Raw genomic sequence first — 91,530 nt, 5'->3', positions numbered from 1 at the left:
TGCGGTCCCGCTCGGCTACGACGCAGCGGCATGACGAGGATCTGAACCAAGCTTAGCAGAGCCGCGAACCTGTCCGAGAAAGGGGGACCACCTCAAACTGCTTGGCGCCCCTTACGCTCGCCGCCATCCGCTTCTGGATCGCGAGCTTGCGGGTCCGTGTCCCAAGCGCATCTGCTGTGGAACCGCCGCCGGCTTGAACGCGGCCGGGTTCCGGCGGCGGCGGTCCAGCCGGAGTTCCAGCATCCGCGCTATGCGCTGGCCACGGGAGAGCAACGCCCGGTTCCTTGGCCGGATCGAGGCGGCGGAGGAGCGGCCCTGCATGCGCGGCCGCATGTACGAAACCGCGCTTCAGACGCGGGGCGAGGTCTCGGACGGGCCGCGGGCATTCCGGTCGCCCGTCCCTGCGGCCCGACCCGGCGGCACGGCTCGTTTTTCGTCGGAATTCCGCCCACCGGAACGCGCGCATCCATGAATCGCCCGCCGAACAGCGCGGGTCTAGCAATGATTCACGTGGAAGCGACCGGGCCCCCCAGTCGCGAGAACGGACAAGAAACCGGCGAGCTCGGGCCGCGCCGCGCGTCCCGAGCCTCGTGAAAGGGAGGACCGATGTCCAATCAATCGAACCCCAAAGACTTCGTCACGCCCGACATGTCGGATATCGACGAGGCGCGCATCGACGCCCTGATGCGGGGCGCCGTGGACCTGCATGTGCACAGCGGCCCGTCCGTCATGCCGCGCCAGCTGGACCACCTGGCGGCGCTGGAGGAGGCCTCGGCCGCGGGCATGCGCGCCATCGTGTTCAAGGACCACTACTACCCTTCCTCGGTCGCCGCCGAGATGTTCAACGAACGCTTCCCCGACATGGTCGCCGAGGCCCTCGGGTCGGTCGTGCTCAACAACGCCGTGGGCGGCTTCAACCCCTACGCGGTGGAGCCGGCGCTGCGCATGGGCGCGAAGATCGTGTGGATGCCCACCATCTCGGCCGCCAACCACATCCGCGCGGGCCATCGCAAGAACCTGCTGCCGACCAAGGTCCCGATGCTCAAGCAGGCCGGGCTGTCGCCGGTGAACGCGCTGGGCGAGGTGGTGGATTCGGTCAAGCAGGTGCTCGACCTGGTCGCGCAGCATGACGCGACGCTGTCCGCGGGGCATCTGCATATCTCCGAGATCTGGCCGCTGTTCGAAGAGGCCCGCCGCCGCGGCGTGACGCGGCTGCTGGTCAACCACCCGACCTTCACCATCGAGGCCTCTTACGCCGACATGCGCGAGCTGGCCGAGGCGGGCGTGTTCCTGGAGCATTCGGCCTGCATGTTCATCGAGAACCGCATGCGCTCCATCGGGGCGGATGTGCTGGCGGAGCTGATCGAGGCGGGAACGATCGGGCAGACCTTCTTCGGCTCGGATCTGGGCCAGATCAACGCGCCGCGCCCGGTCGAGGGGATGCGCATGACCATCCGGCTGCTGCTGGCCATGGGCTATTCGGATGAGGAGGTCCGCGCGATGGTGTCGGGCAACGCCGCGCGGCTGGTCGGACTGGGGCATGAGGCGCCGGCGCTGGCCAGATCGGCCTGAGCCCCCCCGCCCGCTTCCCCCGCGGCGGCCTGCGTGGCCGCCGCGAGCCGGACGCAAAAACACCTCCGGGGCGTTTCGCGCCTCGGAGGTGTTTCAGTTTCGGGGCGGCCTCCCCCCGGCCCTGTCCCCCGGATCTTCGCGGATCCAGGGGAGGGACGGGACGGGAGGAGGCCCTTTCAGGGGGGAGGGGTCAGGGAACAGGGACGAGAAGCGTCGCGCTCAGACGCCCTCGGGCGCCGGGTAGTCGTCGGCGTTCAGCACCCAGCCGGGCTTGGCCGAGAAATCCGCCCGCGGCGGGCAGAAAATGTCCACCAGCTGATTGGTCCCCGCATCCGAAGCGCGCGAGGTGTGGATCACCGGCGGCGGGATCACGCAGACCGAGGGCGCGCCGACCGTGATGGTCCGGTCAGGGCGCCAATCCGCCATGTCCGTGGTCCAGGGCCAGCGCATGTGATGGTCGTAGCCCCCGGAGATGGCGAGCGAGAACTGCTCGAAATCGTCATGGTGATGGGGGGACATCTTGGTCGTGTCCCGCGGCCCGTCGGAGGGATAGAGCATGTTCACCATGAACGTGGTGCAGCGGAAGATGCGCCCGAACCGCCCCTCCTGCGCGGGGACGTCGATGGAATAGGTGCGCAGCTTCAGCCCGCCCGCCGGCTCCGACCAGGGGGCGAAGGGGGGGATATGCGTGCGCGGCGCGTCATAGGCGCCGGCATTGGGGCACAGCGCCAACATGTCTGCGGAGCGGGTGGTGAACAGCCGGCAGACGTCGCCGCCGTCGGGCAGCGTGATCGCGCTGGCGCCGGGAGGGATCATGGCGATGGTGTTGGGATCGGTCACCGCGCGGTCGGCGCCGGCCCGGATGTCGGCGCGGGCGGCGGGCAGGATGGCGACGTATTCGTCGACCTGGCCGGTCCGCACCAGCGTCGCGCCCGGCGCGCAGCGCGACCAGACCAGCACACTGTTCGCGCCGCGGATATGCCAGCTTTTCACGCCGTCGCGGTCTTCGGTCGGCGGACTGCGTTCGAAATCGCCGACCTGCGGCTCGGCGATCAGGCCGGTGCGCACGGGGCCGGAGGCGGCGGCGGCGAGGCTCGCTCGGGGGTCGTTCTTGGCGTACATGGAGGGTCTCCCTAGGGTCAGTTCGTCAGGGCGGAGCGAGTGTCCGCCGCCGTTTTTTCGGCCGCGGTTCTGAGCATCACCTGGTCCGAAGACACGATGAACGCGGTGGCCGACAGCGCCGCCATTTCGCGGGTGTCGAGAGCGCCGTTGACCATGACGCACACGATCTTGCCCGCGGCCCGCGCGGCGGCGGAGATGCGCGCGACGGCGTCGCGCACCTCGGGGGCCTGGTTGTTCGGGGCGCCCAGCGCCACGGTCAGGTCGCCCCGCCCGATGAACACGCCGTCGAGCCCGTCGACCGCCATGATCTCGTCCAGATGGTCGAGCGCGGAGGCGTCCTCGATCATCGCGATCACCGTGGCGCGGGCGTCCTGGTCGTCCATATGCTCGGCCATCTTCGCCTTGCCGAAGCGCCCGGCGCGGGTGGTGGGCGAAAAGCCCCGCGCGCCGCCGCGGTAGCGGGCGGCGGCGACGATCTCCGCCGCCTTGGCGGCGCTGTCCACATGGGGGACCAGCACGCCGTCGGCGCCCGAATCCAGCACGCCCAGAATGGCGTCGGCGCTGGGGCTGGGCGCCCGGACCAGCGCGCCGATGCCGTAGGCGCGGCAGGCGAGGATGATCCGGTCGGTGCTTTCGCGGTTGAAAGGCGCGTGCTCCTCATCCACCACCACGAAGTCGAAACCGGCGGTGGCGATCACTTCGGCGGGCATGGTGTGGGCGATCTTGAGAAAGGTGCCGACCAGGGCTTCGCCGGCGGCGAAACGGTCCCGGAAGATCGTGGGGTCGTCGGGCATGGAATAGTCTCCGCAGGCCCCGCCACGGCTCCGCCCCCCGGCGGAGCCGTGGGGCTCCGCGCGGGGTGCGCGCCGGGGGGGCGGGTTCATGTCTTGTTTCAGGGTCGGGTCGGAAAGGTCGGGGCCGCCGGTCAGGTCCAGTAGACGAACCGGGCCTTGAGCGTCCGAACGGCGCCGTTCAGCACGAGGCCCATCGTCGACAGGAAGATCAGCGCCGAGAACACGCCCGCCGTGTCCATCGCCGCCTGGCGCTGGACGATCAGCGCGCCGAGGCCGGAAGACGCGCCGATGAACTCGCCCACGATGGCGCCCAGTGTGGCGAAGATGATCCCCGTCTCCATGCCCGCGAACATGTAGGGCAGCATCGAGGGCACGCGCACCGACAGGTAGGTCTTCATCGGACCGGCCCGGTAGGCCCGCATCAGAAGCAGCCGGCGTTCGTCGGCGCTTTTCAGCCCGGCGATGATGTTCACCAGCATCGGGAAGAAGGCGATCATCGCGGCCGTCACCACCTTGGATTCGATGCCGAAGCCGAACCAGATGACGAACAGCGGCGCGATGGCGACCTTGGGCACCGTCTGGATGATGAGGATGTAGGGGTAGAACAGGATCTCGGCCGCGCGGTTGAGCGCGATGATCGTGCCCAGGATCGTGGCCACGGTCACCGAGATGACGAAGCCGAAGGCGACCTCGGTGAAGGTGCGGGTGAAATGCGGCCAGATGAACCCGGTGGACACGTCCACCCAGGCCTGCGCCGCGATGGCCGAGGGCGTGGGCAGGATGAAGCTCTGCACTTCCAGGGCCCAGACGGCGAACTGCCATGTGCCGAAGAACAGCACCATGCTGGCCAGCACCATGGGCGCCTTGAACGATTCCACGCTCAGCTTGGCGACCGTCTCGGCGGGGGAGCCGCGCGACAGGGCGGCGCTGTTGTCGATCGCGGTCATGCGTGCTCTCCTTCCGCGCCGATCAGGGCGCGCAGCTGTCCGACATAGGCGCCGAATGCAGGGGTGGTCACGAACTCCGAGCCGCGTTCGCGGGGGGCGTCGATGCTGACCACCTCGCGCACGGTCGAGGGGCGGTTGCCCAGCACCATCACCCGGTCCGACAGGAACACCGCCTCGGAGATCGAGTGCGTCACCAGGATCACCGTCGCCCCGGCTTCGAGGCAGATGCGCTTGAGCTCGACATTCATCTCGTCGCGGGTCATCGCGTCGAGCGCGCCGAAAGGCTCGTCCATCAGCAGCAGGCTGGGGCTGAGCATCAGCGACCGCGCGATGGCGGCGCGCTGCTGCATGCCGCCCGAAAGCTCGCGCGGGTAGGCGCCGCCGAAGCCGTCGAGCTTGACCAGCGACAGCAGCTCATCGGCGCGGGCCTGTCGTTGCGCCGCAGGCATCCCCGCGATTTCGCCGGGCAGCTGGATGTTCCTGCTGATCGTGCGCCAGGGGAACAGCACCGCGTCCTGCAGGACGATGCCGCTGTCGGGGTCGGGACCCAGCACCGGGTCCCCGCCCAGCGTGATCGCGCCCCGCGTGGTCGGCAGCAGCCCCGCGATCATCATCAGCAGCGTGCTTTTCCCGCATCCCGAAGGCCCGAGGATGGAGATGAATTCGCCTTTGCGCACCTGCTCGGTGACCGAGCGGATGGCCTCGACCCCGCCGCCGTCGCGGGTGCGGTAGGTGTGCCCGACCTCGTTGAGGTCGAGCAGCGTTTCGCCGGAGCCCGCCGGAAAGGCGAGCGCGGTGTCCGTGTGGGCGGGCGTCATCCTGTTCATGGTCGCGGCTCGCTCTGTCTGCGGATCAATCACGTTCGGCCAGAGCGCGGATCGCATCGAAGTCGATCTCGTTCGCGGCCTTGATGAACTGGTCGTCGACGACCTCGGAGGCGGGGACGGTTTCGTCGATGTAGCCTTCGCCCTTGAGCACGCCGAGATAGGTTTCGACGCCCTTGGGATCGACATGGCCATAGGTCTGGTCGGGAACCGGCAGGGGGACGATGCTCGCCTGGTCGAAGGACAGCTCGCTCATGGCCTTGGCCATGGCTTCTTCTTCAGATCCGCCGATACGCGTGGTCGGATACTGCTCCCAGTAGAGCCGGATGGCCTTTTCCGGGGCGAGCGAGATGAAATACTGGGCTTTGACCAGCGCCCTCAACACGCCCTGGATGGCCTGATGCTTCTCTTCGATCGCTTTCTGCGACACGAAGTAGCCGCCGTTTCCGATGTTCGCCGCCACCGGGTGGCGGAAGTAGCGCATCTCGACTCCCGCCCGCGGAAAGGACGCGAAGGCCGAGTGGAATGAGGCGTAGGCGTCGATCTGGCCCCGCGTCAGCGCGGTGACCGCGGACGCGCTGATGCCCACGGGCTGAAAGATGGAATCGTCCGGCGTTATTCCCGCGCTGCGCAGGATCGAACGCGCGATGGTGACCGAGGCGCTGGCCATGCTGGGCACGCCGATCAGCTTGCCCTTCAGATCCTCGACGGTCTTGATCGGGCTGTCGGCGGGGACTCCGATGTAATAAATCAGGATGTCCCAGGAGGCGAGAACGTACTTGCCGCGCAGCCCCTGCTCATACCCCTTGATGAACGGCTCGTAGGTCATCTGGGACATGTCGGCATTGCCCGTGGCGAGGATCTGCGCCGCCATCGGGCCACCCTGACCGTAGCGGACTTCCAGTTCGACGCCTTCTTCTTCAAAAAAGCCGAGGGCGTCAGCCACCCCGATTGGGATGATGCCGATGGTCGGGGACGACGCCGCGGACTGATAGATGACCTGCGTCGCATCTTTCGCGGCGACCGGGGCGATCATACCGGGCGAAGCCAGCCAGGCAGCCGCCATCGCCCCCGCAAACGCGAGTTTTTTCAGAAACATAGCCATACTCCCTGTCTGGCCGCCGGTTCGTTTTCATCCGGCTTTTGTGTGCATCGACGTTGCGCGATTCCGGCGGGTTCCCCAAACTGCGAGTTGAAGCGTTCCGGCAGGCGGAATTTTGGAAGGGGCGGGGCATGGCGGTTGACGGGGCTGCGAAAGACGGATCGGGGAAGGACGGGTCCGGCTCAGGCGACGTGCCGGTGGAGGCGCTGCGCCGCGGGCTGATCCTGCTCCAGATCCTGAACAAGCAGCGGGTCACGACGCTGGATCAGCTGCACCGGGTGACGGGGCTGCCCAAGTCTACGCTGTCGCGGCTGCTGAACTCGCTGGTGCATCTGGGCTTCGTGACCAATGACCGTCGCCAGGGCGGCTACCAGATCACCTCGATGGTGGATTCCCTCAGCTGCGGCTATGTCGGCGACCCGCTGGTGGTGGAGGCGAGCCGCCCGTGGCTCAACGATTTCACCCGCGTTCACAAATGGTCGCTGGGCATCGCGACCTATGAGGGCGACGCGATGCGGATCCGGTTCACCACCTCGGCCGACAGCCCGATCGCGCCGATCCGCGGGGCGATCGGAATGCGGCTGAACCTGGTGGATCACGCCTATGGCCGGATCTACCTCGCCTATTGCAACCGGACGTTCCAGGACGAGGCGATCGGGCTGCACGGCGTGGTCGACCACGACGAGCGCGCCGCCGTGCGCCGCATGTTGGACACCGCCCGCGCCAATGGATTCGCGGAGCGCAACCCCCTGATAATGCCGCATAACTCCAACACGCTGGCGGTGCCGGTGATCTTCGCGGGCAAGGTCGCGGCGGCGCTGGGGATGACCTATTACCACTCCGCCGTGACGCAGGAGCGGAAGTTGGAGCTGATGGGCGTGATGAAGCAGCAGGCCTGCAATATCTCGGCCAGCATGGAGACCCTGTTCCAGAACAGCCAGATGCGGACGGTGGCGTCGGACCATTGGCCCTCGGTCGACCCGCTCGACTACACGGTCGCGGCGGCGGCGGCGGGATCTTTGGGATCGGATCCGGACTGATCGCCGAGCCAGGCGGCCGGCGGCCGGGCCGGCGCGCGTTCCCGCAGGCCTGCCCCCTCGGACCAAGATGTCGAACCGCGCCAATAGTTCTGCCTGCGGAGTGCCGCCGCATCTCCCTGGAAAACAAAAAACACGTCTTCACACTCAGAGCGCTCGATAAAATTGAAGTATTTACGCGAAAATCAGAGAGTTAAACTTGAGCCCCCCGGTTCGCCACCTACTCCCCGATTTCGTGGTGAACGCAAGCGGACGCTCCGCCGACGGGATTGAGTTGGTGGCGATCAAGGACGACGGCGATACGGGGCGACTGCGATCGGATCGGAACGTGAAGAAAATCCGTGTGCAGCATCACGAGTATCGCAATGGGTTCGGGATCTGCCGGAGGGATAGCGCTTGGCAACGCGCCCGCTATGCTGACGGCTTGCCCAAGATCGTCCCTGTGGACCGCTTCGAGCGGAGGGCGCTCATTTGCCTGGGGCAGATGAGTTGGTTGGAAATTTGCGCCGAATTTTTCCGCGCGGGCATCAATACGAGGCGGAAATGCAGCTTCCCCGCACCCCGCCCAGTCACAACACCATCACATCGGCGCGGTCACAGGCGCGGGCCGAAGCCATCGACCTTGCAGGCCCCAGCCGAGACGCTCGAACCGCAACAGGTTGATCGAAGGTCGTTTTCGAAGTCGAGATGCATGGTCTGCCTGGGGCTGCGGCCGGCCTGATCATCGCTCAAGCCGCCCTGCGAAGGCAGAGGTCATTGGTTCGAATCCTGTCGGGTGCGCCAAAAACATCCCTTGATCGCGACGGCACATGCCTAGCCGGGATGCCTGCGAAGGCCCTCTGAAAAACCGTGATCCGGGACCTTGGTTCGCTCCGATCCAATTTCGAGATTCCGCGACAGGTCCACGCGTTTGATCCGAGAGACGACGAACGGCCAAGCCGGAGCGGAAGCCTGTTTGATCGAACCGAAGGGCAAGCGCCACGGGGTGTCGCGCCGACAGTTGAGTTTTCGGGCCTGCTCCCGGCAGGGCGGCATGGAACCGGGCGACGCCGAACGGCTGCAAAGGCTGGAACAGGCGAACGACCGGCTGAAGCGGCTGGGGGCGGGCGCCGTAATGGACGCCTCGATGCTGGGCGAGATGCCCGGCCAGTCTCCTGACGCCGGGTTCGAGAAGCCCGGCCGCGTGCCGGGCGATGACCGAGAAACGCTATTCGCCTCGGCGCGCCGGCGCGCTGGTCGGGCTCGCGCCGAGGGCCTCCCGATACGCCGCGGGCTCAGGCGCTGAACCGCCGAGGCCAAGAGTCAGCGTCATTCGCAAAGTTCAAATTCGATCCGACCCATCAAGAGCCGGGACTGAACACCTGGCCCGGCCGCATGCCGCCTGGAACGCACCCTGCTGTTCGCGCGTGGCGGCGGGCGCGGCCATCAGCGCTCACGCGCGCTTGCCCGGTCCGGACGGCCCGGCGCCCACCGTCCCGCCGGCGCGATCATAGCCCAGTCGATTGCGCGCCTTCTCGGCCTGGGCCAGTTCCCGACGGGCCTGGGCCGCGCCCTCCATCATCGCCCCGAGCAGCCGCTGGTTGCGGGCGGCCGAATCGCGGATGGCCTCCAGCTCGGGCTCGCCATCGCGGCTCTCGGAGGCGGGGGCCGAGGTCAGCTCCTCAAGCGCGGCGCGGCTGCGCGGCGCGAGCCCCGCCAAGCCGCGCAGGTCGCCGCGCTGGATCAGCGCTCGCTCCTCGTCCAGCAGATCGAGCACCTGCCGCACGCGCCCGCGCCAGGACGCGGCCCGAAGGCGATCCCCGACCCGGACGCCGAGCCCCGTTCCGAACAGGCTCATTCCACCCTCTCCCGCGCCGCCAGCGCGCGCACCAGGCTCTCGGCCAGGCCGATTCCGCCCTGCGCGGCCATCAGGTTCGCCTGTTCCCGCACGAGAAAGCCGCTGAAAGCGTCCTCCCCAACCCCGCCGCCGAACATCTCCGGCGTCTGGCCAAGTCCGGCATGCGTCAGCATCTCGGCGAGAAACATGGCCTCGAACGCTTCGGCCGCGGCCTGCAGCCGTGCCGGATCCCGCCCGGAATACGCGGGCGGCGGAGCGGGCGCGGCTTTCGCCTGCGGGATGACGAGAGTCGTTTCGGTCATGCGACGTTCCTCCTGCCGCGGCGGTTTAATCGGTGTCGGTAAACGTCCGGTAATGATTCGCGGCCATGTTCGGGCCTCGCACCTGGACGGAGCAGAACGCGCCGATGACCGAGATCGCCCCCCAAGCCAGCTTTCCCAGCCGCACGGCCGCCAAAGCCGCGCCCTCCGACCGCAAGCCGGAGGGGCGGGGCGATGGCCTGCCATTCGCTCTGGACGACGATGCCGCGCCGCGTGATCGCAAGGCGTCCGCAGAGACGGAGGCGACGGTGCTTCCACGCCGCTTCGCGTCCCGGCGAGCCGACGATCTTTCCATCGCCGAGCCGATGGCGGCGGACGCTGCGCAGAGCGAGGCCATCTCCCCGGAGGAAGTCACGTCCCCGCAGCCATCCTTTGCCCAGGGCGCCGCGACGCCGCCTGCGACGGAGCTCACGGGAACCGCAGCGGCGCCCGCGCCCCCCTCGAAGTCGGATGTCACGGCGATTCCTCCGCCGGCCACGCCGAAGGCGCGCGGCAGTAAAGCCGTCGCCATCGCCGGCGGCGACATGGCGACCCCGCAAGCGAACTCCGCCTCCGTCCCCCCGCATCCGATGTCGGCGCGAAACACGTCCGCCCACGCCGCGGCCGGCGAGGCGCCTCCCCTTGCCGGAACGTCGGACGGCGCCGTCGCAGCCACGCGGCGCGACGCCGGCGATGCGTCCGCATCCGCGCCGCAGAGCGTCCGAAACGCTATGCCCGCCAGCTCTGCGCCTGCGCCGACGGCAGCGCCTCCGGAGCCCGCGCAGAGCGCCGGCGCCCGGATAGCAGCCGCCGTCGCGCCATCCGGCGGCGACGAGCCTGCGCCGACCCGGACGACCTCGGCGCCGCTGCAAGCCGGCGGCATGGACGCCCCCGACTCCCCTGCGCCGTCGCAAGGCGCCGCTCGGGACACGCGCATTCCCCCGACGGTCCCGGTCGACATGCCCCGGCGCGAACCGGAACGCGGGGCCGATCGTCCTGACATACGATCCGCGTCGCCCGCCGCGCCGCGCGATCCCGCGGGCGCTTCGATCATCCCGGCGCCCCCGGGCGCAGCGGCGCAAGGGGGCGGGGCGGGTCAGGGCATCGCTCAGGGAGCCCCCTCGCCCGAAACCGCCCCTGTCTTTTCGCCCGAACGCCTGAGGGACGCTCCCTCCGCGCGGCGCTCCGCTGACCCGCCGGCGCACGCGGTCCATGCCACCGTCGCGTCGACGACACCCATGACCGGAGCGCCGTCAACGGCCCCGCAAGGCGCCGATGTCGCCTTCGCCCGGGGCGCGCCTGTCCTGCGTGCGCCCTCGGCCGCCGAGCTTGGCATCCGCATGGCGGCGGCGGCCGTCGCCTCGGGCGCGAACCACGGCGGCGCCGCCAGCCCGGCGGTGGACGTCGCGTCCGAGTTCGGCGGTCTCGTGTCCGCCACCGGCGCGTCCTCGGCCGGAGGCGGCTTGTCCCCTTCGGCAGGCCCCGTGGCTGTCACATCGGGGCCGGAGCTCGCGCGCGCGGTCGGCGATCAGCTCTCCGTCGCGCTGTCTCGTCGCGGGCGCGACGTGGTGGAGCTGCAGCTGGACCCCCCGGAACTCGGGCGCGTCCGACTGACCCTGGGACGCGGCGAACACGGCCTGACCGCCGCCGTCATGGCGGACCGGCCGGAAGTCGCGGACCTGCTTCGCCGCCATGCCGACGTGCTGACGCAGGCGCTGACCGATGCCGGCCAGCCGAAGGCAGAGCTGCGCTTCGGCTCCGGCTCCGGTTTCGGCGCGGAGACCGGCGGCTTCGGCCAGGACGCCGGAGCCGAGGGCGAAGGATCGCCCGATCGTCAAGATGACGCCGCTCGCCAGCCCGCCGGCGCCGCGTCGCCGCTTGGGGCGACAGGCCCCCGCGACGGCCTCGACCTGAGAGTATAGGAGCCTGCGATGACCCTCGACGCCACGACCCTCGCCGCGACCACATCCCCGACCAGCGTCGCGACCCCCGCCCCGCAGGCCGATGCGGAGGACGCGCTGGCCACCGCCGCCGGCGATTTCGAGACGTTCCTGTCCCTGCTCACCACGCAGATGCGCAACCAGGACCCGCTCAAGCCGCTGGACTCGACGGAATTCGTCGCCCAGCTGGCGTCGTTCTCGGCGGTGGAGCAGCAGATCCGTTCCAATGACCGGCTCGATGCGATCTTCGATCTTCTGTCCGACGGCGGCGACACGGGGCTCGCGCAGTGGATCGGCAAGGAAGTGCAGGCCGCCGCCCTCGCCCGTTTCGATGGCGAGCCGTTGAGCGTGGAGACGACGCCCGTCGCCGAGGCGGAGCGCGCGGTGATGGTGGTCACCGACGCCGATGGCACGGAGGTGGCGCGGATCAACGTGGATCCGTCGGCCAGCCTCCTCAGTTGGGACGGCGCGACCGCAACCGGCGAGGCGCCGGAGGGGCTCTACGGCTTCAAGCTGGACTACTATTCGGAGGACTCGCATATCGGCGAAGCCCCCGGACTGATCCGCGACCGCGTCACCGAGATCCGCCTGGGGGGCGAAACGCCGATGCTGCGCCTCGCCGGCGGCGACGAGATCGAGGCCGAAACCGTGCTCTCGGTCCGCGAGCCGACGGAAGAGGGCTGACGAAGACGGCCCGACCCACGCCGCGACGCCCGGCGGCCGGCGTCCGGTATCCGGTATCCGAGCAATGCGCCGCGCCCCGGCCGGACGGGCCGCGGCGTTGCGGCGGGCTGGGGTCGGCTGCGCCTGACAGACGGTTTTCGAGATCCATTCCCGATGGCCCCCCTGCGGGGTTCCGACGAGCGTGCCGGCGCCCGATGCATGACGCGGCCTGCCCCAGGGGACCCTCGGTTCTCACATGCGCTCCGAGGGCTCGCACACGCCCGCCGCCGCCCTTCCCTGACAGGCATTATCGCGGTTCGCCCAAACCGGTTCAGGGCTGAGCGGCTTTCTCAAAGAAGCCCAGACAGCAAGCGGAGAGCCCCCGATCCAGGCAAGGGCGATCGTCAGGCAACCGCCTCGGACCGATGCCTGGTGCTGGCCTACGTCCTTGCCTGCGGCGGGCGGGGCGAACCAGCGAATCCGGCGCCGGCGCCCCGGGCCGGCCCTGCTCCGCCGGGCGTCCGGATGGCTGCTCGAGCGGCGGGCTCTTGCGCATCCCTAACGGTTTCCGCCTCGGATCCGGCGTCCCGAAAGGCGAGCGGGACGTTGCGCGCGACTGCGGCCAGAGGGAGCGCGACGCCTGCTCAACCAATTGATCGGAAAGGGGAGCCGACGCGGATTCAATCTTGCACTTCATTTAGGTGAATGGTGGAAAGGGTCAGATCCGCGCATGCCGACCAAACCGGCGGGCGCCTCAAGGCTTTTGATTCATTGGAGGTCCGGTGGACCAGATCGGTCTTTTGATCCGGGATTTCGTTCTGGAATGCGCCGCTCTTCTCAAAGACGCCAGCGTTCCCGGCTTCGTCGTTCTCGCGCTTGGCGTGATGCTCGTCGTGTCTCTGGCGCCCCTCGTCTGGGACATGGCCGGACGCGCAAGGGCGCTCGGCGCGCTCTCCAGGAAAGTCGGCGAGATCGACCGGCAAAGCTTCGCCGAGGGCGGCTATGAAGAGGTCTCGGCCTGGGTTCATGACGGTCTGAAAGGCCGCTCCCACCACGTCGAATCGTTGCGCGAAGCCTGGGAGGAATTCGGCGAGACGCTGTTCATCGACGACCGGCACGGCGCTCCCGTCCGCCGCAACACCGTGCGCCCGGCGGAGTTCTTCAACCTCGAGGATCTCGGCTACGGCCCGGGCTTCTACCGGATCCTGCCGGGCGTGTTCGTCTCGCTCGGCCTCGCGCTGACCTTCCTCGGCCTGATCGGCGCCTTGCAGGAGATGTCGGCCGGCGGAGAGATCAACACCGACGTCATGCTGGCGCTGCTGGGCATCGCCTCGGCCAAGTTCATCATGTCGCTCACGGGACTGGCCTGCTCGATCCTGTTCACGATCGCGCTGCGGGTGCTGGTCAGCTGGGTCGACCGCCGGCTTCACGCGCTTGTCCGCAACCTGGAGCGTCGACTGGACTTCGTAAGCCTGGAGAGCCTTGCGCTCGAACAGCTGAAAGCGCAGCAGGAGGCGCAGAAGGCGAACCGGGCGCTGGCCACGGAAATGGCCGCCGAACTGGGCCGCCCCCTGCGTGAGGAGCTGCCGCAGGCGATCTCCGCCTCGATCAACGACAACATGCGCCCGATCCTCGACCAGATCAGCCGCCAGGGCACGGCGTCCATGTCCGCCATGGCCGATGACCTGTCGCGCCAGGTGACCGAGGGCATGGGCGGCGCGCTGAACGACGCCAGCGCCCGGATGGCCGAGGCCGGCGAACGCATCGCCCAGCTGGCCGATCGGATGGACGGCTCCTCCGGCCGCATGGGCGCCGAGATGGAAAGCGCCGTCGCGCGGGTCGCCGAGGCGGTCGACGCCCTGCGCGGCGCCATGTCCGACACCGCGCGCGAAACCGGCGGCGCCTTCGCCCAGGGGGCCGAGCAGCTGCTGGCCGCGATGAACACGACCCTGGAAGGCATCCGCGACAATACCGGCGAGAGCGCGCGCGCCATGTCGGCGGCGGCCGATGAGATGACCCGCGCGGCCCGCACGATGAAGGAGGAGATGGAGGGCGCCGCCCGCGCCGGCTCCGAGGCCGCCCGCGGCCGGATGGAGGCGACCGGCGCCGAGGTCGGCGAGGCGATCTCCAAGGCCGGCGCCTCCCTGGCCGGAACCTACGAGGCCGCCGCCGGGCGCATCGCCGAGCTGTCGCGCTCGCTCTCGGAGCGGACGGGCCAGGACCTGCTGGCGCCGCTGAAGGAGATCGAGGGCCAGCTTCGCGGCATGGTCACCACGCTGGAGGACGGCTCGCGCCGGATGCAGGGCTTCGCCTCCGCCGTCGGCGAGGGCGCGCAGGCCGGGGCCGCGGCCGCCGACAGTTTCCGGAACGCCTCGGGCGAGCTGGTCGCCGCGGCAACGCCGATCCGCGGCGCCGGAGAGCGGTTCGAAGGCGCGGCGCGCAGCCTGGAAGCCAGCGTCGCCTCGGCCGCGTCCGCCGTAACCCGATCCTCGGCAGAAGTCGCGAAATCGGCCGAGCGCACGCTGGAGACCGCGAGCGCGGTGCTGGGCGACGAGCAACGCTCGATCGCCTCCGTCGTCGCCTCGATCGAGTCCCTGGTGGGCGCGATGAAGGGCCAGGGCGACCGGATCGACGACATCGACCAGAAGCTCGGCCACGCCTTCGACGTCTACGCCTCCAGCACCGAGCGCTCGATGCAGTCGATCCGCTCTTCGGTGACGGAGATGACGGAGGAGCTGAACGGCGCGCTGGGCGCCCTGCGCGCCATCGTCGACAGTCTCCAGGACTTCGAGCCGCAGCAGCGCAGGGCGGGCTGATCATGCGAGGGCTGGCGCGCCGCAGAGCCCGCGAGGACGAGGAGGAGGAGGAATCCGCCTTCGTGTCCATGACGGACATGACGGTCAGCGTCCTGTTCATCGTGATCCTGCTGCTGGCCTTCTTCGCCAGCCAGTACAGCCCCGACGATGTCGTCTCGCGGGATCTCTACCAGCAGACCCGCGACCAGCGCGATCAGGCCGAAGCGGCGCGCGACGCGATGCAGGCCGAGCTGGACGCGCTTCGCCCCCGCCTCGCGCAGGCGATCGAGGCGCGGGACGAGGCCCTGCGCGAGCTCGCCCGCCTGCGTCGCGAAGTGGTCACGCTGGAGGAAACGGTCGAGACCCGCGACCGCCGCATTCTCGTCCTCGAAAGCCGCCTGGCGGCGCTGCGGGCCACCCTTGAGACGCTCCGCGCGCGCATCGCCGAACTGGAACGCCTGTTGTCGCGGGAAAACCCGCTGGAGCGCTACGGAGCCGAGGCCACCGAGGTCCGCCGGCGGATGCTGGAGCGTCTCGCCTCCGCCGTGCGGGACGACATCGACCGCCAGAGCATCGAGGGCCTGACCGTCAGCGCCCAGGGCGACGCGCTGCGTTTCCAGGGCCGGGGCCTGTTCGCCTCCAACGCCCGCAGCCTGACCGGCGAAAGCCTGCGCATCGTCCGCCTGCTGGGCGAGCATCTGGACCGGGAGCTGCCCTGCTATTCCGTCGGTCCCCGCAGCACCATCGCCAGGGCCTGCAACCCCGACCTTGTGCTGTTCGAAACCATCCAGATCGAGGGCCACACCGACAGCGAGGGGCCCAACGCCTACAATCTCGGCCTCTCCGCCGACCGGGCGCTGTCGGCCTTCACCGCCATCGCGCCCGACCGGAGCGGCGAAGGCTCGCGGATGCTGGGCTACGAGAACCTGCTCGGCCAGCCGCTGCTGGCCTTCGCCGGCTATGGCGAGATGCGCCCCATCGTGGACGAAGCCGCCGGCGACCGCTCCGCCAACCGGCGCATTGACCTGCGGTTCATCATGTATGTCCCGCCGGGGGTGGAGTTCATCCCCGAAACGGTCGACGACCTGGCCCGCGTCGGCGAGCGGCTGCGCCGGAGGGCGGCCGTGGAATGAGCACGCTCCCCCTGTCCCAGCGTCTTGCCCGCCTCGCCCCTCCCGAGCCTGCGGCGGCGCCCAACACCACGGTGATCCGCCGGACCATCGACCGGGTGCTGGACGCGTATGGCCGGCCTGCGCCGCGAGCCCCGGACCCCGAGCGGCTGCTGAAGGAGATGGCGCGGCGGATCCGCGAATGGTCCTGGGCCGAAACGCCGCTCAGCTTCGCGCTGGAGGCGGCCGAAGCCGCCTTCTCCCTCGATTTCCGCGGGCGCGCCGACATCGAGCCGGTGCGCCGCTTCTTCCTGGAGGAGGCGAAGGTCTCCGACCGGCCGGCCCTTCTGGATGCGCTCGCCCGCATCTATGTCGAGAGCTTCGACGCGCTGGCCGAGCATACGCGCCAGCTGGCCGGCGCCCTGCGCCTGGCGGTCGGGCGCCTGGGCGCCCAGTGGCGAAAGCTGCTGGAGAATTTCCCCGACCTGCTCGATCCCGCCAAGGCCGCGCGGCAGATCGCCGAATGCATGGCGGCGCTGCCGGACATCTGGACCGGACTGAAATCCCTGGGCCTGCGGCAACCGCATGGGCCGGGGCTGATGGCGCAGGCGCATCTCGACTTTCTCGGCGCCGTCGGGCCGCGGCTGACCCGCCGCGAAGAGGTCGAGCGCCTGTTCGAATGGCTGAAGCCGCCGGGCCAGCCCGCGCTCGTCGCGGGGGCGGGACAAGCGATCGCCGCTCTGCTTCGGCCCTGGCGGGACAGCGGCGTGCCCGAGGACCTCAAGAAGCTGATGACCCAGCGTCTGCTAGATCTCTACGGGCATCCCAAGGTCAACCGGAACCCGATCTGGAACGATGTGCCGGAGGCATTGGAGGGTCTGTTCCTCCACTGGCTGGCCGGCGCCGACATCCGGATGCTGTTCGCCGTGCTCAAGGAAGTCGAGAAGGGCCACATGTGGGCCGACCGCGAGGACTTCTGGTGGGGCCTCTACAAGCAGGGGCGGATTTCGGAGGTCTGGGTGGCCTTCAACCGGGAAGGCCACCGCGCGGCCATGTCCCGAATTCCGCGGGACCAGCGGCATGGCTCCGAGAACCTGCGCTTCGCCCTCCAGAAGGGCGAGAAGGACAAGTCGCTGCTGTTCATGCGCATCGGCGACAAGATCGTCGTCGAGGGCACCTTCAACTTCAAGGTGCATGTCTTCGAAGCCGGCTCGAAGCACGCGCCCCCCCTCTACCGGCCGCACTACGACGTCTCCAACATCCGCCGGCGGCGGAACGCCACCGCCATTCCCCATCTGGGGAACTGGCAGGCGAAGGTTCTGATGGAGCTCTGACCATGGAATTCCAGCGCGCGCCGAACCCGGATGGCGTGACCCTCGCGATCGGCGGGAAGACGGGCCTGCTGCGTCGGCTGATCGGCGCCGGCCGGCGGGATCTGGACAGCCTGTCGGCGCAGGACCGGCGGCTGGCCTTCGCCCTCGCCGACCTGCGCGCCCTCGCCGCGGAGATGGGGGAGGCGCTGGAGATCTCGGACCAGCGCATCCGCCTGTCGCATCGGCTGGTCGCCGCGCTCGACGCCCGCACGGCGGCGCAGCTGGGCCTGCCGCCGCTGACCGACCTGACCCTGCGCACGGATGCCGAAGGGCTGATCGGCGATCCCGGCTTTCGCCTGCGCGCCGAATGGTGGCGCGGGGGCCAGCGCAAGACCCCGCGTCGCACCGGCGCGATCCTCGCCACCGACCGCGGCGAACAGCGCCTGCCGCTCTGGCTGTTCGACGCGCTCGAGGTCGCCGAGGCCCCGCATGAGGCCGACGACGCCGCCCAGTGGGAGGCGCTGGCCCGCTTCCGTCGCGCGCTCGATCCCGGCGTGGCGGAGGGGCGGGACGCCGCCTCGGCCCGTATCTCGATGACCGACTTCCTGTCCGGGCTTCAGGTCAGCCTGGCCGACGGGTTCTCGATCTCTCCCAATGAGCGCGGCGACGATTTCGAGGTGCTGCCCTTTTCGCGCGAACGGCTGGAAAGCGATGCCGCGCCGCTGGAGGCCGACAGCGAGCTGAGGGACGACGTGCTGGTCGACTTCCAGCGCAAGCTGCGCCAGCGCGGCGCGTTGAACGCCTTCCGGCTGGGGCCGGGGCGGTTCATGGTCGTCGACCGCTCCGCCGCCCCGGCGTTGCAGGTCATGGCGCAGATGCAGCGCGCCGCCCCGGACGAACGGGCGGCCTTCATCCGCAATCCCCGCCGCCGCATCAGCGAAGCCGTCGAGGCCGCCATGGACCGCGCCGGCGCCTTCGCCGATCTCGACGACGCCGGCCGCGAGGAGGCCATCGAACGGGCCGCCGGCCCCCTGCTGGTCGAAACCGAGGAATTCGCCCGCTTCTCGGCCCGCGTGACCGGCGTGGGGCTCTACCAGGCGCCCGATCTGCCCATCGAGGGCGTCTCCCCCACCACCTGGCTGCCCGAAATCTTCACGCGCGAGGCGCGCCTGAAACTGGAGGCGATGCCCGGCGACGACCTCGCCCATCTCGCCGCCTCGCTGGAGCAGGCGATCGGGAGCGGGGCCGAGAGCGTGGACGAATCCGGCCTGCGCCTGCCCGCCAGGAAGGACGTGCTGGAGGTCGTCCGGGCCGAGATCTCCCGGCGGGACGCCGCCCCCGAAACCCTGCCCGAGCCCGCGCCCGACGCGGGGCCCCCGGCGCCTGACGCGCCGACCTCCGGCGGTCCCGCCATCCTCCAGACCCGGGACAATTTCCACGACGTCCAGTGGCGGCCCGCGTTGAAGGCCCGCGCGCAGGGCGTCCCGGCGGAAGTCCCGCCCGGGATCGTCACCCCCCTGAAGCCCCACCAGCACGACAGCCTGCGCTGGCAGGCGGAGGCCTGGAGCGCGGGCCTTCCCGGCATCCTCAACGCCGACGAGCAGGGCCTGGGCAAGACGCTCCAGACCATCGCCTTTCTCGTCTGGCTCAACGCCCGGATGGAGGCGGGCGAGACCACCCGCGGCCCGGTGCTGGTCGTCGCTCCCACCTCGTTGCTGGAGAACTGGGAGCAGGAGGTCGCCCGCCATGTCGCCGCCCCCGGCCTGGGCCGGCTGATCCGCCTCTATGGCAGCGGCATCGCCCAGCGCCGCAAGGCGGGCGCGAAGGGCATGGACACGGCCGAGGGCGCCGCCCTGCTGGACTTCGGCGATCTCGTGGACGCCGCCGACGCGGGGCGCGGCCACCGGACCTGGGTTCTGACCACCTATGCGACGCTGACCAACTACCAGCATTCGCTGGCGCAGATCCCCTTCGCGGCGGCGGTGTTCGACGAGATCCAGGCCCTGAAGACCCCCGGCTCGCTGCGCGCCTTCGCCGCCCGCGCCATGAAGGCCGAGTTCCGAATCGGTCTGACCGGCACCCCGATCGAGAACGCCACCGCGGACCTTTGGGCGATCATGGACCAGTTGGCGCCGGGCAGCCTCGGCTCGCTGAAGGCCTTCGCGAAAGCCTTCGGCACGCCGGAAGAGGACAACATGCGCCGGCTGCATGCGCGGGTCTTCGGCTCGGACGGTCTTCCGCCGCTGGCGCTGCGGCGGCTGAAGAAGGAGGTGGCCCGCGATCTGCCGCCCAAGACCCGTTCGCTGCTGCCGCTGGAGATGCCGCCGCTTCAGGCCGATTTCTACGACGACGCGCGCGCAAAGCTGGAGACCGGCAGGAAAGGCGCCTTCCTGAAGATGCTGCACCATATCCGCACCGTTTCGGTCCATCCCGACCTGACCTCGGAGGCCGAGGACCGGGCGTTCATCGCCCTCTCCGCCCGCCTGCGCGCCGCCTTCCGCATCCTCGAGGAGATCCGCGCCCGCGACGAGCGCGCCCTGGTCTTCATCGAGCATCGCCAGATGCAGTATCGTTTCATCGAACTGGCGAAGGCCGCCTTCGGCCTGCGCAACGTGGACCTGATCAACGGGGAGACCCCGATCCGCCAGCGCCAGGCGATCGTGAACCGCTTCCAGAAGCATTTGGAGAGCGACGGCGGCTTCGACCTGCTGGTCCTGGGCCCCCGCGCCGCCGGAACCGGCCTGACCCTGACCGCCGCCACCCATGTGATCCACCTGTCCCGCTGGTGGAATCCCGCGGTGGAGGAGCAGTGCAACGACCGTGTGCATCGCATCGGCCAGACCGCTCCGGTCCATGTCCATGTGCCGATGGCGATCCACCCCGACTACCGCGACCAGAGCTTCGACTGCCTGCTCCACAGCCTGATGCAGCGCAAGCGTCGCCTGGCGGGCAGCGCGCTATGGCCGATGGGCGATACGAAGGAGGACGCCGAGCGCCTGGCCGCCAGCCTCGGCGCCGATGCGGGCCGGGAGGATCGCGGCGACCCCGTGGAGGACCCCGTGGAGGACGCCATCGCCGGCATGTTCCAGCGCGACGGCGCCCCGCCGCCGCCCCGTGGTGCGGACGGCGGCTACCTGTTCGAGTGACCCCAGCGGGGGCCTGTCGGCGATCCCGCGGAGGGGCCGTCGGCCGCGCTCGCGATGATCGGCGCTGGCGCAGGCGCGCCGTCAGCGCTTAGGCTCCTTCCCGAACCGCCGGCGCAGATCCGGCGGCACGGGAGGAAACGCATGAGCCACGACCCGAAGGCCCGCAAGGCGGCCGAACCGCTGACCCGCGCCGTGCATGAAGCGATGCGCGCCCAGCTCGACTTCACCGACCGGCGCGACTTCGAGAACGCCCGCCGCGGCCATGTCGCCCCGGTCCCCGATGGCGGCCGCATCGGGCGGGCCGACAGGCCGGCGGTCTGGGATCTCGGCGCCTACGACTTCCTTCAGGGCGAGGACGAGATCGACACGATCAACCCCAGCCTCCTGCGCCTGTCGCGGCTGAACATGGCCAACGGGCTGTTCAAGGTGGTCGACCGGGTCTGGCAGGTGCGGGGCATGGACCTCGCCAACATGACCATCATCGAGGGCGAGACCGGGCTGATCCTGATCGACTGCCTGCTGACCGCCCAGACCGCGAAGGCGGCGCTGGAGCTTTACTACGCCCACCGCCCCCGCGTGCCGGTGAAGGCGCTGATCTACACCCATTCCCATGTGGACCATTTCGGCGGCGCCCGCGGCGTGCTGTCCCCCGAGGACGTGGAGGCCGGACGCGCCGACGTCTTCGCCCCCGACGGGTTCCTGGAGGCGATCGGCGGGGAGAACGTGCTCGCCGGCAACGCCATGAGCCGGCGCGCGCAGTTCCAGTTCGGCTCGCTGCTGGAACCGGGGCCCCGCGGGCAGGTGGACGCGGGGCTGGGCAAGGTCACGGCGCGCGGGCAGGTGACGCTGATCGCCCCCAACCGGGTGATCGTGGAGCCGCTGGAGACCCACATGGTCGACGGGGTGGAGATCCAGTTCCACCTCGCGCCGGGCACCGAGGCGCCGGCGGAGATGCACATGTTCTTCCCCGGCCTCGGCGTGCTGAACATGGCGGAGAACGCCACGCCGCTGCTGCACAACTTCTGCCCCCTGCGCGGGTCGGAGGTGCGCGACCCGCGGATCTGGTCGCATTACCTCGCCGAAGCCGCGCAGAAATTCGGCGGCCGGACCGAGGCGCTGATCTGCCAGCATCACTGGCCGACCTGGGGGCGGGACGAGATCATCGCCTTCCTCGAACGCCAGCGGGATCTCTACAAGCACATCCACGACCAGACCGTGCGGCTGATGAACCATGGCTGGCGCCCGGCCGAGATCGCCGAGGCGGTGGACCTGCCCCCCTCCCTGCGCGACGATTTCCGGATGCGGGGTTACTACGGCTCGGTCAGTCACAACGTGAAGGCGGTCTTCCAGCGCTATCTGAGCTGGTATGACGGCCACCCCGCCAATCTCAACCCGCTCCCCCCGCGCGAGGCGGGGCGCAAATACGTGGACTACATGGGCGGCGCCGCGTCGGTGATCGCCAAGGCGCAGGCGGACTTCGACCGGGGCGAGTTCCGCTGGGTGGTGCAGGTGCTCTACCACGTCATCTTCGCGGACCCGGAGAACGCGCCCGCCCGCGCGCTCTGCGCCGACGCGTTCGAGCAGCTGGGCTACCAGACCGAGAACGCCACCTGGCGCAACGCCTATCTCTACGCGGCGCAGGAGCTGCGGCACGGGGTGATCAAGCTGCCGCCCCGCCCGATCCTGAGCCCCGACCTGCTGGAGGCGGTGGCGACCTCGACCCTGCTGGACTTCGTGGCGGTGCGGCTGGATGCGGACAAGGCGGCCGGGCTGGGCTTCCGCATCGAATGGCGGCTGAGCGACCGGGACGAGGTCTTCGCCATGACGCTGGCGCATGAGACGCTGACCCAGCTGCCCGGCGCGGCGCCGGGGGGCGCGGACGTGACCGCGACGCTGGACCGCGCGACGCTGGTCGGGCTGATCGTGGGCCGGATGAGCGTGGAGGACGCGCTGGCCTCCGGCGCCGTGACGGCGGAGGGGGATGCCGGGGCGCTGGTCAGGCTCTTCGGCATGCTCGACGATTTCGACCTTCAGTTCGATATCGTGACGCCGGGCGACTGAGCGCATCGGGGCCGGACGCGGCGCCGTCCCCGCATCGCGGACAATCCTTCGCCCGTCCGGCCCCGCCAATGCCGCCGCCGCCCATTGCATCGGGCGGCGGCGGGCGCACATCTCCCTTGCGAGCCCCTTCGCGATCTTCAGGAGACGCGCGCCTCATGACCCTGCGCCTGCACACCATCATCGCCTCCACCCGCCCCGGCCGCGTCGGCCCCGCCGTCGGCGCCTGGTTTCAGGGCGTGGCGGAGGCGCATCCCGCCTTCGACGCGCGGCTCGTGGACCTCGCGGATTTCGCGCTGCCGGTGTTCGACGAACCGAACCATCCGCGGTCGGGCAAGTATGTCCACGACCACACGAAAGCCTGGTCCGAGAGCGTGGCGGCCGCCGACGCCTTCGTCTTCGTGGCGCCGGAGTACAACTTCCACCCGACCCCGGCGCTGGTGAACGCGCTGACCTACCTGGCGCAGGAATGGGCCTACAAACCGGCCGGTTTCGTCAGCTATGGCGGGGCTTCCGGCGCGGTGCGCTCCGTGGACAACACCAAGGGCCTGCTCACCGTCCTGCGCATGGTCCCGCTGCTGGAACAGGTGATGGTCCCCCTGGTCGGCCAGAAGGTGAAGGACGGCGTCTTCCAGGCCGAGGAGATCCATGAGACCTCCGCCCGGGCGATGCTGGACGAACTCGCCAAGCTGGGCGGCGCGCTGAAGCCGTTGCACGCGGGCTGAGTCGCCGGGCATGACGCCCGCCATTTGACCCGGGCCCGGCGCCGCGGCACTGTCGCTGCGCCGGGCGACGAGACCCGGGACCAGGGGGAGGGCCGGCCATGGCGCAGGACGCGACCGCGCACGCGCGCACCATCCGCATCGGCTGCGGGGCGGGATTCTCCGGCGACCGGGTGGACCCGGCCGAGGACCTCGCCCGCCGCGGCGCGCTGGATTACCTGTTCTTCGAATGCCTCGCGGAACGCACGCTGGCGGCCGCCCATGTCGGCATGGCCGAGGGGCGGCCGGGCCATGACCCTCATCTTTCGCGCCGGCTGACCCCGGTGCTGGCGCCCTGCCGCGAGGCGGGGACGCGCATCCTGACCAACATGGGCTCCGCCGACCCGATGGCGGGGGGCGAGGCGGCGGCGGAGATCGCCCGCGGGCTGGGCCTGCAGGGGCTGCGGATCGCGGTGGTCACCGGCGACGACGTGGCCGCGCTTCTGACCCCCGACATGAAGCTGATGGACGCCGAAGGCACGCTGGGCGAGGTCGGCCTGCCGATGATCGGGGCCAACGCCTATCTGGGCGCCGCGCCGCTGGTCGACGGGCTGGCGGAGGGCGCGGACCTTGTGATCACAGGGCGCATCGCGGACCCGGCGCTGGCGCTGGCGCCGTTGATCCACGAATTCGGCTGGGGGGACGCGGACTGGTCCCGGCTCGGCGCCGGAACCCTGGTCGGGCACCTGCTGGAATGCGCCTCGCAGATCACCGGCGGCTATTTCGCCGATCCGGGGCGCAAGGACGTGGCCGGCATGGCCTGGCTCGGCTATCCGCTGGCCGAGGTCGGGGCGGACGGCGCGGCCGTGATCACGAAACTCCCCGATACCGGCGGGCTGGTCGACCGGCGCACGGTGCTGGAACAGATGCTCTACGAGGTTCACGACCCCGCCGCCTACCTGACCCCCGACGTCACCGCCGATTTCTCCGGGGTGGCGATCACGCAGGCCGGGACGGACCGGGTTTCGGTCCACGGGGCCTCCGGCCATGCGCGCCCCGAGGGGCTGAAGGTGACGGTGGGCTTCGCGGGCGGCTTTCTGGGCGAGGGCGAGATCTCCTATGCCGGCCCCGGCGCCGCGGCCCGCGCCAGGCTGGCGGGAGAGGTCATCCGCACCCGCATGGTGGAGCTTCACGGCTGCCAGGACCCGATCCGGGTGGACCTGCTGGGGCTCGGCGCCCTACTGACCCCCACCGAGGGCGCCGCCGCCCCCGACCCGGACTGGGAGGCGCTGGCCCCGGAGGTCCGCCTGCGCGTGGCGGTCCGCTCCCGCTCCCGCGAGCTGGCGGAGACCCTGGCCCGCGAGGTCGAGGCCCTGTGGTGCGCCGGTCCCGCCGGCGGCGGCGGCGCGCGGGGACGGGTGACGCAATCGGTGGTCACGCGCTCGGTCCTGATCGACAGGGCGCGCGTGCGCCCGCAGGTGAAGGTGATCACGGCATGACCCGGCACAGCCCCCGCACCGCGAAGCTGCATGACCTCGCCTCGGCCCGCGCCGGGGACAAGGGCGACACCGCCTCCATCGCGGTGATCGCCGACACGCGCGAGGCCTATGCCGCGATCAAGGCGCAGCTCACGCCCGAACGCCTGCGCGCCGAGTTCCCCGACCGCTTCCGCGGCCCGGTGCGGCGCTATGAGCTGCCGGCCCTGCTGGCGCTGAACTTCGTGGCGGAGCGGGCGCTGGACGGCGGCGTCAACGCTTCGCTGAACCTCGACGCCCATGGCAAGGCGCTGTCCTACCTGCTGCTGGGCATGGAGATCGAGCTGCCGGGCGGCTGAAGCGACGCGGCGGCGACAGGTCTGGGAGGAAAGGGGCGCTGGCTGGGGCGGTAGGATTCGAACCTACGATACACGGTACCAAAAACCGATGCCTTACCACTTGGCCACGCCCCAACGCGCGGCGGAACCTAGCCTCGTCATGCGCCGCGCGCAAGAAGCCCCGCGCGGGATCCGCGCGCGCCGGGGCGCGTCCGGACGCGTCGAGGGGGCGCGGCGCAGGGTCCCGACGGAGCCCCCGCCCCTACGGCGCCGCGCAATCGGTCTTGCGCCGCCTCCGGGGGGCTGCTAACGAGCGCTTCGCAAGCGGGGGCTGACCTCGCGATGCACGGTCCGGAGTGTAGCTCAGCCTGGTAGAGCACTGTCTTCGGGAGGCAGGGGCCGGAGGTTCGAATCCTCTCACTCCGACCATAGTTCCAGGGGGGCGCGACCCCTCAGGCGAAAGGGCGTCCCTGCGGGGGCGCCCTTTTCGTTTGCCCCGGTCGTTTGGCCCGGCGGCGAAGCATGGCCGAGCGACGGCGGGATCGGCCGCGAACTTCAGGCCCCGCCGCGGAGAAGGCCACAGGTTAATCGCATAGTTAAATCGAGCGCCCCGACTGGACATCGCCGACAGGCTTGTGCGTCGCAACATCCCCGCGCGGGGGCGGCGACGGCGACGAGGGGCGGGTGAGCATTGCGCAGGACGACCGATTCCCCCTGTCACGTCGCCGAGATCGGGGAAGTAACCTCATGATATTATTGGCGTCACTTACTTATTAGCTGTTCAATGAAGGCCCCAGGCGCGCCATTCCGCCGCAGGCGCGCGGACGGCCTGCAACAGCAAACGCCCGCCGGACTCAACCGACGGGCGTTCATGACGCGTAGACGCCCCGCCTCCGCCGCCCCCTCGAACGGTCATGGCGAAGAGGGCGGGGCGGCGTGACGGGTGGGCTCAGAACTCGACTTCGAGCTCCAGGATCTCATCGGGCTCGGCCACCGCGCCCGCGGTCCATTCCTTCATCAGGTCCCAGTCCAGCACGGCGTCGACATAGGCCTGAAGCTTCGGCTCCAGCGGCACGGCATAGGTGTTGAACCGCGTGCAGACCGGGGCCCACATCGCGTCCGCCATGGTCGGACGGCCGAAGAGGAACGGCCCGCCATAGGCGTCGAGACACTCGGCCCACAGTTCCTTCACCCGCTCCACATCCGGCCGAGCGCCCGAAAAGATCTTGAATTTCTGATGCTTGGCCTTGAGGTTCATCGGCAGCGCCGAGCGCAGGTTGTAAAAGCCCGAATGAATCTCGCCGGACACCGCGCGGCAATGCGCGCGCTTGGCCTTCTCGGTCGGCAGCAGCTTGGCCTCGGGGAATTCCTCGTTGAGGTAATTCGCGATGGCCAGCGTGTCCCAGACCGCCACGTCGCCATGCTGCAGGCGCGGCACCAGCACCGAGGGCGACAGCAGCAGCAGCTCCTGGCGGGTGTCCGGATCGTCGAGATCAACCGGGACCTCGTCGAACTCGAGCCCGGCCAACCGGCACAGCAGCCAGCCCCGGAGAGACCACGAGGAATAGTTCTTGGACGATATGGTCAGGGTCGAATTGGCCATTCCGGGACCCCCTTGAGTTGTGCTCTTTATCGGCGCGTTCAGATTGCGCGGCTAAACTCTCTCGCACTGCAACACGAATTGCACTAGCGTTTTCGCGACCTGCCCTGCGGTTTGGAGTCCCGCCCCATGCTCTACCAGACCTACCAGTTCCAGAACGACCTCATCGCCCCGATGCGTTTTGCGGCGCGTTGGGGAATGGCGTTGGGTGACGCGTTCGGGATCGGTCTCGCTGATGACGTCAAGCGCAAGGCGCTGGCGACGATGGAAATGGTGTCGCGCTTCGAGCTGAGCCATACGCGCCCCTCCTTCGGCATCGAGTCCGTCCAGGTAGGCAACCGCGAGGTTCCGGTGACCGAGGAGGTGGCGCTGCGGCTGCCCTTCGGCGACCTGCTGCGGTTCCGCAAGGACGTGGACACGCCGCAGCCCAAGGTGCTGATCGTGGCGCCGCTGTCGGGCCATTTCGCCACCCTGCTCGCCGGCACCGTGCAGACCATGCTGCAGGACCACGACGTCTATATCACCGACTGGACCAACGCCCGCGACGTGCCGATCGCGGCGGGCAAGTTCGGGGTGGAGGACTACGTCTCCTACCTGATCCGCTTCATGGAGGAGATCGGGGAGGGCGGGCACATGCTCGCCGTCTGCCAGCCCTGCGTGCAGACCCTCGTCGCCGTTTCGGTGATGTCGGAGCGCAAGCACCCCTGCACGCCGCGCAGCATGACCCTCATGGCCGGCCCGATCGACGTGCGCGAAAGCCCGACCTCGGTCAACGACCTGGCCAACGAGAAGTCGCTGAGCTGGTTCAAGCAGCGCATGATCCAGACCGTGCCCCTGCGCTACAAGGGCGGTGGTCGGCGGGTGTATCCGGGCTTCGTGCAGCTGATCAGCTTCATGGCCATGAACATGGACCGGCACAAGGCGGCGCATAAGGGCCTGTATGAGGACCTCGCGGAGGGCAACACGGCGAAGGCCGAGAAGGTCAAGACCTTCTACGACGAATACTTCGCCGTGCTCGACCTGACCGAAGAATTCTACATCGAGACCATCGACCGCATCTTCCAGCGCTGCGAGCTCGCCACCGGCGACTTCGAGTATCAGGGCAAGAAGGTCGACCCCTCCAAAATCACCCGCACCGCCCTGCTGACGGTGGAGGGCGGGCGCGACGACATCTGCGCGGTCGGCCAGACCGCGGCGGCGCATGACCTGTGCTCCTCCCTGCGTCCGCACCTGAAGCGGCACCACCTGCAGGCCAATGTCGGCCATTACGGGGTGTTCAACGGCAAGCGCTGGGACCACGAGATCTACCCGGTGGTCCGGAACATGATCCTCGCCATGGAGTGATCCGGTGCCGGGCCCCGACCCGTGCGGTCGGGGCCCGGACCGCGGATTGTTGAACCTCGAAACGATTGATCCGCGTCAAGGCGCGAGGCCCGGTCCGGCCCCACCCTGTCTGTCAGGGGGCATGGACGGAGGCCGAACATGCTGCGTGCGTTTCAGAGGGCGAGCGACGCGCTGATGACGATGGACGAGCGGACCGGAAACGGCGCCGCGGGCCGGAGAGGGGCCCCGTCTTCGCCATCACCCGTGACCGACGACGAAGGTGGGCGGAATCAGGGGAGGACGCCCGGTCTCGTCGTTTCGGAACCGCTCCGCCAGCGCCGGGACGGCGGCTGGCGGAGCGGCGCCCGAACCATCCGCGGGGACTGGAGCGGCGGCGTCATCGTCGCGGGCATCTGCCCCCGGGGCGAGGCCTGGATGGACATCGAGGGCGCGCCGGTTTCGCCGTTCTCGGTCACCTTCGCGCCCTGGGGCTTCCGGATGACCGTGGGCGACCTGATCCAGGGCGTCAGCTACGCCGTCGGCCTGAGGCCGCCCGAGGGACCGCCGCGCATCTCCATCCTGCCCTACGGACCCGGCCTGCTTCAGTTCGGAACCCGCAGCCGCGTGCTGTGCACGGCGGTCGACCCCGACGTCTGAACGCCCCCCCCCCCGGAACGCGAAATCGGAACGCGAAATCGGGACGTGAAATCGAGACGTGAAAAGGCCCCCGCGCCGGTCTGCGCGGGGGCCCTTCGCGTGGCTCAGGCCGCCTTGTCGTCGGCCAGCGTCGGGTAGTCGGTGTAGCCCTTCTCGGTCCCGCCATAGAAGGTCGACTGGTCCCACTCATTGAGCGGCGCGCCCTCGTGCAGGCGGGTCACCAGGTCGGGGTTGGAGATGAAGGCCTTGCCGAAGGCCACCGCATCCGCCTCACCCTTGTCCACGGCGGCGATCGCCATGGCCCGGTCGTAGCCGTTGTTGACCATCCAGGCCCCGTCGAACTTCGCGCGCAGGGCGTCCAGGTCCGCCCCCTCGGGAAGCTCGCGGGGGCCGCCGGTCTGGCCCTCGACCACGTGCAGATAGGCCAGGCCCTTGCCCGAGATCCGCTCGATGGCGCGGGAGAACGTCTCCTGCGGGGTGGAGTCGCGCGCGTCGTTGGCGCCCGAGAACGGCGACAGGCGCACGCCGACGCGGCCGGCGGGGATCGCTGCGGTCACGGCGTCGATGACCTCGGCCAGCAGGCGGGTGCGGTTCTCGATCGAGCCGCCATAGCCGTCGGTGCGCTGGTTGACGCCGTCCTTGAGGAACTGGTCGATCAGGTAGCCGTTGGCGGCGTGGACCTCAACGCCGTCGAAGCCGGCCTCCATGGCGTTCCTCGCGGCCTGGGCGTAGGCGGCGACGATGCCGGGGATCTCGGCTTCCTCCAGCGCGCGGGGGGCCGAGGTCTCGGAGAAGCCGCCGGACTCGAGGAAGGTCTTCACCTTGGCCGTGACCGCGGAAGGCGCCACCGGGGCCTTGCCGTCGGGCTGCAGGTCCACATGGCTGATCCGGCCGACATGCCAGAGCTGGATGACGATCTTGCCGCCCCTGGCGTGGACCGCCTCGGTGACCTTCTTCCAGCCGGCGATCTGCTCCTCCGAATGGATGCCGGGGGTCCAGGCGTAGCCCTTGCCCTCGGGCATGATCTGCGAGGCTTCGGTGATCAGCAGGCCGGCGGAGGCGCGCTGGGCGTAATATTCGGCATGGATCTCATAGGGCGCGTCGACGCCGGGGCGGGCGCGATTGCGGGTCAGCGGGGCCATAACCACCCGGTTGGCGATTTCGATGTCGCCGAGCGCGCCGGCGGTGAAGAGCTTGGGTTCGGACATGCCTGGGTCTCCTTGGGAGGGATCGAGGGATTGTTTTGGACCTTTCAGTCCACAACTCTCCGCACCTGCGCAAAGGCCGGCGTCGCGGAGAGAACGGGGATCAGTCAACGCCGAGCAGACGGCAGGCCTCGCTGCGCAGGGCGTCGACATCGGTGACGGGGGCGCCGGCCTTGCGCATGGCGCCGGCGCCCAGATAGAGCGCCAGCGCCGCGCGGGCCCGGCCCTCGGCCGCGGCCTCGCCGACCAGCGGCGTGGCGAGATCGGCGAGGAAGCGGGCCTTGCGGGCGATGGAATCGTTGATCATGCCGGCGGCCTCGGCGTCGCGGGCGCCGAGCTCCGCGCTCATGTCCACCACGAAGCAGCCGGAGCGGGCGACATCCGCGGCGAACATCTCGTGGACCACGGCGCGGACGGCCTCCGTCGCGCTCGGCTGGGTGACGGCGGCGGCCTCCAGCGAGGCCGCGCCGGCTTCGAGATAGCTGTCCAGCGCCGCGATCAACGCGCCGCGCTTGGACCCGAAAGCCGCGTAGAAGGAGGAGCGCGAAAGGCCGGCGGCGGCGGTCAGATCCTCGACCGACGCGGCTTCGTAGCCTTGCGCCCTGAACACGCAGAGGATCGCGCCAAGCACCTTGTCCAGATTGTATTCCCGCGGCCGGCCGGGCCCCTGCCGAAGCGCGGCGGGGGCGAAGGCCGGACGGGGCGCGCGTATGGGGAACAAGTCGCTCATGCCCCCGATATTGAACCGCTCGTTCCGATTTTCAAGGGGGCGGCGGGGCCGCGTCCGCCATGAGGGCGATCACGACGCGGAGAGCCGGCGCCGTCCCGCTCCCCATCGCGCCCTCCCCCCGATCCCCAACGCCGCCAGCGCGCCGACCAGAAGCGCCCCGGCGGCGGGGAGCGGGACGACGGTCTCACCGCCGCCGCCCTCCACGAACTCCGCCCAGTCGGGTTGGGGGACGTCCAGCCCGGCGACGACGAAGGTGAAGCCCGTCAGCGGAATGTCCGGCCCGACCTGCGTTCCGCCCAAGGTCCACCAAGCCTGCGTGATCGTCGGGGAAACCGAGGACGAGCCCGACCAGACGCTGACCGAGAGGTCCGCCCCGGCCCCCGGCGGGATCAGGATGCTTCCGAGCGCATCGATCGGGTCGCTCAGGTCTAGCGTGAAGCCGCTCCAGCGATCGCCCGCGGGCTCTGCGAAGAGGCCCCCGCCGTCGATATCCGCCTGGTTCACCCGCCCGCCGCGATAGGCGGCGTTTCCGGGCTGATTGACGATGGTCAGATGCAGGTCGTTGGCGGTGGACCCGGAGTCGTTGACCAGCCTCCAGGTCCCGGTCCAGACGGTTCCGGCGATGGCCGGCGCCGCGGCCAGGGCCATGGCGCAGGCCAGCGCGGCCCGGAAAACCGGTTTGCGGACGACGGGTTTGCGGATGATGTCACGGCGCGCGGATGCGGACATGATGAGCCTCCTGACCTCGCTATATGCGAAAATCAGAATATCTCCCGCCGACCGCGCGCCCCATGACATGAATCAACGCGAAGGCCGGGCCAGGCCTCAGGCGCCCCGTCAGCCGACGAAGGCGCGCTCCACCACGAACTCGGCGGGGCGGGAGTTGGAGCCTTCGACCAGCCCGAACTCCTCCAGCATCGCCTTGGTGTCCTTGAGCATGTCCATCGACCCGCAGATCATGCCGCGATCGGTCTCGGGGGAGATCTTCGGCACGCCCAGCATCTCGAACAGCCGGCCGTCGCGGCCGAGATCGGTCTGGCGGCCCATCACCTCGGTCTGCTCGCGGGTGGTGGAGGCGAAATGCACCAGCTTGGCCGTCGCTTCCTCGCCCACCAGCTCATCGGCGCGGGTGGCCTCGACCAGCTCGCGCCCATAGGTCAGCTCGCCGGCGTCGCGGCAGGTGTGGCAGAGGATGACCTGCTCGAACTTCTCGTAGGTTTCCGGATCGCGGATCACCGAGGCGAAGGGCGCGATGCCGGTGCCGGTGGAGAACATCCACAGCCGCTTGCCCGGGATCAGCGCGTCCAGCACCAGCGTGCCGGTCGGCTTCTTGCGGAACCACACCGTGTCGCCGACCTGGATCTTCTGCAGCTCGGAGGTCAGGGGGCCGTCGGGCACCTTGATCGAGTAGAACTCCAGCTCCTCGTCCCAGGACGGGGAGGCGATGGAATAGGCGCGCCAGACCGGCTTTTCGCCCGGCAGGCCGATCATCACGAACTCGCCCGAACGGAAGCGGAAGCTCGGCGGCCGCGACAGGCGGAACTTGAACAGCCGGTCGGTGTAATGCTGCACCGACAGCACCTTCTCGGCGAAGGCGCTCGACGGCGGCTCGATGGCGGTCGAGGTTTTCGCGGCTTCATCCAGATCGCGCATCGGGGACACCTCCGTCGCTTGGGCGGGCGCATGGCATGGGCCGTCGCCGCCCGGGGTCGGAGGGGCGGACGCGGCGGGTCCCCTCCGACATGGCGCATCGCAGCAAGAATGAAAAGAGGATTTCACATCACGTTTGAGGGCTCCGTTTATTTCACGCGTTTTCAGCGCGAAACCTGCCGCGGCGGGTCGCCGCGGGCGGGTCGCAGGGGCCCGGACACGCGGCTTTCCCCCCTTCGCGCCGAGGGCGGGGCGGGAACCGGGCGCGCGAGGCATGGCGGCGCAGGCGGCGGAGATGGGGCTGGCCCAACCACCCGAGCTCGCGCCCCCCCGCCGTGACCGGGGGCGAGCGGGTTCGAGTCCGCGCCTTGCCCGGCGCGTTCGGAACGCCCCTCGGGCCGAGCGGAAAATGTAACCTTGACGTTACCTCGGCACAGGGCATATGTAACGCACAGGTTACATAGGAACACGCCATGCCCTCTTCTGAATCGATCGCCAACCTTCGCGCCGGGGTCTTCGGACTGACCGCCGGCATCTGTCTTCTCTATGCCGTGCTGGCGCTGGCCACCGGCCGACCGGACCCGATGCCGGTCTGGATCCCGGGCGTCTGCGGGCTGCTGTCGGCGCTGCTGCTGACGCTGGCCAGCCGGGCCGCGGGCCGCGCCGCGGCGCGCCGGGCCTGGGACGAGGGCTACCGGGCGGATGCGCGGCGCGCGGGATCGGCGGCGTTCTGGATCGCGCTGGCGCTCTATCCGGCCTTCGGCGCGCTGCGCGCCGCGGATCTGATCGGGCCGGATCTGGCGATGGCCGTCATGGGCCTGCTGACCGGAGCGTCCTATCTGGCCCTGCTCACCTGGTTCGAGCTGCGCGGCCGGGGCGAGGGATGATCACCCATCTCGCCCGCCTGCGCAAAGACGCGGGCGTCACCCAGGCGCAGCTGGCCGAGACGGTCGGCGTGTCGCGCAAGACCATCAACACGGTGGAGAACCGGGTGTTCACCCCCTCCACCCTGCTGGCGCTGAAGCTGGCCCGGGCGCTGGGGGTCACGGTGGAGGCGCTGTTCGAGCTGGAGGACGGCGACTGAAGCGCCCGGCCCGGCCGCAGGCCCGACGGAAAAAGGGCGCCCCGCGGGGGGCGCCCTTTCTTGTCTCGTCGGTTCAGGCCCGGATCAGAAGGCGGCGGCGAGCATCGCCGGCTCCGCCCCGGCGCTGTCTTCGAGCCGGCGGCGCATCTTGCGCAGGGCCTGGGATTCCAGCTGGCGCACCCGCTCCTTCGACAGCTTCAGCTTGGAGCCGAGGCTCTCCAGCGTCTCGGGATCGTCGCCCAGCTTGCGGGCCCGTATGATCATCCGCTCCCGGTCCGAGAGGGCGTCCATCGCGGTCTCGATCCAGGTGCGCGCGGCCTTGAGGTCATGGTTGCGGGTGACGCGGGCCTCGGAATTCGGGCTGTCGTCCTCCAGCGTCTCGATCCACTCGCGACCCTCGTCGCCCGACTGCTGGGCGTTGAGCGAGAAGTCGGAGCCGGCCAGCCGGCCCTCCATCATCTCCACGTCGCGAAGGGGGGCGCCGAGCTCGGCGGCGATGCGGACCCGGATCTCCTCGCCCGAGAGCTGGACGCCGTCGCGCTCCATCTCCCGTTCGATCTGGGCGCGGATGCGGCGCATGTTGAAGAACAGCGATTTCTGGGAGCTGGTCGAGCCGGTGCGGACCATCGACCAGTTGCGCATCACATAGTCCTGGATCGAGGCCTTGATCCACCACACCGCGTAGGTCGAGAAGCGCACGCCGCGGTCGGGGTCGAATTTCTCGGCCGCTTTCATGAGGCCGACGCCGGCCTCCTGAATGAGGTCGTTCATCGGCGCGCCGTAGCGGCGGTATTTGGACGCCATCGACACGGCGAGGCGCATGTAGGCGGTGACGAGGCGATGCAGAGCCTGCTCATCGCCCTCGTCGCGCCAGCGGCGGGCGAGCTCCAGTTCGGTGTCGGCGTCAAGAAGCTCGGCCGCCATCGCGGTCCGGGTCAGGGATCCGATCTGAGGGGCGTCGAGGGCCATCATCCTACTCCTGTTCAGGGCCGGGGCCCGGGAGGGCCGCGCCGGCTGATCTCTCTTGTTATGTGAAGGATACGCCCCCCTTACGAACTTGGATCACCGACTCGGGGCCGGAAACGTAATGTTTCTTTTTTCGCGACAAAAATGGGTGAACCAGCGCCTCCACGTGGGATTAGGGCCACAATATGTCGTGGACGCCCGGCGTCGCCGCATTGCTGACCGAGAGTCGCCCGCAACGCGCCTTCCGGGAGCGCCCCCCATGCGGCTCTCCGGCGCCGAACGCCGAGTTACGTCCTGATCCCTGCGGGAATATCCGCTGGCGGCGCTGACCGACGCGCCGGATTTCGCGGCGTGGCGCGGGGCCTTCGCCCCGGTCAATGCCGCCCGCCCCTGTTCCGGCCGGCCGGTGGCGGACGCCGAAGCCTGGCCGGAACGGGCGTCCCTGCCGCCCTGATCCGTCAGGGTTCGGGGCTGGGCTCGGGGCTGGGCTCGGGGCTGGGGGCGGGTTCGGGCGCGGGGTAGATCACCTCGGTCAGGAACAGCCCGTCGGGCGGAGCGACGGGGCCGCAGGCCGCGCGGTCGCGGGCCTCCAGCGCCTGCGCCACGCGGTCGGGGCTCCAGCGCCCGGCGCCGACGCGTTCCAGCGTGCCGACGAGGCTGCGCACCTGGTTGTGCAGGAAGGACCGGGCGCGCAGGCGGAATTCGAAGCGGGTTCCGCCGTCGGTGGGCCGCGCCTCGATGTCGAGGGCGTCGAGGGTCTTCACCGGCGATTTCGACTGGCACATGGAGGAGCGGAAGGTGGTGAAGTCGTGCAGCCCGACCAGGTGGGCGGCGGCCTCGCGCATGGGGCTGATTTCCAGCGGGCCGGGGACGCGCCAGGCGCGGCCCTTCTCGAAGGTCAGGGGGGCGCGGCGGGCGATCACCACATAGAGATACCGGCGCTCCACCGCGTCGAAGCGGGCGTGGAAGGCGTCGGCGACGCGCTCGGCATGGGTCACGGCGACGGGGGCGGGCTTCAGGTGCCAGTTCAGCGCCTCGGCCAGGCGGAACGGGTCCCAGTCGCGGGCGAGATCGCAATGGGCGACCTGGCCGGTGGCGTGGACGCCGGCATCGGTGCGTCCGGCGCCGCCGATGCCGGGGGCGTCGGGGTCGAGCGCGCGGATCGCGGCCTCCAGCGCCGCCTGGACGGAGGGGAGTTCCCTCTGGCGCTGCCATCCCGCGAAGGGGCGGCCGTCATATTCCACGATGAGCTTGTAGCGGGGCATGGAGGCCTCATGCCGCGCAGGGGCGGGGCGCGCAAGGGGCCCGGAACGGCGATAGGCGGGCGAGGGGGGCGCGGAGGCGCCGCGTCGAGGTCGCGCCGGCGGGTCCGGCTCGCCCGCGGCGCGCGGTGAGGACGGCGCCAGGCGGAACCGTTTCGGCGGCCCGGGCGGGCGCTGTCCTCGACGATCCGGGCGCGTGGTCGGCGTCGGGGCCGCTCCAGGGCGGTCGGCGGATGAAACCGCGATCCGGCCCGCGGCGCCGTCCGTCCCCGCCGTCCGCCCCCGCCAGCCGCCGCGTCTGCCGCACCTCCGCTGGCTGGCCACCCGCGCCCTGGGCCGCCCGCGACCCCGCCTCGGCGCGCCGCGGGCGCCTCCTCGCAACCCTCGCGACCGCCGACGCGGCGCCTGCGCCCCTCGCGACGCGCCCCCGCCGGACTATATTGAAGGGGAACCGCCAGGGAGGGGAGACGGGCTTGGGGCTCTTCGACATCGCCGACGACATCGCCCGCTGGGTCGAGGACGCCCAGGAGGGCGTCGCCTCGCTCACCGAGCCCACGCTGCGCCTCGGGGTCACCGGCCTCGCGCGGGCCGGCAAGACGGTGTTCATCACCTCGCTGGTCGCCAACCTGCTGGACCGCGGCCGCATGGCCGGGCTGGACGCGCAGGCCTCGGGCCGGATCGAGGCCGCCGCCCTGCGCCCCGGCCCGGACCGCGAGACCCCGCGCTTCGACTACGAGACCCACCGCGCCGCCCTGCTGGCGCCCGAGCCGAGCTGGCCGCAATCCACCCGCCGCATCTCCACCCTGCGGGTCAGCTTCCGCACCCGCCCGACGGGGCTCATCGGCGGGCTGACCGGCCCCGGGGCCCTGCATCTCGACATCACCGACTACCCGGGCGAGTGGCTGCTGGACCTGCCCCTGATGTCGCGCAGCTACGCCGCCTGGTCGGCGGAGGCCTTCGCCGCGGCGCGCACCCCCGCCCGCGCGCCGCTGGCCGCGGAATGGCTGGCCAAGGCCGAGACCGCCGCCGACGCGCCGTTCTCCGAGGACGCCGCCCGCACGCTCGCCACCGCCTTCACCGCCTATCTGGGCGCGTGTCGGGAGGCGGGGCTGTCGGGCCTCGCCCCCGGCCGCTTCCTGCTGCCCGGAGAGCTCGAGGGCTCCCCGGCGCTGGCCTTCGCCCCCCTGCCTCCCGGACCCCGCAAGGGCCTGCGGGCGGAGCTCGACCGCCGCTACGAGGCCTACAAGCGGGTGGTGGTGAAACCCTTCTTCCGGGACCATTTCGCCAAGCTCGACCGGCAGGTGGTGCTGGTGGACCTGCTGTCCGCGCTCGATTCCGGGCCGGCCGCGGTGCAGGACCTGCGCCAGGCGCTGCCGCAGGTGCTGGAGGCGTTCCGCCCCGGCGATCGATCCTGGCTGGCGCCGATCCTGGGCAAACGCATCGACCGGATCCTGTTCGCCGCCACCAAGGCCGACCATATCCATCACGCCCAGCATGACCGGCTGACCGCGATCCTGCGCGCCCTGCTGCGCGAGGCCGAGGACCGCGCCGCCTTCAAGGGCGCCCGGACCCGCGCCATGGCCATCGCCGCCCTGCGCGCCACCACCGAGCAGGAGATCGAGCGCGACGGCCGCCGCCTGTCCTGCGTGCGCGGGCGGCTGGAGACCACGGGGCGGGAGGCCGCGCTCTATCCCGGCCCGTTGCCCGAGAGCCCGGCCGCCCTGCTCGCCGCCGCCGCCTCGGGGGCCGAGACCTGGCCCGACAACGACTTCCGCGCCATGGCCTTCGCGCCGCCGCGCTTCGCGCCGAAACCGGGCGACGGGCCGCCGCATATAAGGCTGGACCGCGCCGCCGAGTTCCTGATTGGGGATCGCCTGTGACCCGTCCCGACGAAACCGATCCCCGTCCTGATCCGAGTCCTGATCCCCGTCCCGATCCCCGGCCCGATCCGCGTCCCGCCCCCCATTCCGGCGACGCCTTCGTCGAGCATGGCCCCGAGGCGCCGCCCGACCCCGCCCCGCGCCGCCGCGACGCGCCGTTGCTGATCGAGGACGACGACCCCGCGCTCGCCGACCCCGCCCCCTCCCCGGCGGAAGCGCCGCCCCCCGACGGCCCGCCCCCGACCGGCGAGGCGATGACCCGCGCCGCCACCCTGGCCTCCGGCCGAAGCCGGGGGATGGGGGCGCTGGGCTGGTTCGTCTCGGCCGCCGGCGGTTTCTTCGGGATGATGATCGTGGTCGGCGCGGTGAACTGGGTGCAGGGGCTGATCGCCGACAATCCCGCCCTGGGGATCGCCGCCGCCGCGCTGGGGGCGGTGGCGCTGGCCGCGCTGATCGTGGGGCTGGCGCGCGAGGGGCTGGCGCTGGCCCGGCTCGGCCGCATGGACGCGGCGCGGCGCGAGGCGGATCGGGCGGTCGCCGCCAATGACCGGGACCTCGCGGCCTCGGCCGTGGACCGGCTGGCGGCGCTCTATCGGGGGCGCAAGTATCTCGGCTGGGCCAATGCCGAGGTCTCCGAGCGCCGGCGCGAGGCGGTGGACGCCGAGGCCCTGATCGAGCTGGCCGAGCGCGCCTGGCTGACCGGGCTCGACCAGGACGCGCGGCGGGCGGCGGAGCTGTCCGCCCGGCAGGTGGCCACGGCGACGGCGCTGGCCCCGATCCCGCTGGTGGACGTGGCGGCGGCGCTTTACGTCAACCTGCGCATGATCCGCCGCATCGCCGAGATCTATGGCGGCCGCGGCGGCGCGCTGGGGGCGTGGCGGCTGTTCAAGGCGGTGGCGACGCATCTGGTGGCGACGGGCGCGGTGGCGGCGACCGACGACCTGATCGGCCCGATCCTCGGCGGCGGCGTGCTGGCGCGCCTGTCCCGCCGCTTCGGCGAGGGGCTGGTCAACGGCGCCCTGACCGCCCGTGTCGGCGTCGCGGCGATCGAGGTCTGCCGCCCGCTCCCCTTCCGCGCCCTGCGCGCGCCCACCGCCCGCGGCATGGTCGGCCGGGCGCTGGCCGACCTGGGCGGCGTCGGCGCGAAGCGGCAGCCGGGGCCGGGCGAACGGCCCGGGAACTGAGAGCCGGCGCGGGAGCCTTCCCGCTTCCCGCGCCGGCAGGCGATCGCTTCGGCGCGGGTCCGAGCGTGGCGGCCTGAGCCGGGCGAGGCCGACGCTCTGGCCATCCGACGCCGCGCGCGGTAACTCCTCCGACAACGACATTCGCGCGGGTATGCCCGCGAGAGGGGGAGGACGAAGACCCGATGCAGGACGATCCCAAGCCGAGATACACCGTGGTCGAAGACGGCGAGTTCGCCGGATGGCGCCGCCAGACCGCGCAGAGCTTTCTCGAAATCGCCGGTCCGGCCTATTCGAAGCGCGAGCCCGACCGCTCGATCGTGACCGCCATGCGCGCCGAGCCGCACCACGCCAACGGGCTGGGCGTGGTGCATGGAGGGGCGCTGATGTCGCTGGCCGACAACGCGCTGTTCAACATCGCCACGGATGCGCTGAAGGGGTCGGACTGGTCGGTGACGGTGACCATGAACACCGAGTTCCTCGACGCCGCCCAGATCGGCGATTTCATCGAGGCGCGGGGCGAGGTGGTGCGGGCCGGCGGCTCGATGATCTTCGTGCGCGGGCTGGTGAAGGCCGAGGGGCGGCCGTGCCTCGCCTTCTCCGGCACCATCAAGAAGGGCAAGAAGCGGAGCTGAGCGGCTCCGTCCGCGCTTCGGTCCGAACCGGGCGCCGCGTCGAGGCCGCGCCCGGTGGCCCGGTCTCGCCCGCGGCGCATGGCAAGCAGGGCGCGTATGGCCCGGTCTCTCGAACCCGGAGCCATCGGAAACGGCGCAGGCGGCGATCCCGGTCCCGCGCGCCGCGAGCGGGCGGTCTCAACCCTCGGGCGCGTGACGCGGCGCTTTCGGCGCGCTCAGAACAGCGACGCCGCCGCCGCCCCGATCAACGCGCCGACGAAGCCGGCGCCGGCCATCGCCACAAGACCGGCGGCGCCCAGTCCGCGCGGTGCGGCCTCCGCCGTCGCGTCCGCCACCGCGCGCTTCAGCACCTTCTCCGCCATATCCGGCAGCCGCGGCCCGAAACGGGAGAGCACCATGGCCGTCGCCACCAGGTCCCGGCGCATCGCCTTGGGGCCCAGATTGTCCTTCATCCAGTCTTCGACCACCGGCTGGCTCGCCCGCCACATGTTGAGGTTGGGGTCCAGCGTGCGCGCCACCCCCTCCACCACCACCATGGTCCGTTGCAGCAGGATCAGCTCGGTCCGCGTCTCCATCCCGAAGCGCTCGGTCACGTCGAACAGATGCGCCAGCAGCCGCGCCATGGAGATATGCGAGGCGTCCTGGCCGAAGATCGGCTCCCCGATGGACCTCAGCGCCTGGGCGAAGGCCTCCAGATCGCGATCGGCGGGAACGTAGCCGGCCTCGAAATGCACCTCCGCCACGCGGCGATACTCGCGGCGCAGGAAGCCCAGCAGGATCTCGGCGTAGACCCGGCGGGTATAGGGGTCGATCCGCCCCATGATCCCGAAATCCAGCGCGATCAGCGTGCCGTCGCGGGCGAGCTTCAGGTTCCCCTGATGCATGTCCGCGTGGAAGAACCCGTCGCGCAGGGCATGGCGCAGGAACGAGCGGATGATGAAGGAGCCGAGCGGCACCAGGTGATGCCCCCGCGCCGCCAGCAGCTCCACGTCGCCCAGCGGATCGCCGTCCACCCATTCCAGCGTCATCACCCGGCGCGCGGAATGGGCCCAGAGCACTTCCGGCACGGCGAAGCCCTCGTCCTCGGCCGAGTTGGCGCGGAACTCCGCCGCGGCGGCCGCCTCCAGCCGCAGGTCCAGCTCGGTCATCACCACGCCCTCGAAATGGGCGATGACGGCGCGCGGGCGCAGGCGGCGCGACGAGGGCGCGAGGAACTCGATGGTCTTCGCGATGAACCAGAAGGCGTCGACATCCTGGCGGAAGGCGCGTTCCACCCCCGGCCGCAGGACCTTCACCGCCACCCGCCGGCCCGTCTCCCGCTCCACCGCCGGATGCACCTGCGCGATGGAGGCGGCGGCGACGGCGGGGCCGAACTCGGAGAAGATCTCGTCCACCGGACGGCCCAGCTCATGCTCCACCTGGGCGCGGGCCTCTTCCAGCGGGAAGGGGGCGAGCCGGTCCTGAAGCACGCGCAGGTCGCGGGCGATCTTCTCGCCGGCCACATCGGGGCGGGTCGACAGAAGCTGGCCGAATTTCACATAGGCCGGGCCCAGCGCGGTCAGCGCGCGCGGGGCGGGGGGCAGCGCGGGGTCGCCCTCCAGCCCCAGCGGCGACAGCGGCCAGCCCAGCACGCGGGCGGCGATGCGGATGGAGCGGGGGGCGTCCATCGCCTCCAGCGCCTCGGCCATGGCGCCGGTGCGCTGGAAGGTCGCCGCGGTCCGCGCCAGCCGCCACAGGTTGGCGATGACGCTCATCAGATGCGCCAGCCCGAATGGATCGCGGCCACGCCCAGCGTGTAGTTGCGGTAGCTCGCCCGCCCGAAGCCCGCGGCCTTCACCATGTCGAGGAACGTCTCCTGGTCCGGGAATTTCCGGATCGATTCGACAAGATACTGGTAGCTGTCCCGGTCGCCGGTCACCGCGCGCCCCATCTGCGGGATCACGTTGAAGGAATAGGCGTCATAGAGCCGTTGCAGCCCCGCCTCGGGGATCTGGGAGAACTCCAGGCACATGAAGCGGCCGCCGGGCTTGAGCACGCGATACGCCTCGGCCAGCGCGTCCTGCGGCCGGGTCACGTTGCGGATGCCGAAGGCGATGGTGAAGGCGTCGAAGCTCTTGTCCTCGAACGGCAGCGCCATGGCGTCGCCGACCACCCAGTCGAGCTGCTCCGCGTAGCCCTGCGCGTCGGCCCGCCTGCGGCCTTCCTCCAGCATGTCGGCGGTCAGGTCGCAGACCACGGCCTCCCCCCGCCCCTTCAGGCGCTTGAGGAAGCGGAACGAGATGTCCCCCGTCCCCCCGGCCACGTCCAGCAGGCGCATGCCCGGGCGCGGAGCCATCCAGTCGATCAGGGCGTCCTTCCACAGCCGGTGGACGCCCCCCGACATCAGGTCGTTCATCAGGTCGTAGCGCGAGGCCACGGACGAGAACACGCCGCGGACAAGCCCGGCCTTCTCGCCCTCGGGCACGTCGCGGAAACCGAAATGCGTTGTGGCGCCGGGCTGATCGCCGGTATCGGATGCGTTGCTCATGGCCCCTCCTATAGCCGCAAGGACGCTCGCCCGGAATATGCCTGAACTCCCCGAAGTCGAGACAGTCAGACGCGGGCTGCTTCCCGTGATGGAGGGCAAGCGCCTGCTGGAGGTCGAGCAGAGGCGCCCGGACCTGCGCTGGCCCTTCCCCGAACGCTTCGCCGAGCGGCTCGCCGGAACCCGGATCGAGCGGCTGCGGCGGCGGTCGAAATACATCCTCGCGGACCTCGGATCAGGCGAAATCCTGCTGATCCACCTCGGCATGACCGGAAGAATGCTGATCGAGGCCGGTCGCCAGACCGCCCCCGGCGTCTTCGCCCATGTCATCGCCACGCCGGCCAGGCACGACCATGTGGTGTTCCGGCTGGAGGGCGGCGCGACGGTGACCTTCAACGACGCCCGCCGCTTCGGGGCCATGGACCTGATCCCCGCCGGTGGCGAAGCGACGCACCGCCTGCTGGCCGGGCTGGGGCCGGAGCCGCTGGGCAACGCTTTCTCCGCGGAATTGCTGGCCGAGCGCTTCGCAGGGCGCGCCGCGCCGGTGAAATCCCTGCTTCTGGATCAGCGAATCGTCTGCGGGCTGGGCAACATCTACGTGTGCGAGGCGCTGTGGCGGGCGGGAATCGCCCCGACCCGCGCCGGGGGAAAAATCTCCCGCAGGCGTCTGGAATCGCTCGCCGTCGCCATCCGCGAGGTGCTGGAGGAAGCCATCGCCTCGGGCGGCTCGTCCCTGCGCGATTACCGCCAGGCCTCGGGCGAACTTGGATATTTCCAGCACAGCTTCGCCGTCTACGGCCGCGAGGGAGAGCCCTGCCCCCGCCCCGCCTGCCCCGGCGTCGTCTCCCGGCTTGTGCAATCGGGGCGTTCCAGCTTTCACTGTCCCCGATGCCAGAGGTGAGTTTCCGCACACGTCTTGAATGGGCCGGGCGCCGAGGGTAACACCCGCGCCTCGCCGGGGCCTCGCAGGGTCCGGGCAAGCCGAAGCAGCAGGAGGGGCCCGATGGCCTACGCCAACCTGATCGTCGAGACCCGCGACCATGTCGGGCTCGTCAAGCTCAACCGCCCCGAGGCGCTGAACGCGCTGAACCAGGAGCTCCTGGGCGAGCTGAACGAAGCCCTGATGAAGTTCGACGCCGACGACCGCGTGCGCTGCATCGTCGTGACCGGCTCGGAAAAGGCCTTCGCGGCCGGGGCCGACATCAAGGAGATGTCGGAGAAGACCGCGGTGGACATGTTCCGCCTCGACTTCTTCGCCGACAAGTCCCGCGGGGTGGAGCGGACCCGCAAGCCGATCATCGCCGCGGTGGCGGGCTACGCCCTGGGCGGCGGCTGCGAGCTGGCGATGATGTGCGACTTCATCCTCGCCGCCGACAGCGCCAAGTTCGGCCAGCCCGAGATCAATCTCGGCGTGATCCCCGGCATGGGCGGCACCCAGCGGCTGACCAAGGCCGTGGGCAAGGCCAAGGCCATGGAGATGTGCCTGACCGGCCGCTTCATGGGCGCGGAGGAGGCCGAGCGCGCGGGCCTGGTGTCGCGCATCGTCCCCGCCGCCAAGCTGATGGAGGAGGCGATGGCCGTCGCGGCCAAGATCGCCGACAAGTCCCCCATCGCCACGATGGCCGCGAAGGAGGCGGTGAACCGCGCCTTCGAGACCAACCTGGCCGAAGGCGTGATGTTCGAGCGCCGGCTGTTCCACGGGCTCTTCGCCTCCGAGGACCAGACCGAGGGCATGGCCGCCTTCGTCGAGAAGCGCGCGCCGCAGTTCCGCGGCCGCTGACGCCGCCTCCGGCCGCCATTCCGAGCGTCCCGACGCCGCCCCGCCTCCCGGCCGGGCGGCGTTACCGAATCTAAACGGCATCGCGTCAGGCTTCCTTCGGGATGAGGGACTGCGTGGTGGGATGGCGGCGATGACGGGCGAAGCGGCTGGGGCGCAAGCCTCCGGGGCGATGGAAGGCGTCGCGAATGGCCTCGCGGGCGGTCTGGCGGACAGTCTGGCAGGCGGGGAAGCGGGCGGCATGGCGAAGCCCGCGGGCGCCGATGCGTCGCCCGACATCCGGCCGGGCCTGATCGGCCTCGCCGCCGCGCTGGGCGAGGATGAGGGCGACGCGCCGGCCGCCAGGGCCGTCGGCTTCGCCCGGGCCGAGCGCGCGGTGATGCTGCGCCGCTACGCCCGCGCGCGCACCGCCAACCTGCCGCTGTTCCTCGCCGCCGCGGCCACCACCTTCCTGATCGCCCTGCAATTCGCCTCGCCGCTGGCCTGCGCGGCGGTGTTCCTGCCCGCCCTGCTCGCCGAACTGGCGGAGCGCAGCGCCCTGCGCGCCGTCGCCCGCCTGCCGGAGCGGGAGCGCGCCCGTCCCGCCGTCCTGGTCCGGGTCCACGTGATCGGCGTGGCCAATGTCGCGGTCACGGCCATCTGCCTGCTGTCGCTGGCGGCGATCGGCGGGCCCGACATGGCGACGCTGGTCGCCGCCGCCACGCTCGGCCTCTCGGCCTATTCGGCGCTGGTCCACGACATGCTGCCCGGGCTCAACCTCATCCGGCAGAGCGCCATGCTCGCCGTGTTCGTGTCGCCCTTCGCCCTGACCCTGCACGCGCAATGGCCCACCCCCTCGCGCGCCGCCACCGTGGCGATGATGGCGGCGGTGATGCTCGCGGCCCTGCTGGCGGTGATCTACGCCCACCTGCACCGCAACGCCGCCCGCCGCCTGCGCGCCCAGCGCGAGATTTCGCGCGCCCGCGCCATCGCCGAGCGTCGGGCCCGCGACCTCGTCCGCGTGCGCGACGAGGCCGAGCGCGCCTCGCTGCACGACGCCCTGACCGGCCTGCCCAACCGCCGCTTTCTGGACCGGCTGCTGGACGGGATCGAATCGCGCGCCCGGCAGGCGAAGGGCGACGCGCGCTCCGAATCGCGGCTGGCGGTGATGCTCATCGACCTCGACCGCTTCAAGTCGATCAACGACACGCTGGGCCACGACGCCGGCGACCACGTGCTGCGGATCATGGCCGACATCCTGCGCGAGAGCGTGCGGGAGGGGGACTTCGTGGCCCGCATCGGCGGCGACGAGTTCGTCATCGTCGCCGCCTGCGCCCGCCCGCGGGAGACCTCGACCGCCATGGCCGCCCGGATCATCGAGCGCGCCGCCCGCCCCGCGCCCTATGGCGACCAGCTCTGCCGCTTCGGCGCCACGGTGGGCATCGCCTTCCTGCGGCCGGGGCGCGACTCGACCCGCCGGGCGCTGGCGGACGCGGATCTCGCGCTCTACCGCGCCAAGCGGCTGGGGCGCGGGCGGGCGGAGCTGTTCCGCGAAGACCTGCGCCGGGAGGCCGAGGCCGCCCGCCTGATCCATGACGACATCGCCCGCGGGCTGGAGCGCGCGGAGTTCGAGCCCTGGTACCAGCCGCGCCTGTCGCTGGCGGACGGACGGGTGACGGGGGTCGAGGCGGTGGTGCGCTGGCGCCATCCCGACCGGGGGGTGCTGACCCCCGCCGATTTCCTCGACGCCGCGGCGGAGGCCGGGACGCTGGCCGAGATCGACCGCGCCATGCTGACCCGCGCCCTGGCCGACCGGGCGCGGCTGGCGCGGTCGGCGGGGGCTCCGCCGCCTCCGCTGACGCTGAACGCAGGGCGGGGACTGCTGGCACGGCCGGATTTCGCCGGGCTGGTGCGCGACGCGGCCCTGCCGCCGGGGGCGCTGGCCTTCGCGCTGAACGATTCGCACCGCGGCGCCGACTCGGACGACCCCCTGCGCTGGACGGCGGACCTGCTCGCCGGCCTGGGCGCCGACGCGGAGCTGTCGGATTTCGGCGTCGGGCGGGCCGGGGTCTCGACCCTGCTGGCGCTGCGCCCGCGACGGCTGAAGATCCATCGCCAGGTCCTGCGCCCGGCGCTGGAAACCGAGGCCGGGCGCGAGGTGATCCGGGCCATGGCCGCCATGGCGAGCGCGCTGGGAACCGAGGTCATCGCCGAGGGGGTGGAGACCGAAATGCACGCGGAATGCGCGGCAGGGCTTGGCTGCGGCGTCGCGCAAGGGTATGCGGTGGCCGCGCCTATGCCGGCGGGCCGACTTGGTCCCTGGCTGGCGACCGCCGCGGCGCGTCCTCCGATCGGCCCGTTTCACGGGTCGGGCGGGCGGGAAACGCTTCGCTGGGCGCCGGCGCATTGACCCCGCCGGGACGCGCGTGTATACGCGCCGCCTCACGTTGAATGTCACAGACTTCGGGAATCACAGATGGCCAATTCGCCGTCCGCGCGCAAGCGCATCCGTCAGGCCGAGCGGCGCACCGCGGTCAACAAGGCGCGCCGCAGCCGCATCCGGACCTACCTCCGCAAGGTCGAGGAAGCGATCGCTTCCGGCGACGCCGCCAAGGCGACCGACGCGCTGCGCGCCGCGCAGCCGGAAATCATGCGCGGCGTCACCAAGGGCGTGCTCCACAAGAACACCGCCTCGCGCAAGGTCTCGCGCCTGTCGGCCCGCGTTAAGGCGCTGGCCGCGGCCTGACCTGGCTTCGCCGTCCGCGGCCCTCCCCCAGCGGGCGGGCCGCGACGCGCGACGCCTGATCCGGAACGGACTCCGCCTCCCCTAGTGGGGGCGCGGGTTTCGCCTTCGGTCATCACTCTCCAGACCTGAGCTGGACAGGACGGACCCGCCGCGGTCCGCCCGTTGGCGTGCGCTGCGCCTGGAACAACCCGATCGCGGACGCGGCCGGGCTGCGCTGACCTGTGCGTCACGCAAATGTCGCGGCGCGGACATGTTCTCGATTTCGCCCTGTTGCGAGTCAGAAGGTCTCCGCAGTAGTCTCCCGCTGTCTCCTCGCAATAGCGGGCAGGCCCTCCGATCCTGAGCCGAAACTGAATGGAACATCCCGTCTAATACCGGGTTGGGCCGTAACGTCATGTCTATTTGTTAACTATTTTTACGCCATCGTTAGGGTCTCTTTAATCATCAGACACTTGCGAGAAACTTGGCGGCCGGCGGTCGCTTCGACTTGATAGCGGCCCGTCGCCCTGCCTACCATGCAGGGCGATTCCAGAAACGGAACGGTCCGAGGGGCCGGCAGAACACGAGGAGGAACGCAGGTGTCCGACGACGAGGGGTCTGTGGACGGCGTGACGACCATCGCCGGCATCGCCCAGCTTTCGCCGCAGCAAGCCTTCGAGGCCCTGTCCGACGGCGACGCCGCGCTGGTCGATGTGCGCACGCGCGCCGAATGGGCGTTCGTGGGGCTTCCGGACCTGTCCCCCGTGGGCGCCCAGCCGGTGCTGGTGGAATGGCGCCGCTACCCGGACATGAGCCCGAATTCCGACTTCGCCGCGCAGCTGATGGACGCCTTCGGCGACACGCTGCCCGGCAAGCTGCTGTTCCTGTGCCGCTCCGGCGGCCGCTCGCAGGAAGCCGCGCTGGCAGTGAGCCGCGCGCTGGCCGAGCGGGGGGCGCAGTCCGCCTGCTGCAACGTGGCCGAGGGATTCGAGGGCGATCTCGATCCGTCGGGTCAGCGCGGCTCGATCAACGGCTGGAAGGTGCGCGGTCTGCCCTGGCGACAGAGCTGACCGGGAGAGAGCCCCCGCCCGCGGCTGCGGAGCGCGGCGCCTCCTGATGTGACGATGCTCCGCCGGCGCGAGCCGCCGGAGCGGCGGCAAGGGCCGCAGGGCGCGGATCCGGACGACCGGAGCCGGAACGCGAGGGAGACGTCGGCGCGGCGCGCCGACGAAGGGGAAGACGACGCGAACGCAGAAGCGCGCGACCAAGAAACCAACAGGGACTCGCTCGACCGCGCACCGGCCGCCCTGGTTCGATGCGCATCATCGCCGTTATCGCTCGCCGCCCTCGCCGCGCCGCCTTCGGACGCGGGGTGCGTCGCGTTGCGAACCACGCCCCGCCGGAGCGCTTTCCCGGCGAGAAGGAGACAGGATGCCCTCCATGGATCGCCACGAGCGCCCGGCCGCCGGGTCCGCTTCCGCCTCCGCCCCGCGCAAGCGGTCGGCGGCCGGGGGCCAGGCGAAGGGCGCGGGCGACGGGTCGTTCGGGGCGGGCTCCGCGTCGGGAGACCCGGTTCCAGGACCGTGCGATGCGGCGGCGTCCGGCGGCGACGCCGAGGCCGAGGGGGCGGACATGCGCGACATTTCGAAGGCGGAGATGGCCGAAGGCTGGTCGCGGGTGCTGGAGCGCTCGCGCCGGGAACTGGGCCAGGGACCGCATGACAGCTGGGTCTCGCAGCTCTCTCCCATCGGGATCGAGGGCGGGATCGCGCGGCTGGCGGCCCCCACCGTGTTCATCGCGGACTGGATCGACCGGCATTACGCGGGCGCCCTGCTGCGGCTGCTGCGCGAGGAATTCGAGGACGTGGCCCGGGTCGAGTTCCGGGCCGTCCCCCGCGGGCTTTCGGCCGGCGACGCCGCGTCGCCCGGCGCCGCGCGGCCCGCTCCGGCGTCCCGCGCAGGGTCGGGTCGGGCGCCCGCCGCCCGCAACGGCCGCCCGACCTGGAGCGACGAGGATTTCCCCGACAGCCGCGCCGCGCCGAAGGGCGCGAGGCGCGGCGACCCTGCCGCCGATCAGGCAGGCGAGGGCCGGGATGAGCGGCGGGATGAACGGCGCGATGAGCGGCGCGACGAGCGGCGGGGCGACCATGCCGGCGATCGCGGGGACGCCCGGCGCTCCGGCGGCGGCGGCCCGATCCCGATCCGGGTGACCCGTGCGGCGAGCGAGTCCGGCGACCCGGCCGACTCGCCCTCGCTGCCGCTCGACCCGCGCTTCACCTTCGACCGCTTCGTGGTGGGCAAGCCCAACGAGCTGGCCCATGCCGCCGCCCGCCGGGTGGCGGAGGGCGGCGAGGTCACGTTCAACCCGCTGTTCCTCTATTCCGCCTCGGGCTTGGGCAAGACTCACCTGATGCACGCCATGGCCTGGCGCCTGGCCGAATCGCGCCCCGACGCCCGCGTGGTCCTGCTGACCGCCGAGCAGTTCATGTACCGCTTCGTGCAGGCGCTGCGCTCGAAGGACATGATCGGGTTCAAGCAGCTGTTCCGCTCGGTCGACGTGCTGATGATCGACGACGTGCAGTTCATCGCCGGCAAGGACTCGACGCAGGAGGAATTCTTCCACACCTTCAATGCGTTGGTCGACCAGGGCAAGCAGGTGGTGATCTCCGGCGACCGCAACCCGGTGGATATCGACGGGTTGGAGGAGCGGATTCGCTCGCGCCTTCAGTGGGGGCTGGTCGTGGACCTTCACCCCACCGACTACGAGCTGCGCCTCGGCATCCTCCAGTCCAAGCACGAGATGCTCGCCCACACCCACCCGGAGGTGGAGATCCTGCCGCGGGTGCTGGAATTCCTCGCGCACCGGATCTCGTCGAACGTGCGGGTGCTGGAGGGCGCGCTGACCCGTCTGATGGCCTTCGCGAGCCTCGTCGGCCGGCCGGCGGACATGGACATGGCGCAGGAATGCCTCGCCGACATCCTGCGGGCCTCGGACCGCAAGGTCACGGTGGAGGAGATCCAGCGCAAGGTGGCGGCGCATTACAACGTGCGCATGACCGACCTGCTCAGCCCGCGGCGGGCGCGGGCGGTGGCCCGGCCGCGGCAGGTGGCGATGTATCTGTCGAAGTCGCTGACCTCGAAGAGCCTGCCCGACATCGGGCGGCGCTTCGGCGGACGCGACCACACCACGGTGATCCACGCCTGCAAGACCATCGAGAAGCTGAAGGACACCGACAGCCAGATGGCCGAGGATCTGGAATTGCTGCGGCGGATGCTGGAGGCCTGAGGCCGGCGTCCGCGGCGGGTTCGCACCCGCCCTACGGAGATCCGCACGCCCCCCGCGCGAGGCGGGTCCGCACCCGCCCTACGACGCCTTCGCGCCCCCGCCAGGCGGATGCGAAGACGTTTCGGCCAGCCCGGCCCTTCCTGTTCAGAGCTTCCGGTTGAGTTCTCGCGCGCCGATATCGGTGCGGTGGAAGCCGCCGGGCCAGTCGATGCGGGCGACGGCCCGATAGGCGCGGGCCACGGCCTCGGCCAGGGTGTCGCCGCGGGCGGTGACGTTCAGGACGCGGCCGCCATTGGACAGGATCTCCGGTCCGGCCGCTTTGGTGCCGGCATGGAAGACCACCGCCAGCGGATCGGATTCGGCGACGGCGATGCCCCGGATCGACTCGCCCCTGGCATAGCTCCCCGGATAGCCGTTGGCGGCGATGACCACGGTGGCGGCGGCCTCGTCATGCCAGTCGACGGGCAGGCTCTCCAGCCCCTCGCCCTGCGCGCAGGCCAGCAGGAGGGGCACGAGGTCGCTTTCCAGCCGCATCATCAGCACCTGGCATTCCGGGTCGCCGAAGCGGACGTTGAATTCCACCAGCCGGGGCCCGGTCTCGGTCAGCATCAGGCCGGCGTAGAGCACGCCCTGGTAAGGGGTTCCGCGGCGGGCCATTTCGGCGATGACGGGGCGGACGATGCGGGCCATGGCGTCCTCCTCCATCTCCGGCGTCAGGACGGGGGCGGGGGAATAGGCGCCCATGCCGCCGGTATTGGGGCCTTCGTCGCCGTCATGGGCGCGCTTGTGGTCCTGGGCGACGCCCAGCGCGGTGACCGAGGTTCCGTCGGAGATGGCGAAGAGGCTGGCTTCCTCGCCCGCCATGAATTCCTCGATCACCACCGAGGCGCCGGCGGACCCGAAGGCCCCGCCCAGCATGTCGTCGACGGCCTCGCAGGCCTGGGCGACGGTCTCGGCCACCACCACGCCCTTGCCCGCCGCCAGACCGTCGGCCTTGATGACGATGGGGGCGCCCTGCGTCTCGATCCAGGCCCGCGCGGCCGCGGCGTCCTCGAAGCGGGCCCAGGCGGCGGTGGGGGCGCCCACGGCGTCGGCGATCTCCTTGGTGAAGGTCTTGGAGCTTTCCAGCCGGGCGGCCTCGGCGGAGGGGCCGAAGCAGGGGATGCCCTCGGCGCGCACCGCGTCGGCGACGCCGGCGGCGAGCGGGGCCTCGGGACCCACGACCACCAGGCCGATGCCGGCCCCCTTCGCCCAGGCGGCGACCTGGGCGGGGGTCTCGGGGTCGAGCGCGATGCAGTCGGCGAGCTCGGCGATGCCGGCGTTGCCGGGGGCGCAGACCAGGCGGTCGCAGAGCGGGCTCTGCGCGATCTTCCAGGCCAGCGCATGTTCCCGCCCGCCGCCGCCGAGGATGAGGATGTCCATGAAGATCGCTCCGGTCTGCTTCGTCGCCCGGGAGGCTCGTTAAGGCAGGCGGGGGGCGAGGTCCAGCGCGCAGCCGCGTCGGGGGCGCGAGGCGGGGCCGGAGGGGGCCGCGCGTCAGGCCGGACGAGGGCCGCGCCGGAGCGCTCGCGCGGCCGGGACGCGTGGGCGCGGGCGGCGCCGTTACCGGGGGGCGAGGGCGCGCGGGGATCTCGGCGCGGGAGGCGAGGGGGCTGGCCCCGGCGGCCGGACGGTTCGGGTCGGGGGCGCCGGGGACGGGGACGGGGACGGGCGCCTCGCAGGTCAGCGCGACAGCGGCGGGCCGGATGACGCCCCCCCTCGGCCAAGGCGGCAGCCGCGCAGGTTTCGGGCGGCGGCGCTTGGGGGCGGCGACGCAGGATCGCGCCATCGCATTCTTCGAAAGGCGCCCCGCCATGAAGGACCAGGCCGCCGAAGCCCTCGCCCCCGGGGCCATCCGCCTCGTCACCGCGTCGATGTCGCCGGAGGAGGCCGCAAGGCTTCGGGCCGGGGGGCTCGACGCCCAGGGGACGGGCCCCGAGCTCGCCGTCTCGGACGGGTCCGCCGATCCCTGCCGCTGCCGCCTGACCGACATCGCCGGCGGTCGCGCCATGCTGATCTTCGCGCATCGTCCGTGGGCGCGGACCGATCCCTATGCGGAGACCGGGCCGATCTTCCTCTGCGCCGAGCCTCGCGCGCCGCGCCGTCCGGACGCCCTGCTCGGCGCCCTGCCCGAGGCGCGGGGCGAGCGCGCCCAGGCGCCGGCGAACGCCTGTCTGGAGAACGACATCCGATACGGCCGCGGGCGGGTCTGCGCCCCCTCGGAGGTCGAGGGCGATCGCAGGGGGCTTCCGGCCGCCCCGCGCAACGCCTGTCTCCACATCCGCTCGGCCACCAACGCCTGCCGCCAGTTCCGGGTGGAGCGGGGCTGAAGCGCACGCGGCGCGGCGCCCGTCGGGACGCCGCGCCGCGATGACGTTCGGTCGGGGGGCCGGACGGGCCGCCCCGGAAGGCTCAGACGCTCGCGTCCAGGGCGGCGACGATGGCGTCGCCCATCTCGGCGGTGGTCGCCGGGGTCTTGTCGCCGGCCTGCATCAGGTCCGCCGTCCGCACGCCGTCGGCCAGCACCTTGTCGATGGCGCGCTCCAGCAGGTCCGCTTCCTCGCCCTTGCCGAAGGAATAGCGCAGCGCCATCCCGAAGCTGAGGATGCAGGCGATGGGGTTGGCCTTGCCGGTCCCCATGATGTCGGGGGCGGAGCCGTGCACCGGCTCGTAAAGCGCCTTGGGCCGGCCGTTGGCCATCGGGGCGCCGAGGCTGGCGGAAGGCAGCATCCCCAGCGAGCCGGTCAGCATCGCCGCCACGTCCGACAGCATGTCGCCGAACAGGTTGTCGGTCACGATCACGTCGAACTGCTTGGGCCAGCGCACCAGCTGCATGCCGCCCGCGTCGGCATACATGTGGGAGAGCTCCACGTCGGGATACTCGGCGTCGTGGATCTCCTGCACCACGTCGCGCCACAGGATGCCGGATTCCATGACGTTGGCCTTCTCCATGGAGCAGACCTTGTTGTTGCGGGCGCGGGCCAGCTCGAAGGCCGAGCGGGCGACGCGGGCGATCTCGCCCTCGGTGTAGCGCTGGGTGTTGATGCCCACGCGCTCGTTGCCTTCCTTGAAGACGCCGCGGGGCTCGCCGAAATAGACGCCGGAGGTCAGCTCGCGCACGATCATGATGTCGAGCCCGCCGATGACCTCCTTCTTGAGCGAGGAGAAGTCGGCCAGCGCGTCGAAGCACACCGCGGGGCGGAGATTGGAGAACAGGTCCATCTCCTTGCGCAGGCGCAGGAGGCCGCGCTCGGGCTTCACCGAGAAGTCGAGCTTGTCGTATTTCGGGCCGCCCACGGCGCCGAGAAGGACGGCGTCGACCGACTGGGCCTTCTCCATGGCGGCGTCGGTCAGCGGCGTGCCGTGGGCGTCGTAGGCGCAGCCGCCGACCAGGTCCTCGGACACGTCGAAGGCGATGCCGCGCCTGGCGCCGAACCAGTCGATGACCTTGCGGACCTCGGCCATGACCTCGGGGCCGATGCCGTCGCCGGGCAGGATCAGCAGGGAGTTCGACATGGGGGCGCTCCTCGTTTGATGGGGCCGGCGCGGTCGGGTTGGAGAGGGAAACGGGCGGACCGGGGCCGGGTTTCGCCTAGCCCCGCGGGGGCGCGGGGTCAAGACGGGGGCCGCTCGGGGGCAGGCGCGGAGGCCGGCGCGGGGGCCGGCGCGGGTCGACCTCGTGGCGACCTCGGGGCGGGGAAACGGCGCCGCCGGGCGGCCCCGGTCGCGCGCCGCCGCGGGCGGAACCGCCGGGCCGGGCGCGCCTGTGGTCGCGGCGGCTCCCTCCTCCAGGGTCCGGGCAGGCCGGCGCCTCACCCGCGCGCGGGTCGCCACGCGGCGCCGCGCCGGCCCGGAACCGGGGGCGCCGGCGTCACGGCCGCCCCGGGCGCCCGCCCCTACCCTTTCCAACCCCTCCCCCCTTCCCCCTCCTTCCAACCCCTCCCCCTTCCTCCCGCGCGCCATACCCGCTAGACCGTCGCGCGACGCAGACACGACCCAGCGGAGCCCCGCCATGCCCTTCAACAGCTTCGGCCGCCTGTTCCGCTTCACCACCTGGGGCGAGAGCCACGGCCCCGCGCTGGGCGCGACCGTCGACGGCGTGCCGCCGGGCGTGCCGATCTCGGAAGAGGCCATCCAGGTCTTTCTCGACCAGCGCCGCCCCGGCCAGAACCGCTTCACCACCCAGCGGCGCGAGCCCGACCAGGTGCGCATCCTCTCCGGCGTCTACGAGGGCGTCACCACCGGCACGCCGGTGCAGCTGATGATCGAGAACACCGATCAGCGCTCCAAGGACTATTCGGACATCGCCGAGAAGTTCCGACCCGGCCATGCGGACATCGCCTACTGGCGCAAATACGGCGTGCGCGATCCGCGCGGCGGCGGCCGGGCCTCGGCCCGCGAAACCGCCGCCCGCGTCGCCGCCGGCGGCCTGGCCCGCGCCGCGCTGGACGTGCTCGCCCCCGGCCTGAAGATCCGCGGCGCGCTGGTGAAGATGGGCGTCCACGCCATCGATCCCGCCCGCTGGGACTGGGCGGAGACGTCGAGAAACCCCTTCTGGTCGCCCGACGCGCAGGCGGCCGAGACCTGGGCCGCCTATCTCGACGGGCTGCGCAAATCGGGCGAGAGCGTCGGCGCCGTGGTCGAGGTGCAGGCCACCGGCATGCCCGAAGGGCTGGGCGCCCCGGTCTACGCCAAGCTCGACACCGACATCGCCGCGGCGATGATGTCGATCAACGCGGTCAAGGGCGTGGAGATCGGGGCCGGCATGGGCGCGGCCGAACTGACCGGCTCCGCCAATGCCGACGAGATCTTCATGGGCAATGACGGAAAGCCCCGCTTCTCCTCGAACCACGCGGGCGGGATCCTCGGCGGCATCTCCACCGGGCAGGACCTGGTGGCGCGCTTCGCCGTGAAGCCCACGTCCTCCATCCTCGCCACCCGCAAGACCATCACCAAGGCGGGCGAGGAGACCGAGATCGTCACCAAGGGCCGCCACGACCCCTGCGTCGGCATCCGCGCCGTGCCGGTGGGCGAGGCGATGATGGCCTGCGTGATCCTCGACCATATTCTGCTGAACCGCGCCCAGACCGGCGCCGCCCCGGGCGAGACGCTGGGACGTATCGCTTCCACCTGATGGAAACGCACAGGCCCATGCGGGACTGACGCAAGTCGAAGGCGGAGGCGCGGGGCCCTATCGCGCCTCGCCGTCTTCCGCATTCCCGCCCATGGAGCCCCTCATATGCCGACGCCCGCGCCCAAAGCCTTCATCTTCGACGTGTTCGGCACGGTGGTCGACTGGCGCCGGGGCGTGGCCGAGGAGGCCGCCCGCTTCTACGCCGCGCGCGGGATCGACGCCGACCCCTTCGCGCTGGCCGACGCCTGGCGGGACGAATACCGCCCCGGCATGGCCCGCGTCCGCCATGGCGAGCGGCCCTATGTCCCCCTCGACATCATCCACCGCGAGAATCTGGACTTCGCGCTGGAGAAACTCGGGCTGTCGGAGGCCTTCGACGCCCCGTCCCGCGATGCGCTGAACCACGCCTGGGAGAAGCTCCCCGCCTGGCCCGACTCGGCCGAGGGGCTGGAGCGGCTGCGCGCGGCGGGCTTCGTGGGGACCTGCTCCAACGGCTCGGTGGCGCTGATGGTGCGGCTGGCCCGGTATGCGGGGCTGCGCTGGGACGCGATTCTGGGCGCGGACACGGCGCGGGACTACAAGCCCTCGCCGATCACCTACCGGGCCTCCGCCGCGGCGCTGGGGCTGGAGCCGGGCGAGGTGATGATGGTGGCCTGCCACAACAACGACCTCGCCGCGGCGGCGGAGGCCGGGCTGCTGACCGGCTGGTTCCCGCGCCCGGACGAGTTCGGGACCGGCGAGCTTATCCCCGCCGACCGCGACTTCGACGTGATGGTGGACGACATCAAGGCGCTCGCGGCCCGTTTCGGCGGCTGAGCCGGGCGCCCCCGGTCGCGCGCCGCCGCGGGCGGGACCTGTCGGCGCTCGACCGGGGGATCGCGGCGGCTCCCGCCCCTGACGCCGGCGCAGGCGGCCGGGGACGGGAGCCGGCGTTTCACCCGCGCGCCCGGCCGCGCCCGCCCGCCACGCCGGCGTGGAACCGGGGACGCCGGGCGTCGCCGTCACCGTCGCCGTCGCCGGCGGTCAGGGCCGGACGAAAGCCGCGGCGAGCTCCACATGGGCCGAGCCGCGGAACTGGTCCACCGGCCGCACCCAGTCCAGCCGATAGCCGCCGTCGACCAGGGTCCGCGCGTCGCGGGCGAAGGTCTCCGGGTTGCAGCTGATCGCGGCGATGCGCGGCACGGCGGAGCCCGCCAGCGCCTCCGACTGCGCCGCGGCGCCGGCGCGGGGCGGGTCGATCACCACCGCCTCGAACCCCTTCAGCTCGCCCGCGATCAGGGCCTTGCGGAACAGGTCCCGCGTCTCCGCCTCCACCCGCTTCAGCCGCCCGCCGGTCCCGCGCCAGCCGGCCAGCAGGGAGCCGACCATGCCGGCTTCGCCCTCATAGGCCACGACCTCCGCGCGCTCGGCCAGCGGCAGGGCGAAGGTGCCGAGCCCGGCGAACAGATCCGCGATCCGGCCCGAATCCCCCACCGCGTCGCGCGCGGCGGCGAGCAGGGCGGCCTCCCCTTCCCGCGTCGCCTGAAGGAAGGCGCCCGGCGGCGGGACCACTTTCGCCTGCCCGAAGACCAGCGCCGGGATGCGGGGGGCGGAGACCGTCTCCCCCTCCCAGCTCAGCCGGGCCAGCCCGGTCTCCCCCGCCGCCGCGGCCAGCCGCAGGCGCAGCGGCCCGTCCAGCGGCTTGCCGCCGGAGACGTCCAGGTCCAGCCCGCCCTCGGTCACCGAGACGGTCATCTTCATCTCACCCTTGCGCGAGCCGCCCAGCGTCGCGACGGTCCGCAGCGCCTCGAACCCCGCGGGAATGGCGGGGTCGAGCACGCGGCAGTCGGGGATCTCGACGATCCTCGCCTCCCGCCTTGCATGGAAGCCGACCATGGCGCCGGAGCGGGTGCGTCTGGCCGACAGCGTCGCCCGGCGGCGGGCGGCCATGGGGGAGGTGATCGTCGCGGCCACCTCCGTCTCCAGCCCCCGGGCGGCGAGGGCGGTCACGATCCGCTCCCGCTTCCAGCCCGCCACGAAATCGTCGGAGGCGTGCAGCAGCGCGCAGCCCCCGCAGTCGCCGAAATGCGGACAGGGCGGGGTCACGCGGGCGGCGGAGGAGGTCAGGATCCGGGCGGCCTCGATGCGGCCGGCGGGGTCCGGGACGCCTGCGATGCGCTCTCCGGGCAGGGTCAGAGGGGCGAAGACGGCGCCGGATGCGTCGACGCCGTCGCCATGGCGTCCCAGTCGGGCGATGTCGAATGCGGTATCGGGGCCGGAGGTTGCGGGCTCGGTCATGGGGCTTTCCTCGCGGCGATCAGGAATTCGCGGTTGCCGTCGCCGCCCTCGATGGGGCTGGCGTCCTCATGCGTGACCTCCCAGCCGGAGGTCTCGAGGAAGGCGCGGATGCGGGCGCGCACGGCCGCGTGCACGGCCGGGTCGCGGACCAGCCCGCCGCGGCCGACGGCCCTGGGCCCGGCCTCGAACTGCGGTTTGATCAGCGCGACCAGAACGGCGCCGGGGCGGGCCAGCGCCAGCGCGGGGGGCAGCGCCTTCTCCAGCCCGATGAAGGAGAGGTCGGAGACGATCCAGTCCGGCGCCGGAACCAGCCCCTCGGGCAGGGCGCGGACATTGACGCCTTCGTGGGACGTCACGCGGGGGTCGGCTGCGAGGCTGGGGTGCAACTGGCCGTGGCCGACGTCGAGCGCGTGGACACGGGCGGCGCCGCGGGCCAGCAGCACCTCGGTGAAGCCGCCGGTGGAGGCGCCGAGGTCGAGCGCCTGGCCATGAGGCGTCAGCCCGAAGGCGTCGAGCGCGTGGACCAGCTTGAGCGCGGCGCGGGACACCCAGGGGCAGGGATCGGCGGTGACGCGGATCTCGGCCGCCGGCCCGACCTTGGCGGAGGCGCGGGAGGCGGCGGCGCCGTCGACCTCCACCACCCCGGCGGCGATCAGCGCCTGGGCGCGGGCGCGCGACGGCGCAAGGCCGCGGGCCGCCATGGCCTGGTCGAGCCGCCGGGGCGCGGCGGAGGGATCGCGGGGGTCGGACATGCGCGCTGCATGGCCCGGAGCGGCCTTCGCGTCAATCGGCGCCTGTGCGGCGGGCGGCTCAAGGCGGGCCGGGGACGGGAGCCGGCGCCCAACCCCTGCGCCGACTGAACCGAGACGCCGCGCCGGCGTGGAAACGAGGGCGCCAGGCGGCCGCGGGGCGAGCGGACAGGGCCGGCCCCACGGCAGCGCGGCGCATGCGGGGCGCGACGTCCCCGGCAAGAGGCGACGCGCCAGGCGCCGACGCCCCAGCCGGGGACGGCGGGCGGGACGATGCGGGCCCGCCGCAAGGCGGGACGCGAGGCCCGAACTCCGGCCCCGCCGGGCGTCAGGCGAGCCCGGCGCGGTCGATGGCGGCGACGCCCAGCGCCGACAGCGCGGTCGAGGCGATGGCCCCCGCATCCAGCCCCGCCTGCGCATACATCTTCGCCGGCGCGTCATGGTCGAGGAACAGGTCCGGCAGCACCATCGGCCGCACCGCCAGGCCGCGATCCAGCGCGCCCTCGGTCGCCAGCAGGTGCAGCACCTGCGACCCGAACCCGCCGGTCGCGCCCTCCTCCACCGTCAGCAGGGCCCGATGCTCCCGCGCCAGGCGCAGGATCAGGTCCCGGTCCAGCGGCTTGGCGAACCGCGCGTCCGCCACCGTGGCGGAGACGCCGCGGGCGTCCAGTTCCTCGGCCGCGGCCATGCACTCGGCCAGCCGCCCCCCGAAGCTGAGAATCGCCACCGCGCCGCCCTCGCGCATCACCCGGCCGCGGCCGATCTCCAGCACCTCGTCGAAGGGGGGGAGCTCGACCCCCACGCCCTCGCCGCGGGGATAGCGGAAGGCGGAGGGGCCGTCGTCATGGGCCACCGAGGTCGCCACCATCCGCGCGAGATCCGCCTCGTCCGCCGCGGCCATCACCACCATGCCCGGCAGGTTGGCGAGAAAGCCCACGTCGAAGGACCCGGCATGGGTGGCGCCGTCGGCCCCGACCAGCCCGGCCCGGTCGATGGCGAAGCGCACCGGCAGCCCCTGCAGGGCCACGTCATGCACCACCTGGTCATAGGCGCGCTGCAGGAAGGTCGAGTAGATCGCGCAGAACGGCTTCATGCCCGACGCCGCCATCCCCGCGGCGAAGGTCACCGCATGCTGCTCGGCGATGCCCACGTCATACATCCGCTTCGGGAACCGCTTGCCGAACTTGTCGAGCCCGGTTCCGTCCGGCATCGCGGCGGTGATGCCCACCACCCGGTCGTCCCGCTCCCCCGCCGCGATCAGCGCCTCGGCGAAGACGGCGGTGTAGCTCGGCGCGTTGCTCGGCGCCTTCTTCTGGGCGCCGGTGGCGACGTCGAATTTCGACACGCCGTGATACTTGTCCGCCGCCCGCTCGGCCGGGGCGTAGCCCTTGCCCTTCTTCGTGATCGCGTGGATCAGCACCGGCCCGTGCGCCCGCGCCTTCACCGTGCGCAGCACCGGCAGGATCTGGTCCAGGTCATGCCCGTCGATCGGCCCGACATAGGAGAAGCCCAGCGCCTCGAACAGCGTGCCCCCGACCGCGAGCCCCTTGAGCATCTCCTTCGCCCGCTTCGCCCCCTCCCGGAACGGACCGGGCAGCAGGTTGGCGGCGCCCTTGGCGGCGGCGGCGAAATCCTGGAAGGGCGCGCCCATCCACAGCGAGGTCAGGTAACGCGACATCGCCCCCACGGGCGGCGCGATCGACATCTCGTTGTCGTTGAGGATCACGATCAGCGGCAGGCCGAGATGGCCGGCGTTGTTCATCGCCTCATAGGCCATGCCCGCCGACAGCGCCCCGTCGCCGATCACGGCGATGGAGTGCCGGCCCTCGCCATAGCCGAGATCCCGCGCCGCGGCGAAGCCCAGCGCCGAGGAGATCGAGGTCGACGAATGCGCGGCGCCGAACGGGTCGTAGGCGCTTTCCGACCGCTTGGTGAAGCCCGACAGCCCCCCGCCCTGGCGCAGGGTGCGGATGCGGTCGCGCCGGCCGGTGAGGATCTTGTGGGGATAGGCCTGATGGCCGACATCCCAGACCAGCGTGTCGCGCGGCGTGTCGAACACGGCGTGAATGCCCACGGTCAGCTCGACCACGCCGAGCCCGGCGCCCAGATGGCCGCCGGTCTCCGACACCGCGGAGATGGTCTCCGAGCGCAACTCGCCCGCCAGGCGGGTCAGATCCGCGTCGGAGAACCGCTTGAGGTCTTCCGGGCTCGACACCCGGTCGAGAAGCGGCGTGCGCGGGCGGTCCTGCGGCTGATCGGTCAAGGCGTCTCCCCTTGCGGCGGGCTCGGTTCGCGGGACGGGCGTGGGCGCGACGTTTATTGGATCGAGCGTCTGCGCACAATCCGCCCCGGGGCAGACGGCGCGCGTCGGGGTCCGCCATCGGCCCGCGGGCTCAGGTCCGGCGCGACACCGCGAACCGGGCGGCGAGCGCCAGCGGACGGCCGCGCGCGCCGAAGGGGGCGAGCTTCGCCTCGGCCTCGTCGGCGAGCCGGGCGGCGCGGGCGCGGGCGCCGTCGAGCCCCAGCAGGGACACGAAAGTCGCCTTGCCCGCGGCCTCGTCCTTGCCCGCCGCCTTGCCCAGCGCCGCCGCATCCCCTTCCACGTCCAGCACATCGTCCTGGATCTGGAAGGCGAGGCCCATCGCCTCGGCATAGGCGCGCAGGGCCGCGCGGGCCGACGGGTCGGCCCGCCCGACGATCGCCCCCGATTCGGCCGCGAAGACGATCAGCGCGCCGGTCTTGAGGGTCTGGAGCCGCTCGATCTCCGGCAGGGTCAGGGGGGCGGGGGCGGTCTCGGCGGCGATGTCGAGCGCCTGCCCCCCGACCATCCCCGCCGCGCCCGAGGCCCGCGCCAGCCCGAGGCACAGCGCGGCGCGCACGTCGCCGTCGGGGTGGGTGTCGGGATGGGCGAGGATCTCGAAGGCCAGGGTCTGAAGCGCGTCGCCGGCGAGCACGGCGGTCGCCTCGTCCCATTTCACATGCACCGTGGGCTGGCCCCGGCGCATGGCGTCGTCATCCATGCAGGGCAGGTCGTCATGGACCAGCGAATAGGCGTGCAGGCATTCGATGGCCGCCGCCACCCGCTCCGCCTGCGCGGGATCGGCGCCGAAAAGCGCCGCCGATTCCACCGCCAGGCAGGCCCGCAGCCGCTTGCCCCCGTTCAGCGAGGCATGGCGCATCGCCGCCGCCACCGGCGCCCGCGGGCCCAGCAGGTTGGCGGGGGGCAGCAGCTCCTCCAGCGCCGACTCGGTCAGGGCGGCGGCGGTGGACAGGCGCTCGGAGAACTCGGCGGCGTCGGCCTCCGCCTCGCCGAGGGCCAGGCTCATCCCAGATCCATCGGCTTCGCGGTGGGGCCGTCGGGGCCGGCGCCGGCGATCTGGTCGACCTTTAGCTGGGCCTCGGAGAGCCGCGCCTCGCAATGGGCCTTCAGCTTCGCGCCGCGTTCATAGAGCGTGATCGAGGCCTCCAGCGCCGCCTCGCCGCGCTCCAGCTGGTCGACCACCGCCTCCAGTTCGCGCATGGCTTCCTCGAAGCTCAGGGTCTCGACCGGTTTCGGGGCGGATTTGGCGTCGGTCATAGGCTGCGCTCCATCAGAACCTGCACATGGGCCGCGGTCGAGGCCGCCAGGCCGACGAGGTCATACCCGCCTTCGAGCGTCGAGACGACCCGTCCCCCGCAGGCGGTGTCGGCCAGATCGCAGATGCGGTGGGTGATCCAGGCGAAATCGGCCTCGGTCAGCTCCATCTCCGCCAGCGGGTCGCGGCGATGGGCGTCGAAACCGGCGGAGATGACGATCAGCTCCGGCCCATGCGCGGCGATGGCGGGCAGGAGCGTGTCCTCCCAGGCCGCGCGGAAATCCTCGCCGCCGGCGCCGGGGGGGAGGGGGGCGTTGAAGATGTTGCCGGCCCCGGTCTCCGACGCCGCGCCCGTGCCGGGATAAAGCGGCATCTGGTGGGAGGACGCGAAGGCGGCGCGGGGCTCGTTCCACAGCACGGCCTGGGTGCCGTTGCCGTGATGCACGTCGAAATCCAGCACCGCCACGCGGGACAGCCCGTGGCGCTCCAGCGCGTGCAGGGCGGCGATGGCGGCGTTGGAGAACAGGCAGAAGCCCATCGGGGTCGAGGGTTCGGCATGGTGGCCGGGCGGGCGGCAGGCGACGAAGGCGGCCTTCCGCTCCCCCGACAGCACCAGGTCCACGGCCTGCGCGCAGCCCCCCGCGGCATGGAGCGCCGCGTCGACCGATCCGGGCGACAGCACCGTGTCGCCGTCCAGCTCGGCCCAGCCCTCGGCCGGGGTCGCGGCGCGCAGCCGGTCGATATGCGCCTGCGGATGCGCGAGGCGCAGAAGCGCGTCGTCGGCCGCGACCGCCTCGCGCCGGTCGAGCAGGGCGAAACGCTCGTCCTCCAGCGCGGCCTGGACGGCGCGGATGCGGTCCGCCCGCTCCGGATGCCCCGGGGGGGTGACGTGGTCGAGGCTGGAGGCGTGGGAGATCAGCGCCAGGGTCATGGAGGCTCCTGCTGGCCGGTCGGTCTCGCTCCGACCGGGCGCAGGGGCCGCGGCGAAGCTCGGGCCGGCAGCATAACCGAGCGGGCGGCGGCGCCAAGCCCGCCCTGCCCGTCCCCTGTCGCAACCCCCCGGCGCATCCCCCCCGGCGCTCTCCCGCGCCACCCTTGCCCCGGCGGCGCCCGTTCCGGTGGACTAACCGCACCGAATGCGCCATGTCCCAAGGATGCGGTGGAAGGGGAGACGCGCATGACCGACCAGATTTCCCGCGACGTGACGCTGTTCGAGATGGGCCCGCGAGACGGCCTGCAGAACGAGCCGCGTCCGATCGCCGCCGGCGACAAGATCCGGCTGGTGGACCTGCTCAGCGCGGCCGGCCTGCCCAAGATCGAATGCGCCAGCTTCGTCAGCCCGAAATGGGTGCCGCAGATGGCGGGCTCGGCCGAGGTCATGGCCGGCATCGCGCGGCGCCCCGGCGTCGTCTACACCGGCCTGACCCCGAACCTGAAAGGCTACGAGGCCGCCCGCGCCGCCAGGGTGGACGAAGCCGCGGTCTTCGCCTCCGCCTCCGAGGGGTTTTCGAAGGCCAACATCAACTGCTCGGTCGCGGAAAGCCTGGAGCGCTTCGCCCCGGTGCTCGCCGCCGCGAAAGCCGACGGCATTCCGGTGCGGGGCTATGTCTCCTGCGTCACCGACTGCCCCTATGACGGGCGGGTGGACCCGGGCGCGGCCGCCGCGGTGGCCAGGGCGCTGGACGAAATGGGCTGCTACGAGGTCTCGCTCGGCGACACCATCGGCGCCGCGACGCCGGAGTCCACCGCGGCCCTGCTCGCCGCCGTGCTGGACGTGCTGCCGGTGGAGAAGGTCGCCCTGCATTTCCACGACACCCGCGGACGGGCGCTGGACAACATCGCCGTCGGGCTGGAGGCGGGGGTGCGGACCTACGACGCCTCGGTCGGAGGGCTGGGCGGCTGCCCCTACGCGCCGGGCGCGAAGGGCAATGTGGACACGCTGGCGGTGGCGGATTTCCTCGCCGCCCGCGGACTGGAAACCGGGATCGACCGCGCGGCGCTGGCCCATGCCGCCGGATACGCCCGGACCCTGAGGGAGAACGAGAATGCCTGAGACCATCCGGATCGAAACCGACGACCGCGGCGTCGCCACCCTGACGCTCGCCCGGCCCGAGAAACACAACGCCCTGAACGCGCTGATGATCTCGGAGCTGACCGAGGCCGCGGCGACGCTGGGCGCCGACGCCTCGGTGCGCGCGGTGGTGATGACCGGCGAGGGCAAGAGCTTCTGCGCCGGCGGCGATCTCGGTTGGATGCAGGCGCAGATCGAAGCGGACCGGGAGACCCGGATCGCCGAGGCGATGGGCCTCGCGCGGATGCTGGACGCGTTGAACACGCTTCCGAAACCCCTGATCGGCAAGGTCAACGGGCAGGCCTTCGGCGGCGGCATGGGCATGATGTCGGTCTGCGATGTGGCGGTGGGGGCGGAAGGCGCGCTGTTCGGCTTCACCGAGGTGCGGCTGGGGCTGATCCCCGCCACGATCTCGCCTTTCGTCCACGCCAAGATGGGCGAGGCGAAGGCGCGGGAAGTGTTCTTCTCCGCCCGCCTGTTCGACGGGGCGGAGGCGGTGCGGCTGGGTCTGCTGTCGCGCGCTGTGCCGGCGGACGCGCTGGACGACGCGATGGAATTCGAGCTCGCGCCCTACCTGACGGCCTCGCCGCAGGCGGTCGCGGCCTCCAAGGCGCTGCTGCGCCGGTTGGGGAGCCCGATCGACGAGACGGTGACGCGGATGACCGCGGAGGCTCTGGCCGACGCGTGGGAGACCCCGGACGGGGCCGAGGGCATCGACGCCTTCTTCGCCCGGCGCAAGCCGGTCTGGCCGGGCGCCGCGTGATCCCGGCCACGGCGCGGCCGGGGACGGAGACGGGACGGGGCCGAAGATGGGGCCAGGGACGGGCCCGACGGGGTCGGAAACGGGAATGAGAACGGAGGCGGCGCGGGCGTGACTTCTGGCGTAAGCGAGGGACCCGGCGAAGACAGGACCGCGACCCCGGGCGCTGCCGGCGCCTCGGGCGAGCGGAGCCGCGCGCCCGCCCCGCCCTCGCCCGCCGCGCCCTCGACGGCGTCCGCCCCGCCCGCCTCGCCCGAACTGCTCGACGCCGCCCTGTCGCTGCTGCGCGCCTGGGGCGCCGGGGCGCCGCCCTCCGCGCCTCCCGCCGCGCCGATCCTGCCGCTGATCGCCTTCGCCGACGCCCAGAAGGTCGCGCCGCCGATCTGCGCCATGCTGGCCGAGGCGCTGCCCGGCCCCGCCGCCCGCCTGCTGACCGACACCGCGCTCGGGAACGCCGCGCTGTTCGCGGAGGCCCGTCTCGCGGACCTGCGCCTCGCCGCCCGGCCGCTCAACGCCGCGGGGATCGAGCCGGTGGCGCTCAAGGGCGTGGCTTTCGCGGCGCGGGAGGGCGCCCCCCAGCCCTGGCGGCGGATGGTCGACGTCGACATCCTGATCCCCGCCGACCGCTTCGCCGAGGCGCTCGCCGTGCTGCGCGACGACGGCTGGACCGGCCCCGACGGCCGGGTGCGCACCAATGTCTTCGGCTGCTACGCGCACCCCACCCTCGGCCGCGAGGGCGCGGCGAGCGGGCTGGAAGTCCATGTCCGCTGCTCCTACGAAGCCCATGGCGCGCTGGAGGGGATGGCCGAGCGCGCCATCCCGTCGGCCATCCCCGGCATCCGCATCCCCTCGCCCGAGGACCGGATGGCCCACATGGTCCATCACAGCCAGATCATGGGCCGCGGCTGGCGCCGGCGCAGCTTCGAGCTGCGCGACGCCTGCGACTGGCGGGTGCTGCGCGACCGCGAGGACCCGGACCTGGACGCGGTGGCGGCGCGGTTCGAGAAGCTGGGCGATGCGCCGGCCTTCCGCAGCTTCGCCGCCCTGATGGCCCGGATCTGGGACGAGGACCTCCCCGCCCGCCTCACCGAAGGCGCCGGCGACTGGCCCGAGGAGACGCTGCGCGCGCTGGTCGACCCGACCCGGGCCGAGCATTGGCGCCGCCCCGATTTCCGCCGCGCGGCGTGGGAGCTGGCGACGCGGCCGGGGATGCTGAACGAATACGCCTCGCGCCTGCTGGTGCCGCCGCATCGCGACACCACGGTGCCGCGGATCGGCGCCATGATCCGCCGCCTCACCACCGGCGCGGCGGACTGACCCTCCCGCGAACGGGTTCGCCCGGGGGGAAGGGCCGGACTCGGGAGGAAGCGCGGCCGTCGGGCCTCCGCGCCGTCGCCGCCCGCGCCGTCCTGTCCGCGCGCCGCGGGCGCCCCGGCCCCACCGGCGCACCCTCGACGCGGCGCCGGCGCGCCGGAGGATCAGGGGCCGGGGGATCAGGGGTGGGGGGATCAGGCGTGCGCGAAGTCCCAGTAGAGCGCCCGCGCCTCGGCGGTCACCGGGCCGGGGCCGTAGCTGCGGTCGTCCAGCCGGGCCACCGGCACCACCTTGTTGACGTTGCCGGTGGAGAAAACCTCATCCGCCTCGCGGAAATCCTCCAGCGTCAGCACCGTCTCCACCACCTCGCGCCCGGCCTCGCGCAGCAGCGAGATCACCCGCTGCCGGGTGATGCCGTTGAGAAACGTGCCGTTGGGGGCCGGCGTCGCCACCACCCCGTCCTTGACCATGAACACGTTGGAGGTCGCCAGCTCCGCCACATTGCCCAGCCCGTCCTGCACCAGCGCGTTGTCGAAGCCCTTCGACTTCGCCTCGCGCACCATGCGGGCGTTGTTGGGATAGAGCGACGCGGATTTGGCGTCGGTGGTCGCCATCGACGACAGCGGCCGGCGGAATTGCGTGGTGGTGATGCGCATCCCGCCCTCGGGCATCGCCGAGGGGTCGGCCAGCGGCAGGGCCTCCAGGCACAGCGCGAAGGCCGTGGTGTCCGGATCGGCGCAGATCAACGAGCTGTCGGAGCTGCGCGACCAGTACATCGGGCGGACATAGACCTCGGCCCCCGCGGGGAACTTGCCCAGCCCTTCCAGCGCCAGCTCGGTCAGCTCGCCATCGGAATGCATGGGATCGAGCCCCATGGCGCGCGCCGATTCGTTCACCCGCGCGCAGTGGAGATCCATGTCCGGAGCGACCCCCTCGAAGCCGCGGCCGCCGTCGAAGACCCCGGTCCCCTGCCAGAGCCCGTGGTCCGCCGCGCCGGCCACGCGCACGTCGCCCTGGTGCCACGAGCCCTCGCTCCAGGTCCAGATCTCGCCTGCGCCCATCGCCATGGGGTCCCCCTCCTCGTCATTTCGGTCGGGTCCAGCATGAGGCGCTGCGGCGCAGCATTCAATCTGGCTGACGTCGAAATCCGACATGATCCTTCGCGAAATCGACATTCGACAATCGTTCTCAGCACAATGAGGCCGAATTTGCGCCGCGGCGCAGCATACGCGAAACGATGCGGCGCGGCGCGCGCGCCTTCTTCGCCCGTTTTCCGGGCCTCCGGTTTTGCAGCGCAACCTGCGCAGGGGCGTCGGGCTGCGCTTCCGCTCCGGAACCGACTCCTGGGCAAGGGGGAGTCGCCCGCCCCCGCCCCGCCCCGGCCCCACCCCTGCCTCGCCCCCGCGCCCGCCGCACCTGTCGCGCCCGCATTGCAATCCGCGCCGCGCGCCGCTACTTCCCCGCGGCAAGCCCCTTGCGGGCGCCCGTCTTGCGGGTGCGGGCCGCGCGACGGGGCCGAACGGACAGGGACTGCGCATGAACTGGATCAACGATTACGTCCGCCCGCGGATCAACTCGCTGTTCTCGCGCCGCGAGATGCCGGAGAACCTCTGGCGCAAATGCGACTCCTGCGGATCGATGCTGTTCCACCGGGAACTGCGCGATGCGCTGAACGTCTGCCCCAACTGCCAGCATCACATGCACATCACGCCGCGCGACCGGTTCGAGGCGCTGTTCGACGGCGGCCGCTTCAAGGAGGTCTCCGCCCCCGACGCGCTGGCCGATCCGCTGCAGTTCCGCGACGAGAAGCGTTATCCCGACCGCCTGCGCGACGCCCGCCGCAAGACCGGAGAGCATGAGGCGACGCTGATCGCCGACGGCGAGATCTTCAAGCTGCCGGTGGTCGCGCTGGGCCAGGACTTCTCCTTCATGGGCGGGTCGATGGGCATGGCGGTCGGCAACGCCATGATCGCGGCGGCCGAGCGCGCGGTGAAGCGCAAGGCCCCGCTGGTGGTCTTCGCCGCGGCCGGCGGCGCGCGGATGCAGGAGGGGATCCTGTCCCTGATGCAGATGCCCCGCACCACCGTCGCCACCCAGATGGTGAAGGAGGCCGGGCTGCCCTATGTGGTGGTGCTGACCAACCCCACGACGGGCGGCGTCACCGCCTCCTACGCCATGCTGGGCGACATCCAGATCGCCGAGCCGGAGGCCCTGATCTGCTTCGCCGGCCCGCGGGTGATCGAGCAGACCATCCGCGAGACCCTGCCCGAGGGCTTCCAGCGCGCCGAATACCTGCTGGAGCACGGCATGCTGGACCGGGTGGTGCACCGCAAGGACATGCGCGAGGAGCTGGCCCAGATCCTGCGCCTGCTGATGCAGGCCGAGCCGCGGGTGCATGGCGACCTGCCCGCCCCGGCCCCCGCGCCGGCGGAGGCCCCGGCCACGGGCGCCTCGGCCCCGATCCCCGCCCCGGCCACCGTGCCCGCCCCGGCGGACGCCGCGAAACCGGCCGAGCCGGCCCCCGGCGCCGCAGGCGCCGCCGGGTCCGGAAGGGAGCCGCGCGGATCTTGACCGCCCCGCGTCCCCTCGAAACCGGTCGCGGCCCCGCCGCCGAAGCGCCGCGCCCCGAAACCGCGGCGGCCGACGCCGTCTACCGGGCCAGCGTTCTGGGCGCGCCGAAGCCGGGAACCGCGAGCGCCGGCTCCGACGTCATCCTCGACCGGCTGATGGGGCTGCACCCCAAGATCATCGACCTGACGCTGGACCGGATGTGGACGCTGCTCGACGCGCTCGGCAATCCCGAGCGGTCGCTGCCCGGCGTGGTGCATATCGCGGGGACCAACGGCAAGGGCTCGACGCTGGCCATGATCCGGGCCGGGCTGGAGGCGGCGGGGCGCACGACCAACGTCTACACCTCGCCCCATCTCGCCCGGTTCCATGAGCGCATCCGCCTGCATGGCGCCCTGATCCCGGAGCCTGACTTCGCCGCCCTGCTCGACGATTGCGAGCGGCTGAACGGCGGCCGCAACATCACCTTCTTCGAAATCACCACCTGCGCCGCCCTGCTGGCCTTCGCGCGCCGCCCCGCGGACCACACGCTGCTGGAGACCGGGCTGGGCGGGCGGCTGGACGCGACCAACGTGGTGGCGCGGCCCGCACTGACGGTGATCACGCCGATCTCGCTGGATCACCAGCAGTACCTGGGCGAGACGGTGGAGCTGATCGCGGCCGAGAAGGCCGGCATTCTCAAGCCCGGCACGCCCTGCGTGGTCGGCCCGCAGACCGACGAGGCGCTGGCGGTGATCGAGGCCCGGGCCGAAGCCATCGGCGCGCCGCTGATCGTCTCGGGGCGCGACTGGCAGGCCTGGTCCGAGGGCGGGCGCCTGATCTTCCAGGACGAGGCCGGACTGCTGGACCTGGCCCTTCCCGCGCTGGCCGGGGCCCATCAGGTCCAGAACGCCGGGGCCGCGATTGCTGCGCTGCGAACGCTGGGCGCGGACGACGCCGCCTGCGCCGGCGGACTGGCCCGCGTGCAGTGGCCGGCGCGGTTGCAGCGGCTCGACCCCGCGCGCCTGCCCGGCCTGCCGGCGGATGCCGAAGTCTGGCTGGACGGCGGCCACAATGAGGCCGCGGGCGAGGCGCTGTCGGTCCACATGAACGCGCTATGGGGCCGCCGCCCCGCCCCATTGCACCTGATCTGCGGGATGCTGGAGACCAAGGACCCCTCGACTTTCCTGCGGCATTTCAAGGGGCTCGCCGATCACGTCACCGCCGTGGCGATTCCCGAAGCGGCCGCCAGCCTGCCGGCGGAAGCGGTGGCCAGGGCCGCGGCCGCCTCCGGCATCGCGGCGGAGCCCGCGGCGGATTTTCACGCGGCCCTCGCCGCCACCGGCCGGCGGGTCGACGTCGCCGCGCAAACCGCCGGGACGGCGGCGTCGCCCCGGGTGCTGATCTGCGGATCGCTCTACCTTGCCGGATGGGTGCTGCGGCAACTCGCGCCACCCGAATGATGCAATGCAGCATTAACGGTCCAGAATTCCATTGGAGCGCTGCATTTTCGACGCTATCGTGCAGTAAATGTTCGAAACTCTCCGGCGTGTCGCAGGCGCCGCGCGGGCGACAGGGACATGGCGCATGAACGCGCCCAAGTTGCCGCCGAGATGCGTTTCGGCTAGGCGAGGGCAGTCAATCAGGGTCCCGGAGCCGCGCAACGACGCGGACGACCTGTACGGGACCGCAGAACAAGACGCCCGCCGGCAACGCCGGTGGGAACGTTCAAGGGCAAGGGGCAGGCGGTGCTTAAATCCACCAAACCGGGCGAAATCGCCATCGTGGGCTACGGCTGCCGGCTCCCCGGCGCCCCGGACGCGGAGGCGTTCTGGGACCTGCTGCGCGACGGGCGGTGCTCGGTCACCCGGATCCAGGATGACCGCTGGTCCCGCGATCGCCACAGCCATGCCGACGGCGCCGCCGGCCGCAGCTACACCTTCGCCGCCGGCCAGCTCGACGCGCCCTTCGCCTTCGACGCCGGATTTTTCGGGATCTCCCCGCGCGAGGCCGAGCAGCTCGACCCCCAGCAGCGGGTGCTGCTGCAGGTGACCTGGGAGGCGCTGGAGAAATCCGGGCTGCGCCCCTCGGACCTGCCCAAGGCCACCACCGGCGTCTTCGTCGGCGCGTCCTCCAACGACTATTCCAACCGCTTCTACGCGGACCCGGCGGCCATCGACAGCCAGTTCATGACCGGCAACACGCTGTCGCTGATCTCCAACCGCATCAGCTACATGCTCGACATCAACGGGCCGAGCTACACGGTGGACACGGCCTGTTCGTCGGGCCTCTACGCGCTGCACGAGGCCTTCATGGCCATGCAGGCGGGGCTTGTGGACACCGCCATCGTCGGCGCGGTCAACATGCTGCTGTCGCCCTATCCGTTCGTGGGCTTCTCGGCGGCGACGATGCTGTCGAAGGTCGGGCTGTGCCAGGCGTTCGATTCCAAGGGCGACGGCTATGTGCGCTCCGAAGGCGCGGTGGTCTTCGTGCTGCGCTCGCTGGAAACGGCGATCGCCAACAACGACCGGGTGCTGGGCGTGATTTCGGGCGCGGGGATCAACTCCGACGGCCGCACCACCGGCGTCTCCCTGCCCTCGGGCGACCAGCAGCGGGCGCTGCTGGACGATGTTTACCAGCGCTTCGCGATCAACCCCGCCAAGCTCGCCTTCATCGAGGCGCATGGCACCGGCACCCGCGCCGGCGACCCGATCGAGACCTGGGCGCTGGGTCAGGCGCTGGGTCAGCGGCGCGAGACCCCGCTGCCCATCGGCTCGGCCAAGACCAATGTCGGGCACCTGGAGGCCGGGTCGGGCCTGGTCGGGCTGCTCAAGGCGCAGCTTGCGCTTGAGAACAACCTGCTGCCGGCCTCGCTGCACTTCACCGACCCCAACCCGGACATCAAGTTCGACGAGTGGAACCTCTCGGTCGCCGCCGAGCCGACCCCGCTGCCCCGCCAGGACGCCCCGCATTACGCCGGCGTGAACTCCTTCGGCTTCGGCGGGGCCAACGCCCATGCCGTGCTGCGCCAGCCGCGCGCCGAGGAGCGTCGGGCCGAGCCCGAGACGGTGGAGCCCGGACCGCTGATCATCTCCGCCCGCTCGGAGGAGAGCCTGTCCTCGCTGGCCGGCGCCTACCGCGCCCGGCTGGCCGGCGCGCCGGCGGCGGAGGCCGCGCGGATCGCCAACGCCGCCGCCTATCAGCGGGAGCGTCTGCCCCACCGCCTGATCGCCTTCGGCGACACGCCCGCCGCCCAGATCGCCGCGCTGGACGCGCATCTGGCGGGGACGAAGCACCCGCTGCTGGCCTCCGGCCGCGCCCAGGCGCGCCAGGGCGGCGTGGCCTTCGTGTTCTCGGGCAACGGCTCGCAATATGTGGGCATGGGCCGCGCCGCCTATGCCGCCGACCCGATCTTCCGCGCCACCTTCGACGCCGTGTCGACCATCTTCGAGAAGCTCTCGGACGTGTCGCTGGTGGAGGCGATGCAGGCCGAGGATCTCGACGCCCGCCTGCCCTATACCAGCCTCGCCCAGCCGCTGATCTTCGCGGTGCAGGTGGCGACGGTGGAAAGCTTGTCGGTGAAGGGGCTGAAGCCCGACGCCGTGCTCGGCCATTCGGTGGGCGAAGTGGCGGCGGCCTGGGCGGCCGGCGCCTTCGACCTGCCCGACGCGGTGCGCCTGATCTACGTGCGGTCGCGCAATCAGGAGAAGATCAAGGGCCGCGGCTCCATGTCCGCCGCCCTGACCGGGGCCGAGGCCGCGGAGCAGGCGCTGCGCGAAGGCGGATTCGACGGGGTCGTGGTGGCGGCGGAGAATTCGCCCCGCTCGGTCACGCTGTCGGGGGACAAGGAGCAGCTCGCGGCCTTCGCCAAGGCGGCGCGCAAGCGCAAGATCGCGGTGAAGGCGCTGGACCTGGACTACCCGTTCCACGCCCCGGCCGCGGATGCGCTGAAGGACGACCTGCTGGCCGATCTCGACTGGCTGCGCCCGCAGGAGGCCCGCTGCGCCTTCGTGTCCGCCACCTTCGGCGAGGCCGCGGACGGCGAGGCGCTCGGCCCTCATTACTGGTGGACCAACATCCGCCAGCCGGTGAAGTTCCGTCCGGGCATCGAGGCGCTGCTGGAACTGGGCTGCGCGAGCTTCGTGGAGATCGGGCCGCGCCCGGTGCTGATCTCCTATGTGCGCGACACCGCCGCCGACCGGTCCCGCCCGGCCGCGGTGATGGGCGCGCTGGAGGAGAAGGACCAGGACGTCGATCTGCGCCGCGTGGTGGCCCAGGCCGCCGCCGAGGGCGCGCCCCTGGTGGAGAACCGCTTCTTCGGCCGCGACGCGCGGGCCGAGGTGGACCTGCCGCTCTATCCCTGGCGCAACCAGAACTATATCGCCCCGCGCTCGGACGAGGCGCTGAGCCTGTTCGACACCGCCGGCCGCAATCCGCTGCTGGGCGCGCGGATGCGCGAAGGGGCGCGGGACTGGCGGGCGCTGGTCGACGGGCTGACGCCGGACTGGACCGTCGATCACAAGGTCGAGGACGCCATCATCCTTCCCGCCGCCGCCTATGCCGACGCGGCGCTGGCCGCGGGGCTGGAGGATATGGGCGACGGGCCGGTGGAGCTCGCCGATCTCGACATTCTGCGTCCGCTGGCGATGGAGGACGGCGCGGGATACGAGCTGCGCATCCGCATCCAGGGCGACCGGAGGGTGGTGGACATCGACAGCCGTCGGCGCCTGGCCGGCGAGGAATTCGGCCTGCACGCCCGCGGCCGCCTGCGCCGCCCCGCCGTTCCGACGCCGGCGCCGCGCACGCCGCCGGCGCCCGATCCGACCCGGAGCCTCGGCGCGGAGGCCCTTTACGACCTGACCGCCCGCTTCGGGCTGGCCTACGGCCCCGCCTTCCGCCGCGCCCTGAACGTGCGCATGGTGGATGAGCAGACCGCTTTCGTGACCCTCGATCCGGGTCTCGACCGGATCTCGCCCGACCGCCACGCGCTGCACCCGGCGCTGCTCGACGCCGCCTTCCACGGACTGTTCGGCCTGATCGCGGAGCGGGAGCAGGACGGCTCGCGGTCGTTCCTGCCGGTGCGCATCGGCTCCCTGATCCTGCACGCGCCCGGCGCGGCCCCGGCCGGCGCCTGGGTGGAGGTCACGCGGGCCTCCGAACGCTCCATCGAGGCGTCCTTTACGCTGGTCGACGCGACCGGCGGGACCGTGGCCGCGCTGACCGGCGTGCGGTTCAAGGCGGTGCGGATCTCCCGCGCTCGCCGGCCGTCGGAGCTGACCTATCGCAACGCGCTGGTGCGCCTGACGCCCGCTTCGGGAAGCCGTGGCGAATGGGGCGCCCGCCTGCCCGAGCTCGCCGCCGCGCTGACCGCCGCGGAGGCGCCCGAGCTTTCGGCCGGGGCGCTGCTGATCGACACCACCGCGCGCCGCATCGCCCGCGACGCGCTGGCCGGGCTGGCCACCGAAAGCCAGGTGCTGGACGCCGAGGCGCTGATCGCCGAGGGCCGGCTCGCCCCCTCCGCCCGCCCTCTGTTCGAGCGGATGCTGATGGCGCTGGAGGAGGACGAGGCCGTGGGCCGGGCCGAGGACGGCAAGGCCCTGCTCGACCCCGAACCGCCCTACCCGCCGCTGTCGGCGCTGGTCGAGGCGCTGTTCGCCGAGGCCCCGCGCCGCATCGTCGAGATCTCGCGCCTGATGGCGCTGCCCAGCGCCCTGCCCCAGCTGCTGGAGCAGGGCCCCGGCGAAACCGCCGAAGGCCCGATGACCGCCGCGCAACTGCGCCTCGCCGCCTCCGGGCCGGCGGGGGAGGGGCGCTGGGCGGCGCTGTCGGGCGTGCTGGACGCCGCGCTGGGGCGCGCGCGCCGCGACGCGCGGCTGGAGGTGCTGATCCTGGGCGCCGCGCCCTCCGCCCTGATCGACCGGGCGGCGAAGGCCCCCGAGGTCTCGGGCGTCACCGTCTCCGACCCCGATCCGCGTCACGCGCGCTCGCTCGAAGTCGGCGATCCGGAGCGCAACGGCGTGGCCCATGCCGCGCTGGACGAGATCCCGGAAGACGCGCGCTTCGACCTGGTTCTGGCCGGCGACGCCCTGCACCGGATGTCCGCCACGCAGCTTTCCGATCTGCGCCAGCGCCTTGCGCCGGGCGCCGGGATCGCGGCGGCGGAAGAAGCCCCGAGCCTGCCCGCCGACCTGACCGAGGGCGGCGACGCCCATTGGTGGGCCGAGACCGTGGACCCGGCCCTGCCCGTGGGCCGCCTGCGCTACGCCGCCGAATGGGCCGAGGCGCTGACGGCCGCCGGCTACGCCGGTGCGCAGGCCCTGCCGCTGGCCGATCCCGAGGCCCCGGCCGCCCTGCTGCTGGCCGCCGCGCCCGCCGGCGGCGGCGCCTCCGTCTCCGGGGTGGCCCCCTCGATCAGCGCGGCGGATGCCGTGACCGACGCCCCGACCCTGCTGCTGGTCCATGGCCCGGCCGAGGCGACGCTCGCCGCCGATATCGCCGCCATCGCCGAGACCGCCGGCCGTCAGGCGCTGGCCGTCGCCGAAGCCGACCTCGCCGCCACGCTGGACGGGCTCGAGGATCTGGAGGCGGTGCTGCTGACCGGCTTCGGCGGGGAGGGCGCGGCGCTCGACGCCGCCCATCGCCGCCTGCTCTCGGCCCGCGGCGCGCTCGCCCGGCCCGAGGCGCTGACCCGGCTGTGGCTGATCGCCCGCGGCGCCGTCGCCGCCGGGCCGCTGCGCCCGCTGGTCCCGGCCGAGGCCGCGGCCTGGGGGCTCGCCCGCGTGCTGGGCAACGAGTTCCCCGACATCGACCTGCGCCTGGCCGATTTCGGGCTCGACATTCCCGACGCCGCGCTGGCCGAGCGCATCGCGGCCGAGCTGATCGCCCCCGCCCCGGACCGGGAGACGGTGCATGACCTCGCCGGCCGCGCCGGGGTGCGGGCCGAGCGGGTGGACGATCTCGAGGACCGCGCCCGCGCCGCCCGCCTGAAGGGCCCCGCCGCCCGCCGGCTGGCGCTGGGTCAGCAGGGCATGATCGACAGCCTGGAATGGCAGGTCGAGCCCCGCGGCGAGCCCGCGCCCGACCAGATCGAGATCGAGGTCGTGGCCACCGGCCTGAACTTCCGCGACATCATGTGGGCCCAGGGCCTGCTGCCCGAAGAGGCGCTGGAGGACGGTTTCGCGGGCCCGACGCTGGGCATGGAATGCTCGGGCGTGGTGACGCGCACGGGCAAGGGCTGCACGCGCTTCCGCAAGGGCGACAAGGTCATCGCCTTCGCCCCCGCCTGCTTCGCCACCCATGTGCTGGTGGCCGAGGGCGCCGTGGCGCCGCTGCCCGAGGGCGTGGACCTGACCGCGGCCGCGACCATCCCCACCACCTTCCTGACCGCCTGGTACGGCCTGGTGGAACTGGCGGCGCTGGCGCCCGGCGAAACCGTGCTGATCCATGGCGGCGCCGGCGGGGTCGGCCTCGCCGCCCTTCAGATCGCCGCCGCCCGCGGCGCGACGGTCATCGCCACCGCCGGCTCTCCGGCCAAGCGGGAACTGCTGGCGCAGCTCGGCGCGGCGCATGTGTTCGACAGCCGCTCGCTGGATTTCGCCGATCAGGTGCGCGAGATCACCGGCGGGGCCGGGGTGGACGTGGTGCTGAACTCGCTGTTCGGCGAGGCGATGGAACTGTCCATCGAATGCCTCAAGCCCTTCGGCCGCTTCATCGAGCTGGGCAAGCGCGACTATTACGCCAACTCCCAGATCGGCCTGCGCCCGTTCCGGCGCAACCTGACCTATTTCGGCGTGGATGCGGACCAGCTTCTGGTCTACCGCCCCGACCTCGCCGCCAAGGTGTTCGAGGCGATGGGCGACGGTTTCGCGTCGGGCGACTTCATCCCGCTGCCGCATATCGTCTTCGACGCGGCCGAGGTGGTGGACGCCTTCCGGCTGATGCAGAAGTCCGGGCATGTGGGCAAGATCCTGGTCAAGGCCCCGCCCGCCGTGGCCCCGGCCGAGACCCGCGCCCCCCGCATCGACCCCAAGGGCGCCTGCCTCGTGGTCGGCGGGCTCGGCGGCTTCGGGGCGGAAACCGCGGCCTGGATGGTGGAGCAGGGGGCCCGGCATGTCTGGCTCACCTCCCGCTCCGGCCGGGTGACGGAGCCCGCGCGCGCCGCGATCCGACGGATGGAGGCGATGGGCGCCAAGGTGCAGACCCGCGCCTGCGACGCCGCCGACGAACCCGCCATGCGCGCCCTGATCGACGAGATCGAGGCCGGGCCCGCCCGCCTGCGCTCGGTGCTGCACACGGCGATGACGCTGGACGACGCGCTGTTCGCCAACCTGGACGCCGACCGCATCCGCACCGTGCTGCGGCCCAAGGTGGCCGGCGCCGCGGTGCTGGACAAGCTGACCCGCGGGCTGAAGCTGGACGTCTTCGTGATGTTCTCCTCGGCCACGACGCTGGTCGGCAATCCGGGCCAGTCGTCCTATGTCGCCGCCAACTGCGTGCTGGAGGCGATGGCCGCCGAACGCCGCCGCGCCGGGCTGCCGGGGCTGGCGGTGGCATGGGGCGCGATCTCGGACGCCGGCTACCTGACCCGCGACGCGGATACCGAGGCGCTGCTGGCCACGCGGCTCGGCGCCTCCGCGATCACGGCGCGGGAGGCGTTCCGGGGCCTGGGCCTGGCGCTCGCCGCCGCGGACCCGGCCGACGCTTCGGCGCTGTCCTACGCCCAGATCGACTGGAGCTCGGCGGCGCGGGAGCTGGCGGTGACCCGCACGCCGCTGTTCGACCGGCTGTCCATGCCCGACTCCGAGATCGGCGGAGAGGGCGCGATGGACCTCGCGGCCCTGGTCTCCGGCCTGTCGGAGCCCGAGGCGCTGAAGAAGATCGCCGGGCTGCTGGCGCAGGAGACCTGCCGCATCCTCCGCCTGCCGGCCGAGGAGATCGACCCGATGCAGCCGCTGACCGAAATGGGCTTCGACAGCCTCATGGCCGTGGACCTGCGCATGGCGGCGGAGGAGAAGCTGGGCGTCGATATCCCGCTGATGAGCCTGGCCGGCGGGGCGACGTTGCTCGACATCGCCGCGCGGGTGTACAAGCGCATCGGGCTTGAGGACGAGCCCGTCGAGGACGCCAGCCTGACCGGCGACGCGGCGGTGGACACGCTGATCGCGCGCCATGTGCAGGGCGGCATCGCCGAGGGCGCGGATGCCGAGATGCTCTCCGAGATCCGCCGCCGGGCCGAGAAGACCGAGGACGCCGCGCGCTGATCCTGCGCGCCTGACGCGCCGATACGGCGGCCCCCGCCCCGGGGGCCGCCGCGCGCGCTTGCAAGAAGGAGAGTCGGGACCATGCCCGGCAATACTGGCGAAGGGCGCTTCGGCGCCGCCAAGCGCTCGGCCCTGCTGGAGGAGCTGCGCGAGAAGCGCTCCCGCCGCACCCAGGCGGAGCGTCCGGCCACGCGCAGCACGACCCCGCGCCCCGCGCCCCGGGCCTTCGATTTCTCCCAGCTTCCGGGTCACAAGCAGATCCGCCTGCAGCACTCGGCCGCCGAGATGCTGGAGATCGAGGTCCCCTATTTCCGCGAACAGTCCGGCTATGCCGGGCCGACCTGCATGATCGAGGGGCGGGAGCTGCTGAATTTCAGCTCCTACAACTATCTCGGGCTGAACGGGCACCCGCAGGTCCGGCAGGCCGCCAAGGACGCCATCGACAAATACGGGATCTCGGTCTCCGCCTCCCGCGTGGTGGCGGGCGAACGCGACCTGCACGGGCGGCTGGAGGCCGGGCTGGCGCGGTTCTACCAGACCGAGGATTGCGTCACCCTGGTTTCGGGCCACGCCACCAACATGGCGGTGATCGGCACGCTGCTGGGGCCCAAGGACGTGGTGCTGACCGACAGCTACATCCACAATTCGATCGTCGAGGGCGCGCGCCTGTCGGGCGCGGCGCGGGTGACGTTCCCGCACAATGATTTCGACTGGGTGGAGGACTTCCTCGACCGCAACCGGGGCCGCTACGAGCGCGCGCTGATCGTGGCGGAAGGGCTCTATTCCATGGACGGCGACTGGCCGGACCTGCCCCGGCTGGTGGAGATCAAGGCCCGCCACGACGCCTGGCTGATGGTCGACGAGGCGCATTCCGTCGGCGTGCTGGGCGAAACCGGGCGCGGGATCTGGGAGGCGCAGGGCGTCGACCCGGCTTCGGTCGAGATCTGGATGGGCACGCTGTCCAAGACCTTCTCGGGCTGCGGCGGCTATATCTGCGGGTCGGCCGCGCTGATCGAGCTGCTGAAGGCCAACGCCGCGGGCTTCGTGTTCTCGGTCGGCATGGCGGCGCCGCTGGCGGCGGGCTCGCTCGCCGCGCTGGAGGTGCTGGAGGCCGAGCCCTGGCGGGTGACCCGCCTGCAGGAGAACGGCAAAAGGCTGCTGGAAAAGGCGCAGGCGGCGGGGCTGGACGTGGGCGAGGCCCGCGGCTCGGCGATCCTGCCGGTGATCGTGGGCGACAGCGCGCGGGCCGCGATGCTGTCGGATTATTGCTACAAGGCCGGGCTGAACGCGCTGCCGATCACCTTCCCCGCGGTGCCGGAGAAGCAGGCGCGGCTGCGCTTTTTCCTGACCTCGGAGCACGAGGACGCCCATATCGACCGGGCGGTGGAGATCGTGGCCGAGGCGCTGGAGACGGTGCGCGGCCGCCGCCTGCCCTTCGGCACGGCGGTCTGACGCGCCGCGCCGGGCGGGACGGCCCGGGCGGGCGAGCGCGTGAAGCCGGGGCGGCGACGATCCCGGCGCACGACCGCGGAGGGGCGAGAGGGCGATGATCCCGAAAGATGCGGACCGGCGCGGGCTGCGGCGCGTGTTGCGGGCCCTGAAGGGCCCCATCGGCGCGCGCCCGCGTCCCGTGCACTGGGACCGGGCGCCGGAAGCGGGTCTGTGCCTGCCCTGGCTGCTGCCCCCGGCCCTGCCCGGACAAACCCCCGTGGCAGTGGGCTGGGGCGGGCAGGCGCCCTGCGATGACGCGGCCCTCGCCGCCATGGTCGACCGGCTGCGCCGCGACGGCACCTGGTGGACCGCCGTCGCCGCCGGCGCGCCGCGGCCGCGCGCGATCGCGGATCTGCGCGGCCGCGGGCTGAAGGACGCCGAAAGGCTGCTCGACCGCCTGGAAATCGAAGCCGAAGCCGGAACCTCCGCGCCCTCCGACGGCGCGCCTCCCCTTGAGGCCGCCCCGAGCGAAGCCCCCCCGCGCGAGGCGCTGCTGGCGCTGGCGGAAACGGGCTCTCCCGGCTGGACCGCGGCGCGCGCCCGCGGGCTGATGACCGTCCCGCGCATTCCCCTGGTCGATCCCGCGGCGCTGGAGCTGGTGGTCGCAAATGCCGGCCCCCTGCCCTGGCGCGCGGCGCTGATGGGGCTGCGCGGGCTGGACGCCGGGGGCGCGCCGGTGGACCCCTTCCCCTGGGCCCGGCGCCTGCGCTTCGTCGATCCCTGGCGCGGCGTCGCGATTTCGGCGGAGGAGGGGCTCGACGCCATGGCCTTCCTGCGCCGCGCCGCGCAGGAGAACGACCGCCGCGCGGTCACCGCCGGCCTGTCGGGCTGGAAACGGCGCAACGTCGCCCCGTTCCTCGCCGGGCCGGCCGGGCCGGCGCTGCATCGCGCCCGGGTCGACGCCGCCATGACGCTGGCGCTGGCCGAAGGCGGGCGCGTCGCGGTCTGGGGCGTGCAGGAGCCCGCCCGCGCCGCCATCGGCGCCGCCTGCGAGCTGGTGCATATGGAGGACGGCTTCGTGCGCTCCGTCGGGCTGGGGCTGCGCCACGCGCCCCCGGCCTCGCTGGCGATCGACCGCGAGGCGCTTTATTTCGACGCCACCCGCCCCACGGATTTCGAGCGGCTGACGGCGGCGGCCGAGTTCGACCCGCCCCTTCTGGCCCGCGCCCGCGACCTGCGCGCCCGGCTGATCGCCCTGCGCATCACCAAATACAACCTGCATCGCGGCGCCCGCCCGCCCGAAGTCGGGCCGGAGCGTTTCAAGCTGCTGGTGCCCGGCCAGGTGGAGGGCGACGCCTCCCTGCGCTTCGGCTCCCCGGAAGTGTCGCTGAACGCCGACCTGCTGCGCGCGGCCCGCGCGCGCCACCCCGACGCCTTCATCCTCTACAAGCCGCATCCCGACGTGCTGACCGGACTGCGCGCCGGCGCGGTCCCGCTGTCGGTGCTGGCCGACTGCGCCGACGCGGTGGCCGAGGACGCCTCGGCGGAGGCCTGTCTCGACTGGGCCGACGGGGTGGAGACGATGACCTCGCTGATGGGGTTCGAGGCGCTGCTGCGGGGCAAGGCGGTCGCCTGCCACGGCCGCCCCTTCTACCACGGCTGGGGCCTGACCGAGGCGGCGAGCGGCGGCGCCTTCCACCGCGCCCGGCGGCTGAGCCTCGATGAGCTGACCGCCGCCGCCCTGATCCTCTATCCCCGCTACGTGGACCCGCGCACCCGCCTGCCGGCGCCGCCGGAGCGGGTGCTGGACTGGCTGGACGGGGAACGCGCCTTCGCCCGCACACGCCGCGGACGCATCCGCGACGGCCTGCGGGCGCTGATCTCCCGCGCGCTGAATATCGGGCGCTGAGCCCGCGGCGACGGCCTGCGGCGCTGTGTTGCCCGTGCGACAGGCCACCGGTCCATGTGGCCGCAGTCCGGCCGGCGGCGTCGACAGGACCGGGCTCTCATGCCAAGAAGATCATGGAAACCTTGGACAAGCCTGAACAAAAGGCCATGAGCGAATGAGGGTAGGGGCGAGCCCGGCGGGCCGCAGACGGGTGATCCGCGCCGCGCTGGCCTCGGCCTGCGCGATCGTCGCCGTTCCTGCGGCGGGACCGTTCCTCATCTCCCCCGCCGCCGCGCAGGAGCCTCCGCCGCCGCGGCGCGAGACCCACAACCTGTTCGGCATGACCGGCCTGATCGACACCCCCTCGGCGCGGGTGCAGCCGGACGCGCAGCTCAGCTTCTCCGCCGGCTATTTCGGCGGCTTCCTGCGCAACACGCTGAGCTTTCAGGTGTTGCCGCGGGTGGAGGCGGCGTTCCGCTACTCGGTGCTGGATCAGTTCTTCTCGCCCGACCTGGACCTGTTCGACCGCTCCTTCGACATCAAGATCCTGATCTCGGACGAGACGCGGAACTTCCCGGCCATCGCCGTCGGGCTTCAGGATTTCCTCGGCACCGGCATCTATTCGGGCGAATACGTGGTCGCCTCCAAGCAGGTCCATCCCGAGGTCACGCTGACCGGCGGCTTCGGCTGGGGCCGGCTGGCGGGCACCGGCAACCTGCGCAACCCGTTCACCTACATCTCCGACGGGTTCGAGGACCGCGACACCGTCGGGCTGCGGACCGGCACGGTGCGCTTCGGCCAGTTCTTCCGCGGCCCGGACATGGGCGTGTTCGGCGGCGTGGAATGGCGCCCCAGCTTCGTCGAGGGCGTGTCGGTCAAGGCCGAGTATTCGCCCTTCGACTATTCCATCGACGCGGGGTCCGGCGATTTCGAGCAGACCATCCCGTTCAATTTCGGCGTCGACTGGCAGGCCACCGATCTGATCTCGCTCGGCGCCTACGCCATGTACGGCAGCACGTTCGGCGTGCGGGCGACGATCTCGCTCAATCCCATGGAGGATATCGCGCCGCAGGATCTCGGGGCCGGCCCGATGCCGCTGCGGCCGCGCCCGCCGGTGGAGCAGGGGCCGCCCCCCGGCCTCGGCCCGGTGGTGGAGCGGATCGGCCCGGCGCCCGCGCCCGGCTCGGACCTGTCGCTGGATGCGCTGGAGCTGGAATCCGCCACCGACGGCGCGCGCTGGGCGATCGCCGACGTGCCCGCCGGCGCGTCGCTCGACGGGACCTGCCCGGAGGACGCGGCGCTCGACATCGACGCGCAGCTGGGCGTGGTGGACGGCGTGACCTTCCGCGACGCCGCCGGCGCGCCGATCTGCTCGGTGGTGCTGCGCCCGGCCGGCCAGCGCTATGTCGAGACCAAACGCCTGCGCCGCGGCGGCTACGACACCAGCTGGTTCGCCGATCAGGCCCAGCACGACGCGGCGCGGGAGAAGGTCTCCGCCGCCCTGCGCGCCGACGGGCTGGACATGGTGTCCTTCTCGCTGGAGCCGCAGCGCGTGCGGCTGGAGATCGCCAACCCCACCTACAACTCGCCCCCCAAGGCCATCGGCCGGGCGGCGGTGACGCTGGCCAACGCCCTGCCGCCCTCGGTCGAGGATCTGGAGGTGACGCTGGTCGAGCAGGCCCTGCCCGTCGTCACCGTGATCCTGCGCCGCGCCCGCCTGGAGGCGGTGGCCGAGACCGCGGACGAGGAGCGCGACAGCTGGCTCGGCGCCGAGATCGTCGATACGCCCCCCCGCCCCGGCGCCCCGCTGCCGGAGTTCGAGGGCTATCCGCGCTATTCCTGGTTCCTGACCCCGGCCCTGCCGATCAGCCTTTTCGACCCCGACGCGCCGCTGCGGGCCGACCCGAGCCTGCGCGTCGGCGGCCGGCTGGAACTGGCGCGCGGCGCCTCGGTCTCCGGCACCGTGATCAAGTCGCTGGCCGGGGGCTTCGACGACATCGACCGGCCCTCGGACTCCACGTTGCCGCATGTGCGGTCGGATTATCGCTTCTACCTCCAGGAAGGCGATCCGGGGGTGGAGCGGCTGACCGCGGACTATCTGTTCAAGGTCGCGCCCGAAATCTACGGCCGGGTCTCCGCCGGCATGCTGGAGCGGATGTTCGGCGGCGTATCGGCCGAGGTGCTGTGGAAGTCGGTGGACCGCGACTGGGGCCTGGGCGCGGAGCTCAACTACGCGCGCCAGCGCGACTACGACATGCTGGCGGGGTTCCGGGATTACGACGTGATCACCGGCCACGGCTCGTTCTACTGGGACACCGGCTGGAACGACATGGAGGTCCAGGTGGATGCCGGCCGCTATCTGGCGGGCGATTACGGCGCCACCTTCACCATGTCGCGCCGCTTCTCCAATGGCTGGGAGATCGGCGGCTTCTTCACGCTGACCGACGTGCCCTTCGACGAATACGGCGAGGGCAGCTTCGACAAGGGCCTGTTCCTGACCATCCCCCTGCGCTGGGGCCTGCCCTTCGAGACGCGGGAGCGGGTGCCGATCACCATCCGCCCGCTGACCCGGGACGGCGGCGCACGGCTGGAGATCTTCAACCGGCTCTACCCCATCGTGCGCGAGGCCGACCGCACCGACCTGAAGAACGGCTGGGGGAACTTCTGGCGATGACCGTTCCGGCGACGCATGTCCCCCCGCTGACCGTGCTGGCGGCGACCGCTCCGATGGCGCGCCTCGCGCGGGCGGGCGGGCCTTCCCGCATCATCCGCGCGGCGCTGGCCGGCGTGGGGCTGGCTGTTCTGGCGGGGTGCAGCGGCGGCACCGGGTCATCGGGCGGCGACTCGGGCGCGGCGGTGCTGGCGAGCGTCGGCGACGTCATCGCCGACCAGACCTCGGGCCTGTTCGGCAGCGACGACGAGGCGCCGCCCCCGACCCTGACGCGGGCGCAGATCAACGCGATCAACGCCGCGCTGGTCACCGGCTCGATCGACGAGTCCCCCGACGCCTTCTTCGTGGCGCTGGCCATCAACGGGCCGCGGGTGACCTACATGACCCCGACCCGGCAGAGCCTGACCTTCGACGGCATGGCGCTGGCGGCGACGCATGGGCTGGGCGTGGACCTGGCCGGCTACAAGTCGGACCGCGAGGCCGACCCGCTGGTCACCCGGCGCCCGCTGCGCGACTGGCCCGCGCGGGTCACCCGCATCTACCGCTATCACGACGCGCTGGGCGGGCTGTTCACCCGGACCTTCGAATGCGCGCTGCGCTGGATCGGCACGGAGCCGGTGGAGATCTACGAGCTGACCTACGACCTGGTTCATGTCGAGGAGCTTTGCGCCAGCCCCTACCGGAAGATGATCAACCGCTACTGGGTCGACGAGGAGACGGGCTTCGTGTGGAAGTCCCGGCAATATGTCTCGCCGGAGCGCGGCTCGGTCGATCTCAAGGTGCTGACGCCCTTCGCGCCCTGACCGGACGCCCCCTTCGAAAGATCCGGGATTCGACCCGCCCCGCCGCGCGCGCCGGGCTGGGTCGCTTCGCGCAAAGAAAAACGGCGACGCACGAGGCGCCGCCGTTTTCCGTTATCATAGCCGGAGTGTCCCCCGACAGCTTCGGCTGATCGCGGCCGCGAGGGCCGCGTTCGATCAGTTGGTGCCGCTCGAGGAGTTCGAGGCGGCGATCGCGACGGCGCCGCCGACCACGACCACACCACCGATGGCGAGCAGGCCGGCGGGGATCCCGAGCACGGGAACCGCGGCGAGCGCCTCGTCCTGAGACACGGAAGCGGTCTGCTGCTCCGCGATCTTCGGGGTTTCGATCTGCTCGGCAAGCGCCGGGCCGGCCATCAGGCCGAGCGCGGCAAGCGTAGTCACCATGAATTTCATAGCACCCTCCATACATCCACTAACGGAAAGTTACCGATGTTCTTGCCGCATGGCAACAAGAGTCATGGGGGGGCGCAAGGAAATCGCGTCGCACCCCGGAAAGGGGCGACGTCGCGTCCGCAAGGCTCCAGGCGGGAAGCCCGCAAGCCCATGCGATCGTTCAACAAGCCGCCGAAGGGTGGCGGCGGCCGGCGCGGAGCCGGTCGTCTTCTCGCCGGCCGGGAACGACCCCGCGGCGGCGTCGCCGCGAGGGAATCGCTGTTTGCGGCGCCGCGGGGCGGGGCCCGACGGAATCGCCGGACCCGCCGCGGGCCTCCGGCTCAGTTGGTGCCGGTGGTCGAGGTGGTGTTGGTGGACCCGCCCGTGCCCAGCGCGAGGGCGGCGAAGCCCAGGGCGCCGGCCACGCCGACGCCGACCGCCGGAATCGACGTGCCGGGCAGGGTCGCCAGCGTCTGGGACACGGCGACGCCGCCTTCCTCAGCGGCTTTCGGGGTCTCGGCCCGGGCCTCGTCGGCCAGGGAGAGCGCCGGGACCAGCGCGGGTCCGGCGGCGAGCGCGATCGCTGCGGCGATCGTGGGAAGCTGTCTCATGTCGGTCTCCGGGGCATGTCGCACACGCCCCCCCTCTGGAAACCAACTTAGGGGATCGCGCCTGAACGCCTACCCAACATCACTGTAATACCTTGATTATGAACGTTTATCTCAGACGCCCAATCGTGTATTGCGGCGCAGCATGGTTCGCATCCAGAAACGCTTTCAACCGCGACGGGACGGGATGCTCCGGGTCCTCTCCGCAAACGGAAGCGGCGAGCCCGCCGCTGACGAACAGCGCGTCCAGCCCCTGGGCCGCGGCGCCGGCGATATCGGTGCCCACGCCGTCCCCGACGCAGAGAATGCGCGAATCATCGATCTCGCGCCCCGCGGCCTCGGCGGCCAGCCGGCGGCCCAGCGCGTAGATCGGCGCATGCGGCTTGCCGTAGGCCTCGGTCTCGCCGCCCAGCGCCTCATAGGCCTGGGCCAGCCCGCCGGCGCACCACAGCCGCCGCTCGCCCACGTCCACATGGATGTCGGGATTGGCGGAGAGCAGCCGCAGGCCGCGGGCGCGGGCGGCGGCGAGCTGGTCGGCGTAGTCGTCCGGGGTCTCCGCGTGGTCGTCGACCAGGCCGGTGACGATGACGCTGTCGGCCTCGTCCAGGGAGACGCGCTCAACCTGCGCGGTCTCGAAGAAGGCTTCGTCCTTGGCGGCGCCGATATGGAAGACGCGCCGGCCCCAGTCGCCGGCATTGACCGAAAGCAGGGCGCTGTCGCCGGAGGATACGATGGCGTCGCGCATGTCCTCGGTGGCGCCGAGCCGCTCCAGGTGGCGGGCGACGGAGAATTCCGGGCGCGGGGCGTTGGTCATCAGCACCACGATGCCGCCGCGGGCGCGATAGGCGCGCAGGGCCTCGGCGGCGGCGGGGTAGACCTTGCGGCCGTCATGCACGCAGCCCCAAAGGTCGCAGAACAGGACGTCGTAGCGGCCGTCGAGTTCGGACAGGGATTCGATGATCTGGGTCATGGGGGCTCCGTTCTCCGCCGCGCGCCGGCCCGGAGCGCGGGACGGGGCGGCGTCGGAAGGGGACAGGGACGCGGCGGGCTCGTCCTGCCAAGGCGGCGCGTCGGAGGCAACGGACAGGGCGACGCGGCGACGCCCCCGCCCCCGCCCCCCGGCCCCGCCCGCCCGGCCCGATGCGGGGCGCGCCCTGCGGCGCCGTTTCCTCCGGGCGTCCGCGCGGCGAACTTGCGCCGACGGGCGCGGCCGGGCCAAGTGAGCCCCGGCCCTCGGCCGAAACACGCGCAAACCGCTCCGGGACGCTCCAGTTCCCGGCGGCGGCCCCAGCCGGAGACGCCGCGCCATGCCCACATCCCGTCCCGCCCGATTCGGCCTGTCCGCGGCGCCTCGCCCGGCGGTCGCGCTGGGGTTCGCCGGGCTGATCCCGTTCGTGGGGCTGGCGTTGCTGGCGCATATGGCGCCGGTCGATGTGGCGTTGCGGGCGCAATATTCGTTGTCGGTCTACGGCGCGGTGATCCTCGGCTTCATGGGGGGCTGCCGCTGGGGTTTCGCGGCCTCGGGCATGGGCGAGGGCGCGGGCTGGTGGCCGCTGAGCGTCTCGGTGGCGCCGGCGCTGCTGGCCGCCGCCGCCCTGGTCATAGGCGATGTCGAGGCGCTGTGGATCCTGGCGCTCGGCCTCGTGGCGCTGTTCGCCGCCGACATCTCCCTGACCCGCGCCGGCGGCGCCCCGGCCTGGTGGCCCGCGCTGCGCCTGCCGCTGACGGTCGTGGCCGCGGCCAGCCTGGTGGCCGGCGCGCTGGCCTGAGGCGCGCGCTCTTCACCCTCATTTTCCCCGCCGCCTCCCTTTCGCGCCCGGGCGCGAAGACCTAGGTCCACGGGGTCTGTCGCAGGGCGCTCCGACCGCGGTTTCCGCTGCGGCGCCGAACGCAACGCCGCCATGCGCGGAACGCTTGACAGGAACCCCCCGCGCGCTTACCTCCGCAGCCGTCAGCACTCTCCGACGGTGAGTGCTAACAGCCGGATCTCCGGTCCGTCTGCGACGGAGTCCGGATCGCGCGACAACCGTGGAAGCCGCAGAAACAGGAGCCACGACATGAACTTCACGCCGCTGCATGACCGGGTGCTGGTGCGCCGCATCGAAAGCGAAGACGTTACCAAGGGCGGGCTGATCATCCCCGACTCCGCCAAGGAGAAGCCCCAGGAAGGCGAGATCGTCGCCGTGGGCGAAGGCGCCCGCAAGGACTCGGGCGAGCTGATCGCTCCCGCCGTCAAGGCCGGCGATCGCGTCCTGTTCGGCAAGTGGTCCGGGACCGAGGTCAAGCTCGACGGCAAGGACCTGCTGATCATGAAGGAATCCGACATCCTCGGGATCCTGGCCGCCGCCTGATCGCGACCGCCGTCACATTCCACAACAATGACAGGAGCCTGATCTCATGGCTGCCAAAGACGTCAAGTTCAATTCCGACGCTCGCGACCGCATGCTGCGCGGCGTCAACATCCTCGCCGACGCGGTGAAGGTGACCCTGGGCCCCAAGGGCCGCAATGTGGTCATCGACAAGTCGTTCGGCGCTCCGCGGATCACCAAGGACGGCGTGACCGTCGCCAAGGAGATCGAGCTGGAGGACAAGTTCGAGAACATGGGCGCGCAGATGGTCCGCGAAGTCGCTTCGCGCACCAATGATGAGGCCGGCGACGGCACCACCACCGCGACCGTTCTCGCCCAGGCCATCGTGCGCGAGGGCCTGAAGTCGGTCGCCGCCGGCATGAACCCGATGGACCTGAAGCGCGGCATAGACAAGGCCGTGATCACCGCCGTCGAGGCCATCAAGTCCTCCTCGCGCCCGGTGAACGACACCGCCGAAGTCGCGCAGGTCGGCTCGATCTCCGCCAACGGCGAGTCCGAGATCGGTCGCCAGATCGCCGACGCGATGCAGAAGGTCGGCAATGAGGGCGTGATCACCGTCGAGGAGAACAAGGGCCTCGAGACGGAGACCGAAGTCGTCGAGGGCATGCAGTTCGACCGCGGCTACCTCTCGCCCTACTTCATCACCAACCCCGACAAGATGATCACCGAGCTGGAGGACTGCTACGTCCTGCTGCACGAGAAGAAGCTGTCGTCGCTGCAGCCGATGGTGCCCCTGCTCGAGACCGTGATCCAGTCGGGCAAGCCCCTGCTGATCATCGCCGAGGACGTCGAGGGCGAGGCCCTGGCCACCCTCGTGGTCAACAAGCTGCGCGGCGGCCTGAAGATCGCCGCCGTCAAGGCCCCCGGCTTCGGCGACCGCCGCAAGGCCATGCTGCAGGACATCGCGATCCTGACCGGCGGCCAGGTGGTGTCCGACGATCTCGGCATGAAGCTCGAGTCGGTCGGCATCGACATGCTCGGCACCGCCAAGAAGATCCGGATCACCAAGGACGAGACCACCATCGTCGACGGCGCCGGTGACAAGTCCGAGATCGAGGCCCGCGTTCTGCAGATCCGTCAGCAGATCGAGGAGACCACCTCGGACTACGACAAGGAGAAGCTCCAGGAGCGTCTCGCGAAGCTGGCGGGCGGCGTTGCCGTCATCCGCGTCGGCGGCGCCACCGAGATCGAGGTGAAGGAGCGCAAGGATCGCGTCGACGACGCGCTCAACGCGACCCGCGCCGCGGTCCAGGAGGGCGTGGTTCCCGGCGGCGGCGTGGCCCTGCTGTGGGCGTCGAAGTCGCTCGAGGGTCTGACCGGCGACAACTCCGACCAGAACGCCGGCATCGGCATCGTGCGTCGCGCGCTGCAGGCGCCGATCCGTCAGATCGCGCAGAACGCGGGTCTCGACGGCGCGGTCGTGGCCGGCAAGGTCATGGAGTCCGAGGACCGGTCCTTCGGCTTCAACGCCCAGACCGAAGAGTACGGCGACATGTTCAAGTTCGGCGTCATCGACCCCGCGAAGGTCGTGCGCACCGCGCTTGAGGATGCGGCGTCGGTCTCCGGCCTGCTCATCACCACCGAGGCGATGGTCGCCGACAAGCCGGAGCCGAAGGGCGCCGGCGGCGGGATGCCCGACATGGGCGCCATGGGCGGCATGGGCGGCATGATGTGATCCGCCTCCCCGGCCCCTTCGGGGGCTGGGGAACGCGCGCGACGCACAGCCGACCTGACGGTCGAAACAGGAACGGGGCCGCGCATCACGCGCGGCCCCGTTTCGTTTGGCCCGTTTCGTTTGGGAAGATGTCGTTCGGGTCGTTCCGCCCGGACCGGTCTCGCGGGGGATGGCGCGTCGCGCCCGCCGCCCGCCGTCTCCATGCTCCCGCCGGTCTTCAGCCTCTGCCGCGGATGAGCCCGAGCAGGGCCAGAAGCGCCACCGCGCCCACCGTCGCCGTGATCAGGGCGCCGATGAAGCCGCCGGCCGCCAGGCCCACCGCTGAGAACAGGAACGCGCCCAGATAGGCGCCCACGATGCCCACGATCAGGTTGGTCAGCAGCCCGTGATCGCGCTTCAGGATCTTTTCGGCCAACCATCCCGCGATCAGTCCGATCACCAGGAAGCTCAGCCAGCCCACGCCTTCCATGTCGTTCTCCTTGTTCCGTCGCGCTCCGCTTCGGGACGCTTTTCCACGAAGTGGCGCATCCCGTCCGAACGGCAAGGGGCCGCCCGAGAGCGGCCCCTTCCGGTCGTGTCGTCAGGGCCCGGTCCGACCCGAAGGCCGGACCGGAGCAAGAGGCGTCACCCCTCGTATTCGGGCATCGACTCCAGCTGCTCGCGCGAGGCGGAGACATAGACCCGCAGCTCATCGGCGTCGTCGGTCGAGCGCATGATCTTCAGCTCGTCCATCGACAGGGCCACGCGATGCTCGCCCAGGCCGAGGAAGCCGCCCACGTCGATCACCGCGCCGTTCACGGTGGCGCCGTCGTCGCCCAGGGTCAGCTCGACGACTTCGCCGATGTCCTCGTTCGAGGCGTCGAAGACGTCCACGCCCTCCAGCTCTTCGCTGGTCACGGCGGAGGCGTCGGCATTGGCCCAGCCTTCCGCGTCGGCGTCGGCGTCAAGCTCGGCGTCGGCGCTGTCGAGCGCCTTGTCGGCCTCGGTCGCGGCGGCGTCAGCGGCGGATTCGATCTTCTGGCCGGCGGCGTCCATGGCCTCGCCGGTCTCCTCGGCGGCGTGGTCGATGGCTTCGCCGGTGTCCTCGGCCGCATTTTCGGCGGCGGCCTCGGTCTTTTCGCCCAGGCTGGGCTCGCCGGCGTCGGCGGGCATGGCGGCGGCCGGCGGCGTGGAGGCGCCGGTCTCGACCTTCGCGTCGGAGTCTGCGTTCATCCCGGCGGCGTAGGCGGGGGCGGCGACAACCAGGGCCAGGGCGGTGGTGGCGATAAGGCGCTTCATCTCACGTCTCCTGCGTCTCGGCGGGTCCGGCGTCGCGCCGTTCAGGGCGCGGACTTTGGGGACCGGGTGTCCGCCTCGGTTCGTGAAATGACCTAGCCGGAGGGGGCGGCGGGTCCATGCCATCCGCAAAAAGGGTCCGGAATCGCCTTGATTGCGGCAGGGATGCGGCAAGGCGCAAGCGCATGACATGAAACGACTTCACCCCGATCACGGCGATGCGAGCCGCGCGTGAGGGCGCCGAAACGGGGCGCCGCCCGGCCGCCCCGTCGCCGCGGCGGCGCCGCATCCCCGGCGCCGAGGCGCCTCCTTGGTCGGCAGGACTCCGCGCCGGGCGGATCTCGGCGCAACGCCGCCCCCCGGAACGCCCCCGGATCACCGTCGGAACGCCGTCAGATCATCGCGGCCAGCGCCGCCGCGTCGGTCCCGCGCGGCAGGGTCCCCGGCGTTCGCCCCCAGTCGCCCCCCAGCCGCGTGGCGATGAAGGCGTCGGCTACGAGATCCGGCCCCGTCCGCATCAGCTCCGCGGCCTGCGCCAGCAGCGCCAGCCGCTCGACCAATGCGCGGGCCTGCGCCTCCTCCGGCCGGGCCAGCGCGGACATGGCCGCGTCCATCGCGAGGTCGAAGCGCCGATCCGCCCCTCGCGCGGCGGAAAGATCGGCTTTCAGCGCCGCCGTCGCCCTCGGCTCCCGCGCCAGCGTGCGCAGCACATCGAGGCAGATGACGTTGCCCGACCCCTCCCATATCCCGTTCAGCGGCGCCTCGCGGTAGAGCATGGGCAGCGGGCTCTCCTCGATATAGCCGGCGCCGCCGAGGCACTCCATCGCCTCCACCACCACCGCCGGGGCTCGCTTGTTGGTCCAGTATTTCGCGATCGCCACGACCAGCCGGGCGAGCGCGCGGTCCGCCTCGCCGGCCCCGTCGCCCCCCGACCCGTCGAAAGCCCGCGCGGCGCGCATCACCAGCGCGAAGCTCCCCATCCAGTCCAGCGCCAGGTCCGCCAGCACCGCCTGCATCAGCGGCTGATCGGCCAGCCGCTTCTGGAAGGCCGAGCGATGCCGGGTCCAGTGCGCCGCCTCCTCCAGCGCGCGGCGCATGAAGCCGACGGGCGCGGTGGCGGCGTCGAGCCGGGTGTGGTGGACCATCTCGATGATCG

Annotated in this window: 73 protein-coding genes and 2 tRNA genes (1 of these 75 only partly in view); 43 read left to right on the top strand and 32 right to left on the bottom strand. The window is 71.8% G+C overall.

Features of this window, described 5'->3' with window-relative positions; genetic code table 11:
• The first annotated feature begins 606 nt into the window (after positions 1–606).
• Positions 607–1,572: a DUF6282 family protein gene (locus BLV24_RS12165; RefSeq protein WP_092682023.1), complete on the top strand. Its 966-nt coding sequence runs from the start codon at positions 607–609 to the stop codon at positions 1,570–1,572.
• A 219-nt stretch (positions 1,573–1,791) separates the two neighbouring features.
• Here BLV24_RS12165 and BLV24_RS12160 read toward each other — a convergent pair whose 3' ends face one another.
• The 5 genes from BLV24_RS12160 to BLV24_RS12140 form a co-directional block, all read right to left on the bottom strand.
• The gene (locus BLV24_RS12160; RefSeq protein WP_092682021.1) at positions 1,792–2,694 is read right to left on the bottom strand and encodes a cupin domain-containing protein; all 903 of its coding nucleotides are present in this window, start codon (positions 2,692–2,694) and stop codon (positions 1,792–1,794) included.
• A 17-nt stretch (positions 2,695–2,711) separates the two neighbouring features.
• Positions 2,712–3,488 (bottom strand): HpcH/HpaI aldolase family protein, encoded by a 777-nt coding sequence (locus BLV24_RS12155; protein ID WP_092682019.1) that lies wholly within the window; start codon positions 3,486–3,488, stop codon positions 2,712–2,714.
• Positions 3,489–3,619: 131 nt separating this feature from the next.
• Positions 3,620–4,435, bottom strand: coding sequence for an ABC transporter permease (locus BLV24_RS12150; RefSeq protein WP_092682017.1), 816 nt, complete (start codon positions 4,433–4,435; stop codon positions 3,620–3,622).
• On the bottom strand, positions 4,432–5,262 hold the full coding sequence (locus BLV24_RS12145) for an ABC transporter ATP-binding protein (RefSeq protein ID WP_218133397.1): 831 nt from the start codon (positions 5,260–5,262) through the stop codon (positions 4,432–4,434). Before BLV24_RS12145 ends, BLV24_RS12150 begins: the two co-directional genes overlap by 4 nt.
• A gap of 25 nt (positions 5,263–5,287) precedes the next feature.
• Positions 5,288–6,358 carry an ABC transporter substrate-binding protein gene (locus BLV24_RS12140; RefSeq protein ID WP_176954721.1) on the bottom strand — a complete coding sequence of 357 codons (1,071 nt, stop codon included), beginning with the start codon at positions 6,356–6,358 and terminating at the stop codon, positions 5,288–5,290.
• Between the two features lie 134 nt (positions 6,359–6,492).
• Here BLV24_RS12140 and BLV24_RS12135 point away from each other — a divergent pair, with 134 nt between their 5' ends.
• Complete coding sequence (locus BLV24_RS12135; protein ID WP_092682013.1) at positions 6,493–7,401, top strand: helix-turn-helix domain-containing protein; 909 nt, start codon at positions 6,493–6,495, stop codon at positions 7,399–7,401.
• Positions 7,402–8,353: 952 nt separating this feature from the next.
• On the top strand, positions 8,354–8,683 hold the full coding sequence (locus tag BLV24_RS12130; protein WP_092682011.1) for a hypothetical protein: 330 nt from the start codon (positions 8,354–8,356) through the stop codon (positions 8,681–8,683).
• 147 nt (positions 8,684–8,830) lie between these two features.
• On the opposite strand, the gene BLV24_RS12125 is transcribed toward BLV24_RS12130, so the two are convergent.
• Both BLV24_RS12125 and BLV24_RS12120 read right to left on the bottom strand, forming a co-directional pair.
• Complete coding sequence (locus tag BLV24_RS12125; protein WP_092682009.1) at positions 8,831–9,235, bottom strand: hypothetical protein; 405 nt, start codon at positions 9,233–9,235, stop codon at positions 8,831–8,833.
• A complete protein-coding gene (locus BLV24_RS12120) occupies positions 9,232–9,537 on the bottom strand; it encodes a rod-binding protein (protein ID WP_092682007.1) in 306 nt (101 codons plus the stop codon). The genes BLV24_RS12125 and BLV24_RS12120 overlap by 4 nt, the downstream gene beginning before the upstream one ends.
• Positions 9,538–9,641: 104 nt before the next feature.
• On the opposite strand from BLV24_RS12120, the gene BLV24_RS12115 reads away from it, so the two are divergent.
• From BLV24_RS12115 to BLV24_RS12070, 10 genes are all read left to right on the top strand, one after another.
• The gene (locus BLV24_RS12115) at positions 9,642–11,456 is read left to right on the top strand and encodes a flagellar hook-length control protein FliK (protein WP_092682005.1); all 1,815 of its coding nucleotides are present in this window, start codon (positions 9,642–9,644) and stop codon (positions 11,454–11,456) included.
• 9 nt (positions 11,457–11,465) lie between these two features.
• The gene (locus BLV24_RS12110) at positions 11,466–12,158 is read left to right on the top strand and encodes a flagellar hook capping FlgD N-terminal domain-containing protein (RefSeq protein ID WP_092682003.1); all 693 of its coding nucleotides are present in this window, start codon (positions 11,466–11,468) and stop codon (positions 12,156–12,158) included.
• 761 nt (positions 12,159–12,919) lie between these two features.
• Entirely contained in the window at positions 12,920–14,953 is a 2,034-nt protein-coding gene (locus BLV24_RS12105) for a hypothetical protein (RefSeq protein WP_092682001.1), read from the top strand.
• A gap of 2 nt (positions 14,954–14,955) precedes the next feature.
• Positions 14,956–16,065 (top strand): OmpA family protein, encoded by a 1,110-nt coding sequence (locus BLV24_RS12100; protein WP_092681999.1) that lies wholly within the window; start codon positions 14,956–14,958, stop codon positions 16,063–16,065.
• Complete coding sequence (locus BLV24_RS12095) at positions 16,062–17,375, top strand: EH signature domain-containing protein (RefSeq protein ID WP_092681997.1); 1,314 nt, start codon at positions 16,062–16,064, stop codon at positions 17,373–17,375. The genes BLV24_RS12100 and BLV24_RS12095 overlap by 4 nt, the downstream gene beginning before the upstream one ends.
• A gap of 2 nt (positions 17,376–17,377) precedes the next feature.
• Positions 17,378–20,500, top strand: coding sequence for a DEAD/DEAH box helicase (locus tag BLV24_RS12090; RefSeq protein WP_092681995.1), 3,123 nt, complete (start codon positions 17,378–17,380; stop codon positions 20,498–20,500).
• 141 nt (positions 20,501–20,641) lie between these two features.
• The gene (locus BLV24_RS12085; RefSeq protein ID WP_092681993.1) at positions 20,642–22,561 is read left to right on the top strand and encodes an alkyl/aryl-sulfatase; all 1,920 of its coding nucleotides are present in this window, start codon (positions 20,642–20,644) and stop codon (positions 22,559–22,561) included.
• A 155-nt stretch (positions 22,562–22,716) separates the two neighbouring features.
• The gene (locus tag BLV24_RS12080; RefSeq protein ID WP_092681991.1) at positions 22,717–23,283 is read left to right on the top strand and encodes an NADPH-dependent FMN reductase; all 567 of its coding nucleotides are present in this window, start codon (positions 22,717–22,719) and stop codon (positions 23,281–23,283) included.
• Between the two features lie 98 nt (positions 23,284–23,381).
• Entirely contained in the window at positions 23,382–24,758 is a 1,377-nt protein-coding gene (locus BLV24_RS12075) for an acyclic terpene utilization AtuA family protein (protein WP_092681989.1), read from the top strand.
• A complete protein-coding gene (locus BLV24_RS12070; RefSeq protein ID WP_092681987.1) occupies positions 24,755–25,093 on the top strand; it encodes an AtuA-related protein in 339 nt (112 codons plus the stop codon). The genes BLV24_RS12075 and BLV24_RS12070 overlap by 4 nt, the downstream gene beginning before the upstream one ends.
• A gap of 39 nt (positions 25,094–25,132) precedes the next feature.
• Here the strand turns inward: BLV24_RS12070 and BLV24_RS12065 are convergent.
• A tRNA-Gln gene (locus BLV24_RS12065) sits at positions 25,133–25,207 on the bottom strand.
• Between the two features lie 217 nt (positions 25,208–25,424).
• Here BLV24_RS12065 and BLV24_RS12060 point away from each other — a divergent pair.
• Positions 25,425–25,501 (top strand) — tRNA-Pro (locus tag BLV24_RS12060).
• 520 nt (positions 25,502–26,021) lie between these two features.
• Here BLV24_RS12060 and BLV24_RS12055 read toward each other — a convergent pair.
• Entirely contained in the window at positions 26,022–26,675 is a 654-nt protein-coding gene (locus BLV24_RS12055; protein WP_092681985.1) for a glutathione S-transferase, read from the bottom strand.
• A 126-nt stretch (positions 26,676–26,801) separates the two neighbouring features.
• Here BLV24_RS12055 and BLV24_RS12050 point away from each other — a divergent pair, with 126 nt between their 5' ends.
• Together BLV24_RS12050 and BLV24_RS21580 are read left to right on the top strand one after the other, a co-directional pair.
• Positions 26,802–28,016 carry a polyhydroxyalkanoate depolymerase gene (locus BLV24_RS12050; RefSeq protein WP_092681983.1) on the top strand — a complete coding sequence of 405 codons (1,215 nt, stop codon included), beginning with the start codon at positions 26,802–26,804 and terminating at the stop codon, positions 28,014–28,016.
• A 414-nt stretch (positions 28,017–28,430) separates the two neighbouring features.
• Positions 28,431–28,652, top strand: a complete 222-nt coding sequence (locus tag BLV24_RS21580) for a hypothetical protein (RefSeq protein ID WP_143040301.1) — start codon at positions 28,431–28,433, stop codon at positions 28,650–28,652.
• Positions 28,653–28,756: 104 nt separating this feature from the next.
• Here the strand turns inward: BLV24_RS21580 and BLV24_RS12040 are convergent, their stop codons facing one another.
• From BLV24_RS12040 to BLV24_RS12025, 4 genes are all read right to left on the bottom strand, one after another.
• Positions 28,757–29,860, bottom strand: a complete 1,104-nt coding sequence (locus BLV24_RS12040; protein ID WP_092681979.1) for an alkene reductase — start codon at positions 29,858–29,860, stop codon at positions 28,757–28,759.
• A 100-nt stretch (positions 29,861–29,960) separates the two neighbouring features.
• On the bottom strand, positions 29,961–30,587 hold the full coding sequence (locus tag BLV24_RS12035) for a TetR/AcrR family transcriptional regulator (protein WP_092681977.1): 627 nt from the start codon (positions 30,585–30,587) through the stop codon (positions 29,961–29,963).
• Positions 30,588–30,656: 69 nt separating this feature from the next.
• Positions 30,657–31,316: a hypothetical protein gene (locus BLV24_RS12030; RefSeq protein WP_092681975.1), complete on the bottom strand. Its 660-nt coding sequence runs from the start codon at positions 31,314–31,316 to the stop codon at positions 30,657–30,659.
• A 108-nt stretch (positions 31,317–31,424) separates the two neighbouring features.
• Positions 31,425–32,240, bottom strand: coding sequence for a ferredoxin--NADP reductase (locus BLV24_RS12025; RefSeq protein ID WP_092681973.1), 816 nt, complete (start codon positions 32,238–32,240; stop codon positions 31,425–31,427).
• 470 nt (positions 32,241–32,710) lie between these two features.
• Here BLV24_RS12025 and BLV24_RS12020 point away from each other — a divergent pair, with 470 nt between their 5' ends.
• On the top strand, positions 32,711–33,124 hold the full coding sequence (locus BLV24_RS12020) for a hypothetical protein (protein ID WP_092681971.1): 414 nt from the start codon (positions 32,711–32,713) through the stop codon (positions 33,122–33,124).
• The gene (locus BLV24_RS12015) at positions 33,121–33,321 is read left to right on the top strand and encodes a type II toxin-antitoxin system RelB family anti-toxin (RefSeq protein WP_092681969.1); all 201 of its coding nucleotides are present in this window, start codon (positions 33,121–33,123) and stop codon (positions 33,319–33,321) included. Before BLV24_RS12020 ends, BLV24_RS12015 begins: the two co-directional genes overlap by 4 nt.
• Positions 33,322–33,405: 84 nt before the next feature.
• Here the strand turns inward: BLV24_RS12015 and BLV24_RS12010 are convergent, their stop codons facing one another.
• Both BLV24_RS12010 and truA read right to left on the bottom strand, forming a co-directional pair.
• On the bottom strand, positions 33,406–34,290 hold the full coding sequence (locus BLV24_RS12010; RefSeq protein ID WP_092681967.1) for an RNA polymerase factor sigma-32: 885 nt from the start codon (positions 34,288–34,290) through the stop codon (positions 33,406–33,408).
• 455 nt (positions 34,291–34,745) lie between these two features.
• A complete protein-coding gene (gene truA / locus BLV24_RS12005) occupies positions 34,746–35,552 on the bottom strand; it encodes a tRNA pseudouridine(38-40) synthase TruA (protein WP_092681965.1) in 807 nt (268 codons plus the stop codon).
• Between the two features lie 470 nt (positions 35,553–36,022).
• Here truA and BLV24_RS12000 point away from each other — a divergent pair, with 470 nt between their 5' ends.
• The 3 genes from BLV24_RS12000 (at position 36,023) to BLV24_RS11990 (ending at position 39,245) form a co-directional block, all read left to right on the top strand.
• Positions 36,023–37,429, top strand: coding sequence for a YcjX family GTP-binding protein (locus BLV24_RS12000; RefSeq protein WP_092681963.1), 1,407 nt, complete (start codon positions 36,023–36,025; stop codon positions 37,427–37,429).
• Positions 37,426–38,613, top strand: coding sequence for a YcjF family protein (locus BLV24_RS11995; protein ID WP_245710528.1), 1,188 nt, complete (start codon positions 37,426–37,428; stop codon positions 38,611–38,613). Before BLV24_RS12000 ends, BLV24_RS11995 begins: the two co-directional genes overlap by 4 nt.
• 182 nt (positions 38,614–38,795) lie before the next feature.
• Entirely contained in the window at positions 38,796–39,245 is a 450-nt protein-coding gene (locus tag BLV24_RS11990; protein WP_092681961.1) for a PaaI family thioesterase, read from the top strand.
• Positions 39,246–39,460: 215 nt separating this feature from the next.
• Here BLV24_RS11990 and ubiB read toward each other — a convergent pair whose 3' ends face one another.
• Both ubiB and ubiE read right to left on the bottom strand, forming a co-directional pair.
• Positions 39,461–40,999 carry a 2-polyprenylphenol 6-hydroxylase gene (gene ubiB, locus BLV24_RS11985; protein WP_092681959.1) on the bottom strand — a complete coding sequence of 513 codons (1,539 nt, stop codon included), beginning with the start codon at positions 40,997–40,999 and terminating at the stop codon, positions 39,461–39,463.
• Positions 40,999–41,772, bottom strand: a complete 774-nt coding sequence (gene ubiE / locus BLV24_RS11980) for a bifunctional demethylmenaquinone methyltransferase/2-methoxy-6-polyprenyl-1,4-benzoquinol methylase UbiE (RefSeq protein WP_092681957.1) — start codon at positions 41,770–41,772, stop codon at positions 40,999–41,001. The genes ubiB and ubiE overlap by 1 nt, the downstream gene beginning before the upstream one ends.
• Before the next feature lie 37 nt (positions 41,773–41,809).
• On the opposite strand from ubiE, the gene mutM reads away from it, so the two are divergent.
• The 6 genes from mutM (at position 41,810) to dnaA (ending at position 49,535) form a co-directional block, all read left to right on the top strand.
• On the top strand, positions 41,810–42,670 hold the full coding sequence (gene mutM / locus BLV24_RS11975) for a bifunctional DNA-formamidopyrimidine glycosylase/DNA-(apurinic or apyrimidinic site) lyase (RefSeq protein ID WP_092681955.1): 861 nt from the start codon (positions 41,810–41,812) through the stop codon (positions 42,668–42,670).
• Positions 42,671–42,772: 102 nt separating this feature from the next.
• The gene (locus tag BLV24_RS11970) at positions 42,773–43,549 is read left to right on the top strand and encodes an enoyl-CoA hydratase (protein WP_092681953.1); all 777 of its coding nucleotides are present in this window, start codon (positions 42,773–42,775) and stop codon (positions 43,547–43,549) included.
• A 238-nt stretch (positions 43,550–43,787) separates the two neighbouring features.
• Complete coding sequence (locus tag BLV24_RS11965; RefSeq protein WP_092681951.1) at positions 43,788–45,935, top strand: putative bifunctional diguanylate cyclase/phosphodiesterase; 2,148 nt, start codon at positions 43,788–43,790, stop codon at positions 45,933–45,935.
• 66 nt (positions 45,936–46,001) lie between these two features.
• Complete coding sequence (gene rpsT, locus BLV24_RS11960; protein ID WP_092681949.1) at positions 46,002–46,271, top strand: 30S ribosomal protein S20; 270 nt, start codon at positions 46,002–46,004, stop codon at positions 46,269–46,271.
• Between the two features lie 578 nt (positions 46,272–46,849).
• Positions 46,850–47,320, top strand: coding sequence for a rhodanese-like domain-containing protein (locus BLV24_RS11955; protein ID WP_245710526.1), 471 nt, complete (start codon positions 46,850–46,852; stop codon positions 47,318–47,320).
• 562 nt (positions 47,321–47,882) lie between these two features.
• The gene (gene dnaA / locus BLV24_RS11950) at positions 47,883–49,535 is read left to right on the top strand and encodes a chromosomal replication initiator protein DnaA (RefSeq protein WP_245710525.1); all 1,653 of its coding nucleotides are present in this window, start codon (positions 47,883–47,885) and stop codon (positions 49,533–49,535) included.
• Positions 49,536–49,679: 144 nt separating this feature from the next.
• Here the strand turns inward: dnaA and purD are convergent, their stop codons facing one another.
• A complete protein-coding gene (gene purD / locus BLV24_RS11945) occupies positions 49,680–50,957 on the bottom strand; it encodes a phosphoribosylamine--glycine ligase (protein ID WP_092681947.1) in 1,278 nt (425 codons plus the stop codon).
• 431 nt (positions 50,958–51,388) lie between these two features.
• Between purD and BLV24_RS11940 the strand changes: the two genes are divergently transcribed.
• Positions 51,389–51,904 (top strand): DUF1203 domain-containing protein, encoded by a 516-nt coding sequence (locus BLV24_RS11940; RefSeq protein WP_176954720.1) that lies wholly within the window; start codon positions 51,389–51,391, stop codon positions 51,902–51,904.
• Between the two features lie 82 nt (positions 51,905–51,986).
• On the opposite strand, the gene leuB is transcribed toward BLV24_RS11940, so the two are convergent.
• Entirely contained in the window at positions 51,987–53,090 is a 1,104-nt protein-coding gene (gene leuB / locus BLV24_RS11935) for a 3-isopropylmalate dehydrogenase (RefSeq protein ID WP_092681943.1), read from the bottom strand.
• 496 nt (positions 53,091–53,586) lie between these two features.
• Between leuB and aroC the strand changes: the two genes are divergently transcribed.
• Entirely contained in the window at positions 53,587–54,708 is a 1,122-nt protein-coding gene (aroC, locus tag BLV24_RS11930; protein ID WP_092681941.1) for a chorismate synthase, read from the top strand.
• 105 nt (positions 54,709–54,813) lie between these two features.
• The gene (locus BLV24_RS11925) at positions 54,814–55,524 is read left to right on the top strand and encodes a haloacid dehalogenase type II (protein WP_092681939.1); all 711 of its coding nucleotides are present in this window, start codon (positions 54,814–54,816) and stop codon (positions 55,522–55,524) included.
• 207 nt (positions 55,525–55,731) lie between these two features.
• On the opposite strand, the gene BLV24_RS11920 is transcribed toward BLV24_RS11925, so the two are convergent.
• From BLV24_RS11920 to BLV24_RS11895, 6 genes are all read right to left on the bottom strand, one after another.
• Positions 55,732–56,985: a class I SAM-dependent RNA methyltransferase gene (locus tag BLV24_RS11920; protein WP_092681937.1), complete on the bottom strand. Its 1,254-nt coding sequence runs from the start codon at positions 56,983–56,985 to the stop codon at positions 55,732–55,734.
• A complete protein-coding gene (locus tag BLV24_RS11915; RefSeq protein WP_092681935.1) occupies positions 56,982–57,737 on the bottom strand; it encodes a TlyA family RNA methyltransferase in 756 nt (251 codons plus the stop codon). Before BLV24_RS11915 ends, BLV24_RS11920 begins: the two co-directional genes overlap by 4 nt.
• A gap of 325 nt (positions 57,738–58,062) precedes the next feature.
• Complete coding sequence (gene dxs / locus BLV24_RS11910) at positions 58,063–59,997, bottom strand: 1-deoxy-D-xylulose-5-phosphate synthase (protein WP_092681933.1); 1,935 nt, start codon at positions 59,995–59,997, stop codon at positions 58,063–58,065.
• A gap of 130 nt (positions 59,998–60,127) precedes the next feature.
• Positions 60,128–61,060 (bottom strand): polyprenyl synthetase family protein, encoded by a 933-nt coding sequence (locus tag BLV24_RS11905; protein ID WP_092681931.1) that lies wholly within the window; start codon positions 61,058–61,060, stop codon positions 60,128–60,130.
• Positions 61,057–61,311 (bottom strand): exodeoxyribonuclease VII small subunit, encoded by a 255-nt coding sequence (locus BLV24_RS11900; RefSeq protein ID WP_092681929.1) that lies wholly within the window; start codon positions 61,309–61,311, stop codon positions 61,057–61,059. Before BLV24_RS11900 ends, BLV24_RS11905 begins: the two co-directional genes overlap by 4 nt.
• Complete coding sequence (locus BLV24_RS11895) at positions 61,308–62,240, bottom strand: histone deacetylase family protein (protein WP_092681927.1); 933 nt, start codon at positions 62,238–62,240, stop codon at positions 61,308–61,310. Before BLV24_RS11895 ends, BLV24_RS11900 begins: the two co-directional genes overlap by 4 nt.
• A 246-nt stretch (positions 62,241–62,486) precedes the next feature.
• Between BLV24_RS11895 and BLV24_RS11890 the strand changes: the two genes are divergently transcribed.
• From BLV24_RS11890 to BLV24_RS11880, 3 genes are all read left to right on the top strand, one after another.
• The gene (locus tag BLV24_RS11890; RefSeq protein ID WP_218133396.1) at positions 62,487–63,362 is read left to right on the top strand and encodes a hydroxymethylglutaryl-CoA lyase; all 876 of its coding nucleotides are present in this window, start codon (positions 62,487–62,489) and stop codon (positions 63,360–63,362) included.
• Positions 63,355–64,143, top strand: coding sequence for a crotonase/enoyl-CoA hydratase family protein (locus BLV24_RS11885; RefSeq protein WP_092681925.1), 789 nt, complete (start codon positions 63,355–63,357; stop codon positions 64,141–64,143). Before BLV24_RS11890 ends, BLV24_RS11885 begins: the two co-directional genes overlap by 8 nt.
• Before the next feature lie 108 nt (positions 64,144–64,251).
• Positions 64,252–65,457 (top strand): nucleotidyltransferase family protein, encoded by a 1,206-nt coding sequence (locus tag BLV24_RS11880; protein ID WP_092681923.1) that lies wholly within the window; start codon positions 64,252–64,254, stop codon positions 65,455–65,457.
• Positions 65,458–65,648: 191 nt separating this feature from the next.
• On the opposite strand, the gene BLV24_RS11875 is transcribed toward BLV24_RS11880, so the two are convergent.
• Positions 65,649–66,521, bottom strand: a complete 873-nt coding sequence (locus BLV24_RS11875; protein ID WP_218133395.1) for a branched-chain amino acid aminotransferase — start codon at positions 66,519–66,521, stop codon at positions 65,649–65,651.
• A gap of 469 nt (positions 66,522–66,990) precedes the next feature.
• Between BLV24_RS11875 and accD the strand changes: the two genes are divergently transcribed.
• The 7 genes from accD (at position 66,991) to BLV24_RS11840 (ending at position 84,054) form a co-directional block, all read left to right on the top strand.
• The gene (gene accD, locus BLV24_RS11870; RefSeq protein WP_092681921.1) at positions 66,991–68,025 is read left to right on the top strand and encodes an acetyl-CoA carboxylase, carboxyltransferase subunit beta; all 1,035 of its coding nucleotides are present in this window, start codon (positions 66,991–66,993) and stop codon (positions 68,023–68,025) included.
• Positions 68,026–68,180: 155 nt separating this feature from the next.
• The gene (locus BLV24_RS11865; RefSeq protein WP_092682101.1) at positions 68,181–69,464 is read left to right on the top strand and encodes a bifunctional folylpolyglutamate synthase/dihydrofolate synthase; all 1,284 of its coding nucleotides are present in this window, start codon (positions 68,181–68,183) and stop codon (positions 69,462–69,464) included.
• A gap of 285 nt (positions 69,465–69,749) precedes the next feature.
• Complete coding sequence (locus BLV24_RS11860) at positions 69,750–77,261, top strand: type I polyketide synthase (RefSeq protein WP_176954719.1); 7,512 nt, start codon at positions 69,750–69,752, stop codon at positions 77,259–77,261.
• Positions 77,262–77,342: 81 nt separating this feature from the next.
• Complete coding sequence (locus BLV24_RS11855; protein WP_092681917.1) at positions 77,343–78,713, top strand: aminotransferase class I/II-fold pyridoxal phosphate-dependent enzyme; 1,371 nt, start codon at positions 77,343–77,345, stop codon at positions 78,711–78,713.
• Positions 78,714–78,807: 94 nt separating this feature from the next.
• Positions 78,808–80,601: a capsular polysaccharide export protein, LipB/KpsS family gene (locus tag BLV24_RS11850; protein WP_092681915.1), complete on the top strand. Its 1,794-nt coding sequence runs from the start codon at positions 78,808–78,810 to the stop codon at positions 80,599–80,601.
• 190 nt (positions 80,602–80,791) lie between these two features.
• A complete protein-coding gene (locus BLV24_RS11845) occupies positions 80,792–83,254 on the top strand; it encodes a YjbH domain-containing protein (protein WP_176954718.1) in 2,463 nt (820 codons plus the stop codon).
• Positions 83,251–84,054 carry a YjbF family lipoprotein gene (locus BLV24_RS11840; RefSeq protein WP_092681911.1) on the top strand — a complete coding sequence of 268 codons (804 nt, stop codon included), beginning with the start codon at positions 83,251–83,253 and terminating at the stop codon, positions 84,052–84,054. Before BLV24_RS11845 ends, BLV24_RS11840 begins: the two co-directional genes overlap by 4 nt.
• A gap of 174 nt (positions 84,055–84,228) precedes the next feature.
• On the opposite strand, the gene BLV24_RS11835 is transcribed toward BLV24_RS11840, so the two are convergent.
• The 3 genes from BLV24_RS11835 to BLV24_RS11825 form a co-directional block, all read right to left on the bottom strand.
• Positions 84,229–84,468, bottom strand: a complete 240-nt coding sequence (locus tag BLV24_RS11835; protein WP_092681909.1) for a hypothetical protein — start codon at positions 84,466–84,468, stop codon at positions 84,229–84,231.
• A gap of 320 nt (positions 84,469–84,788) precedes the next feature.
• Entirely contained in the window at positions 84,789–85,058 is a 270-nt protein-coding gene (locus BLV24_RS11830; RefSeq protein WP_092681907.1) for a hypothetical protein, read from the bottom strand.
• A 106-nt stretch (positions 85,059–85,164) separates the two neighbouring features.
• Positions 85,165–86,025 (bottom strand): TIGR01459 family HAD-type hydrolase, encoded by an 861-nt coding sequence (locus BLV24_RS11825; RefSeq protein ID WP_092681905.1) that lies wholly within the window; start codon positions 86,023–86,025, stop codon positions 85,165–85,167.
• A 337-nt stretch (positions 86,026–86,362) separates the two neighbouring features.
• Here BLV24_RS11825 and BLV24_RS11820 point away from each other — a divergent pair, with 337 nt between their 5' ends.
• The 3 genes from BLV24_RS11820 to groL all read left to right on the top strand — a co-directional run bounded on the left by BLV24_RS11820 (position 86,363) and on the right by groL (position 89,099).
• Positions 86,363–86,824, top strand: a complete 462-nt coding sequence (locus BLV24_RS11820; RefSeq protein WP_092681903.1) for a DUF3429 domain-containing protein — start codon at positions 86,363–86,365, stop codon at positions 86,822–86,824.
• Positions 86,825–87,112: 288 nt separating this feature from the next.
• Complete coding sequence (locus BLV24_RS11815) at positions 87,113–87,406, top strand: co-chaperone GroES (RefSeq protein ID WP_092681901.1); 294 nt, start codon at positions 87,113–87,115, stop codon at positions 87,404–87,406.
• A gap of 46 nt (positions 87,407–87,452) precedes the next feature.
• A complete protein-coding gene (gene groL / locus BLV24_RS11810) occupies positions 87,453–89,099 on the top strand; it encodes a chaperonin GroEL (RefSeq protein ID WP_092681899.1) in 1,647 nt (548 codons plus the stop codon).
• A 217-nt stretch (positions 89,100–89,316) separates the two neighbouring features.
• Here the strand turns inward: groL and BLV24_RS11805 are convergent, their stop codons facing one another.
• The 3 genes from BLV24_RS11805 to BLV24_RS11795 form a co-directional block, all read right to left on the bottom strand.
• Positions 89,317–89,568, bottom strand: a complete 252-nt coding sequence (locus tag BLV24_RS11805) for a GlsB/YeaQ/YmgE family stress response membrane protein (protein WP_092681897.1) — start codon at positions 89,566–89,568, stop codon at positions 89,317–89,319.
• Positions 89,569–89,723: 155 nt separating this feature from the next.
• Positions 89,724–90,377: a PRC-barrel domain-containing protein gene (locus BLV24_RS22860; RefSeq protein ID WP_092681895.1), complete on the bottom strand. Its 654-nt coding sequence runs from the start codon at positions 90,375–90,377 to the stop codon at positions 89,724–89,726.
• Positions 90,378–90,766: 389 nt separating this feature from the next.
• On the bottom strand, positions 90,767–91,530 hold the end of the coding sequence (locus BLV24_RS11795) for an acyl-CoA dehydrogenase family protein (RefSeq protein ID WP_092681892.1). The gene runs 880 nt beyond the window's last position; only the last 764 of its 1,644 coding nucleotides appear in the window; the start codon falls outside the window, past its right edge — the gene reads right to left on this strand; its stop codon occupies positions 90,767–90,769.

Source organism: Albimonas donghaensis (assembly GCF_900106695.1).
Classification (GTDB): domain Bacteria; phylum Pseudomonadota; class Alphaproteobacteria; order Rhodobacterales; family Rhodobacteraceae; genus Albimonas; species Albimonas donghaensis.
This window is presented reverse-complemented; position numbering and strand designations above follow the sequence as displayed.

What these genes read in the sequence shown, in the direction of transcription:
- BLV24_RS12165 (WP_092682023.1), top strand. Translation starts at nt 607, where the DNA reads ATGTCCAATCAATCGAACCCCAAAGACTTCGTCACGCCCGACATGTCG.
- BLV24_RS12160 (WP_092682021.1), bottom strand. Translation starts at nt 2,694, where the DNA reads ATGTACGCCAAGAACGACCCCCGAGCGAGCCTCGCCGCCGCCGCCTCC.
- BLV24_RS12155 (WP_092682019.1), bottom strand. Translation starts at nt 3,488, where the DNA reads ATGCCCGACGACCCCACGATCTTCCGGGACCGTTTCGCCGCCGGCGAA.
- BLV24_RS12150 (WP_092682017.1), bottom strand. Translation starts at nt 4,435, where the DNA reads ATGACCGCGATCGACAACAGCGCCGCCCTGTCGCGCGGCTCCCCCGCC.
- BLV24_RS12145 (WP_218133397.1), bottom strand. Translation starts at nt 5,262, where the DNA reads ATGAACAGGATGACGCCCGCCCACACGGACACCGCGCTCGCCTTTCCG.
- BLV24_RS12140 (WP_176954721.1), bottom strand. Translation starts at nt 6,358, where the DNA reads ATGTTTCTGAAAAAACTCGCGTTTGCGGGGGCGATGGCGGCTGCCTGG.
- BLV24_RS12135 (WP_092682013.1), top strand. Translation starts at nt 6,493, where the DNA reads ATGGCGGTTGACGGGGCTGCGAAAGACGGATCGGGGAAGGACGGGTCC.
- BLV24_RS12125 (WP_092682009.1), bottom strand. Translation starts at nt 9,235, where the DNA reads ATGAGCCTGTTCGGAACGGGGCTCGGCGTCCGGGTCGGGGATCGCCTT.
- BLV24_RS12120 (WP_092682007.1), bottom strand. Translation starts at nt 9,537, where the DNA reads ATGACCGAAACGACTCTCGTCATCCCGCAGGCGAAAGCCGCGCCCGCT.
- BLV24_RS12115 (WP_092682005.1), top strand. Translation starts at nt 9,642, where the DNA reads ATGACCGAGATCGCCCCCCAAGCCAGCTTTCCCAGCCGCACGGCCGCC.
- BLV24_RS12110 (WP_092682003.1), top strand. Translation starts at nt 11,466, where the DNA reads ATGACCCTCGACGCCACGACCCTCGCCGCGACCACATCCCCGACCAGC.
- BLV24_RS12100 (WP_092681999.1), top strand. Translation starts at nt 14,956, where the DNA reads ATGCGAGGGCTGGCGCGCCGCAGAGCCCGCGAGGACGAGGAGGAGGAG.
- BLV24_RS12095 (WP_092681997.1), top strand. Translation starts at nt 16,062, where the DNA reads ATGAGCACGCTCCCCCTGTCCCAGCGTCTTGCCCGCCTCGCCCCTCCC.
- BLV24_RS12090 (WP_092681995.1), top strand. Translation starts at nt 17,378, where the DNA reads ATGGAATTCCAGCGCGCGCCGAACCCGGATGGCGTGACCCTCGCGATC.
- BLV24_RS12085 (WP_092681993.1), top strand. Translation starts at nt 20,642, where the DNA reads ATGAGCCACGACCCGAAGGCCCGCAAGGCGGCCGAACCGCTGACCCGC.
- BLV24_RS12080 (WP_092681991.1), top strand. Translation starts at nt 22,717, where the DNA reads ATGACCCTGCGCCTGCACACCATCATCGCCTCCACCCGCCCCGGCCGC.
- BLV24_RS12075 (WP_092681989.1), top strand. Translation starts at nt 23,382, where the DNA reads ATGGCGCAGGACGCGACCGCGCACGCGCGCACCATCCGCATCGGCTGC.
- BLV24_RS12070 (WP_092681987.1), top strand. Translation starts at nt 24,755, where the DNA reads ATGACCCGGCACAGCCCCCGCACCGCGAAGCTGCATGACCTCGCCTCG.
- BLV24_RS12055 (WP_092681985.1), bottom strand. Translation starts at nt 26,675, where the DNA reads ATGGCCAATTCGACCCTGACCATATCGTCCAAGAACTATTCCTCGTGG.
- BLV24_RS12050 (WP_092681983.1), top strand. Translation starts at nt 26,802, where the DNA reads ATGCTCTACCAGACCTACCAGTTCCAGAACGACCTCATCGCCCCGATG.
- BLV24_RS21580 (WP_143040301.1), top strand. Translation starts at nt 28,431, where the DNA reads ATGGACATCGAGGGCGCGCCGGTTTCGCCGTTCTCGGTCACCTTCGCG.
- BLV24_RS12040 (WP_092681979.1), bottom strand. Translation starts at nt 29,860, where the DNA reads ATGTCCGAACCCAAGCTCTTCACCGCCGGCGCGCTCGGCGACATCGAA.
- BLV24_RS12035 (WP_092681977.1), bottom strand. Translation starts at nt 30,587, where the DNA reads ATGAGCGACTTGTTCCCCATACGCGCGCCCCGTCCGGCCTTCGCCCCC.
- BLV24_RS12030 (WP_092681975.1), bottom strand. Translation starts at nt 31,316, where the DNA reads ATGTCCGCATCCGCGCGCCGTGACATCATCCGCAAACCCGTCGTCCGC.
- BLV24_RS12025 (WP_092681973.1), bottom strand. Translation starts at nt 32,240, where the DNA reads ATGCGCGATCTGGATGAAGCCGCGAAAACCTCGACCGCCATCGAGCCG.
- BLV24_RS12020 (WP_092681971.1), top strand. Translation starts at nt 32,711, where the DNA reads ATGCCCTCTTCTGAATCGATCGCCAACCTTCGCGCCGGGGTCTTCGGA.
- BLV24_RS12015 (WP_092681969.1), top strand. Translation starts at nt 33,121, where the DNA reads ATGATCACCCATCTCGCCCGCCTGCGCAAAGACGCGGGCGTCACCCAG.
- BLV24_RS12010 (WP_092681967.1), bottom strand. Translation starts at nt 34,290, where the DNA reads ATGGCCCTCGACGCCCCTCAGATCGGATCCCTGACCCGGACCGCGATG.
- truA (WP_092681965.1), bottom strand. Translation starts at nt 35,552, where the DNA reads ATGCCCCGCTACAAGCTCATCGTGGAATATGACGGCCGCCCCTTCGCG.
- BLV24_RS11990 (WP_092681961.1), top strand. Translation starts at nt 38,796, where the DNA reads ATGCAGGACGATCCCAAGCCGAGATACACCGTGGTCGAAGACGGCGAG.
- ubiB (WP_092681959.1), bottom strand. Translation starts at nt 40,999, where the DNA reads ATGAGCGTCATCGCCAACCTGTGGCGGCTGGCGCGGACCGCGGCGACC.
- ubiE (WP_092681957.1), bottom strand. Translation starts at nt 41,772, where the DNA reads ATGAGCAACGCATCCGATACCGGCGATCAGCCCGGCGCCACAACGCAT.
- mutM (WP_092681955.1), top strand. Translation starts at nt 41,810, where the DNA reads ATGCCTGAACTCCCCGAAGTCGAGACAGTCAGACGCGGGCTGCTTCCC.
- BLV24_RS11970 (WP_092681953.1), top strand. Translation starts at nt 42,773, where the DNA reads ATGGCCTACGCCAACCTGATCGTCGAGACCCGCGACCATGTCGGGCTC.
- BLV24_RS11965 (WP_092681951.1), top strand. Translation starts at nt 43,788, where the DNA reads ATGGCGAAGCCCGCGGGCGCCGATGCGTCGCCCGACATCCGGCCGGGC.
- rpsT (WP_092681949.1), top strand. Translation starts at nt 46,002, where the DNA reads ATGGCCAATTCGCCGTCCGCGCGCAAGCGCATCCGTCAGGCCGAGCGG.
- dnaA (WP_245710525.1), top strand. Translation starts at nt 47,883, where the DNA reads ATGCGCGACATTTCGAAGGCGGAGATGGCCGAAGGCTGGTCGCGGGTG.
- purD (WP_092681947.1), bottom strand. Translation starts at nt 50,957, where the DNA reads ATGGACATCCTCATCCTCGGCGGCGGCGGGCGGGAACATGCGCTGGCC.
- BLV24_RS11940 (WP_176954720.1), top strand. Translation starts at nt 51,389, where the DNA reads ATGAAGGACCAGGCCGCCGAAGCCCTCGCCCCCGGGGCCATCCGCCTC.
- leuB (WP_092681943.1), bottom strand. Translation starts at nt 53,090, where the DNA reads ATGTCGAACTCCCTGCTGATCCTGCCCGGCGACGGCATCGGCCCCGAG.
- aroC (WP_092681941.1), top strand. Translation starts at nt 53,587, where the DNA reads ATGCCCTTCAACAGCTTCGGCCGCCTGTTCCGCTTCACCACCTGGGGC.
- BLV24_RS11925 (WP_092681939.1), top strand. Translation starts at nt 54,814, where the DNA reads ATGCCGACGCCCGCGCCCAAAGCCTTCATCTTCGACGTGTTCGGCACG.
- BLV24_RS11920 (WP_092681937.1), bottom strand. Translation starts at nt 56,985, where the DNA reads ATGACCGAGCCCGCAACCTCCGGCCCCGATACCGCATTCGACATCGCC.
- BLV24_RS11915 (WP_092681935.1), bottom strand. Translation starts at nt 57,737, where the DNA reads ATGTCCGACCCCCGCGATCCCTCCGCCGCGCCCCGGCGGCTCGACCAG.
- BLV24_RS11905 (WP_092681931.1), bottom strand. Translation starts at nt 61,060, where the DNA reads ATGAGCCTGGCCCTCGGCGAGGCGGAGGCCGACGCCGCCGAGTTCTCC.
- BLV24_RS11900 (WP_092681929.1), bottom strand. Translation starts at nt 61,311, where the DNA reads ATGACCGACGCCAAATCCGCCCCGAAACCGGTCGAGACCCTGAGCTTC.
- BLV24_RS11895 (WP_092681927.1), bottom strand. Translation starts at nt 62,240, where the DNA reads ATGACCCTGGCGCTGATCTCCCACGCCTCCAGCCTCGACCACGTCACC.
- BLV24_RS11890 (WP_218133396.1), top strand. Translation starts at nt 62,487, where the DNA reads ATGACCGACCAGATTTCCCGCGACGTGACGCTGTTCGAGATGGGCCCG.
- BLV24_RS11885 (WP_092681925.1), top strand. Translation starts at nt 63,355, where the DNA reads ATGCCTGAGACCATCCGGATCGAAACCGACGACCGCGGCGTCGCCACC.
- BLV24_RS11875 (WP_218133395.1), bottom strand. Translation starts at nt 66,521, where the DNA reads ATGGCGATGGGCGCAGGCGAGATCTGGACCTGGAGCGAGGGCTCGTGG.
- accD (WP_092681921.1), top strand. Translation starts at nt 66,991, where the DNA reads ATGAACTGGATCAACGATTACGTCCGCCCGCGGATCAACTCGCTGTTC.
- BLV24_RS11865 (WP_092682101.1), top strand. Translation starts at nt 68,181, where the DNA reads ATGGGGCTGCACCCCAAGATCATCGACCTGACGCTGGACCGGATGTGG.
- BLV24_RS11855 (WP_092681917.1), top strand. Translation starts at nt 77,343, where the DNA reads ATGCCCGGCAATACTGGCGAAGGGCGCTTCGGCGCCGCCAAGCGCTCG.
- BLV24_RS11850 (WP_092681915.1), top strand. Translation starts at nt 78,808, where the DNA reads ATGATCCCGAAAGATGCGGACCGGCGCGGGCTGCGGCGCGTGTTGCGG.
- BLV24_RS11840 (WP_092681911.1), top strand. Translation starts at nt 83,251, where the DNA reads ATGACCGTTCCGGCGACGCATGTCCCCCCGCTGACCGTGCTGGCGGCG.
- BLV24_RS11835 (WP_092681909.1), bottom strand. Translation starts at nt 84,468, where the DNA reads ATGAAATTCATGGTGACTACGCTTGCCGCGCTCGGCCTGATGGCCGGC.
- BLV24_RS11830 (WP_092681907.1), bottom strand. Translation starts at nt 85,058, where the DNA reads ATGAGACAGCTTCCCACGATCGCCGCAGCGATCGCGCTCGCCGCCGGA.
- BLV24_RS11825 (WP_092681905.1), bottom strand. Translation starts at nt 86,025, where the DNA reads ATGACCCAGATCATCGAATCCCTGTCCGAACTCGACGGCCGCTACGAC.
- BLV24_RS11820 (WP_092681903.1), top strand. Translation starts at nt 86,363, where the DNA reads ATGCCCACATCCCGTCCCGCCCGATTCGGCCTGTCCGCGGCGCCTCGC.
- BLV24_RS11815 (WP_092681901.1), top strand. Translation starts at nt 87,113, where the DNA reads ATGAACTTCACGCCGCTGCATGACCGGGTGCTGGTGCGCCGCATCGAA.
- groL (WP_092681899.1), top strand. Translation starts at nt 87,453, where the DNA reads ATGGCTGCCAAAGACGTCAAGTTCAATTCCGACGCTCGCGACCGCATG.
- BLV24_RS11805 (WP_092681897.1), bottom strand. Translation starts at nt 89,568, where the DNA reads ATGGAAGGCGTGGGCTGGCTGAGCTTCCTGGTGATCGGACTGATCGCG.
- BLV24_RS22860 (WP_092681895.1), bottom strand. Translation starts at nt 90,377, where the DNA reads ATGAAGCGCCTTATCGCCACCACCGCCCTGGCCCTGGTTGTCGCCGCC.